The 113,708-nt window shown below is 59.5% G+C and carries 105 protein-coding genes and 1 pseudogene (1 of these 106 running past the window's edge); 50 read left to right on the forward strand and 56 right to left on the reverse strand.

Features of this window, described 5'->3' with window-relative positions:
- The first annotated feature begins 791 nt into the window (after positions 1-791).
- Positions 792-1,154 carry a hypothetical protein gene (locus PMI24_RS29245; protein ID WP_157222952.1) on the forward strand — a complete coding sequence of 121 codons (363 nt, stop codon included), beginning with the start codon at positions 792-794 and terminating at the stop codon, positions 1,152-1,154.
- 76 nt (positions 1,155-1,230) lie between these two features.
- Here PMI24_RS29245 and PMI24_RS20225 read toward each other — a convergent pair whose 3' ends face one another.
- From PMI24_RS20225 to PMI24_RS20235, 3 genes are all read right to left on the reverse strand, one after another.
- A complete protein-coding gene (locus tag PMI24_RS20225; RefSeq protein ID WP_007957190.1) occupies positions 1,231-2,175 on the reverse strand; it encodes a DUF4760 domain-containing protein in 945 nt (314 codons plus the stop codon).
- A gap of 552 nt (positions 2,176-2,727) precedes the next feature.
- Positions 2,728-3,456 (reverse strand): recombinase family protein, encoded by a 729-nt coding sequence (locus PMI24_RS20230; RefSeq protein WP_007957192.1) that lies wholly within the window; start codon positions 3,454-3,456, stop codon positions 2,728-2,730.
- A gap of 559 nt (positions 3,457-4,015) precedes the next feature.
- On the reverse strand, positions 4,016-4,246 hold the full coding sequence (locus PMI24_RS20235) for a helix-turn-helix domain-containing protein (RefSeq protein ID WP_081493580.1): 231 nt from the start codon (positions 4,244-4,246) through the stop codon (positions 4,016-4,018).
- A gap of 96 nt (positions 4,247-4,342) precedes the next feature.
- Here PMI24_RS20235 and PMI24_RS20240 point away from each other — a divergent pair, with 96 nt between their 5' ends.
- Positions 4,343-4,705, forward strand: coding sequence for a hypothetical protein (locus PMI24_RS20240; protein WP_007957193.1), 363 nt, complete (start codon positions 4,343-4,345; stop codon positions 4,703-4,705).
- A gap of 22 nt (positions 4,706-4,727) precedes the next feature.
- Complete coding sequence (locus tag PMI24_RS20245) at positions 4,728-5,087, forward strand: hypothetical protein (RefSeq protein ID WP_007957194.1); 360 nt, start codon at positions 4,728-4,730, stop codon at positions 5,085-5,087.
- A gap of 834 nt (positions 5,088-5,921) precedes the next feature.
- On the opposite strand, the gene PMI24_RS29250 is transcribed toward PMI24_RS20245, so the two are convergent.
- The 5 genes from PMI24_RS29250 to cysZ all read right to left on the reverse strand — a co-directional run bounded on the left by PMI24_RS29250 (position 5,922) and on the right by cysZ (position 11,719).
- Positions 5,922-6,758, reverse strand: coding sequence for a hypothetical protein (locus PMI24_RS29250; RefSeq protein ID WP_007957195.1), 837 nt, complete (start codon positions 6,756-6,758; stop codon positions 5,922-5,924).
- A gap of 87 nt (positions 6,759-6,845) precedes the next feature.
- Positions 6,846-7,364 carry a KilA-N domain-containing protein gene (locus PMI24_RS20250; RefSeq protein WP_007957199.1) on the reverse strand — a complete coding sequence of 173 codons (519 nt, stop codon included), beginning with the start codon at positions 7,362-7,364 and terminating at the stop codon, positions 6,846-6,848.
- A 463-nt stretch (positions 7,365-7,827) separates the two neighbouring features.
- A complete protein-coding gene (locus PMI24_RS20255; RefSeq protein ID WP_007957201.1) occupies positions 7,828-8,577 on the reverse strand; it encodes a phage antirepressor KilAC domain-containing protein in 750 nt (249 codons plus the stop codon).
- Between the two features lie 955 nt (positions 8,578-9,532).
- Positions 9,533-10,879: a site-specific integrase gene (locus PMI24_RS20260; protein WP_007957202.1), complete on the reverse strand. Its 1,347-nt coding sequence runs from the start codon at positions 10,877-10,879 to the stop codon at positions 9,533-9,535.
- Positions 10,880-10,966: 87 nt separating this feature from the next.
- A complete protein-coding gene (cysZ, locus tag PMI24_RS20265; protein WP_007957203.1) occupies positions 10,967-11,719 on the reverse strand; it encodes a sulfate transporter CysZ in 753 nt (250 codons plus the stop codon).
- Positions 11,720-12,029: 310 nt separating this feature from the next.
- Between cysZ and trxB the strand changes: the two genes are divergently transcribed.
- Complete coding sequence (trxB, locus tag PMI24_RS20270; RefSeq protein WP_007957204.1) at positions 12,030-12,992, forward strand: thioredoxin-disulfide reductase; 963 nt, start codon at positions 12,030-12,032, stop codon at positions 12,990-12,992.
- Between the two features lie 62 nt (positions 12,993-13,054).
- On the opposite strand, the gene PMI24_RS20275 is transcribed toward trxB, so the two are convergent.
- The 6 genes from PMI24_RS20275 to PMI24_RS20300 form a co-directional block, all read right to left on the reverse strand.
- The gene (locus tag PMI24_RS20275; RefSeq protein WP_007957205.1) at positions 13,055-13,393 is read right to left on the reverse strand and encodes a HopJ type III effector protein; all 339 of its coding nucleotides are present in this window, start codon (positions 13,391-13,393) and stop codon (positions 13,055-13,057) included.
- Positions 13,386-13,682, reverse strand: a complete 297-nt coding sequence (locus tag PMI24_RS20280) for a DUF1244 domain-containing protein (protein WP_007957206.1) — start codon at positions 13,680-13,682, stop codon at positions 13,386-13,388. Before PMI24_RS20280 ends, PMI24_RS20275 begins: the two co-directional genes overlap by 8 nt.
- Positions 13,683-13,750: 68 nt before the next feature.
- On the reverse strand, positions 13,751-14,122 hold the full coding sequence (gene folX, locus PMI24_RS20285; protein ID WP_007957207.1) for a dihydroneopterin triphosphate 2'-epimerase: 372 nt from the start codon (positions 14,120-14,122) through the stop codon (positions 13,751-13,753).
- Positions 14,123-14,683: a GTP cyclohydrolase I FolE gene (gene folE / locus PMI24_RS20290; protein ID WP_007957209.1), complete on the reverse strand. Its 561-nt coding sequence runs from the start codon at positions 14,681-14,683 to the stop codon at positions 14,123-14,125.
- 22 nt (positions 14,684-14,705) lie between these two features.
- Positions 14,706-15,416 (reverse strand): dihydromonapterin reductase, encoded by a 711-nt coding sequence (folM, locus tag PMI24_RS20295; RefSeq protein WP_007957211.1) that lies wholly within the window; start codon positions 15,414-15,416, stop codon positions 14,706-14,708.
- A gap of 56 nt (positions 15,417-15,472) precedes the next feature.
- Entirely contained in the window at positions 15,473-16,042 is a 570-nt protein-coding gene (locus PMI24_RS20300) for an antibiotic biosynthesis monooxygenase (RefSeq protein ID WP_007957213.1), read from the reverse strand.
- Between the two features lie 226 nt (positions 16,043-16,268).
- Between PMI24_RS20300 and PMI24_RS20305 the strand changes: the two genes are divergently transcribed.
- Complete coding sequence (locus PMI24_RS20305) at positions 16,269-17,228, forward strand: MerR family transcriptional regulator (protein ID WP_007957215.1); 960 nt, start codon at positions 16,269-16,271, stop codon at positions 17,226-17,228.
- 3 nt (positions 17,229-17,231) lie between these two features.
- Here the strand turns inward: PMI24_RS20305 and PMI24_RS20310 are convergent, their stop codons facing one another.
- Both PMI24_RS20310 and PMI24_RS20315 read right to left on the reverse strand, forming a co-directional pair.
- Positions 17,232-17,837 (reverse strand): hypothetical protein, encoded by a 606-nt coding sequence (locus PMI24_RS20310; RefSeq protein WP_007957217.1) that lies wholly within the window; start codon positions 17,835-17,837, stop codon positions 17,232-17,234.
- A gap of 54 nt (positions 17,838-17,891) precedes the next feature.
- Positions 17,892-18,368 carry a PAS domain-containing protein gene (locus tag PMI24_RS20315; protein WP_007957219.1) on the reverse strand — a complete coding sequence of 159 codons (477 nt, stop codon included), beginning with the start codon at positions 18,366-18,368 and terminating at the stop codon, positions 17,892-17,894.
- Positions 18,369-18,521: 153 nt separating this feature from the next.
- Here PMI24_RS20315 and PMI24_RS20320 point away from each other — a divergent pair, with 153 nt between their 5' ends.
- Positions 18,522-18,977 (forward strand): flavodoxin, encoded by a 456-nt coding sequence (locus tag PMI24_RS20320; RefSeq protein ID WP_007957221.1) that lies wholly within the window; start codon positions 18,522-18,524, stop codon positions 18,975-18,977.
- Here PMI24_RS20320 and PMI24_RS20325 read toward each other — a convergent pair.
- A complete protein-coding gene (locus tag PMI24_RS20325; RefSeq protein WP_007957223.1) occupies positions 18,967-19,854 on the reverse strand; it encodes a LysR family transcriptional regulator in 888 nt (295 codons plus the stop codon). The two genes, PMI24_RS20320 and PMI24_RS20325, sit on opposite strands and share 11 nt — an antisense overlap.
- 94 nt (positions 19,855-19,948) lie before the next feature.
- Here PMI24_RS20325 and PMI24_RS20330 point away from each other — a divergent pair, with 94 nt between their 5' ends.
- From PMI24_RS20330 to PMI24_RS20350, 5 genes are all read left to right on the forward strand, one after another.
- Positions 19,949-20,335, forward strand: coding sequence for a CidA/LrgA family protein (locus PMI24_RS20330; protein ID WP_007957225.1), 387 nt, complete (start codon positions 19,949-19,951; stop codon positions 20,333-20,335).
- Complete coding sequence (locus PMI24_RS20335) at positions 20,325-21,011, forward strand: LrgB family protein (RefSeq protein ID WP_007957226.1); 687 nt, start codon at positions 20,325-20,327, stop codon at positions 21,009-21,011. Before PMI24_RS20330 ends, PMI24_RS20335 begins: the two co-directional genes overlap by 11 nt.
- A gap of 132 nt (positions 21,012-21,143) precedes the next feature.
- A complete protein-coding gene (locus PMI24_RS20340; RefSeq protein WP_007957227.1) occupies positions 21,144-21,926 on the forward strand; it encodes a class II aldolase/adducin family protein in 783 nt (260 codons plus the stop codon).
- Positions 21,926-22,828, forward strand: a complete 903-nt coding sequence (locus tag PMI24_RS20345; RefSeq protein WP_007957228.1) for an alpha/beta fold hydrolase — start codon at positions 21,926-21,928, stop codon at positions 22,826-22,828. Before PMI24_RS20340 ends, PMI24_RS20345 begins: the two co-directional genes overlap by 1 nt.
- Before the next feature lie 152 nt (positions 22,829-22,980).
- A complete protein-coding gene (locus PMI24_RS20350; RefSeq protein ID WP_007957229.1) occupies positions 22,981-23,892 on the forward strand; it encodes an SDR family oxidoreductase in 912 nt (303 codons plus the stop codon).
- 44 nt (positions 23,893-23,936) lie between these two features.
- On the opposite strand, the gene PMI24_RS20355 is transcribed toward PMI24_RS20350, so the two are convergent.
- Positions 23,937-24,197 (reverse strand): hypothetical protein, encoded by a 261-nt coding sequence (locus tag PMI24_RS20355; RefSeq protein WP_007957240.1) that lies wholly within the window; start codon positions 24,195-24,197, stop codon positions 23,937-23,939.
- On the reverse strand, positions 24,194-26,233 hold the full coding sequence (locus tag PMI24_RS20360) for an S-type pyocin domain-containing protein (RefSeq protein ID WP_007957241.1): 2,040 nt from the start codon (positions 26,231-26,233) through the stop codon (positions 24,194-24,196). Before PMI24_RS20360 ends, PMI24_RS20355 begins: the two co-directional genes overlap by 4 nt.
- A 698-nt stretch (positions 26,234-26,931) precedes the next feature.
- Here PMI24_RS20360 and PMI24_RS20365 point away from each other — a divergent pair.
- From PMI24_RS20365 to PMI24_RS20380, 4 genes are all read left to right on the forward strand, one after another.
- The gene (locus PMI24_RS20365; protein WP_007957242.1) at positions 26,932-28,725 is read left to right on the forward strand and encodes a DUF1302 domain-containing protein; all 1,794 of its coding nucleotides are present in this window, start codon (positions 26,932-26,934) and stop codon (positions 28,723-28,725) included.
- Between the two features lie 23 nt (positions 28,726-28,748).
- Entirely contained in the window at positions 28,749-30,116 is a 1,368-nt protein-coding gene (locus tag PMI24_RS20370) for a DUF1329 domain-containing protein (RefSeq protein ID WP_007957243.1), read from the forward strand.
- A 139-nt stretch (positions 30,117-30,255) separates the two neighbouring features.
- Positions 30,256-32,799: a LuxR C-terminal-related transcriptional regulator gene (locus PMI24_RS20375; RefSeq protein ID WP_007957244.1), complete on the forward strand. Its 2,544-nt coding sequence runs from the start codon at positions 30,256-30,258 to the stop codon at positions 32,797-32,799.
- Positions 32,800-32,977: 178 nt separating this feature from the next.
- On the forward strand, positions 32,978-35,371 hold the full coding sequence (locus PMI24_RS20380; RefSeq protein WP_007957246.1) for a dermonecrotic toxin domain-containing protein: 2,394 nt from the start codon (positions 32,978-32,980) through the stop codon (positions 35,369-35,371).
- A gap of 18 nt (positions 35,372-35,389) precedes the next feature.
- Here the strand turns inward: PMI24_RS20380 and PMI24_RS20385 are convergent, their stop codons facing one another.
- Entirely contained in the window at positions 35,390-36,172 is a 783-nt protein-coding gene (locus tag PMI24_RS20385; RefSeq protein ID WP_007957247.1) for an IclR family transcriptional regulator, read from the reverse strand.
- A gap of 163 nt (positions 36,173-36,335) precedes the next feature.
- On the opposite strand from PMI24_RS20385, the gene hmgA reads away from it, so the two are divergent.
- The 4 genes from hmgA (at position 36,336) to PMI24_RS20405 (ending at position 41,069) form a co-directional block, all read left to right on the forward strand.
- Positions 36,336-37,631 carry a homogentisate 1,2-dioxygenase gene (hmgA, locus tag PMI24_RS20390; protein WP_007957248.1) on the forward strand — a complete coding sequence of 432 codons (1,296 nt, stop codon included), beginning with the start codon at positions 36,336-36,338 and terminating at the stop codon, positions 37,629-37,631.
- A 3-nt stretch (positions 37,632-37,634) separates the two neighbouring features.
- Complete coding sequence (fahA, locus tag PMI24_RS20395) at positions 37,635-38,939, forward strand: fumarylacetoacetase (RefSeq protein ID WP_007957249.1); 1,305 nt, start codon at positions 37,635-37,637, stop codon at positions 38,937-38,939.
- Between the two features lie 12 nt (positions 38,940-38,951).
- Positions 38,952-39,590, forward strand: coding sequence for a maleylacetoacetate isomerase (gene maiA, locus PMI24_RS20400; RefSeq protein WP_007957250.1), 639 nt, complete (start codon positions 38,952-38,954; stop codon positions 39,588-39,590).
- Positions 39,591-39,671: 81 nt separating this feature from the next.
- Positions 39,672-41,069, forward strand: a complete 1,398-nt coding sequence (locus PMI24_RS20405; protein ID WP_007957251.1) for an MFS transporter — start codon at positions 39,672-39,674, stop codon at positions 41,067-41,069.
- Here PMI24_RS20405 and PMI24_RS20410 read toward each other — a convergent pair.
- Complete coding sequence (locus tag PMI24_RS20410; protein ID WP_007957252.1) at positions 40,993-41,796, reverse strand: SirB1 family protein; 804 nt, start codon at positions 41,794-41,796, stop codon at positions 40,993-40,995. The two genes, PMI24_RS20405 and PMI24_RS20410, sit on opposite strands and share 77 nt — an antisense overlap.
- Before the next feature lie 184 nt (positions 41,797-41,980).
- Between PMI24_RS20410 and PMI24_RS20415 the strand changes: the two genes are divergently transcribed.
- The gene (locus PMI24_RS20415) at positions 41,981-43,000 is read left to right on the forward strand and encodes a Glu/Leu/Phe/Val dehydrogenase family protein (protein ID WP_007957253.1); all 1,020 of its coding nucleotides are present in this window, start codon (positions 41,981-41,983) and stop codon (positions 42,998-43,000) included.
- A 167-nt stretch (positions 43,001-43,167) separates the two neighbouring features.
- Here the strand turns inward: PMI24_RS20415 and PMI24_RS20420 are convergent.
- Positions 43,168-43,425 (reverse strand): annotated as a pseudogene (locus PMI24_RS20420) (YebG family protein); the annotation flags it as partial.
- Between the two features lie 293 nt (positions 43,426-43,718).
- Here PMI24_RS20420 and PMI24_RS20425 point away from each other — a divergent pair.
- Positions 43,719-44,219, forward strand: coding sequence for a phosphate-starvation-inducible protein PsiE (locus PMI24_RS20425; RefSeq protein ID WP_007957255.1), 501 nt, complete (start codon positions 43,719-43,721; stop codon positions 44,217-44,219).
- Here PMI24_RS20425 and PMI24_RS20430 read toward each other — a convergent pair.
- The 3 genes from PMI24_RS20430 to PMI24_RS20440 form a co-directional block, all read right to left on the reverse strand.
- Positions 44,216-44,533 (reverse strand): DUF3509 domain-containing protein, encoded by a 318-nt coding sequence (locus tag PMI24_RS20430; RefSeq protein WP_007957256.1) that lies wholly within the window; start codon positions 44,531-44,533, stop codon positions 44,216-44,218. The two genes, PMI24_RS20425 and PMI24_RS20430, sit on opposite strands and share 4 nt — an antisense overlap.
- Positions 44,534-44,732: 199 nt before the next feature.
- Positions 44,733-46,034, reverse strand: a complete 1,302-nt coding sequence (locus tag PMI24_RS20435; RefSeq protein ID WP_007957257.1) for an HAAAP family serine/threonine permease — start codon at positions 46,032-46,034, stop codon at positions 44,733-44,735.
- Between the two features lie 63 nt (positions 46,035-46,097).
- A complete protein-coding gene (locus PMI24_RS20440) occupies positions 46,098-47,474 on the reverse strand; it encodes an L-serine ammonia-lyase (RefSeq protein WP_007957258.1) in 1,377 nt (458 codons plus the stop codon).
- A 135-nt stretch (positions 47,475-47,609) separates the two neighbouring features.
- Here PMI24_RS20440 and PMI24_RS20445 point away from each other — a divergent pair, with 135 nt between their 5' ends.
- Positions 47,610-48,557 carry a LysR substrate-binding domain-containing protein gene (locus PMI24_RS20445; RefSeq protein WP_007957260.1) on the forward strand — a complete coding sequence of 316 codons (948 nt, stop codon included), beginning with the start codon at positions 47,610-47,612 and terminating at the stop codon, positions 48,555-48,557.
- A 200-nt stretch (positions 48,558-48,757) separates the two neighbouring features.
- A complete protein-coding gene (locus tag PMI24_RS20450; protein ID WP_007957262.1) occupies positions 48,758-49,165 on the forward strand; it encodes an HPF/RaiA family ribosome-associated protein in 408 nt (135 codons plus the stop codon).
- 71 nt (positions 49,166-49,236) lie between these two features.
- On the opposite strand, the gene fecA is transcribed toward PMI24_RS20450, so the two are convergent.
- The 3 genes from fecA to PMI24_RS20465 all read right to left on the reverse strand — a co-directional run bounded on the left by fecA (position 49,237) and on the right by PMI24_RS20465 (position 53,120).
- Positions 49,237-51,570, reverse strand: a complete 2,334-nt coding sequence (fecA, locus tag PMI24_RS20455) for a TonB-dependent Fe(3+) dicitrate receptor FecA (RefSeq protein ID WP_007957263.1) — start codon at positions 51,568-51,570, stop codon at positions 49,237-49,239.
- A gap of 135 nt (positions 51,571-51,705) precedes the next feature.
- Complete coding sequence (locus tag PMI24_RS20460; protein ID WP_045121826.1) at positions 51,706-52,635, reverse strand: DUF4880 domain-containing protein; 930 nt, start codon at positions 52,633-52,635, stop codon at positions 51,706-51,708.
- Positions 52,632-53,120, reverse strand: a complete 489-nt coding sequence (locus tag PMI24_RS20465; protein ID WP_007957265.1) for a sigma-70 family RNA polymerase sigma factor — start codon at positions 53,118-53,120, stop codon at positions 52,632-52,634. The genes PMI24_RS20460 and PMI24_RS20465 overlap by 4 nt, the downstream gene beginning before the upstream one ends.
- 175 nt (positions 53,121-53,295) lie before the next feature.
- On the opposite strand from PMI24_RS20465, the gene PMI24_RS20470 reads away from it, so the two are divergent.
- The 6 genes from PMI24_RS20470 (at position 53,296) to PMI24_RS20495 (ending at position 59,599) form a co-directional block, all read left to right on the forward strand.
- Positions 53,296-53,601, forward strand: a complete 306-nt coding sequence (locus tag PMI24_RS20470) for a DUF3649 domain-containing protein (RefSeq protein ID WP_007957267.1) — start codon at positions 53,296-53,298, stop codon at positions 53,599-53,601.
- Positions 53,598-55,184, forward strand: coding sequence for a PepSY-associated TM helix domain-containing protein (locus PMI24_RS20475; protein ID WP_007957269.1), 1,587 nt, complete (start codon positions 53,598-53,600; stop codon positions 55,182-55,184). The genes PMI24_RS20470 and PMI24_RS20475 overlap by 4 nt, the downstream gene beginning before the upstream one ends.
- Positions 55,185-55,511, forward strand: a complete 327-nt coding sequence (locus PMI24_RS20480) for a DUF3325 domain-containing protein (protein ID WP_007957271.1) — start codon at positions 55,185-55,187, stop codon at positions 55,509-55,511.
- Between the two features lies 1 nt (position 55,512).
- On the forward strand, positions 55,513-56,079 hold the full coding sequence (locus tag PMI24_RS20485) for an RNA polymerase sigma factor (RefSeq protein ID WP_007957274.1): 567 nt from the start codon (positions 55,513-55,515) through the stop codon (positions 56,077-56,079).
- A complete protein-coding gene (locus tag PMI24_RS20490) occupies positions 56,076-57,065 on the forward strand; it encodes a FecR family protein (RefSeq protein WP_007957276.1) in 990 nt (329 codons plus the stop codon). The genes PMI24_RS20485 and PMI24_RS20490 overlap by 4 nt, the downstream gene beginning before the upstream one ends.
- Before the next feature lie 104 nt (positions 57,066-57,169).
- The gene (locus PMI24_RS20495) at positions 57,170-59,599 is read left to right on the forward strand and encodes a TonB-dependent siderophore receptor (RefSeq protein WP_007957278.1); all 2,430 of its coding nucleotides are present in this window, start codon (positions 57,170-57,172) and stop codon (positions 59,597-59,599) included.
- Here PMI24_RS20495 and PMI24_RS20500 read toward each other — a convergent pair whose 3' ends face one another.
- Complete coding sequence (locus PMI24_RS20500) at positions 59,600-60,475, reverse strand: AraC family transcriptional regulator (RefSeq protein ID WP_007957281.1); 876 nt, start codon at positions 60,473-60,475, stop codon at positions 59,600-59,602. It lies immediately after the preceding gene.
- A 139-nt stretch (positions 60,476-60,614) separates the two neighbouring features.
- On the opposite strand from PMI24_RS20500, the gene PMI24_RS20505 reads away from it, so the two are divergent.
- On the forward strand, positions 60,615-61,517 hold the full coding sequence (locus PMI24_RS20505) for a DMT family transporter (protein ID WP_007957283.1): 903 nt from the start codon (positions 60,615-60,617) through the stop codon (positions 61,515-61,517).
- 4 nt (positions 61,518-61,521) lie between these two features.
- Here PMI24_RS20505 and PMI24_RS20510 read toward each other — a convergent pair whose 3' ends face one another.
- From PMI24_RS20510 to PMI24_RS20525, 4 genes are all read right to left on the reverse strand, one after another.
- Positions 61,522-62,025, reverse strand: coding sequence for a DUF2165 domain-containing protein (locus PMI24_RS20510; RefSeq protein WP_007957290.1), 504 nt, complete (start codon positions 62,023-62,025; stop codon positions 61,522-61,524).
- 190 nt (positions 62,026-62,215) lie between these two features.
- Positions 62,216-63,190 carry a 2-hydroxyacid dehydrogenase gene (locus tag PMI24_RS20515; RefSeq protein WP_007957291.1) on the reverse strand — a complete coding sequence of 325 codons (975 nt, stop codon included), beginning with the start codon at positions 63,188-63,190 and terminating at the stop codon, positions 62,216-62,218.
- A gap of 524 nt (positions 63,191-63,714) precedes the next feature.
- Positions 63,715-64,176: a hypothetical protein gene (locus PMI24_RS20520; RefSeq protein ID WP_007957292.1), complete on the reverse strand. Its 462-nt coding sequence runs from the start codon at positions 64,174-64,176 to the stop codon at positions 63,715-63,717.
- 163 nt (positions 64,177-64,339) lie between these two features.
- The gene (locus PMI24_RS20525; RefSeq protein ID WP_007957293.1) at positions 64,340-65,308 is read right to left on the reverse strand and encodes a LysR family transcriptional regulator; all 969 of its coding nucleotides are present in this window, start codon (positions 65,306-65,308) and stop codon (positions 64,340-64,342) included.
- A gap of 182 nt (positions 65,309-65,490) precedes the next feature.
- Between PMI24_RS20525 and PMI24_RS20530 the strand changes: the two genes are divergently transcribed.
- From PMI24_RS20530 to PMI24_RS20545, 4 genes are read left to right on the forward strand one after another with little or no spacing between them, the layout of a single operon-like run.
- A complete protein-coding gene (locus PMI24_RS20530; protein WP_007957294.1) occupies positions 65,491-67,002 on the forward strand; it encodes an efflux transporter outer membrane subunit in 1,512 nt (503 codons plus the stop codon).
- 10 nt (positions 67,003-67,012) lie between these two features.
- A complete protein-coding gene (locus tag PMI24_RS20535; RefSeq protein WP_007957295.1) occupies positions 67,013-69,205 on the forward strand; it encodes an FUSC family protein in 2,193 nt (730 codons plus the stop codon).
- The gene (locus PMI24_RS20540; protein WP_003221811.1) at positions 69,195-69,395 is read left to right on the forward strand and encodes a DUF1656 domain-containing protein; all 201 of its coding nucleotides are present in this window, start codon (positions 69,195-69,197) and stop codon (positions 69,393-69,395) included. The genes PMI24_RS20535 and PMI24_RS20540 overlap by 11 nt, the downstream gene beginning before the upstream one ends.
- Before the next feature lie 10 nt (positions 69,396-69,405).
- Positions 69,406-70,272 carry an efflux RND transporter periplasmic adaptor subunit gene (locus PMI24_RS20545; protein ID WP_007957297.1) on the forward strand — a complete coding sequence of 289 codons (867 nt, stop codon included), beginning with the start codon at positions 69,406-69,408 and terminating at the stop codon, positions 70,270-70,272.
- Positions 70,273-70,394: 122 nt separating this feature from the next.
- Here PMI24_RS20545 and PMI24_RS20550 read toward each other — a convergent pair whose 3' ends face one another.
- Positions 70,395-71,219 (reverse strand): SDR family oxidoreductase, encoded by an 825-nt coding sequence (locus PMI24_RS20550; protein ID WP_007957298.1) that lies wholly within the window; start codon positions 71,217-71,219, stop codon positions 70,395-70,397.
- 35 nt (positions 71,220-71,254) lie between these two features.
- Positions 71,255-71,719, reverse strand: coding sequence for a hypothetical protein (locus PMI24_RS20555; RefSeq protein ID WP_007957299.1), 465 nt, complete (start codon positions 71,717-71,719; stop codon positions 71,255-71,257).
- A gap of 182 nt (positions 71,720-71,901) precedes the next feature.
- Here PMI24_RS20555 and PMI24_RS20560 point away from each other — a divergent pair, with 182 nt between their 5' ends.
- Complete coding sequence (locus PMI24_RS20560) at positions 71,902-74,607, forward strand: RHS repeat domain-containing protein (RefSeq protein ID WP_045121827.1); 2,706 nt, start codon at positions 71,902-71,904, stop codon at positions 74,605-74,607.
- Between the two features lie 81 nt (positions 74,608-74,688).
- Here PMI24_RS20560 and PMI24_RS20565 read toward each other — a convergent pair whose 3' ends face one another.
- The 13 genes from PMI24_RS20565 to yaaA all read right to left on the reverse strand — a co-directional run bounded on the left by PMI24_RS20565 (position 74,689) and on the right by yaaA (position 92,639).
- A complete protein-coding gene (locus PMI24_RS20565; RefSeq protein WP_007957301.1) occupies positions 74,689-76,140 on the reverse strand; it encodes a mannose-1-phosphate guanylyltransferase/mannose-6-phosphate isomerase in 1,452 nt (483 codons plus the stop codon).
- A gap of 106 nt (positions 76,141-76,246) precedes the next feature.
- Complete coding sequence (locus PMI24_RS20570) at positions 76,247-76,903, reverse strand: alginate O-acetyltransferase AlgF (RefSeq protein ID WP_007957302.1); 657 nt, start codon at positions 76,901-76,903, stop codon at positions 76,247-76,249.
- Positions 76,904-76,917: 14 nt separating this feature from the next.
- Positions 76,918-78,093, reverse strand: a complete 1,176-nt coding sequence (locus tag PMI24_RS20575; RefSeq protein ID WP_007957303.1) for an alginate O-acetyltransferase — start codon at positions 78,091-78,093, stop codon at positions 76,918-76,920.
- 10 nt (positions 78,094-78,103) lie between these two features.
- A complete protein-coding gene (locus tag PMI24_RS20580) occupies positions 78,104-79,669 on the reverse strand; it encodes an MBOAT family O-acyltransferase (RefSeq protein ID WP_007957304.1) in 1,566 nt (521 codons plus the stop codon).
- A 199-nt stretch (positions 79,670-79,868) separates the two neighbouring features.
- Positions 79,869-80,993 (reverse strand): mannuronate-specific alginate lyase, encoded by a 1,125-nt coding sequence (locus PMI24_RS20585; protein ID WP_007957306.1) that lies wholly within the window; start codon positions 80,991-80,993, stop codon positions 79,869-79,871.
- Positions 80,994-81,001: 8 nt separating this feature from the next.
- Positions 81,002-82,453, reverse strand: a complete 1,452-nt coding sequence (locus PMI24_RS20590) for an alginate O-acetyltransferase (RefSeq protein WP_007957307.1) — start codon at positions 82,451-82,453, stop codon at positions 81,002-81,004.
- Between the two features lie 10 nt (positions 82,454-82,463).
- Positions 82,464-84,035: a mannuronan 5-epimerase AlgG gene (gene algG / locus PMI24_RS20595; protein ID WP_045121834.1), complete on the reverse strand. Its 1,572-nt coding sequence runs from the start codon at positions 84,033-84,035 to the stop codon at positions 82,464-82,466.
- 26 nt (positions 84,036-84,061) lie between these two features.
- Complete coding sequence (locus tag PMI24_RS20600) at positions 84,062-85,549, reverse strand: alginate export family protein (protein ID WP_007957309.1); 1,488 nt, start codon at positions 85,547-85,549, stop codon at positions 84,062-84,064.
- Positions 85,546-86,952 carry an alginate biosynthesis TPR repeat lipoprotein AlgK gene (algK, locus tag PMI24_RS20605; protein ID WP_052026242.1) on the reverse strand — a complete coding sequence of 469 codons (1,407 nt, stop codon included), beginning with the start codon at positions 86,950-86,952 and terminating at the stop codon, positions 85,546-85,548. Before algK ends, PMI24_RS20600 begins: the two co-directional genes overlap by 4 nt.
- 9 nt (positions 86,953-86,961) lie before the next feature.
- Positions 86,962-88,131, reverse strand: a complete 1,170-nt coding sequence (locus tag PMI24_RS20610) for an alginate biosynthesis protein Alg44 (protein WP_007957311.1) — start codon at positions 88,129-88,131, stop codon at positions 86,962-86,964.
- 36 nt (positions 88,132-88,167) lie between these two features.
- Positions 88,168-89,649, reverse strand: a complete 1,482-nt coding sequence (gene alg8 / locus PMI24_RS20615) for a mannuronan synthase (RefSeq protein ID WP_007957312.1) — start codon at positions 89,647-89,649, stop codon at positions 88,168-88,170.
- Positions 89,650-89,731: 82 nt separating this feature from the next.
- Positions 89,732-91,048, reverse strand: a complete 1,317-nt coding sequence (locus PMI24_RS20620; RefSeq protein ID WP_007957313.1) for a nucleotide sugar dehydrogenase — start codon at positions 91,046-91,048, stop codon at positions 89,732-89,734.
- Between the two features lie 811 nt (positions 91,049-91,859).
- Entirely contained in the window at positions 91,860-92,639 is a 780-nt protein-coding gene (yaaA, locus tag PMI24_RS20625; protein WP_007957314.1) for a peroxide stress protein YaaA, read from the reverse strand.
- Between the two features lie 138 nt (positions 92,640-92,777).
- Here yaaA and PMI24_RS20630 point away from each other — a divergent pair, with 138 nt between their 5' ends.
- The 6 genes from PMI24_RS20630 (at position 92,778) to PMI24_RS20655 (ending at position 97,877) form a co-directional block, all read left to right on the forward strand.
- On the forward strand, positions 92,778-93,902 hold the full coding sequence (locus PMI24_RS20630) for a polysaccharide deacetylase family protein (RefSeq protein ID WP_007957317.1): 1,125 nt from the start codon (positions 92,778-92,780) through the stop codon (positions 93,900-93,902).
- Between the two features lie 349 nt (positions 93,903-94,251).
- Positions 94,252-95,646, forward strand: coding sequence for a PhoH family protein (locus tag PMI24_RS20635; RefSeq protein ID WP_007957320.1), 1,395 nt, complete (start codon positions 94,252-94,254; stop codon positions 95,644-95,646).
- Positions 95,647-95,747: 101 nt separating this feature from the next.
- Positions 95,748-96,221 carry a cyclic pyranopterin monophosphate synthase MoaC gene (moaC, locus tag PMI24_RS20640; protein WP_007957321.1) on the forward strand — a complete coding sequence of 158 codons (474 nt, stop codon included), beginning with the start codon at positions 95,748-95,750 and terminating at the stop codon, positions 96,219-96,221.
- Positions 96,218-96,460, forward strand: coding sequence for a MoaD/ThiS family protein (locus tag PMI24_RS20645; protein WP_007957322.1), 243 nt, complete (start codon positions 96,218-96,220; stop codon positions 96,458-96,460). Before moaC ends, PMI24_RS20645 begins: the two co-directional genes overlap by 4 nt.
- 3 nt (positions 96,461-96,463) lie before the next feature.
- Positions 96,464-96,916, forward strand: coding sequence for a molybdopterin synthase catalytic subunit MoaE (gene moaE, locus PMI24_RS20650; protein WP_007957323.1), 453 nt, complete (start codon positions 96,464-96,466; stop codon positions 96,914-96,916).
- Between the two features lie 184 nt (positions 96,917-97,100).
- Positions 97,101-97,877, forward strand: coding sequence for an ABC transporter substrate-binding protein (locus PMI24_RS20655; protein WP_007957326.1), 777 nt, complete (start codon positions 97,101-97,103; stop codon positions 97,875-97,877).
- A gap of 133 nt (positions 97,878-98,010) precedes the next feature.
- On the opposite strand, the gene PMI24_RS20660 is transcribed toward PMI24_RS20655, so the two are convergent.
- The 5 genes from PMI24_RS20660 to PMI24_RS20680 all read right to left on the reverse strand — a co-directional run bounded on the left by PMI24_RS20660 (position 98,011) and on the right by PMI24_RS20680 (position 103,188).
- Entirely contained in the window at positions 98,011-98,652 is a 642-nt protein-coding gene (locus PMI24_RS20660; protein WP_007957327.1) for a helix-turn-helix transcriptional regulator, read from the reverse strand.
- A gap of 93 nt (positions 98,653-98,745) precedes the next feature.
- Positions 98,746-99,873 carry an NAD(P)/FAD-dependent oxidoreductase gene (locus PMI24_RS20665; protein WP_007957328.1) on the reverse strand — a complete coding sequence of 376 codons (1,128 nt, stop codon included), beginning with the start codon at positions 99,871-99,873 and terminating at the stop codon, positions 98,746-98,748.
- A 14-nt stretch (positions 99,874-99,887) separates the two neighbouring features.
- Positions 99,888-100,832, reverse strand: coding sequence for an ornithine cyclodeaminase family protein (locus PMI24_RS20670; protein ID WP_007957329.1), 945 nt, complete (start codon positions 100,830-100,832; stop codon positions 99,888-99,890).
- A 124-nt stretch (positions 100,833-100,956) separates the two neighbouring features.
- On the reverse strand, positions 100,957-102,435 hold the full coding sequence (gene rhlB / locus PMI24_RS20675) for an ATP-dependent RNA helicase RhlB (RefSeq protein WP_007957330.1): 1,479 nt from the start codon (positions 102,433-102,435) through the stop codon (positions 100,957-100,959).
- A gap of 96 nt (positions 102,436-102,531) precedes the next feature.
- The gene (locus PMI24_RS20680) at positions 102,532-103,188 is read right to left on the reverse strand and encodes an alpha/beta hydrolase (protein WP_007957331.1); all 657 of its coding nucleotides are present in this window, start codon (positions 103,186-103,188) and stop codon (positions 102,532-102,534) included.
- Positions 103,189-103,655: 467 nt separating this feature from the next.
- On the opposite strand from PMI24_RS20680, the gene PMI24_RS20685 reads away from it, so the two are divergent.
- From PMI24_RS20685 to PMI24_RS20700, 4 genes are all read left to right on the forward strand, one after another.
- Positions 103,656-104,687 carry an amino acid ABC transporter substrate-binding protein gene (locus PMI24_RS20685; RefSeq protein ID WP_007957332.1) on the forward strand — a complete coding sequence of 344 codons (1,032 nt, stop codon included), beginning with the start codon at positions 103,656-103,658 and terminating at the stop codon, positions 104,685-104,687.
- A gap of 65 nt (positions 104,688-104,752) precedes the next feature.
- The gene (locus tag PMI24_RS20690; RefSeq protein ID WP_007957333.1) at positions 104,753-105,934 is read left to right on the forward strand and encodes an amino acid ABC transporter permease; all 1,182 of its coding nucleotides are present in this window, start codon (positions 104,753-104,755) and stop codon (positions 105,932-105,934) included.
- A gap of 10 nt (positions 105,935-105,944) precedes the next feature.
- Positions 105,945-107,042 (forward strand): amino acid ABC transporter permease, encoded by a 1,098-nt coding sequence (locus PMI24_RS20695; RefSeq protein WP_007957335.1) that lies wholly within the window; start codon positions 105,945-105,947, stop codon positions 107,040-107,042.
- Between the two features lie 11 nt (positions 107,043-107,053).
- Positions 107,054-107,818, forward strand: coding sequence for an amino acid ABC transporter ATP-binding protein (locus tag PMI24_RS20700; RefSeq protein ID WP_007957337.1), 765 nt, complete (start codon positions 107,054-107,056; stop codon positions 107,816-107,818).
- Positions 107,819-107,870: 52 nt separating this feature from the next.
- On the opposite strand, the gene PMI24_RS20705 is transcribed toward PMI24_RS20700, so the two are convergent.
- Both PMI24_RS20705 and PMI24_RS20710 read right to left on the reverse strand, forming a co-directional pair.
- Complete coding sequence (locus PMI24_RS20705; RefSeq protein ID WP_007957339.1) at positions 107,871-108,362, reverse strand: type II TA system antitoxin MqsA family protein; 492 nt, start codon at positions 108,360-108,362, stop codon at positions 107,871-107,873.
- Entirely contained in the window at positions 108,359-108,670 is a 312-nt protein-coding gene (locus tag PMI24_RS20710; RefSeq protein WP_007957341.1) for a type II toxin-antitoxin system MqsR family toxin, read from the reverse strand. The genes PMI24_RS20705 and PMI24_RS20710 overlap by 4 nt, the downstream gene beginning before the upstream one ends.
- Positions 108,671-108,836: 166 nt before the next feature.
- On the opposite strand from PMI24_RS20710, the gene PMI24_RS20715 reads away from it, so the two are divergent.
- From PMI24_RS20715 to PMI24_RS20735, 5 genes are all read left to right on the forward strand, one after another.
- Entirely contained in the window at positions 108,837-109,496 is a 660-nt protein-coding gene (locus PMI24_RS20715; RefSeq protein ID WP_007957343.1) for a FadR/GntR family transcriptional regulator, read from the forward strand.
- Positions 109,486-110,790 (forward strand): CynX/NimT family MFS transporter, encoded by a 1,305-nt coding sequence (locus PMI24_RS20720; protein ID WP_007957345.1) that lies wholly within the window; start codon positions 109,486-109,488, stop codon positions 110,788-110,790. The genes PMI24_RS20715 and PMI24_RS20720 overlap by 11 nt, the downstream gene beginning before the upstream one ends.
- 100 nt (positions 110,791-110,890) lie before the next feature.
- Entirely contained in the window at positions 110,891-111,364 is a 474-nt protein-coding gene (locus PMI24_RS20725) for a nuclear transport factor 2 family protein (RefSeq protein WP_007957347.1), read from the forward strand.
- A 39-nt stretch (positions 111,365-111,403) separates the two neighbouring features.
- Entirely contained in the window at positions 111,404-111,706 is a 303-nt protein-coding gene (locus PMI24_RS20730; RefSeq protein WP_007957349.1) for a GIY-YIG nuclease family protein, read from the forward strand.
- Between the two features lie 724 nt (positions 111,707-112,430).
- Complete coding sequence (locus PMI24_RS20735) at positions 112,431-113,366, forward strand: glutathione S-transferase family protein (RefSeq protein WP_007957353.1); 936 nt, start codon at positions 112,431-112,433, stop codon at positions 113,364-113,366.
- 31 nt (positions 113,367-113,397) lie between these two features.
- Here PMI24_RS20735 and PMI24_RS20740 read toward each other — a convergent pair whose 3' ends face one another.
- Positions 113,398-113,708, reverse strand: the 3' portion of a protein-coding gene (locus PMI24_RS20740) for a glutaredoxin family protein (protein ID WP_007957354.1). Its footprint extends 40 nt past the window's final position; only the last 311 of its 351 coding nucleotides appear in the window; its start codon lies off the right edge, out of view; its stop codon occupies positions 113,398-113,400.

The following is a 113,708-nucleotide window of genomic DNA, read 5'->3' on the forward strand; positions in this document are numbered from 1 at the left end:
CTAGAAAACCCGGGGCGATTCAGTCTGCCGTTGCTATATTGACCTCTGAGTTGTCTAACATGGCACCATCCCTGAGTCTTTGAGTGATTATATGGAAACCCCAGTTCACTTAGTCGCTAGCTAGGGCAAGGTGGCAATTGTTCAGGTTTGCCCTTCGTGACCGGCGGCTAACGGCGAGAAGTATTCATTCGAATCGTGCATTCTCAGCAAAGCCATTGTCAGAAATCGAAGAGTAACCTAAGTAATTAAAGAAGCGTTTGATTTAACTCGCACCTGCGGCATACAACATGACTGACAGCTTCTGGCATTCCTCATTACGGAGGCGGCACAATTTATATTCTCGTCGAGTGTGAGGCGAATTTCGTGAATTGCGGAAGCCTGACAAGCTGAACGATGAGGAGCTACGTGACTACCGAGACGTGGGCCGGCTGGCCATTCAGCACCTGGCCATCCGAATCAATCTTCGTCGATGATTACAACCGGTCGAAAAATCACGGTATCTATGCTTGATGAGGCCGTTCGGGTGTCGAAGCGCTAGGCGCCACTAGGCAACAGCTTAACTTAGGACAGTCCTCGACTGGATGATGGCTAGCGGGCGGAAGCTATCGGTCATGAGAGCCTACTTTTGACCGAAAGCAGCATTTTTGGGGGGGGAACTCCAGCTTTATGAATCTCTCGAAGCTCACTTTGGCGTGTTAGGCCCTCGCACCTGATTTAGAGCGGTGTTCTGTTGATTAGAGCCGCCTCAAATGGTATGAATCTAGCTCACTTCCAGTACAAGGTGCCGTATCGTGGCCGTAAGCTTCTCGACCTCTAGCCCCAAAGCGCTTTTGGATGCCTTCAAAAACCATGTCAATCAAGAAAATCCAAAAGACAAAATCACTACATGGGAAGAAAACCGGCAGGGGAATTTTACTCATAAGGCCGCACAGGTCGCAGGCCAAGCGTGGATGTGCCCAGAAATTGAAGATGGCGTTTTACATTTTTACATACGTGCGCAGAAAGGGGTTCCTATCAATCGGTACGTGTATTCCTACTACCACGGCCATCTGACGGAGACTTTCATCAACCATTTTCCAACTCTATTTACTAGAGCTTCTAGCACGGCAAATGCAATTCGGGGCGACAATATTCCGGGGAACTACAGCAACTAAATCCGCTAATATTGCGCCCTCAAATAAGCAAGGTCCTGCTTGGCCTCTTGACCACTTCAAACATTTGAAGGCGAGATTAAGGCTGCTCTTCTGGAACAGCGACCGGCCTTCCATCTGTGGTTACAAGGTGTGGTGTAGGGTCGACAGGCTCCGGTGGCTTCTTTTTGTTCATAATACTTATAAGCTCCTCTCCTGCTGGAAAGCCTGCCCCTACCGCAGAATTATCGGGATTAGATCGATGTTTCTCAACAAAAGACTCACCGTTCCAGTCTTTTGTTAAGCGTATGACGCCTTCAAACGAACGTTGATCAACCTTTTGATGTTCAATTATTAGGTGAAACCCTCTACGTTCAATTCCCGCCAAGATCCCACTAAAGCATTCCTTCAGCAAGCAATCGTCTAGGTCTCTGTATTTAATACCTTGGGCCAGAAATTCAAAGTAGTTAAGAACATAGATGGTTCCATTTATTGCGTCGTCAATGTGCTGAGGAACTTCCGTATATCTAAACTCTTCTGTGGCTGGATTCAGGCGCCATTGAGCGAGGTCTTTGCAGATTATTGTTCCTCCGCGATAAATCTTAGAGCTAGCTCGGGTTTGCTGCTGGTATTCGCTAGAGGTTCGAGAAGCCATTATGATATTTAAGGTGTGAGCTCTTCGCGCATTTGCAGCTGTATTAATTGCCTGAATCCACCACCCCATGCCAATGAATGTCCCAGTCGCCATGATAGAAAGAGCTGTTTGATACTTTTCATTATAGCGAATGATCAGATAGCCGGCATTGACAACCAATATAACTATCGCACAAAAAAGAGGCAGCAAGTCAGCAGTATCTCTATATCTTTTCACAATATAATCATGTACCGCAAAAACGAAAAGAAGCGATCCACTGAAAATTATAAAAAAGTCAATCACCGCGAGACTAACAGGCGGATTCAGCTGAGAGGAAATTCCGAAAATAAAGCGAAACACGATCAGGATTACAAGAGCGGCCGCTGATGCACCAATTTTGAAGTTGTTCATAACTATCCTTGGCATGAAAAAAGGCCCCTAAGGGCCTTTTAAAATAACTGTATCGTTAGCCTTCACCAACGCCAATGCTTGCATTTTTCATAGTATTCTCCTGTCTTGTCGCTAGTACTAGTAACAGATTACACCATCGTCTGCTGCAAATGTGAGACTAGCCGCTTTTTGGCAACGTTCCACAGCGATAACGTTTGCGTGACGAGCGGTGTTATGGGAGGTTCAGTCAGGGACGGGACGTGAGCGTTTACTGATGCCCCCCATTCGTACACAGGCGCTGACTCTATCAAATGATAATGAGATTGCACAGGGGGGGCTCGCTCGCCGCTGTCAGCCTTCAGAGGCTCCGCATGCAGGGGATAGAAAATTACCCTAAAGCCGAGACGAAATGCCACCAGGGTTCTGGCAAGATCGGCAGGCTACTAGCACAGCCTGGGTCGAGGTTAAGAGCCGTTGCCGTCCTACTCCGCTGCCAGCGGCTGTGAAATCAAAATATCAAGAGGATGAAAAAGTCGCAGAAATTCGGCTAATTTGTTTCGCTGCAATCGCTTCTTAGTGGCGTTCAGAAACGGTCCTGACCTTGGTCAGCTCCAATCCAAGACGTTGCATCACACGCATCGCGGCGGTAGGGGACCACTGACCACCACGAGGGGTAGGAATTTTGCGAGTTTTAAGGCAGTCGGCTATCGCCTGAAGGCTTGTTGCTCCGTCGATGATGCATAACCTGATTGCGTCCTTAACTAAGGCGGCACGGTCGTCTGCCTGCTGACGTTGGGTATCATGGCCTTTGGTGCGGTTCAGGAGGATACGGCCCTTAGCAAGAGCCTGGGAGCGATTGCTAATCTTCTGTAAGGCATCTTCGTCACCACTGGCCGCACGCGACTCCAAAGACTTCAATGCGGCCTTCGTACGTTCGCTAATGAACGTACGTTCCTGCTCAGCCAGTACCGCGTATATATGCAGTTGGAACGTATCAGCGGTGGGCATAGTTGCTACTCTAAACTTGTGGCGCTTCATCAGACCGGCGATGTGCTCAACATCTCTGCTCATCCGATCAAGTTTGGCAACGACTACAGGTAGACCATCCGCGAAAGCTTCGGCGCTCGCTGGCCGCTCTAGCGGGTGAATCGAGCCAGATATGCCCACGTCCTGATACTCTTTCACCACTACCCATCCTTGCTGTTGAGCGGCGAATCTAACGTACTCCCGCTGAGCATCCAAACCCAGTCCAGACTCTCCCTGACCTCTCGTGGAAACGCGATAGTAGGCGACGACTTCCATGCTGACACCTCCAGAAAGTGAGTTATGGCCGGATATTACAACTGTTAGAACGACCGTTCAACCATTGTAAAGTCATTGGTCGACTCTACGTAGGTATTTGGATACTCGTTAATCCAGTCGAGCAGCTGTGTTTTGCATCGCCATTATCGGATCAAGCGTACGAGTCGAGTGACGACCAGTCAGGTTGTGTTTGATATCTATTCAGGGTCGCGTAACCACCGCTTGGTTGGTATGTCTCGCGGCTCCAAAGGGAAGTGCAGCGGTTGTGGAAGAGTATGCAACTTGTGTGGCAGCGACCCAGGGTCAGTCCCGATGTGTTGGGGGAGGGGGGCGTGATTTCGAGTGTTGTACTCAGCCCGGTATAACAAGATATGCCGCTATTGCTAGAAACTGCTTGTCGAGGGGGCTTGGCTTAGCCTTCCTGTAGCGGAGCCCCGAAAATAGGGGACTTGCCCAAGGCTAGGAGGTGTCTGAGGCTTAGGTTAGCGCTATGGCGGATTAGATATTGTTTAGCTTTTTGATCAGTTCCGTGGGGGGATCTGGGCACAATCATCCAGCCCTACATTCCCTCGAACAACGTCGAGATGCTTACGCTCAGGGCATCTGCCAACACCTTGATGGCATTTATAGAAGGATTAGCTCCGCCAGTTTCGATGCGGGACATATACGTCCTGGCGAAGCCGCATCGATCAGCAAAAGCTTCTTGGCTCATACCCATAGCCACACGGAGCTCCCTGACTCGGTTGCCGAACTGATGCTGAAGTGCTGGGGAGGGGGCTGGTGCTGGCATTCCCCTATGGTCGGGTGATGTGCTCTAATCGGACACACACTAATCGTGACATTGCGATTGGGTAGTCAGCCAACGCAGTAACCCTGGAGAAGAGAAATGCCCCAACGAATCGTGGCACTAGCCCCAAGTGCAGATGAGATCGGCGACAGCTTGTTCTTCAACCCCTCCCTGTTCGGAGAGCTGGATAAACTGAACCGGATCAACCCTCACACCGTATCAGTGATGCTGATTTTGGTAGCAGAAATCGGGGATGCTGGTGCTGTAACGGTTTCCCAGACAGCAGTGGCACATCGGTGTGAGATCGGCCTGCAAGACGTAGAGAAGGCCATTGCTGACCTTGAGGCAGCTGGATTGATCAGCTCGGTGAAGATCAGTAAAGAGCCCGGTGGAACCATTGCCTGTGTCGTGAATCCGGATCTCGCTCAAGCCGAAAAGCCTGACGAGCGTGGATCACTGTAAGTAGCAGGTTAGAGAATTGCCAATGGTGCCCAAGGACCAGGCGGTAAGTGTTCCACGTTATGCGTTTGAAGCTATGGCGGCTTACGCGTCGTTTGACGCGGACAAGGTGGCGGTGATGCTACTTCTGTTAATGCGGATGGACTTTAGCCGTGCAGTGCGGATCGACACGTCTTTGTTGCCTGAGTTACTTACGCTCAGTAGTGAGCGGGTGGGTCGTGCGGTCTCGGGCCTCATTAAGAAGAGTTGGGTCGATTCAATTGATGAAGATGCGATGCGGCACCGTTTCCTCGATTGCGTTGCCCACGCAGCCTTCATCCACGCAGACTTCGATACGTTGACGAGGATAGTAAACACTCGCTTAAAGGCGGTTGATGTTCACTAAACAGAGAATTCACCCGGCCCATTTCCTGCTGCTAATGATCACGTCTGGACGCTAACGTGCGTGGAAAGGGCTACCCCTAGCCCATCTAGGTGGGCTAGCTAAATGGCTTCCTGTACGTTAGCGATCAGTTCATTCAGGCCCATCTTTCAGCTCGGCATGGTTAACATCAGGCCCGAATGTGACCGCTGCACCTTCCTATTATCCTACTGGCATAACAGGTAATCAATGGGGCAATAACAAGAAGCCCCTAAAGCTTTTGACTTTAACTGTGCAGGTATAAGGTGACTGAAAGTAACGGATTCTCTGATCTCTAGTTTTGTACTTTCCAGGATTACTACCTGTGCCTCAGGGCACGAGTAACAACTGTACCTAGCACAGGGGGGGAGGATGGGGATTAACCCATCCCCTGCACTTGCTTTGTATGATGCAAGGGGCGATGGTGCCATAGGCACAGACTAATTCCCTGTGACCACAGTCACGGCTAACCCTCTTGCATTGATTAATCGTGGCTTACACCGCAAGGTATATCAGCAAGGTTCAAAGCAAAGGCAACAGCGGGAGGGGCTTATGCCCCTATTTCCCCTGATTGTATAGAGTTGTAATCCGTGCCTCGGGCACAGGTTGTTATGCTGTAGTGTCTAAGCCGCAAAGTAACGATATAAAAGGTTAATCTCAAAGCTACGCTTTGGTGATGCGTTACCGCTTCTACCTCCGGCAGAAGTGGTCACTTCTCTTTCCGTCGTTAATTAAAGATTGATCAATAATGACCGAAATCACGAGATTGGTCATGTCTCCTTGCAGCTGTAATAGTCCAAGCCTGCGAAGTTCATTCCGTTAGTTCAAACCTAGACGGAACGCCCTTAGAGCTTTACCGTATGCGAGATAATCTCTATCGTCATACATACTTTTAATGTGTTGAGGAGCTTCCTGTGGGTGGGGGTAACTCTCAAGATGATCTGGCGAATATGCAACAGTAGCTTCGACCGCTGCAGCATCCTCATACAATTTTAGTAGTTTCGGTCTACGCCTCAGATAGTTGTTAATTCCATGAGATGCATGTCGAGCAGCTTTGATAATTCGTTGAGCTTTTCGAAGCGATGTACCTTGAGTCACAAGTGTTTCAACTTTGAATTCATGCAGATACAGGGTTCCAACAACTTCATTCATAGCTACATTGCACACGTTCTGAGATTGCCCAGCAGCTCTGAGGCAGCTACCAAAGATAATGTTGTCGAGCCACAATGGATGCGGTTTACCTAGATCAGTCGTCAGTAGTTCTATGGCAAGGTGTGAAATGGGATTAACTGTAGAGACACTCCTTCGGCCCGCCCCTTTTGGGTTTCGCTGGGGTACAGTATCGTCTTGTCCAATGCTATTATTATCGGATGTACTGAAATCCACATGCACGACATTATCAATCTTGGTGATAACTGTTGGCTGCCCCCATCGTCTGCGTGCGGAAGGTGGCTTAAGAGTTGCGGCCGTATACTTCTCGGAGCAGGATTGATATTGCAGTGCAACAAACTTACCATAGATTTCACCAGTGTCTTTGTCGGTTCTAAAACCATCGACAATGTACGTGCGGCATAGTTTGGTAAGGTGTTTATACCTCGGCGAAATTGGAGTGTCGGCTAAGCTGATACTCAAATTCAAAGCGATTGCGTGCGACATGATGTTTGTCCTAATTTATTAAGTTTATTTCATAGGGGAATCCTCAGTTGGTCTCTGGCTGTTAATTACCAAGAATTCGTAATCAGTTCACTGCGTCGTATTATTCACCTTCGGTACGTCTGTCTCGGATTTCTGCTTCAATCGAGCGTTCTCTTCTACTAGGGCTTGGGCCTGCCCAATAATCGCCTGGAGATGCTTCAGCGGATTGGTGAGCAGATCCTGAGCAACGCTCTCATGTACCGCTACGCCATCAGTCACCATGCGGCCATAGGCACGGATCACTTTCAGGTGGTACGAAGGGCTGATCCACATGGCGTAGGCGTAGATCAACTCCTTTACGGCGTATGTGCCACCAGTGCGACCCCGCTTAGTAATATATGCCTTAACATGAGGATTTCCCGTATTTTCCAAGAGTTCTACCAGCTTAATCGTCTCAGGCCGCCGCATGAACTCATGCAACTCTACTGTCCGTGGGTTGCGGCCAAGCGTTGCGGCTCTCTGAACATCGTTGAGGCAATAACGACCCTCTGCGTCCTGTCGAATGGTGATGCCATCGATGATAGTTTCCTTTGTCTGGTAGCAAGAGAGAATTTTAATGTTACTCATGATGCCCTCCTGGGCGAGTAATCGGCACTGCATACTGCTTTGAGTTTATTGATCTTGTGGTGACGCTCCAAGGTGTGTGGCTGCTTTCGTGTTTTCTGTTCTTTTTTATTGATTAAGTGTTTTATAGTGTGTCTCTTTCTATTGTGTTTTTTTTTTGGGGGGTGATAGTCGCCCAGCGCCACATGTATAGCGATATAATTGGGCCTTGGCTTTTATATTTAACTCGTGCGATGGTTGTCTAACGAGTTAGTTGCTTGTGTCTATGCTGCCAATAGTGGTCTGGCCTATGGCGCTAGAGGCTGGCTGGTGTGTTTCGCCAGCCGCCTTCAAAGTGTACTTCGTCCGGGCCAGTGCATAAAGTCGTCCGGGTTGTATGCGTCCATGTTACTAGCGATCTATCAGCGAAATTGGCTGGGGCTTGAGCGCAGGCTTGCCAGCTCGTCTAATAAATAGGCGAGATCTTTTACAATCCATCTCGACCGTGCTTGGCAATGAACTGTTCGATCCAGATGACTCCTTTGCCAGTAAAGTAAGGAGTAGCTTTGAGCTCAATCTCCCCAGTCACATTGTTCTTATAGTACCCCCATTTTACTTGGAATCGTCCGGCCTCCTGATGCACTTGGTAGGGCTCATTGAACTTATAATGCTTCGAGATTAGGATCTTGTGTTCACGCATGTAGGTAAACAAGCGAATCGGCCCTGTATCTAGCGTTTTTGCAACTGTGGATACGCTGAATAGCTGAGTCGTCTCTGCCATCACGTTGTAGAAGCCCACCTTCGGGGCGTCGTCCTTGACCTGCTGTTCTAGCATAAACGCTCGCTCTGTATAGCCCAGAAGCAAGTGATGAAGGGCTGGGAGGTCACTTGAGGCTAGAGACGGCGTGGTAACCTCCTGTTCCAGTTCATGCCAGCGATCAATCACACTGGCCCGCAGTGCAGTGCTATACCCAGTCACCAAGATTTCTACCTCGCGGCGGGGTAGGTAAAAGCATGGGTTACGCTTTCCATTCTCGGCTGTGTAATAGCCAGCAAACTTGCTGTCTACTCCCAGCTCATTGAGCATTTTGCGAATGTCACGCAGCACGTCCGCATGATTCTTTCCGGTCAGCTCCGCGATCTCCAAGCTGATCATAGTGAGGGGAGCAGCTGAGGTACCGCTGCAATACTCCGAGATCTCCGGAAATTGATGGGCGAGGGGGCTCTGGTTAGCCATGATGACAGCGCTAGCGGGTTGGTGGTGTGTAGTGGTGGTGTACGTGTTTTGCATTTTCATAAAATTAATTAGTTCTCAAATTTAAGGTATAACTGCCCATCGCTACAGCTTTGCAGCATTTAATGCGGGCGATTAAAAATATGTCTCGCACATTATTTCAGTACCGGTCGAGGTCGGTATTGTTTGGTAAGGAGCTAGGTAATGCTTCTGTCCTATAGTGTGTTATTCGGATTTTCGGGGCGGCAGAAGGGCGTCACGGAAACCTAGTGTGCCGTTGTGCTGAAAGTGTTTTGGAATTGAATTGATTTTAAGGCTCTAATCTCAGCCAAGTATGCGAAGGCGATTAATTTATGTCATTTAATGTTCTCCGTGATTGATTAATGGGGTGGCATATTCTCATCTTGCAGTCATGGCATGGTAGTTAGTCGTGTAATTTAAACTAGGGCTATAAGTTTAGGATTTGCTAAATTTCAGGCACGCAAAAAACCCTGTGCAGTTCTCGGTATTTCCCGAGCTCGGCAGAGAGTTGTGTTCTAGCTTGTCCGATGGACCTGTATATCTGGGTGAGGTGCGCTGCAAATATTAGCGAGCTGGTCGCCACTGTCAACAGTTATTTGTGATTTTTTTACTTGATTGAAGCGACTTTGCGAGGTCTGTTTTCGTGCTCATTTTTGTTGGCTTGAATACTATCAGGGTGGTGCGGATTATCAAAATAAACTTTTTGGCAAAATAGTGGTACAACTTTAGTGTCAGTGCGCCATCAACTTACCGGGAGAGTAAATGGCACTGGCTTGTTCATCGTAGCTATCCCCCTGTCTATGATGACTTCGTCCAGAGCATACGGCATCACCTTCAGCGTGCTGCGGCTGCCATAGATGCTGAACGTGACCAAAACGTTTTCTCTCCCAGCAATCCTTTTCGGGGGGAATGGACGGGCGTTCCTCCTACGATCTGCTTATCTAGGGTTACGTGCCGCTCCCCCGTCAACCTCGGTTTCGCCAATGCAATCTTCCTTTTCCATTGAAAGCAGACCGGCAGCTTTCGCGAGGCTGGGGAGCTTCTTTATCTCCGAGGCCATGCGCGACAGCGGGTTGGTGCCATAGCTGTCACCAATGTGCCCTGAAGCATGTCCGGTGATCCAGTCGCTGACCTCCTTGGGAATGCCGTGTTCTCTAGCCAGTGTCTTGAAGCTGTGTCGGAACGCGTGCAGGGGATGGCGACCTGGTTGATACACGCCGCAGAGCTGAGTAATCGGACGCCATGATTTGGAGACGATTCCTGCAAAACCGTCGGAGACTTTGAGCAACTGAGGGAAAACCCTCGTTCCCGGCTCGCGTTCCTGTACGAGGGACAGCAGGCCAAGGGCGATCAGGTCAGGATGGACAGGAATTTCCCTTCGACTGCTGTCCGTTTTGACGGACTTGTCGGGGCGGTCGTCAATGACGCGGATGAACCATGAGTCCCCTTCGTGCTGGTGAATGTCTTCAACATACAGCTGAGCCAGCTCTTCGCGACGGCCACCGGTGTAAGCGGCTATCAACGGTATCCAGAACACTGCGTTGCCCGGACGGCCCTCGGCAGTTCGAAGCCGCTGGAACTCGGAGTGACTAAAGAGTGTGACCAGTTCGCTCCAGCTGTACCCTCGGTTATCGTCTAGGCGGCGCTTCGGTTTACCTGATCCTAAACGCTTGTGAATCCGAGATGTACTGACGGGATTGTTTTCAATCAAGCCGGAGTCCACCGAAAACGTCAGCACTGATGACAGCCTTGCCAATAACAGTCGCGTAGATGAAGTAGCCAGCGGCCTGACCTCGGGCTCCGAAGGCTGGATCAGGTTGCTAGCGAACTTGTGGACATCCGAAGGCTGGATTGCCGCAATGGTCATGTCGCCCATGTCAGTGATGTACCGATTGACAGCACGGGTATAGTCGACAGCATGACGACGAGAAACGTACTCCGACCTGCCCGACATGGAGATGGACTGAACGTAGCGGGCAAGCGCTTCTGAAAGCTTTATAGAGGTTTCTATGCGTGCTGGCGGATAGGAGGCAGTTGGGGGCCTCGCTATCACCTCTAGCGTATGGTGCTCAATGCAGAGCCCCTGGCGGGCATCACTGAATAGTCGTTCGGAATCCGCGTACGCGACGGCAAACGCGGCCTTCGCTTGGTGGTGGTTTCGCGTGTTCAGCGAACGGCGAATCTCAGTCTTGCCGATTATATCCCTTAGATCATCCGGCACCCTGCGTCGGAGGTAGTAGATGCCCGAGTCGGGGTGCCGGAATGGTTGTGCGATGAGAGCCATGTGTACCAGCCTTGTGTATCAGTTGGCTGGGAAAGGGCAGTTCAAGCGTTAGTTGCGACCGGGTTCTTTCAGTCAATCACGACCGCCTCAGCGCTGCGTGACGAGGTTCTCCGCACCCCGCTCACGCACCCAGAACAGCGTCGCGCCAGCCACGGCGGCCGGCATCATCAGGATGTTGACCACCGGAATCAGCAACACCAGATAAACGATCCCGCCAAAGCTCATGCTTTGCCAGCGTTTCTGACGCAGCCAGGCGAGCATTTCGTTCCAGCCCAGCTTGTGGTTATCCGCCGGGTAGTCGATGTACTGGATCGCCATCATCCACACCCCGAACAGCAGCCACAGCGGCGCGGCGACGATGTTCACCACCGGGATGAACGAAAGGATGAACAGGCCGATCGCCCGGGGCAGGAAGTAACCGAGTTTGCGCATTTCCCGGGCGAGGGTGCGCGGGATCATGGCGATCAGTTCGCCCCAACTGAAGGCCGGGAAGTCGTCGGTGCCGCGCACCACCACTTCAACCTTTTCCGCGAGGAAACCGTTGAACGGCGCGGCGATCACGTTGGCCAGCATGGTGAAGGTGAAGAACACCATCAACGCCACCAGCACCACAAACAGCGGCCACAGGATGTAACTGAGGAAACTCAGCCATTCGGGCAGCGACGGCATCAGCGTGTCGACCCACAGGCTGAACTGGTGGCCGGCCAGATAGATCAATCCGACGAACAGCACCAGGTTGATGGCCAACGGCAGCAGCACGAACAGGCGCAGGCTCGGGCTGAGAACCAATTTGAGGCCTTCGCGCAGGTATTGCGGGCCGGACAGAACAGGGGCGGGCATAAGGTGCTCCGAGCAAGGGAAAACGCGCCGACCTTACCGACTTTGCAGAACCTGTGAAAGCGCGGCAGCGGGATCGACATTCACTGTAACAAAGACGTCCATCTCGTCAGTGTGTCGGCATAGAGACCACCTATGAGCTGGATTGTTAAACCGTATTTCCTTAATCTTGCCCCCCTCGATACGCTGCACCCAACTTTTTACAGGACTGTCGAGCTCACGCCTTCCCCAAGGTTATCCACAGTCCTTTTTTATTCCCGCCGGCAGTCCGGCGTCCGGCCAGGTGTCTTGGCCGGTCAACAGGAGCAGGTTCATGTCTGAAGTCCGTCATTCGCGAGTGATCATCCTCGGTTCCGGCCCTGCCGGTTACAGCGCTGCCGTCTACGCTGCCCGTGCCAACCTCAAGCCGCTGCTGATCACCGGCATGCAGGCCGGCGGTCAACTGACCACCACCACCGAAGTCGACAACTGGCCGGGCGACGTCCACGGTCTGACCGGCCCGGTGCTGATGGAGCGCATGCGCGAGCACGCCGAGCGTTTTGAAACCGAGATCGTGTTCGATCACATCAACGCCGTGGACTTCGCTTCCAAGCCGTACAGCCTGACCGGCGACAGCGGCACCTACACCTGCGACGCGCTGATCATCGCCACCGGCGCCAGCGCTCGCTACCTGGGCCTGCCGTCGGAAGAAGCGTTCATGGGCAAAGGCGTTTCGGCCTGCGCGACCTGCGACGGTTTCTTCTATCGCAACAAGCCGGTGGCTGTGGTCGGTGGCGGCAACACCGCTGTCGAAGAAGCCCTGTACCTGGCCAACATCGCCAGCAAGGTCACCCTGATCCACCGTCGCGAAACCTTCCGCGCCGAGAAGATCCTGATCGACAAGCTCAACGCCCGTGTGGCCGAAGGCAAGATCGAGCTGAAACTGAACGCGACCCTGGACGAAGTGCTGGGCGACAACATGGGCGTGACCGGCGCGCGTCTGAAGAACAACGACGGCAGCTTCGACGAAATCAAGGTCGACGGCGTGTTCATCGCGATCGGCCACACCCCGAACACCTCGCTGTTCGAAGGTCAGCTGGAGCTGAAGGACGGCTACCTCGTGGTTCAGGGCGGCCGTGAAGGCAACGCCACCGCGACCAGCGTCGAAGGCATCTTCGCTGCCGGCGACGTGGCCGACCACGTTTACCGTCAGGCCATCACCTCGGCCGGCGCCGGCTGCATGGCGGCACTGGATACCGAGCGTTACCTGGACGATCTGCAGAACGTTTCGTTCTAAGATTGCAGGTACAAAAAAACCGGCCACTGGCCGGTTTTTTCATGCCTGCGATTCGCTCGGAATCAGCGGCGGGTCAGCGGTCGCGCTTCGAATTTCACGCCCGCCAGACCGTGCTGGATCAGCGCACGGATATTGCCGTGATCGCTGCCTTCAGGGGTCGCCACGACCGAGCGGTAGTGTTCGCCGAATGCCAGCAGCGCTTCTTCATCGCTCAAGCCTTCCAGCAGCGCCAGACCCAAAGTCTTGCACGAACCTTCGTTCTGCCCGGCCGCGTTTTCCACGCCACCGTTGTTGAACGCCTGAGGCTGGTAGTCGTAGCCGGCGGCGATGAAGGACAAGGTGTCGGCAAAAACGTGTTCGCCGCTCTTGAGGCTGGCGCGCAGGGTGTTCAGATCACTCATTGGGTTTTCCTTTGGCGAACGCCGCTTGTTGTTCGGCGCTGGCTTCTTGCTGATATTGGGCTTTCCAGTCGGCGTACGGCATGCCGTAAACCACTTCACGGGCATCGTCGAGGCTGACCTCGATCCGGCGCTCGTCGGCCTCGGCCTTGTACCACTTGGACAGGCAGTTGCGGCAGAACCCGGCGAGGTTCATCAGGTCGATGTTCTGCACGTCCTTGCGGCTGTCCAGGTGGGCGACCAGCCGGCGGAAGGCGGCGGCTTCGAGTTCGAGGCGTTGTTGCTCGGTCATGATGGGCTCTGTGCAGTCAAATCGTGGCGCGGATGATAAAAGTCTGACGCCCGGAGCGCCAGACGCGTTCAGCGGCTGGCGGCGAGGGTGATCGACACCGACTCGGCAAAACGCAACGCATGCGGCTTGTCGACTTCGACTTCGGCGTACAGCACCGATTCGTTGGCCATCACCAGATCCAGCAGCTCCTGGGTCAGGCGTTCGAGCAGCGCGAAGCGGTTGCCTTCCACGTGGGCGATGATCGCCTTGGTGATGGTACGGTAATTCAGCGCGTGGTCGATGTCGTTGTCACGCACCGCTTCCTGCGCGGCGTACAGGATGGTCAGGTTGATCAGCACATCCTGCTTGTTGAGGATTTCGTCCTCGTTGATCCCGATAAAGGTGCGCAGGCGCAGATCCTTGACCCGGATGCGCGCCATTCCCGGTTGAAGTTGTGGCATTTACTTGCTCCGTCCAATCAATTGCAGGAACTCCTGGCGGGTGTTGCTCGACTCGCGGAAGGCGCCGAGCATGACCGAGGTGTTCATGGTCGAATTCTGTTTCTCGACACCGCGCATCATCATGCACATGTGCCGGGCTTCGATGACCACCGCGACGCCGGCGGCATCGGTGACTTGCTGGACCGCCTCGGCGATCTGCCGGGTGAGGTTTTCCTGGATCTGCAGGCGGCGGGCGAACATGTCCACCAGCCGCGCGATCTTCGACAGCCCCAGCACCTTGCCCGTCGGAATATAAGCCACATGGGCCTTGCCGATGAAGGGCAGCAGGTGATGTTCGCACAACGAGTACAGCTCGATGTCGGCGACGATGATCATCTCGTCGGTGTCGGACGCAAACAGCGCGCCATTGACGATCTCGTCGACGCTCTGTTCGTAGCCGTGACACAGATACTGCATGGCCTTCGCCGCCCGCACCGGCGTGTCGAGCAGTCCTTCGCGGTCGGGGTTTTCACCGAGACCGATCAGGATCTCGCGGTAATTCTCGGGCAGGGAACGGGTCATGGAGCATCCTCGCGGGGGCGTATTACTTGATGTGCCGCCCGCCGTTGACGGTCAGGGTCGTGCCGGTGACATACGGGTTGTCGAGCAGATAGCGCAGGCTCTGATAGATCACTTCGCTGCCGGGTTCGATGCCCAGCGCGGACTTGGCCAGCGCCTTGGCGCGGTACGCCGCGTCGTCGTCGGGATTGAACAATAGCAGGGCTGGCGCGATGCCGTTGACCTTGATTGACGGCGCATAGCGCGCGGCGAAGGACAGCGTGAGACTGTCGAGCCCGGCCTTGCTGGCGCAATAGCCGATGTGTTTGCTGCTGCCCTTGCGGGTGACGTCATCGCTGATGTGGATGATGTCGGCAGGACTCGAACGTTGCAGCAATTGGGCGCAATGCAGGTTGATCAGGTACGGCGCCAGCATGTGGATGTTGAACATCCGGCTGAAGGCTTCGGCTTCGCCGTCACCGGTTTCCGCCAGCCACTCCGAGGCGTTGTGCACGATGGCGCGCAGGCTGTCGGTGTGGGTTTTCAGTTCGGTGATGAACGCGAGGATCGAGGCTTCGCTGGAAAAGTCCGCGTGCAGCCCGAGGGCGCCCAGATCCCGCAATGCCTTCACACCCGGTCGTTCGCTTCGATAGGTGAAGATCACCCGATGACCGTCTTCCAGCAGACGCTGCGCACAATGCAGGCCGACCCGCTGGCCGGCGCCGGTGATGAGGATGGGAGCTGTGGGAGAAGTCATGTACGGCTCGCGTCGAAGTCAGAGCAAAAACTATAACAGCGACGCGAGCGACGGCTTCAGCGATTTTGCGTGGAGGGTGCGGCAGGCAGCGGGCGTGCAGGCGCCGGGTTGAGCCAGCCGGCCAGCAGACGGGTCGACAGCGGAATGAAGAAATAGACCATCAACGGGGTCAGGCACAGCGTGCTGATGAAGACCCTCGGCAACAGGCTCATTTCAGCGAGCAGCGGGCCCAGCACGAAATTGAACAGCAGCGACACCGGGAAGAATGCCAGCCAGATCGCCACAGCTTGCTTCCAGCGTGGAGGACGCGCGCCGGCTGCACCGAACCAGCCTTCGATTCCGCTGACCCGATGTTCCGTCGGGTGAGCAAACAGATCGCTGCCACGAGCCAGCCATGCAGTGCGCGAAGCCGAGTGTTCCCAGGCGTGCAGGGTCTGTTCGTCGACGAAGCGGAAAATGATCTGGAATTCATCGTCGCCGGGAGGCGGAGCCAATACGCCGGAGCCGAGGTAACCAGGGAAGTCGGTGGCCAGTTGTTCGCCTTCGCGCAACCAGGCGATCAGATCCTGATAACGACCATTGGCGACACGACGCGCGACCATCAGCGTGACGGGGGAAGTAGACATTGTGTATCTCCGTATTGCATTTGCGTCGCTCCGGGTAGGAGCTTCGCCTGACGCAGCGCCGGGGTAGAGGGCTGCGTTTTTCGACAAGCAAGGATTATTCCTGATTTTTGTGACAAAACCAGAGACTTTCGTCCCATTTCGTCGCTTGAACCGAGAAGGGGCATCAGGAGTAGAATGGGATCCAACTACGCCAACAAACTCCGCCAACAAGGACGTGTCCGCCCAAATGCCTGTCATTACAGACGTTCGCCCTGCTTCGCAGGCATCTGTTGCGCTGGAGCGCGAAGAACTTTTCCCGATACGAGAAGTGTCGCGCCTGACCGGGGTCAACCCGGTTACATTGCGCGCATGGGAACGCCGCTATGGTTTGATCCAGCCGACGCGCACCGAAAGTGGGCATCGTTTGTATTCGATGACCGATATCGAGCGCGTTCGCAGCATCGTCGACTGGATCGATCGCGGGGTCGCCGTGAGCAAGATCGGCAAGATCCTCGCCAAGACCGAGCCAATGAAGGTGCTGGCTCACTTCATTCCCGATGATCTGGTGCAGGCTGACTACCTCCAGTGGCAGGAACAGGTCCGGCAGGCAGTCAGCTCGTTCGACGATCAGTTGCTCGACCGGGTCTACGGTCAGATTTTCTCCTCCTATGCGTTGCCCGTGGTGTTTCAGGACATCCTGATGCCGCTGTGGCTGCAAATGCTGCAACGGCAGGACGCGTTCGGGCAGACCAGCGAGTGGCTGTTCTTCGATGGTTTTCTGCGAGCGAAGGTGCTGCAGCGCATCGTCGTGCTGCGCGGCTCGCAACCGCGCAAAGTGATCGTCAGCGCGCTGGCCGGACAATGTCGTGAGCTTGAATTGCTGGTAGCGGCGCTGTTTCTCAGCGGCAATGACGCGGGCGTTCGTGTGCTCACCACCGGTCAGCCGTTCGATGAGCTGACGCTGGTGTGCGAAAAGACCAGGCCCCAGGCGTTGGTGCTGTTTTCCAATCACGCGCCAACCGCAGAGCTGCCACGACGTCTGAATCGTCTGGCCTTGAGCCTGGATTGTCAGTTGATGCTGGCAGGCGATGCTGCCGATCTGGCGCAGGACAGCCTGGCCGGATCATCGGTTGGCTGTCTGGGCAATGAAGGATCGACCATGCGCCAGCGCATGAATCAGTTCCTGGCGGGGACGCTGGATACCTGAGAATCAGGTGTGCAGGGCAGGGTGGGTCAGACGATGCTGTTGCAGGATGAACTGGCGCAGACGCTCGGTTTCGTCGGCATCGCTCTGGCTTAGCTCGTAAGCATAAAAGCCGCTTTCGGTTTCCCGCTCGAACGTCCCGCGCAGGGAAATCCGCTCGTAGCCCGACGGGCTGAACCACAAGGCAAAATGCTTCGGCGGTTTGGTCTTGTTGCGCACTTCCAGCAGCACACCCTTGTGCGAAACCTCATGCACCCACAACGTACCGGGCTGGCCCTTGGCATTTTCCAGCGCCACCGGTTCTTCCAGGGTCAGGCGCCATGGACGCACCATTGGCCCGTCTTCGTAAATGCTTGGAACCCCGAGACGCAAATGCAGGGCGTGAAACTCGTCTTCCACCAGATGCAGCGGGAAGGTCATCTGCTGATTTTCGAAGTTGGCCTGGATGGTGACTTGCTCATGGGCCGCCAGACGCGTGAGCAGATCACGGATCTGCGAACCACCATTGACCAGCAGGCTCGACGTCGCATCCCGCACATTGAGTTGCGGGTTGTGTTGCATGGTCTGGATGAAATCCAGCTCATCCTGGGTCAGGAGGGCGTCACGCTGCATGGCTAACTCGAAATGAATAATTACAAAGTCATTGGTGATTGTAGTTAATGACAATTAGTTCGCTGTTTTGTTTGCGCCGTTCGTCGCTTTCAAGGCAGCAATTTCTGCTTCCAGTGCCGCAACCTGAGCTTCCAGTTGCACAACCCGCTGCTGCGCCTTGACCTGAACCGTGACGTCCTTTTGCACGCCCACGAAATAGGTCAGTCCGTCGTCGGCATTTTTTACCGTCGACAGTGACAGCTCGTTCCAGAACGGCGTGCCGTCCTTGCGGTAGTTACGCAGGATTTCCCGGCATGAGCCGCCTTCTCTCAAAACGTCGCGAATCACCTCCAGACTGGCCTGGTCGCGATCTCCGGCCTGCAGGAAACGGCAGTCCTGATAGAGAATTTCTTCACTGGTGTAGCCAGTCAGTTTTTCGAAAGCCGGATTCACGTAGATCAGGATGTTGTCCTGCTCGCCTTCCTTTTCCGCTACCACAATTCCGTCGTTCGACGCGTTGATCACCATTTGCAGCAGACTGGCATTGATCATCTATGAATCCCTTCAGTGTTATCGACCGCAGGCATTCTAGAAGATCGCCCAGCGCTGTCTACTGGCCATCAGCGCTTATCGAGAGCCAATCGCAACAGGGCGCCGCCGGCTGTTACTATCGCCGCTCTTTTTTTCAGTTTCAGGATCAGATTGATGAAAGTCGCCATCCTCTCCGGCTCGGTGTACGGCACGGCCGAAGAAGTCGCTCGCCACGCTCAGAGCCTGTTGAACGCCGCCGGTTTTGAAACCTTCTACAACTCGCGCGCCAGCCTCGCCGAGCTCCAGGCTTTTGGCCCTGAAGCCTTGCTCGGCGTGACCTCGACCACCGGCATGGGCGAGTTGCCGGACAACCTGCAACCGTTGTATTCGGCCATTCGCGACCAATTGCCGGCGGCCTGGCGTGGTTTGCCTGGCGCGGTGATCGCTTTGGGCGACGCTAGCTACGGCGACACGTTCTGCGGCGGCGGCGAGCAATTGCGCGAGTTGTTCGGCGAACTGGGTGTGCGCGAAGTGCAGGACATGCTGCGCATCGACGCCAGCGAAAGCGTCACCCCGGAAACCGACGCCGAGCCTTGGCTGGAACAGTTGATCGCCACGCTCAAGGGCTGATCCCGCGTTCACGCAACAGCGCCAGCCAGGCCTGTGCAGCCTTTGAAAGATAGGCACCCCGGCGCCAGATGAAAGCGATATCCCAGCGCAAATAGTCTGGCGCGTTCAGGGTCAGGCGCACCACGCCTGGCCGCACCAGACCGCGCGCCACCACGCTGGGCAGCAACACCACGCCTTGCCCGGCGGCGACCAGCGCCGCGAGAAAATCCGCCTGCCCGCTGCGCCCGCCTTCCTTCGGGGTGAAACCCATCTGCTGGCAAGCCTGAAGTAAACGATCGTTGAGGACGAAACTGCGTTGATACAAAAGAAACGGCGTGTCGGCCAATTCCTCCAGACCAATTTCAGCTTTTGCCGCCAGTGGGTGATCCACCGGTAGCAGCGCATCGAGCGGTTCATCGCAGAACGGCTGAAAGTCGAATTGCGGATCTTTCGGCAGCAGACTGCCGCCCAGCTCCAGCTCCCCGCTGAGCACCGCCTGTTCGATGTTGCGACTGCCGCCTTCAAGCAACTGCACGCTGATGTTCGGGTAGCGCCGTCGGTACTCGGCGAACAGCCCGGCAAACAACGCATCGCTGCCGAGCAATGGCAACCCGAGACGCAACTCGCCGCGTGCCAGATGGCTGAGGTCATCCAGTTCGCTGAGCAATTCATTGCGCAACCGCAGCATGCCTTCGGCCCGTTGCAGCACCACACTGCCGGCGGCGGTCAGGCGTATCTGCGAACCCAGCCGTTCGAGCAATGGGGTGCCGAGGCTCTGTTCGAGCTGGGCGATCTGCTTGCTCACGGCGGACTGACTGATGTGCAGGGTCTTCGCGGCTTGAGTGAAACCGCCCTGATGCATGACTTCGACGAAGCTTTTGAGCTGTTTGAATTCCATGGCCTGATTCCATATTGGAATGGCTTTTAGTCTAACAATTCGCTTCGGAGATGGCAGTCGGGTTCGTAAAATAGGCACCTGAAAGGAGCCCCCGATGAAAGCCTCGACCGTTAAATATCTCTCCCGCCTGCTGGCCGAACTGGCGGTGCTGCTCGCTCTCTACCTGCTCGGCTGCCAGATCGCAGCGTGGCTGGCCTGGCCGATTCCCGGCGGTGTGATCGGCATGGCGCTGTTGCTGATGGGCTTTGCGCTCGGCTGGGTCAAACCGGCGGCGCTGCAATTGGGCGCAGGCTTGTTGATGGCCGAGATGCTGCTGTTCTTCATTCCGGCGCTGATGAGCCTGCTGGATTACGGCGCATTGTTGCGCGATGACGGCTGGCGGATCTTGTTGGTGATCGCGGCCAGCACGTTGATGGTGATGCTGGTAACCGCGTTCACCGTGGAGCTGGCCGTGCGCCTGAGGCGGTCCCATGAAGCTTGAGCTGATGCCGATGTTCTGGCTGGCATTCACGTTGCTGGCTTATCTGTTCAGCCGCTGGCTGTATCGCCGGACCGGGCGCTACGTGTTGTCGCCGCTGATTCTGGTCCCCGCGTTGCTGCTGGCGCTTGCCGTGCCGCTGCACACCGCTTACGCCGAATATTCGAGTAACACCCATTGGCTGATGCTGGTGCTCGGTCCGGTCACCGTGGCGTTTGCGGTGCCGATCTGGCAGCAGCGGCGATTGCTGGTGCGGCATTGGTCGGCGTTGTTGCTGGGCATGCTGGCTGGCAGTGCGGCGTCGATCGCCACTTCGTTCGGTCTTGCGAAAGCACTGGCGCTGGACAGTTCGGTGACGCTGTCGCTGGTGCCCCGTTCGATTACCACACCGTTCGCCATGCCGCTGGCGCAGGACCTCGGTGGCGTGCCGGAGCTGACAGCGGTGTTCGTGATGTTTACCGGGGTGTTCGGCGCCATGCTTGGCGGTGTGCTGCTCAAGTGGCTGCCGTTGCGCAGCGCCCTGGCGCGCGGTGCATTGTTCGGCGTCGGGGCGCACGGTGCCGGGGTCAGCCGGGCACATGAAGTGGGCGGTGAAGAAGGCTCGGTCGCGGGGCTGGTGATGGTGCTGACGGGGCTGCTCAATCTGTTCGCCGCACCTTTGTTGGCGTCGTTGCTTTGACATGGATCCAAGCTGTTTGCGTAGCTGACTCGTTCAGTCATCAAGCTGGCTGCCAATGCAACTACGCGACCGTCCGGGGCTGACTAGACTGCTGACACACGCAAAAACAATAAGAACGCAGAGGTGCATACAGTGAGCGTAGCCCCCGTCCCTTCATCCGTGAACGTCAAAGACCAGGTCAGTGCCGCGGAATGGCAGACCCGGGTCGATCTGGCCGCCTGTTATCGTCTGGTCGCGCTGCATGGCTGGGATGATCTGATCTTCACCCACATTTCCGCCAAGGTGCCCGGCACCGAAGATTTCCTGATCAACCCGTTTGGCCTGATGTTCCATGAGATCACCGCCTCGAGCCTGGTGAAGGTCGACCAGGCCGGCAACAAACTCATGGACAGTCCTTACGAAATCAATCCCGCCGGCTACACCATCCACAGCGCCGTGCACGAAGTGCGGCACGACGTGGCCTGCGTGCTGCACACCCACACCGCCTCCGGTGTCGCGGTATCGGCGCAGAAGCAGGGCGTGTTGCCGATCAGTCAGCAATCGTTGTTCGTGCTGTCGAGCCTGGCCTTTCACGCCTACGAAGGTGTGGCGCTCAACCATGAAGAGAAAGCGCGGTTGCAGGCGGATCTCGGTGACAGCAATTTCCTGATGCTGCACAACCACGGTCTGCTGACCTGTGGCGGCACCATCGCTGACACGTTCCTGATGATGTTCACCTTTCAGCGTGCGTGCGACATCCAGGTCATGGCGCAGACTGGCGGTGCCGAACTGATCGCCATCGAACCGCAGATTCTGGCGGGCGCCAAGGCGATGATCGCCGGCGTCACCAAAAGTGCTCAAGGCATGGGTGGCGCGCTGGCCTGGCCGGCGCTGCTGCGCAAACTCGATAAACAAGACCCCGGGTATAAACTCTAATGCCTCTCGCCGAGATCCCTCTGAGTGCCTGGCGCAAACGCAGCCAGACGTTTGTCTTCCGTGGTCAGCCGATCCGCTACTGGACGGCTGGGCAGGGCGAACCGCTGCTGCTGATCCATGGTTTCCCGACGGCCAGTTGGGACTGGCATTACCTGTGGCAGCCGCTGTCCCAGCGCTACCGGGTGATTGCCTGCGACATGCTCGGCTTCGGCGACTCGGCCAAACCCCTGAATCACACCTACAGCCTGCTGGAGCAGGCCGATCTGCAACAGGCCTTGCTCGCGCATCTGCAGGTCGAGCAACCGGTGCACGTTCTGGCCCACGACTACGGCGACAGTGTTGCCCAGGAACTGCTGGCCCGGCATTACGAAGACCGGATCGAGGTCGCCAGTTGCGTGTTCCTCAACGGTGGTCTGTTCCCGGAAACCCATCGGCCGCTGCTGACGCAAAAACTGCTGCTCAGCCCCTTGGGCTGGATGATTGGCCGGGCGTTTACTCGCGATGCGCTGGTGAAAAATTTCCGGCAGATCTTCGGCCCGGACACCCGGCCCAGCGAAAGCGAGATGGATGATTTCTGGAGCCTGATCGAATGCAATCGCGGGCCGCGGGTCATGCACAAGCTGATTCACTACATTCCCGAGCGCCGGGTTCAGCGTGATCGCTGGGTCGCGGCGATGCAGCGCGGCGAGGTGCCGCTGCGGGTGATCGATGGCGAAGTCGATCCGATTTCCGGCGCGCACATGGTCGAGCGTTATCGCGCGCTGATTCCCGACGCTGACACCGTGCTGTTGCCGGGCATCGGCCACTACCCGCAAACCGAAGCGCCGGTGCAGGTGCTCAAGCACTACCTCGAGTTTCGCGATCACTTCGTGTTGCCGCCGCGCAAGGTGGCGTGTTCCTGAATTCGTGCCGCAGGCGCCTGGCGCCTCGGCACGTTTTCATCATCCCCCAGCCTTATCGCGCACCATTCAGCCCCAGCCGTGTTCGTTGTGACCGAACGCGTCGTGCCTGACACTCAGGGACACTGTCCCTCAGGCCTGCTGGAGTTGCCCCGATGAATGAGTCTGTGCGTTTCGAAGATAAAGTCGTGATCGTCACCGGAGCCGGTGGTGGCCTGGGACGCGCTCACGCTTTGCTGTTCGCCAAACAGGGCGCCAAAGTGCTGGTCAACGACCTCGGCGGCTCGACCCAGGGCGAAGGCGCCAACGCTTCGGCCGCCGACCGCGTGGTAGCGGAAATCCGTGAGGCCGGCGGCATCGCCGAAGCCAACCATGATTCGGTCACCGACGGCGACAAACTGGTGCAGAACGCGCTCGATGTGTTCGGCCGCGTCGATGTGGTGGTCAACAACGCCGGGATCCTGCGCGACAAGACCTTCCACAAAATGGAAGACGCCGACTGGGATCTGGTCTACCGCGTCCACGTCGAAGGCGCCTACAAGGTGACCCGCGCCGCGTGGCCGCACATGCGTGAACAAAACTACGGGCGAGTGATCTTCACTGCATCGACCTCGGGCATCTACGGCAACTTCGGCCAGTCCAACTACGGCATGGCCAAACTCGGTCTCTACGGCCTGACCCGCACCCTGGCCATCGAAGGTCGCAAGAACAACATCCTGGTCAACGCCATCGCCCCCACCGGCGGTACGCGCATGACTGAAGGCCTGATCCCGCCGCAAGTGTTCGAACAACTCAAACCGGAACTGGTCAGCCCGTTGGTGGTGTACCTGGCCAGCGAACAATGCCAGGAAACCTCGGGCCTGTTCGAAGTCGGCGGCGGCTGGATGGGCAAGGTGCGCTGGGAACGCAGCCTTGGTGCCGGGTTCGATCCTCGCGTCGGGTTTTCCCCGGAAGACGTCGCGGCGCACTGGCAGCAGATCTGTGATTTCGAAGGCGCGGCGCATCCGAAGGACAACATCGAAGCGCTGAAGGAAATGATGGGGAATTTGCAGAAGTATTCGTTGTAACCCGAAGTGGCCACCAGGTGAGAGCCTGGTGGCCGATTTGCCGATCAGGTGTATCTGTTTTCGATCATGAATTTTGGAGGGGACCAGTTCGGGCCTTTGATCGCCAGACCGTGCTCTCCGAGAGCAAGTACCCCGGCGGCGAAGAGGCGGGAGTAGGCGTTTTCGAGTGCGCCATACTCTTTGAGGATGTCACGGTTGTAGAGTCTGATCATCCTGTCCAGATGTGGATTTGCTTTGATCAAAGCGAACACTGCAACGATGTCATCAAGGGACTCGTTTTTTACGATTTGTTCGACAGTATTCATTTCCACATCTCCTTCAACAACCTTTGGTATTCGAGTTCCACTTGTTCTGCGTCGGCGGCCAGCGCTTCAGGTGTGTACAGCAGCGAAGCATCGTCTTTGAGTTTGAAGTCTTCCAGCGTTGCTGTGTGAACATTGTTCCACACAGGAGAGTTCGGATCAGGTCGTTCGTTATCCCCATATCCCAAGGCTCTGAATCTTTCTAGCTCTCTCAACTCATGAGTGTAGAAGCGCTTGTCTGTATCCGTTATCTCAAGCTCTCCGCTGATGATTTTTTCCAGGCGATCAATCATTACCTTATTGGCGGCCGATTCAGGAAATCTGGATATGTGCAGTTTCACGATAGTTGCTCCTTCTGATGTTGCAGTTACAGGTGTCCATGCCAAATCAAGAATTGAGCCGCCGATTTCTTTGGGGTTGAATGCGCGGCCACTGTGCTCGCCATCTTCGACGCCTCCGTCATAAGGACTGCTTAAAACCACATACAGAGGCGGTATCCCCGACTCAATCGGAAAGACCGTGATAAACCCACCCAACTCATACCGATCCAGTTCAGGAAACGGGTCGATCCGCCCCTCTCCAGGAACTACTTCAGCACCGTTGTAAATCGGCAGTTCCGAATCGGCCTGCGGCAAATCCGTCGAGGGATTCAACTGATCTACCAATGGCGTCCAGGTCAGCGTGGGGCCGTTGGTGTCGCTGGCAGTGGAAACGTAGGTGTTTGTGCGAGCGTCGAAGTGTGCGGCCCTGACGGGCACATTGGCGGGGACAGTCAGACCGTCCGTGGTGACTACAACGAACTCGATTTTGTCGCCCATCGTCGATGAACCGAGCCTGACCGGCAGATCGACATCTCCTCCAATGGCGGCTGACTGATACAGCTCATCGCTGCTCAAGTCGGGTGCCAGGTCTGACAGTGGAACGCTGGCAGAGTAAAGATCGCCGTTGCCCAGTCTCGAGGGTGCAAGCAAAGCGGCGAACCCGACAATTACCGGCGCCGCCGCTGTGGAGATGGCCGTCAGCGCCAGGGACACCGCCGTTCGCAGCGATGTTCTGAGTGCCAGCGTAGTTGCCGGGCTATTGCCAAAGACGCCAAGCGGCCCGCTGAAGGTGGGGCCGAATGCGGCCATTGATCCGGCATTGGCAACGACGGGGGATTGTCCGTTCGGGGCGTTTTCCGCTTGCAGACGTGCCTGCTCGGCAGCAATCTGCTGTGCGATAGCTTCGGCGGCGATTTGCGCCTGCTCGGCGGCAAGCCGTTGCACTTCAGCCAGCGCTGCAAGGCGCGCCTCTTCACGGGCCTGGATTTCCTTTTGTACCTTTTGCTGCCGTACCGCCTCTGCGAGTGCTCGCTGACGGTGTTGTTCAGCAGCGATTCGGGCTCGTTCGGCTGTTTGCCTGGCCAGCTCCCGGTCGTTGGCTTGGGAGGCGGCAAGCCAGGTGTAATAGTTGGTGTTCTGTCGACTCAGAATGTCGATGGTCTGGGACAGCAGCCTCACTTCATGAGCCGCGCGGTACGAAACGGTCCAAGCTTGTATGGCTATGCCATAGGGCTTGATCTGCGGCTCCATCTGCGAAGCCTTTTGGATAAATTCGGGCAGCGTTTTATTGGCAGGGTCACTGCCGAAGAACTGGTTAGCGATGGCGCTTTGTTGCTGAAGTACCGCCGTCTTGCGCGCTATCAATCTGTTGCGAATGTCCAGTTCGCGAATAACCGCTTGCGTGGGAGGTAGATAATGATTGGAGCCCTCCTGCCGAATCGTCGCTAATTCATGTTCAATTGTTTGTGGTAATTGAGTCGTACGGGTTTGAAATTCACTCTCCAGAACACTGATATTTGATTGCATGGCGTGTGCGATCATATGAGCGGAGTGGGCGGTCATTTGCATGCCATGCCCATGGCCAAACATCCCGCTGCCGTGAGGAATTCTGGGCGAATGGGATGGCGGCATAATGAATGTGTCGCGTGGTGCAATGCCTCGTATATGGACGGCGTCGTTAATGCCTATTTCCAATCTTCCTGATGGAGGGGTTGCCATATTCATATCCTTTTGAATAAGCAGGTTTGTAATAAGCCGGCAAAAAGTCGTAGCGCCGACAAGCGTTTGCATGGAATCAAGTTACAGCAAGATGTATTGGCCTGATTCTGATTAGGCTGTAGTTGATGGCGAATTAATCTGTATGAAATTTGAGCTGGTATTAAAAAGAGTGGATATTTCCCGTTTTAAAATGGAAATATCTGACGAGCTATTCGGAATCTTCCATGAGTGAACGATGTGATCTTTTTCGCAGGCATAAAAAAGGCCGCTGCAAACGCAGCGGCCAAGGTAAGACGTTGGATCAAGGAGCTACAAATCAACGTCAGTGAACACCGGGGCGAGGGATCGAAAACGCTTCGGTCCATCAGAAATCGGTTGCCGACGACTCGGTCGCGGACTTCGTGCTTGCTGGCGGTCTGCCGTGAAAGCCCGCTCAGAATAAGGGCTGGCGCCTCAGGGAAAAATAGCGATTCCGGACATGCACTGTTACGGGGCATGTAACAGTGGCGCGCACCGCGGTCGTCATTATCCGTTGCGTTGATAGTGGTGCATCCAGCCTGTTCATGGCGGACGCAAAGCCTTGTCGCAGGCGGGGATTCATCCTTTCGAGCGACAGCGTGAATACCTCCTTGGTGCGCTTATCGTCCCCGTGTGGCGGCAGTAGGGTGAGGCCTTCTGTCACTCACCGGGGAAGACGCATGACAAAAACAACAATGCGCGCCATCTTCACACCGCACGCGCTCGCCGCTGCGGTGGCCTTGGGTTGCTGTGCCCAGGCGCACGCGGTCGCTTTCAATATCGGGGAAATCGAAGGCACCTTCGATTCGTCGCTGTCGGTGGGTGCGAGCTGGGGCATGCGCGATGCCGACAAGTCGCTGGTGGGGACGGTCAACGGCGGGACGGGCCAGTCTTCCACCGGTGATGACGGGCGTTTGAACTTCAAGAAAGGCGAGACCTTTTCCAAGATCTTCAAAGGCATCCACGACCTCGAACTGAAGTACGGCGACACCGGTGTGTTCGTGCGCGGCAAGTACTGGTACGACTTCGAACTCAAGGACGAAGACCGCGAGTTCAAACCGATCAGTGACAAGGGCCGTAAGGAGGGCGCCAAGTCTTCCGGCGCGCAGATTCTCGATGCGTTCGTCTACCACAACTATTCCATCGCTGATCTGCCGGGGACCGTTCGCGCCGGCAAGCAGGTGGTGAGCTGGGGCGAAAGTACCTTCATCGGCAACTCGATCAACAGCATCAACCCGATCGACGTCTCGGCGTTTCGCCGGCCAGGTGCGGAGATCAAGGAAGGGCTGATTCCGGTGAACATGCTGTTCGCCTCTCAGGGGTTGACCGACCAACTGACGGTCGAGGGCTTCTACCAACTGGAATGGGATCAGACCGTTCTCGACAACTGCGGCACCTTCTTCGGTGTCGACGTGGCGGCGGACGGTTGCAACAACGGCTACACCGTCGGTAGCCCGGCGATCGCCCCGTTGGCGCCGCTGGCGGCAGCCTTCGGCCAGCCGATCCAGGTTACCCGCGAAGGCGTGATCGTGCCCCGTGGCGGCGACCGTGATGCACGGGATTCCGGGCAATGGGGCACGGCGTTGCGCTGGCTCGGCGATGACACCGAGTACGGCCTCTACTTCATGAATTACCACAGTCGCACACCGACCGTCGGCACCAGCACCGCCGGCCTGTCGACCCTGTCGTCATTGCCGGGCATGGTCGGGATCGCCAACCGGCTGGCGCCCGGCAGCGGATCGGGACTGGCGCAAAGCGTGATGCTCGGGCGCGGTCAGTACTACCTCGAATACCCGGAAGACATCCGCCTGTACGGCGCGAGTTTCTCCACCACACTGCCGACCGGCACCGCCTGGACCGGCGAGATCAGCTACCGGCCCAACGCGCCGGTGCAGGTCAACACCAACGACCTGACCCTGGCCTTGCTCAATCCGATTGCCGGCGGTGCCGCGTCGCCGCTGGTTACCTCACCGGGTGCTGACAACAAGGGCTACCGGCGCAAGGAAGTGACGCAGATCCAGAGCACGCTGACGCACTTTTTCGATCAGGTCTGGGGCGCTCAACGTTTGACTCTGGTGGGTGAAGCAGCGGTGGTTCGGGTCGGCGGACTGGAGTCGCGCAGCAAACTGCGTTATGGCCGTGACTCGGTCTACGGCCAGTACGGTTTCGGCGGTGACACCGACGGTTTCGTCACCTCCACCTCCTGGGGTTATCGCGCCCGGGCGATCCTCGATTACGCCAACGTGATCGGCGGGATCAACCTCAAGCCCAACCTGTCCTGGTCCCACGACGTCGCCGGTTATGGCCCCAACGGTCTGTTCAACGAAGGCGCCAAAGCCGTCAGCGTCGGGGTCGATGCCGACTACCGCAACACCTATACCGCGAGCCTGAGTTACACCGATTTTTTCGGTGGTGACTACAACACCCTCGAAGACCGTGACTTCGTGGCCCTGAGCTTCGGTGTGAACTTCTGATCTGCCCGAGAAGGATGAATGCAATGCGCAAGATGATTCTGCAATGCGGTGTCCTGGCCCTGAGCCTGCTGGCCGCCAACGTGATCGCGGCGGTGTCGCCGGACGAAGCCAACAAGCTCGGCACCAGCCTGACGCCGCTGGGCGCCGAGAAGGCCGGCAACGCCGACGGCTCGATTCCGGCCTGGACCGGCGGCATCCCGAAAAACGCCGGTGCGGTCGACAGCAAAGGCTTCCTGGCTGACCCGTTCGCCAGCGAAAAACCGCTGTTCACCATCACCGCCGCCAACGTCGACAAGTACAAGGACAAGCTGTCCGACGGCCAGGTGGCGATGTTCAAGCGCTACCCCGAAACCTACAAGATTCCGGTCTACCCGACCCATCGCACCGTGGCCGTGCCGCCGGAAATCTACGAGTCGGCCAAGCGCAGTGCGCTCAATGTCACGACGATCAACGACGGTAACGGTCTGGCCAATTTCACCGGCAATCGCTACTACGCCTTCCCGATTCCGAAGAACGGGGTCGAGGTATTGTGGAACCACATCACCCGCTATCACGGCGGCAACGTCAAACGGATCATCACTCAGGTGACCCCGCAGACCAACGGCAGTTACACGCCGATCCGCTTCGAAGAAGAGATCGCCGTGCCGCAACTGATGAAGGATCTTGACGCGGACAAAGCCGCCAACGTCCTGACCTTCTTCAAACAGTCGGTGACCGCCCCGGCGCGACTGGCCGGTAACGTGCTGCTGGTGCACGAGACCCTTGATCAGGTGAAGGAGCCGCGTCTGGCATGGATCTACAACGCCGGCCAGCGCCGGGTGCGCCGTGCGCCGCAGGTCGCCTATGACGGGCCGGGCACCGCTGCCGACGGCCTGCGCACCTCGGACAACTTCGACATGTTCTCCGGCGCGCCGGACCGCTACGACTGGAAACTGATCGGCAAGAAGGAAATGTACATTCCGTACAACAGCTACAAACTCGATTCGCCGAGCCTCAAGTACGACGACATCGTCAAGGCCGGACACATCAACCAGGACCTGACCCGCTATGAACTGCACCGGGTCTGGGAAGTGGTCGGCACGGTGAAACCGAACGAGCGGCACATCTACGCCAAGCGCCACATGTACATCGACGAGGACAGCTGGCAAGTGGCGCTGGCCGATCACTACGACGGTCGCGGGCAACTGTGGCGAGTGGCCGAAGGGCACGCTCAGTACTACTACGATCACCAGGCCCAGGCCTACACCCTCGAAGCGCTCTACGACATCATCGCCGGCCGCTACATTGCCCTGGGGATGAAGAACGAAGAGAAGCACAGCTTCGAATTCGGCTTCGAAGCCAAGGCCGCCGACTACACCCCGTCGGCCCTGCGCGCCGAGGGCGTACGGTAAGGGTTTCGATACATGGGCAAGGCAAAAGGCGACCGTACGGTCGCCTTTTTTATGGGCGCCAATCAGCGTACTGAATACTCGTCAACAAGCGCCGGGGAGAGGGCTAGGGTGAGCGTACAACGATAAAAAGGCGTACCCGATGACCGCCATGACCCACGCTCCGGATCGAGCGGGTTTTCTCCCGAGACTGTCTTCCCATCACCTTGCGCGTCCGCGTCTTTGCGGTGCTTTGCTCGAGTCTGCGGCGCGGGTCAAACTGGTCTGCGCACCCGCCGGCAGCGGCAAGACCGCGCTGCTCACCGAATGCCTGCTCCAGGCGCCCGTCAATTGCACGCTGTGCTGGTTGCCGCTGGCGGGCTCGTCCTTGAGCGTTGGCGAATTTTGCGAACGGCTGGCGCGCACTATGGGACTGACAGGCGCAGACGAGACATCACTGCTGTATGAACTGGCGCGGCGTACTTCGACAACGTGGGTGCTGATCGATGACTACTGCCGATATCCGGAGCCTGCGCTGGATGCCTTTCTCGACCGGATGCTGGCGGTCAGCAGTCCGGCCCTGACGTGGTGGATCGGCACGCGGCGCCGTCCGTCCTGCAACTGGCCCCGCTTGCTGCTCGATGATGCTTTGTACGAATGTGAAGGCGCGGCGTTGGCGCTGACCCGGGACGAAATCGCACAAGCGTTGCGACACTTGCCTCCCGCCCAGGCCGACAGCGTGGCGGGGCGCATCTTCCAGCGCAGCGGCGGCTGGTGCGCCGGGGTGCGGATGCTGTTGATGCAAAAATGCGACTGGTCGCAAAAGACCTTGCCGCAGCAACGCATGGACACCTTGCTGGACTACCTGCAACACGAACTGTTCAGTGGTCTGAGCCCGGAGTTGGCCGAGGCCTGGCGTGTGCTGGCGCATTTGCCGCGGTTCAATGCCGAGCTCTGTGAACACCTGTTTGGTGCCGGAGAGGGCGCCCAGTACTTGCGCACGCTGCAAGTGCTCGGCTGCTTTATCGAGCCCTGGAACGATTCGGCCGACTGGCTGCAGGTTTGCCCGTCACTGTCGCACGTCATTCGCGAAGAACAGTGGCCATCGGGGCGTTCCTGGCATCGTCGGGCATGCCAGTGGTTCGCTGCCGCGAATGACTGGCGCTCGGCTTTTGAACAGGCTCTCCTGGCCGAAGAACATGAGGCGGCCATCAGTCTGTTGCAGCACTTCAGCTTCGAGCATCTGTTCGAAGAGCAAACGGTGGTGCTGTTGTTACGGCTGCATGAAATCCGCGGCGGTGAGCTGACAATGAGTTCGCCACAGCTGGTCGGACTGATGACGGCGGCGTTGCTGTTTGCCGGTCGCTTTGAACAGGCGGGGCAATGCATTGCGCGTCTTTCGTGTTTCCTGCCGCAATCCTCTGCACAGGGTGAGTGTCAGCTGATTGCACGCTGGCAGGCGTTGAGCGGTTGGCTCGCGCATCTCGAGGGGCGAATGGAGGCTGCCCAAGAGCATTTTTCTCAAGCATTGGAAGTGCTGGACGCGGACAGCTGGATCGCTCGGGCAATGTGTTTGTCTGGATTGACCCAGCAAGCACTTTTAAGAGGCGAACTCGACGTTGCGCATGCCTGTAACCGCCAGGCGCTGTGTCTGGCACGCGCGCAAGGCTCGCTGGTGTTCGAGGCACTGCTTGAGCTCGATCATGCGCAATTGCTGGAGCAGCGCGGCACAGCGTCCCGGGCTGAAAGCCTCCTGGCCAATGTCCACGATTTGCTTGGCAAGCAATCGAACCGGCCGACACCGTTGATGGGAAGAATCGCGTTACGCCGAGGGCGGCTGGCTTTGAGTCAGGGGTTGGACGCCCGCGCCGCAGGGTTTTTCCAGGCCGGTCTGGAGGACTGCAAACGAAATCATGACAAGCGCGTGCTGTATGGCTTCATCGGACTGGCGCAATTGGCCGCCAACCAGGCGGACTACGAACAGGCTTTCGTGTGCCTGCGTGATGCCGAGCGGCTGATGCAACTGCGGCAGATTCCGGACACGGTCTATCGCGGTGCCTTGTTGCACGCCAGCAGCCTTTTCTGGCTGCAGCAAGGACGTAACGAACTGGTTTGCGAGGCGATGACCCGCCTGCTGCGACACTATCAGGGACCCGGTGCATTGCAGGCTCCACCTGCGACGCTGGAGCTGGTTCCACGTATCGAGTATTTGCTGATCCTGGCCGAGGTTGAATTACACAAGGCTCACTGCCCGATCGCGCGCCTCCAGCAGCTTCTGGAAACCGCCCGGCATTGCAGAATGCTTTCTCTGGAAACCGACCTCCACCTGGCATTGGCCGAGGTCGCGTTCGCGCTGGGTGACGAATTGTTGGCCAGATCTCATTTGCAGGCGGGTTGTGAAATGGCCAGCCTGCATGGACTGCATCAGGCGCTGCATGAGCTGAAAATGCGCCGTCCCGAACTGATTGACGGGGTTGCCGAGACACCTTGTGCAGTCAGTTCGAGCGGTGGCGCATTGCTCAGTCAGCGAGAACTGGAAGTTTTGAGACTGATTGCCAAAGGGTATTCCAATCAACAGATTGCAGATCAGCTGTTTATTTCCTTACATACGGTAAAGACTCATGCCAGGCGTATACATGGAAAGTTGGGTGTCGAGCGCAGAACGCAAGCAGTGGCCAGTGCAAAGATACTGGGTCTGGATGTATAGCGGCGTTACAGCGGGAGAATGATTTATTTGTTCGGTTTCTTCTCGGAGATAATTATTAAATATTCAAAATGTGAAGTAACGGGTCGCTTGTTTTAGTCGGGGTTGTTGAGCGTTAGTTTTGTTGCATTGAATAAATGGCGTTGTGTCATTTAGTTTTTGATGCTGCAAGGAACTCGCAATGAACGATTTAAAAGATACCCTCGGCGTTCGTCCGCAATGGCTCGCTGGCACCAGCTCGTACAATCAACAGAAGTATGAATACCTGATGCAGCAAATGGCTGGCCAGGAAGCGGAGCTCAGGCAACTGCTGGGCAAGTCGGCATCCTTGAAGACCTATGCATCCGCACGTGTTCAGGAATGGACGAACAGCGCATTGAGTGCTCGAATTGATCCGGAAAGTGTCAGTGTCGTTTCCCGCTTCAACATTCAAATGGCTGGTCGCACGCTGGTTCAAGAGGATAAGCGTTCGTTACTGGAGCTGGCATTGTTCGGTCTGCATGATCAGAACCACCGGTCTGAAATGAAGTTCGAGGGTCAGATTCCTTCAGGCTTGACTCAAGCACGCGTGGAAAACTGGTTGTCCGGGGTCGATATCCGATCGGATTACTTCGAAGCGCTTCGAAAATCCTTTGATGATTACGGTGTGCAAATCGCATTGTTGGGTACCTTTGCAACCCGCATCGCTTTCAGCGCGTTTTCGGCGACTTTGCAGGGACATCTCAATCAGTCGAGCATGCAGATGGTCGAGCGCTTCCTGCAGGGGGACCGCAGCATTTCGGCATCGGCGTTCGTGTTGAAGGGATACCGATATGGTTTCAGGGACCTGACGGCTTTCCAGCAAAAGAGCAATCCCTATGGCGCCTGCGCCTTGTACGCTCCAGGCTCGCCCGGCGGGCGGGACTGGTACGCGTTCCCCAATATTCGCGAGCTCGAGTTTCAGGTGGCCGGCTGGGTCAGGACTGACGAGGGCGTGAGCTATCTGACGTCCCAGGCGCATCCTCAGGAGAGGGGCGCATTGACGAAGTATGCGAAACAGCTTCAGCAACTTCCGAGTGCCTGGAAAGGCGCAAACTTCTACGAATGGCCCGAGGCACCCGAAGGGATTCTTGCAGAGGCGGTTTTCTATCAAGTGTCCTGGGACCTGGCCCAGGAGAGTCTTGTCCAGCCGGTTGGCTATCGAAACTCGTCTGCCGATCTTCGTCAGCGTTACGCTCGATTGAACACGGAGTTGAAAGCCCTCTATACCGTCAACGCTCGCGAAGCCGGCATTGTTCCTTATGAGACTTTTTGCCGTGATCTCATAAAAAATAAAATAGAAGACCTGCTGAAAGCATCCGGGGAAATCGTCGTAGTCAATCCTGATGAGATTATTGTCGAGCTGGAGCAGGGTGAAGAAATTTCGTTGTCGCGGATCATTATCAAAGAGACGCCGTTCACTGTGCGTGAAGTGGAGGGCAAGCTGCCAGGTATTTATCCGCGCTTTCGCGTGAGTGCAGGTCATCCAACGCTGCACAATCTTGATATTCGTCAATTGGCAAGCTGGTCCCGAACATTGCGCCCGGGAGAAAAGTACATTGCCATGTTGCGTTCGGTTTATCTGAACAATAAACATCCAGACTATGAGCTTAAGCGGGAAATACATTTTAGAGCGCAGCAAGCCGAGATGTACCGGGCGGTATTGTCCAGCCAGTTTTCCGGCGAGATGTCCCCAGGGTTGGCTGAACAGTTGAATCGTTTGATCGCAGGGCTGGACAAGGCCTCGGATCCATCGTTTCCTCCTTATGGAGAAACCGTCACCAACGTGCAATACAGTGCGGTGTTCAAACTGCATTTGAAGCGTTGCCTGATTGAAGGCGTCTACGTTTTCAGATTGGTAGAGGGCGGAAAAATCACCGAGATTCTCTACACGCCCAACGCACCCGATGGTATCCATTACCGCCCGATGAATCAGCTCTTTGCGTCGATCAGGGAAAACGCTCTCGGCCAGTATTTCTATGAACGGGTCAAATACATCGAGCAGCCGATCATCGGGACTTTCATCAATAACATCGAGTTCAAGAACATCTCCGAAAGCCCGCCCGTGCTTGAGATGAACAGCCGTGTGCAGTCGTTGCGGGCGAGTTACAACGCCCGCATAGAACGGATTATTTCCGATGTGGACGCACAAACGACCAGCCTTGGTGAAATCATCGGGAAACTGGTTTATGACACGTCAGTTCTGGCTGCAACGGTGGTCAGCATGGTTATTCCACCGGTGGGGCTGGCGCTTTCAGCGGTGCAGATCACCAGGAATGTTCTCGAGGGTGCCCAGGCTTACAAGTACGGAGATCGGGAAACAGCGTTCGACCATTTCAAGGATGCGTTGCTGGACCTGGCCTCTCTGGTTCCCGGAGGGAAAGAAGCGACCAAGGCTCAGAAGACCCTGATCCAGCTTCTGGGCGACGCCAACACGGTCGTCGGTCTGGTGGCTTCGGCCACTGGCCAGAGTCTCGGCTACGAGCGTTTTCAGGAACTGCTTGAGGAGATCCTGAAAGAAGAGTCGGCCAGCGATAGCCAGACGTTGTTGCTGTAACCGGCTGAAGTCATCTGACTAGCGGGCGTCAAACCCCATCCGCCAGCTCACGGCCCGCGTCGCCGCCAGCAACCGCTGCGCCGCCGGGCCGTTTTCGTCGGCATGAAACAGCGAGGTCGGGCCGACGATGGTCAATACCGCAGCGACCTGCCCGAGAGCGTTGAACACCGGTGCCGACAAGGCATCGACGCCGGGCATCAGCAAGCCGTGAACATGATGCAGACCGCGTTCGCGGATCTGTTCGCACAACGCCGCATAGGCTTTTTCGTCTGCCAGCGGATGGCCGCCGCTGGCGATTTCCTGCTCGCGCAATTCATCGGTTTCCCGATGCGGCAGGAACGCGCCGAAGACCAGGCCGGTGGAGGAACTGAGCAACGGTAATACCGAGCCCAGTTGCGTCACTACCGTCACCGCGCGCACCGCCGGTTCGATGTGCACCACGGTCGCGCCCTGATTGCCCCATACCGCGAGGAAACAGGTTTCGTTGAGTTCGTCGCGCAACTCGGCCAGCGGCAGGGCGGCGACTTTTAGCACGTCCATACTGTTGAGAGCGGCCAGGCCCACGCGCAGCGCTTCACGGCCGAGACCGTAGTGGTTGGTGGCGGTGTTCTGCTCGGCAAAACCCGAGGCGATCAAAGCCTGCAGATAACGGTGAACCTTGCTCGCGGGCATCTGCACATGTTCGGCCAGACGCGACAGCGAAGTGGACGGCGACAACTCGGCCAGGGCCTTGAGGATGTCGGTGCCGACTTCGGCGGAGCGGACTTTCTGTTTGCCGTTGCTGTCGCTGGTTTTTTCCATGGTGCTGCCGTGTCCCGGAACGAATGGCCGTCTTTATAGCTTGACGCTGGATAGCGAGCAAATTACGTTATGCGTAATTGAATTACGATAAAAATAACCCCGGCGTGCCAAGACCTCTGATCCAGAGCGTCCGGCCATGCCGACTCCCTGTTCAGGAGGCTCCATGAACCTCGATTCAGCCCTGGCTTACCAGTCCGGTTTCGGTAACGAATTCAGCTCCGAAGCACTGCCCGGCGCACTGCCCGTCGGCCAGAACTCCCCGCAGAAAGCCCCTTACGGTCTGTACACCGAACTGTTCTCCGGCACCGCGTTCACCATGACCCGCAGTGAAGCGCGGCGTACGTGGATGTACCGGATCCAGCCGTCGGCCAATCACCCGGCATTCGTCAAACTCGAGCGGCAACTGGCGGGCGGCCCGTTGGGTGAAGTGACCCCCAATCGCCTGCGCTGGAACCCGCTGGAGATCCCGGCCGAACCGACCGATTTCATCGACGGTCTGGTGAGCATGGCGGCCAATTCCGCCGGCGAAAAACCGGCCGGCATCAGCATCTATCACTACTGCGCCAACCGTTCGATGGAGCGCGTGTTCTTCAACGCCGACGGCGAGCTGCTGCTGGTGCCGCAACTCGGGCGCCTGCGAATCGCCACCGAACTGGGTGTGCTGGACGTGGCGCCGCTGGAAATCGCCGTGCTGCCACGGGGCCTGAAATTCCGCGTCGAATTGCTCGATCCGCAAGCACGCGGTTACGTCGCCGAAAACCATGGCGCTCCATTGCGCCTGCCGGATCTGGGGCCGATCGGCAGCAACGGTCTGGCCAATCCACGGGATTTCCTGACCCCGGTCGCCGCGTACGAAAACCTGCAACAACCGACCACCCTGGTGCAGAAATTCCTCGGCCAGTTGTGGGGCACCGAACTCAATCACTCGCCGCTGAACGTGGTCGCCTGGCACGGCAACAACGTGCCGTACAAATATGACCTGCGCCGCTTCAACACCATCGGCACCGTCAGTTTCGATCACCCGGATCCGTCGATCTTCACCGTGCTGACCTCGCCGACCAGCGTCCACGGTCTGGCCAACCTCGACTTCGTGATCTTCCCGCCGCGCTGGATGGTGGCGGAGAACACCTTCCGTCCGCCGTGGTTCCACCGCAACCTGATGAACGAATTCATGGGCCTGATCCAGGGCGAATACGACGCCAAGGCTGAAGGTTTCGTGCCCGGCGGTGCATCCCTGCACAGCTGCATGAGCGCCCACGGCCCGGACGGCGAGACCTGCACCAAAGCCATCAACGCGGACCTCAAACCGGCGAAGATCGACAACACCATGGCCTTCATGTTCGAGACCAGCCAGGTGCTGCGCCCAAGCCGCTTTGCCCTCGACTGCCCGCAACTGCAATCCACTTACGACGCCTGCTGGGCCACGCTGCCCGCCACGTTCGACCCGACCCGGAGATAACCCATGACTCAGAATTCCATCACCCGCAGTTGGGTCGCTTCGGCCAACGGCCACACCGAATTCCCGCTGCAGAACCTGCCACTGGGCGTGTTCAGCGTCGAAGGCTCGGCACCACGCGCGGGCGTGGCGATTGGCGAACACATCTTCGATCTGCAAGTGGCGCTGGAGGCCGGGCTGTTCGACGGCGTCGCGCGCAGTGCGGTCGAAGCCATGCGCGGCGGTCAGTTGAACGCCTTCTTCGAGCTCGGTCGCGACGCCCGCGTTGCCCTGCGCGAGCGTCTGCTGGAACTGTTCAGCGAAGGCAGCACTCACCGCGGCAACATCGAAGCCCAAGGCGCGAAACTGCTGCCACTGGCCGCCGATTGCCAGCTGCACCTGCCGGCGCGCATCAGCGATTACACCGACTTCTACGTCGGCATCGAGCACGCGCAGAACGTTGGCAAACTGTTCCGTCCGGACAACCCGCTGCTGCCGAACTACAAACACGTACCGATCGGCTACCACGGTCGTGCCTCCACCGTGCGCGCCTCCGGTGCCGACGTGCGCCGCCCGAAAGGCCAGACCTTGCCAGCCGGTGCGACCGAGCCGACCTTCGGCCCGTGCGCGCGTCTGGACTATGAGCTGGAACTGGGGATCTGGATCGGTCAGGGCAACGAGATGGGCGAGCCGATCGCCATTGGTGACGCCGCTGAACACATCGCCGGTTTCTGCCTGCTCAACGACTGGTCGGCCCGTGACATCCAGGCCTGGGAATACCAGCCGCTCGGCCCGTTCCTGTCCAAGAGCTTCATCACCAGCGTCTCGCCATGGGTGGTGACCGCCGAAGCGCTGGCGCCGTTCCGCACCGCGCAACCGGCGCGTCCGCAAGGTGATCCGCAGCCGCTGCCGTACCTGCTCGACAAGCGCGATCAGGAGGGTGGTGGTTTCGACATCGAGCTGGAAGTGCTGCTGCTCACCGAGAAAATGCGCGAACAGAATCTGCCGGCCCATCGTCTGACCCTGAGCAACACCCGCTACATGTACTGGACCGTTGCGCAAATGGTTGCGCACCACAGCGTCAACGGCTGCCAGTTGCAGGCCGGTGACCTGTTCGGTTCGGGCACCTTGTCCGGCCCTGAAAACGGCCAGTTCGGCAGCCTGCTGGAAATCACCGAGGGTGGCAAAAAGCCGATCGAACTGGCGTCCGGTGAAGTGCGCAAATTCCTTGAAGACGGCGACGAAATCATCCTGCGCGCCCGCTGCGCCCGCGAAGGTTTTGCCTCGATCGGTTTCGGCGAATGCCGTGGCACCGTGCTGGCGGCGCGCTGACAGGAGCGGCTCATGGATCTCTATACCTATTACCGCTCCACCTCGTCGTACCGGGTGCGGATCGCGCTGGCACTCAAGGGTCTCGACTATCAGGCGCTGCCGGTCAACCTGATCGCACCGCCCGGCGGCGAGCATCGGCAACCGGCGTATCTGGCGATCAATCCTCAGGGCCGGGTGCCGGCCTTGCGCACTGATGACGACAAGTTGCTGATTCAGTCGCCGGCGATCATCGAGTACCTGGAGGAACGTTATCCACAGGTGCCGCTGCTGCCCGAAGACCTCGTTGCCCGTGCACAGGTGCGCGGCGTGGCGGCGGTGATCGGCTGCGATGTGCACCCGCTGCATAACGTCAGTGTGCTCAACCGCTTGCGCGGGTTGGGGCATGACGAGCCGCAAGTTAACGAGTGGATCGCTCACTGGATCAGTCAGGGATTGGCGACGGTGGAGCAGTTGATCGGCGACAGCGGCTTCTGTTTCGGCGAGTGGCCGTGTGTGGCGGACGTGTACCTGATTCCGCAGCTGTACGCGGCCGAGCGTTTCAACGTTTCGCTGGAGGCGTTTCCACGGATTCGTCGGGTGGCTGCGTTGGCCGCTGAACATCCGGCGTTCATTGCGGCGCATCCGGCGAATCAGCCGGATACCCCGAAGTAGCATTTGATGGCTCCCGTGCAGCGCACGGGAGCCATTCCGGTTACCCGCAAAAAATCATAAAAACAAAACAGGTACCTTGCGATGCACAACCAGATTGCCAGCTTTCGGGCGGCACTCGACGCCCGTCCTGTGTCCCGCTTTCAGTGGTTGCTCCTGATTCTTCTCGCCTTGCTGCTGGTCACCGACGGCTATGACGCCCAGGTGCTTGGCTACGTGGTGCCGGCCCTGGCGCAGGACTGGGGCCTGGAGAAATCGGCGTTCGGCCCGGTGTTCAGCGCCAACTTGCTGGGCCTGACGCTGGGCTCGCTCGCCGTGACGCCGCTGGCCGACCGCTTCGGCGTTCGACGGATTCTGCTCGCCTGCGTGCTGATCTACGCCAGCCTCACCGTGCTGATGGTGTTCGCCGATTCCCTGAATACCCTGATGATCGCGCGCTTCATCTGCGGTATCGGCATGGGCGGCGCGATGCCCAGCGCCATGGCGTTGATGTCGGAATATTCACCACCGCGCCTGCGCACGTTGATGGTGACGCTGGCGGCCTGCGGCTTCTCGTTCGGCGGTGCGGCGGGTGGTTTTGTCGCGGCGGGTTTCATCGACCGTTTCGGTTGGCAAGCGGTGTTCCTCGCTGGCGGTGTCACGCCGTTGCTGCTGTTTCCGTTTCTCTGGTGGATGCTGCCGGAATCCTTGCCACGTCTGCTGCGTGATGCGCCGCCCTATGCACGCCTGCGCAAAGTCACCGCGCGAATGCTGCCAGATTGGCAGCCACCGGCCGCATCGGTCGAACAGAACGAACGCGAGCAGGGTAGCAAACTGACTGTGGTGGAGTTGTTCCGCAACGGATACGCACGCCCGACCTTGCTGATCTGGTCGACGTTTTTCGTCAGCCTGATCCTGCTGTATTTCATGATCAGCTGGCTGCCGTCGCTGCTGCTGGAAAGTGGCCTGAAACTCAACGAAGCGAACCTGGTGACGTCGATGTTCCTGTTCGCCGGCACGCTGGGGGCGATCTGCATGGCGTGGTTCGCCGATCGTTTGAAAAGCAAGGTGCGACTGTTGTCCGGCGTGCTGGCTGGCGCGGCGGTGTGCACGATCCTGCTGGGCCTGAATCACGACAATCCGCGCTATCTGGTGGCCTGTGTGTTCGCGGCGGGGTTCTGCATTATCGGCGGGCAACTGACGCTCAACGCGTTCGCCAGCAATTTCTACCCGGCGCATGTGCGTGCCACCGGCACCGGCTGGGCATTGGGAGTAGGGCGGTTCGGCTCGATTCTCGGGCCGCTGTTCGGCAGCCTGTTGTTGGCGATGCACATTCCGGTGGAGCAGATTTTCTTCTTCTGTGCGATTCCGGCGGTGATTGCGGCGTTGCTGATCATTCAGGTGCGTTCGCCAGCCACTGCCCTGTTCAGTGGACAACCGAGTTCGGCGGCAGATGCCCCAGCCGTTCCGTCAGGCGAAGTCGCTGAATCGGGTCGTCACTGAGCAATAGCGCGTGCTCCAGATCGAAACGCTCGGCGTTCGGGCAATCGAGGCGCTGGTACAGACTGGCGCGAGCCAGATAGTCGGCGGCGCTGGCGTTGCCCAGTTCGAGCACGCGCTCGGCATCGATCAGCGCCGCGATGAAGTCGTCGTGGGTCAGGTGCAGCTGGCGCAGGTTGCGTGACAGGCGCTGAAGCATCTGCACCGGTTCGGCAGTCAGCAGGTGGTCGGCGTTGAGTTTCATCTGGTGGCCGTACTGGCGATGCAGCAGTTCGCGGCAATCGTTCGGATACAGGCGCCGTCCGCCGCACGGATCGAGCAGGTGATCGGCCCCGGGAACCTTCAGCAGGAAATGCCCGGGAAAGTTCACGCCCACCAGCGGAATCTCCAGGCCACGGGCCAGTTCCAGAGCGATCAGTGCCAGCGCCAGCGGCTGGCCGCGTTTGGTCTGCATGACTTTGTGCACCATCGCGGCCTGCGGGCGCAGCGGTACGAAATCATCCTGGGCAAACCCCAGATCGGTCATGCGCCGCAGCAGCGGTTGCGCCAGCTCGCTGACCGGCAGCAACGGCAAGCCATAGCTGACCCGCTGCTGCAGTTCCTTGAATTCCTGCAACAGCGCTTCGGGGTCGGCTTGTTTGTCATGTTCGGCGGCCATCCACAACGCGGCTTCGAACAGCGCGGGCGGTGAACGGTGCAGACAGTCGAAGAAACGTTGGCGCGGACTCATCTAAATCTCCGGGGCATGCCTCGTTTTAGCCCCGTCTTTGCCATTCGTCCAGTACCGGGCCGCTCTGCCATCGGGTTATGCCACAACCCTCCGATCGGTGGCGGCGCTTATTCCGGTGCGCTTCAGCAATTTTCAGGCGCAAGCCTATACTGGCGTCTACCAGAAGTGATTCGGGAGCCTGCCGATGTTCGCTCTCATGCAAAGCACTCGCTTGGAATCGCTGCACCTTAGCGTTGATCCGGTGTCCGGATTGAAGGCGGTCATTGCCATCCATAACAGTCGCCTGGGGCCAGCCCTGGGCGGGTGTCGTTATCTTGCCTATCCGAACGACGAATCCGCGGTCGAGGACGCCATACGCCTGGCCCAGGGCATGAGCTACAAGGCCGCGCTGGCCGGCCTCGCCCAGGGCGGCGGTGTCGCCGTGATCGTGCGGCCGGCCCATGTGGAAAATCGTGGCGCCTTGTTCGAAGCCTTCGGCCGTTGCATCGATCAGCTCGACGGGCGCTACATCACCGCCATCGACAGCGGCACTTCGGTGGCGGACATGGATTGCATCGCCCAGCAGACCCAGCATGTCACCAGCACCACCTCGGCCGGCGACCCCGCGCCGCATGCGGCGATGGGCGTGTTCACCGGAATTCGCGCCACGGCCATGGCGCGGCTGGGCAGCGACAATCTCGAAGGCTTGCGCGTGGCGATTCAGGGGCTGGGCAACGTCGGTTATGCCCTCGCTGAACAGCTGCACGCTGCCGGTGCCGAGCTGTTGGTCAGCGACATCGACCACGGCAAGGTGCAACTGGCGATGGAACAGCTCAACGCCCATCCGATTGCCAACGACGCATTGCTCAGCACGCCGTGCGACATCCTCGCGCCGTGTGGCCTGGGCGGGGTGCTCAACAGTCACTCGGTCACCCAGTTGCGCTGTTCGGCAGTGGCGGGGTCGGCCAACAATCAGCTGACGCACCTGGACGTCGCCGATCAACTGGAACGGCGCGGCATCCTGTACGCGCCGGATTACGTGATCAATGCTGGCGGGCTGATCTACGTTTCCCTCAAGCATCGCGGCGAAGAACTGACGACCATCACTGCGCACCTGTCGAAGATCAGTTCGCGCCTGACAGAAGTCTTCGCCCACGCCCAGGCGGAAAAACGATCACCCGCGCGGGTGGCGGACGAGTTGGCGGAGAAGGTGTTATACCGCTGAGGTTTGTCCGGGCATGAAAAAGCCCCTGAGTCTTTCAACTCAGGGGCTATTCAATTCAGAGGCTCCAATTCAGGTGCCGATTACTTCGCAGCCTTCGCCGCCTTGGCAGGTTTGGCTGGCGCTTCTACCGGTTCAGCCACGTCTGCCGGCTCGGTTGCCACAACCGGTGCCGCCGGTGCGTTGATCAGCTCCGACAGGGCATCTGGCTGGCTCTTGAACGCCCGGGCAAACACATCGCGGTTCTTCGCCATGAAGATCCCGACTTCTTCCACTTGCTGCTCGCTCAACGAAGGAACGGCTTTTTCCAGTACTTCGGCCAACAGTTCGGCCAGTTCGAGCATTTTGTCATGACGGTCAGCTTCGGCTTTATCCATGAACAAGCGCTCCAGATCTCGGCTGCTGCGGTATACCACTTCGACGGCCATTCACCACCTCACATGCCTTCACATTAAGTTGTCTTTGCGACCACTGTATCTATATACAGCGAAAAGGATAAGCGAATCCCTGCGCTTTGGGTAGTGGCTTTTCAATGTAGACCGGATTCGGATTTTGTCAGCCCGACGCCTGCGCACAGGTGCGACCAAACGCCACGGCGCGGGTTTCGCGGCGGCTCGCCATGATGGCGTGGCCTCTTTTCTGCATGCATCTGCGTACGTGCGCAATAACCGTCACGTCCAGCAAGCAACATCCGCTCGAACCGGGCTAAGGAACCTTCATCGTGAAAATCAACTGGGCCGAGAAACTGCGGCAAAACGTGCACCAACTGGCCGAGTCCCTGGGCAACCTGTTCGTCGAGACCTTCCACTACCTGGCGCTGTTCGCCATTGGTGCAGTAACCGCCTGGGCGGCGGTGATGGAGTTTCTCGGGATGCTCGAGGAAGGGCACATCAAGATCGATGACATTCTGTTGCTGTTCATCTATCTGGAACTGGGGGCGATGGTCGGGATTTATTTCAAGACCAACCACATGCCGGTGCGCTTCCTGATCTACGTGGCGATCACCGCACTGACGCGCCTGCTGATCTCCAACGTCTCGCACCACAATCCGCCGGACATGGGCATCATCTACCTGTGTGGCGGGATTCTGCTGCTGGCGTTCTCGATCCTGGTGGTGCGTTACGCCTCGTCGCAATTCCCTTCGGTGAAAATCGAGAACCCGCACCGCAAGATCGGCACGGGTTCCAGTGAACATCCTGAAGTGGAGAAGGGCGAACTTTAAAGGCCGGCAGTTGGCCGGGGCTGATGTTTGGCCTGACGCGGTGGTGGAGCGATTCCGTCGCCGCGGGTCATGGCATCGAGGATCGCCATGGCGCTGTGGCCCTGTTCGATGGCGATGCCGAATTGAATGCTCTGAACCAGGCGCTTCAAGCGCTTGGGGTCGTTGCGCTGTTCGGCGCTGATCATCCGTTTGGCGACGATCCGGCCGCCATTGGAGAGGGTCAGCATGATGCTGCCGTCGAGCCCCTGAATGCTCAGGTTGATCTGATAGTCCGGCGCGAAGGCATCGGTAATGATCTGAAAAGGATTGTCCATGATGCGTCACCGCCTGATTGAACGTGCAGTTGTTGACCGGCCTTGATCGGGTTGGTTCGCCAAACCTGACCATCGGCCCTTCCGTGGTCCTGTCTCCTTCAGCGATGTAGCAAGGGACATGCCGGGAATATTGTCGAACAATGAAACCGGCCAAAAAGAAGGCGAGCCCATGGCTCGCCTTCTTCGTTTGCGGCCCGTTTCAGGGCAGAACCGAGTAGATGATCGCTGACAGTGCAATCAGGCCGATCAGCACCACGAACACGTTGGACACCTGGCCCGAATACTGGCGCAAGGCCGGCACGCGGCGGATTGCGTACATCGGCATCAGGAACAGCAGGCAGGCAATCACCGGCCCGCCAAGGGTTTCGATCATGCCGAGGATGCTCGGGTTGAAGGTTGCCACGGCCCAGCAGCTGAGGATCATGAACAGCGCAGTCGCACGGTTCAGCCAGCTCGCCGACATCACCCGGCCACGGCTGCGCAGGCTTTTGACGATCATGCCCTGGAAGCCTTCGCTGGCGCCGATGTAGTGGCCGAGGAAGGATTTGGTGATCGCCACCAGCGCAATCAGCGGCGCGGCGTAGGCGATGACCGGGGTCTGGAAGTGGTTGGCCAGGTACGACAGGATCGAAATGTTCTGCGCCTTGGCCGCTGCCAGATCCGCCGGCGACAGCGCCAGCACGCAACTGAAGCAAAAGAACATCACCGTCACCACCATCATGCCGTGAGCCATGGCGAGGATGCCGCTGCTCTTGCGTTCGGCCTGGTCGCCGTAGCGTTGTTTCTGCTCGACGGCGAACGCGGAAATGATCGGCGAATGGTTGAACGAGAACACCATCACCGGGATCGCCAGCCACAGGGTCTTGAGGAACACCGACATTTCCATCGGTTCTTGAGCACTGGCGAAGAATGCGCCGTTCCAGTTCGGGATAAGGCTGATACCGAGCAACAGCAGCGCGGCGACGAACGGATAGACCAGCACGCTCATGGCTTTGACGATCACGCTCTGACCACAGCGGACGATGGCCATCAAGCCGAGGATCAGCGCCAGCGACAGCACCGCACGTGGCGGCGGGGCGATGTGCAACTGGTGTTCGAGGAAGCTGCTCAGGGTGTTGGTCAGCGCCACGCTGTACACCAGCAGGATCGGGAAGATCGCGAAGAAATACAGCAGCGTGATCAGTTTGCCGGCGCCGATGCCGAAGTGTTCTTCCACCACTTCGGTGATGTCACCGGAACGGCCCGACAGCACGAAGCGGGTCAGGCCGCGGTGCGCGAAGAAGGTCATCGGGAACGCCAGCAACGCCAGGATCAGCAACGGCCAGAAACCGCCGACACCGGCGTTGATCGGCAGAAACAAGGTGCCGGCACCGATGGCCGTGCCGTACAGGCCGAGCATCCAGGTGGTGTCGAATTTGCTCCAGCCCTTGTGGGCGGTTTCGTTATTGCGTGTGCGGTCTACAGCGGGATTTTCGGCAGCAGGTGTGCGTACATCGGTCATCGTTTTTGCCTCGTTATTATTCTTGCTCGGGCTCACGTGTTACAGGCGGTCAGGGAGCGCTCCTCAGCACTCCACCCAGCTCACGGCCAAGCCGCCCCGTGAAGTCTCTTTGTATTTGTCATGCATGTCGGCGCCGGTATCGCGCATGGTGCGGATCACCCGGTCGAGGGAAATGAAGTGTTTGCCGTCGCCGCGCAGGGCCATTTGCGTGGCGTTGATTGCCTTCACCGCAGCGATGGCGTTGCGCTCGATGCACGGCACCTGCACGAGCCCGCCGACCGGGTCGCAGGTCAGGCCGAGGTTGTGTTCCAGGCCGATTTCGGCGGCGTTTTCCAGTTGCTCAGGCGTGGCGCCCAGCACATCGGCCAGACCCGCAGCGGCCATCGCACAAGCGGAGCCGACTTCGCCCTGGCAGCCCACTTCGGCGCCGGAGATCGAGGCGTTTTTCTTGCACAGGATGCCGACCGCTGCCGCACCCAGGAAGAACGCGACCACGTCATCGTCTGACGCGTCGGGATTGAATTTCATGTAGTAGTGCAGGACGGCCGGAATGATCCCGGCAGCACCGTTGGTCGGCGCGGTCACCATGCGCCCGCCGGCGGCGTTTTCTTCGTTGACGGCGAGGGCGAACAGGTTGACCCACTCCATCGCCGACAGGGTCGAACTGATGACGTTCGGCTTGCCGATTTCCAGCAGGCTGCGGTGCAGTTTCGCCGCACGACGCGGCACATTCAGACCGCCGGGCAGGACGCCTTCGTGACGCAGGCCTTGCTCGACGCATTCGCGCATCACCGACCAGATATGCAGCAGGCCCTGGCGGATCTCGGCGTCGCTGCGCCAGGCCCGTTCGTTGGCCATCATTAGTTCGGAAACCCGCAGGTTGTGCTGCTTGCACAGCGCCAGCAGTTCGACGGCGCTGGAGAATTCGTAAGGCAACTCGACGTCACCGGCCGGCGCCACACCCGATTCGGCTTCGGCCGCTTCGATGATGAAACCGCCGCCGACGGAGTAGTACGTTTGCTCGAACAGTTGGCCGGATGCTCCGAAGGCTGTCAGCGACATGGCGTTTGGGTGGTAGGGCAGGCTCTCGTCCAGCAGCAGGAGATCGTGCTGCCAGTTGAAGGCAATCGAGCGTTCACCGGCGAGGGACAGTTGGCCGGTCTCGCGCAGTTGCTGGATGCGTGGCTCGATGGTCGACGGATCGATGCTGTCCGGCCATTCGCCCATCAGGCCCATGACCGTCGCGCGGTCAGTGGCGTGGCCGACACCGGTGGCCGAAAGCGAACCGTACAAACGGATTTCCACCCGCTGAACATCGTTCAGCAAATGCTGCTCGATCAGGGCCTGGGCGAAGGTCGCGGCGGCGCGCATCGGGCCGACGGTGTGGGAACTGGACGGGCCGATGCCGACTTTGAATAGATCGAAAACACTGATAGCCATGCTAAACCCTTACAAGCAATGGAGTAGGAATCGCTGCCATTTTTTGTAGGACAAGCGCAATGTCGGCGATACTGCCTCCCTCGCTTCAACGTGACTAACGAAACTTCCTAAGTAAGCCTTTAGCAGGACTAAACAATGAGTCGTCAATTGCATGCCCAGACTTACGTCTGGCTGCAGGTGTTTTCCTGTGCCGCGCGGCACCTGTCATTCACCCGTTGTGCCGAAGAACTGCACATCACGCCGGGGGCGGTGAGTCAGCAAATCCGACAGCTGGAAGAGCGGCTGGGGTTTCGCCTGTTTCACCGCCGCGCGCGCGGTGTGGAGCTGAGCGCGGAAGGGCAGCGACTGGCGATCACGGTCAACGAGGCTTACGGCAGCATCGATGCGGAATTGCGTCGGCTGGATGCGGGGATGATCAGCGGGATTCTGCGGGTGCGTTCGATTCCGTCGTTCCTCAGCAAGTGGCTGACCCCGCGCCTGCCGCGCCTGCAACAGCGTTACCCGGACATCCAGTTGCGGTTGGTGGCCGAGGACAGCAGCGTGCCGTTGCATGAGGGGGATTTCGACCTGGCCATCGACCTGAACGACGGCAGCTATCCGGGACTGTTATCCACAGCCTTGCTCGACGAGCAGATTTTCCCGGTGTGCGCGCCGAACCTGTTGCGCGGACGCCCGCCGCTGCACGGGCCGGCGGATCTGGTGCATTTCCCGCTGTTGCACGACATCACCGCCTGGCGCGGCAGCTATGAATACGCGGAGTGGGAGTTTTATCTGAATGCCATCGGTTTCGAGGGCGCCGATGTGCGGCGCGGGCACACGTTCAATCGCAACCACCTGACCATCGAAGCGGCGATTGCCGGCATGGGCGTGGCGATTGCCCGGCGAACGTTGCTCAATGACGAGCTGGAGCGGGGGACGTTGATCGTGCCGTTCGGGATTTCGGTGCCCAATCACAAACGCTATGTATTGCTCTATGCGCCGGGGGCGTTGAGCCATCCGGGCGTGCGGGCGGTGCATGACTGGCTGGTGGAAGAGGCGGGGATTTTCCGCAGCCTGCACCCGTTGGGTGATGGCCAATTGTGAGCAGATTTTTCGGGGTGGCGGGGCGACCCAACTCCCGACCTTACCAGCGCTTTACTCGGTTGTCCGGCTTTTTTTGCGTATGAATATTTATCTTTTTTAAGGGGTTGAAATGTTCGTCCGGCGGGCCGATTGTTGTAATCAAGAGGTCACGAAATCCTGTTCCAGGCCTCTTGCGAGCTAGCTGAAATAAGGGATGAACTATGCAAATCCAAGTCAACAGCGACAACCATATTCAAAGCAGCAAACGACTGGAGGAGTGGGTACGCACCACAATTGAGAGCACGCTCGACCGTTATGAGGAAGACCTGACCCGTGTCGAAGTCCATCTGAGCGACGAGAACGGTGAAAAGCCGGGTCCCCATGACTTGCGCTGCCAACTGGAAGCGCGGCCGAAAGGCCATCAACCGATTTCCGTCACCCACAAAGCCGATTCGCTGGAACAGGCGATCGATGGTGCAGCCGAAAAACTGGAGCACGCGCTGGAGCACCTGTTTGGCAAACTGCGCGGCAAACCGCGAGCCGCTGTGGTGCCATTCACAAGCAAAGCCAATGACAAGCTATTGGCGGAAGAGTTTGACGAGAACGAACAGGCAGCGATCAACAGTTGATACGCTGATTTTCCAAGCCACCCAATGAGAAAGGGCCTGCAATTGCAGGCCCTTTCTGTTTTCAGCAGGGGTCAGAAAGCTACGGAGGTCTGCACGTATATCGTGCGCGGTTCACCGACATACTTGCCCTTGTTGTTGTCATCGAACGAACGGGTGAAGTACTGGGTGTTGAAGATGTTCTTCACCCCCACCGCGACGTTCAGGTCCGACAGCTGCGGGCCGAAGTCATAACCGGCACGGCTGCTGAACAGCATGTAGCCCGGGATCTTGCCGGTGCTGCCATCAGCGCTTTCTTTCGAGGTGTTGGCGTTGTCGGCGAACTGGTCGCTCTGGAAGCTGCTGTCCAGGTTCAGCTTCCACGGCCCGTCGGTGTAACCGACGCCGATCGTGCCTTTGTGTTTCGACGAGAACGGCACACGATTGCCCTTGTTCGGCCCGTCTTCGCGGATGGTCGCGTCAACATAAGCGTAAGTGGCGTAGACGTCGAAGCCGGCCAGCGCCGGGCTCAAGTCATCCAGCGCGTAATTGACGCTGGTCTCGATGCCCTGATGCCGGGTTTCGCCACGGGCGATCACCGAGTCGTTGGTCTGGTTGCTTTCGTACTGGTTGTCGAAGTTGATCAGGAACGCGCCGATCTCCGCTCGCAGTGCACCGTTGTCGTAGCGGGTGCCGACCTCCCAGGTGCGGGCCTTCTCCGGTTTCACTTCGCCGCTGCTGACGCGGTTGGGCATCTGACTGTATTGCACGCTGCCGAAGGAACCTTCGGTGTTGGCATACAGATTCCAGCTGTCGGTCAGGTGATACAGCACGTTCAACGCCGGCAGCGCGGTGTTGTAGTCGCCCTTGTATTTGACGTTGGTCAGGTTGTTGGTCTGCTGCGACTCGATCATCTCGTAGCGCACGCCCGGGGTGATCGTCCACTTGCCGATGTCGATCCGGTCATCAACGAAGAACGCATTCGCTTCGGTGCCGCCGCGAGTGTCGCGGTCATTGCGGCTGTTGGTGGTCGGATATTCATTGCTGGCGATCGGCGTGCGATAGCGCAATTCGTGGCCGGCTTCATTGATATAGCGATAGCCGACGCCGACTTCATGGCTGGTGGCGCCGAGGTCGAAGCCCTGGGCGAAGCGGGTTTCCAGACCGCGAACCCAATATTCGCGCGGTGACAGCGACAGGAACGTGCCCTGATCCAGATAACCGCTGCGCAGGGTCTTGGTGAAGAAGGTGTTGGCGGTGAACTCGCGGCGATCTTCCTGATAGCGATAGCCGAAATTGAACATCGTGCGACGGCCCCAGAACTGGTCCTTCGGCCGGGTCGACTGATACGGGTCGGCATCGTAGTCGGCGACATTCAGGCCGCCGGGCATGTCGGCCTTGCCTTCGTAATACTGGGCCATGGCGTTGAAACTGTTGGCCTCGTCGAGCTGGTATTTGCCCTTGAGGATCAGGTCGTCGATTTCCGTGTCGCTGTGCTCACGCCAGTCGCCACCGCGAGTGCCGGAATACAGCAACGCGCCGCCCAGACCATTGGCATTGGTGCCGCCGGCCAGCAGGTTGGCGCTGGTCTTGAAACCGTCATGGCTGGAAGAAGGACTGGTTTCAGTCTGGAAGCCGCCCTTGACGGTCGGCTCGTCCGGAATCGCCCGGGTCACGAAGTTGACCACGCCGCCGACGTTCTGCGGGCCGTAACGCACGGCACCGCCGCCACGCACCACGTCGACCGCATCCATGTTGCCCATGCTGATCGGCGCGAACGACAACTGCGGCTGACCGTAAGGCGCGAACGGCACGGGAATGCCGTCCATCAACACTGTCGAACGTGCGGCCAGGCGCGGGTTGAGACCGCGAATGCCGAAGTTCAGCGCCATGTCGTGGCTGCCGGTGCCGTTGTTTTCCGGGGCGTTGACGCCGGGAATGCGGTTGAGCACATCGCGGGCCTGGGTCGCGCCCTGGCGTTCGAACTCTTCGCGGCGGATCACGTCACGGGCACCGGGATGTTCGAAGACGTTGACCTGTGCGGCCTCACCCAACCAGTCGCCGACCACTTTCGAGGTGTCCAGCTCCAGTGCGTTGTCGTTCGACGGTTGCAGGCTGAAGGCATTTCCACCTTCGGCGCGAGCTTGCAGACCAGTGCCTTCGAGCAGTGCATTCAGACCTTGCTCCGCTGTGTAACTGCCTTCGAGGCCACGGCTTTGCACACCACTGGTAACCTGCGAGCCGAACGAAATCAGCACACCGGCTTCACGGCCGAACTGGTTGAGGGCGTTTTCCAGCGACGACGGGGCGATGTGGTAAGCCTTGGTTTCGGCAGCCAGCGCATGGGGCAGGGCGCTGAAGCTCAGGCTGGCGCCGAGGACGAGGTTGCGCAGGGTTCGGGCCAGCGGCGTGAGGCGGGTGGGTTGCATGGGGGACGGTCCTGAGAAGGTTGAATCAAGGGGGCTTTCCTTCTCTGTCACGCCAGATCTGAAAAACGGCTCATTTATTTTTGCAGGGGACGCGGAGCGTCCGGGGCTGCATTCCCACGCGGAGCGTGGGAACGATCAGGCTTTAGCTTCGACCGTCACCCAATAGCGAGTAAAACGCTTCACTTTCACCGGCAGGCTGATTTCCAGCAGATCGAGAATCCGCTCGCTGTCGTCCAGTGGATAAGTCCCTGAGATCAGCAAATCAGCGACTTTCGCATGGCAATTGAGCTGCCCGCGACGATAGCGACCCACTTCATCAAGGAAGTCGCCAAGACGCATGTGCGCCGCCACCAGCATGCCGTCGGCCCAGGCACCGCTGTTGGCGTCCAACGGTTTGGCGTCACTGATGGAGGTGGCGCTGAAACTCAGTTGTCGGGCGACCGGCAGCAACATCGGCGCGCGACCTTGGGCATTCAACTCGACCCGACCTTCAAACAGTGCGATCTGCGTGCGGTCGGCAAACTGCCGCACGTTTATTCGTGCGCCCTGGGTTTTCAGCACGCCTTGGGCGGTTTTTATTTCGAAGGATTGAGTAGCGGTTAGCAACATTTCGCCTTCGAGCAGACGGATCAAGCCGTCGCCCCGGACATCCGCCGCACTCGCGGTGTTGAGCTGCAACTGGCCGCCGGCGCCAAGCGATATTTTGCGGCGTTGACCAACCGGGCTGCGGTAATCGGCCAGCAGCGATGGCAACGGATTGTGCTCGCGCATCCCCCAGGTGACTGCCGAGCCGGCGCCGAAAATCAGCAACAACTTCAGCGCCTGACGACGGCTGCCGGACTTCGGCGCATTCAACGCGGCGTGGGCCAGTGGCGACGACAACCCGCGCAACCGCGAATTGACCCGCTGAATGTGATCCCACGCACGGCGATGTTCGCTGTGGGCGTCGATCCAATGTTGCCAGGCTTGTTGCTGGCGCGGGCTCAGTTGGCCCTGCTGCATTTCCAGCAACCAGTGCACCGCCTGTTCGGCGACCTGCGCGGAAAAATCCATCGGCGGATTCACAGGGCGAAGTAGCAGCGCATCGCCGCTTTATTCAGATGACGTTTGACCGTGGCCACGGAAATGCCCAGTTCGGCGGCGATCTGCGGATACGTCAGGCCATCGACCTGCGCCAGCAGAAATGCGCGTTTGACGGCGCGCGGCAGACCGTCGAGCAACTGATCCAGCTCCATCAGGGTTTGCAGGATGATGGCTTTCTCTTCTTCCGAAGGCGCAACCATTTCCGGCATCTGCGCGAGGGTGTCGAGGTAGGCGCGCTCCAGATCCTGGCGGCGGTAATGATTGAACAGCACACGCTTGGCCAGGGTGGTGAGGAATGCGCGCGGCTCGATGATCACCGGCGGCTCGCGGGCGGTCAGCACCCGGATGAAGGTGTCCTGAGCCAGATCGGCGGCGCTGTCCGGGCAGCCGAGTTTGCGCCGCAGCCAGCCGGTGAGCCAGCTGTGGTGGGCCTGATACAGCGATTCGACAGGATGGGCGGACGACAACGGCATTACTCCGGGCGCATGCGGGATGCGTTAGAGAACAAGAATGGTTCGCATTGTAGGGTTGCGAGTGCGCGCCGGCAATCAGACTCTTTTGCGTATGAGAATATTTATCATTAATATTGCTCGCCTGTCGTTCGGCGTGTTGGCCGGGCGTTAACCGTTTCAGGGTCGAAACATGAAAGCCAAACTCGCCGCTCTTCCCATGTCCTATCGTCTCGCCGTCACTTCGCGGGTGCTCGCGGCGGTGTTCGGCGGCTATCTGGTCGCGGCTTTGGCCAGTGTCACGCTGACCCTGTGGCTGCCGCTGAACCGCGCCGAAGCGGTGGTGACCGGCATGACCGTTTCGTTTCTGGTGTATCTGGTGGCGGTGCTCTGGTGTTTCGCCTGTCGCACGGCGTGGTCGGCGTGGGTCGGTTTGCTGGTGCCGAGCGTGATCCTGGCGACCGTTTCCGGGGCTGCGCGCGGTCTGGGGCTGGCATGAAAGAGGGCTTCCGTCAGGCGATGGCCTGGCTGCATACGTGGACCGGGCTGGTCTTCGGCTGGCTGTTGTTCGCGATTTTCCTGACCGGGACCCTGGCCTATTTCAAGGATGAAACCACTCACTGGATGCAACCGGAAATCCACGCCCATCCATTGAATGCCGAAAAAAGCCTGACGCTGGCCCAGCAGTATCTGCAACAAAATGCCCCCGACGCTTCGCGCTGGATCATTGGCCTGCCCGACGCCCGCGATCCCGGTCTGAGCGTGGGCTGGCAGCAGACGCCAGCCAATCCGGGCGAGCGCGGCGCATTCACCCGCAAGACCCTCGATGCGCAAACCGGTGCCGAAGCGCAGCCCCGGAAAAGCATGGGCGGCGAGTTTTTTTACCGCTTCCATTTCCAGCTGCAAATGCCTTATCCGTGGGGCCGCTGGCTCTCGACCCTTGCCGCGATGGTGATGTTCGTCGCGCTGATCACCGGGATCATCACCCACAAGAAAATCTTCAAGGACTTCTTCACCTTCCGCCCGCGCAAGGGCCAGCGTTCGTGGCTCGACGGGCATAACGCGGTGGGTGTGCTGGTGCTGCCGTTTCATCTGATGATCACCTACAGCAGCCTGGTGATCTTCATGTCGATGGTGATGCCGGCGAGCATTCTGGCTTCGTACGGCAACAACGTCCGGGCGTTTTACGACGAGGTTTTTCCCGAATCCAGCATTCCTGAACGTGCCAATCAACCGGCGACACTGGCACCGCTGGCGCCCCTGTTGCTGGCGGCCAGCGAGCAATGGTCGGGCGGGCGCGTCGGGCGTATCAGCGTGAACAATCCGGGCGACGCCAACGCCTCGGTGGTGATGTCCCGCGCGGGCTCCGACCGTGTGGTGAATTCCGACAGCGCCCTGACCTTCAGCGGTGTCAGCGGGCAAGTCATCGGTACAACGCCCGATCAGCCTATGGCGATGGCGGTTGCTGGCAGTTTCTACGGTTTGCACATGGGCCACTTTGCCGGGCCGGTGCTGCGTTGGCTGTATTTCATCTGCGGTCTGGCGGGCACGGCGATGATCGGCACCGGGCTGGTGATCTGGCTCGGCAAGCGTCAGCTCAAACACGCCAAGACCGGTGTGATGCCTTTCGAATTGCGGCTGGTTGAAGTGCTGAACATTGCCAGCATGGCCGGACTGGTGGCAGCGGTCGCCGTGTTCTTCTGGGCCAATCGTCTGCTGCCGGTGAGTCTGGCAGGACGTGACGACTGGGAAGTGAACGCGTTTTTCATCGCTTGGGGCTTGAGCGTGGTGCACGCCATGTTGCGGCCGGGACGCAAAGCCTGGGTCGAACAGTTGTCGCTGGGGGCTGCACTGTTTGTCGCAGTGCCGCTTCTTAACGGTTTGACCTCCCCGTATCACCTCGGCGTGACAGTGCCCGAAGGCGACTGGGCCCTGGCCGGTTTCGACTTGACGTGTCTGGGTAGCGGCCTATTCCTCGCCTGGGCCGCCCGGAAAATGCAGCGCGCCGGGCTCACCGTCAACGTGAAAAAACCAGCCCGCGAAAAGGCCCGGCCGATCACCCTTGAGCAAGGGACGAACTGAATGCTGCTGGCGCTATTGCTCTGCTATTCCGCATTCACGGCTCTGTGCCTGGCGATGCCTCGGCATCACGAGGAACTGCTGGGCCACAAACCTTCGGCTCGCCGTCGGCAGGGTCTGAAACTCGCAGGCTGGCTGTTGCTGGGGCTGTCGCTCTGGGCGGCGGTTTCCATGAAAGGCTGGAGCTTCGGCCTGGTCGACTGGTGCGCGGTGTTGATGCTCAGCGCGCTGACTCTGGTGCTGCTGTTGCCCTATCGCCCACGCCTGGCATTGACCATGGCCGGACTGAGCCTGCTCGCCAGTCCGGTCGCTGCGTGGGCCTTGAACTGACATGTTGATCGGCCATCCTCCCGAGCATCGCGACGGCGAACCCCATGGCGCCCGTGCGCATTTTCTTCAGGTGTTCCTGTCCCAGCGTTCGCAGATGGAAGCGCTGGTGAGCCGGCGCGTCGGTTGCCGGGCGACGGCGGCGGATCTGGTGCAGGATCTGTTCCTGCGGTTCTGGCGTCGGCCGCTGGTGCAGGTCGAAGAACTCAGCACTTATCTGTTGCGCTGCGCCGGCAATATCGCCATCGATCATTTGCGCAGCGAAGGCGCGCGGGTGCGGGTCAACGAAGGCTGGCAACCGGACGAGCCGGACAGCAGCGCCAGCGAACCGCAGGCGGCGCTCGAAGCGGGCAACGATTTGCGCCATGTCGAAGCGGCGTTGCGAGCGCTGCCCGAGCGCACACGGCAGATTTTTTTGCTCAATCGCATCCACGGGCGCAAGTACGCCGAGATCGCCAAAGCCATGGGCCTGTCCCAAAGCGCCGTGGAAAAACATATGATGCGCGCCCTCGAGGCCTGCAAGGCCAGCCTGCGCGAACCCGCGCCACGCCTGCCAGGGAAAGCACCGTGAACAACACCGACCGCGTCATCCCGACGCCCGCTCAGGAACAGGCCGCTTTCGCCTGGCTGAGCCTGCTGCACGACCGCCCGAGCACCGGTGATCAACTGACGTTCAGTCAATGGCTGCACGCTGACCCGGCCCACGCCGAGGCCTACGCCCAGGCGCAAGTGGTGTGGGAATTGAGCGAAGGGCCGGCGCGCACCTTGGCCGACGAAGACGCGCTGGCGTTGCAGGGATTGCTCAATGCGATGGACCGGCCGCGTCGTCCACAGATCCGGCGTTGGGCCGGCGCGCTGGCGATGGCGGCCTGCCTGTTGTTGATGATCAGCCTCGGCAGTGGTTGGCAGCCGCAGCGCTGGATCGATGATCTGGGCGCCGATTACGTGTCGGCCCCGGGCGAGATCCGCACCGTGACACTTGCCGATCAGTCGCAGGTGACGCTGGACGCCGACAGCGCCATCGCCGTGGATTTCAGTCACGGCGAGCGACATGTGCAATTGCGCCGAGGCGCCGGATTTTTCAGCGTGACTCACACGGGCGATCCTTTTGTGGTCGAGGCCGAGAAGGGGCAGGCGCGGGTGCTCGGCACTCAGTTCGAAGTGCGCCTGCAACCTCATGGCGCACAAGTCACCGTGTTGTCCGGGCGCGTTGGCGTGACGGCGGCGCGTGATGCCAAGCAGCAGATTCTCACCGCCGGCCAGCAAGTGGCGTACGGCGCAGGCACTGCGGAAAAACTGCATGCCGTGGACAGCGAAGCGCAACTGGCGTGGCGCCAGGGCTGGCTGACTTACTACAAGTCGACACTGGCCGATGTGGTGCAGGATCTGCGGCGTTATTACCCGGGACGGATCGTGTTGCTCAACGACGAACTGGGCGCGCGCAAGGTCAGTGGCAGCTTTCCGAGCAAGGATCTGCAAGCGGTGTTGAATTCCCTGCAAGGGGTGTTGGGATTCGAGCAGCATCAGGTCTTGGGCAAACTGATCATCCTGCGCTGAAAATATTTTCAACTTTGTGGTGAGGTAAACCCGGACGCCATCCGTGTAGTGACTGAAACTGCGAGTCATTCGCATCCGTTGCGGTTCTACACAGGTCATGAGCAATGAAGTCCAGGGCAAAATCGGGTTCGGTCAAACAGTGGTTAGGCGTTTCGGCCTTGAGTTTTTCGGCATTGGCCCTGTTGCCGATGAGCGTGGCGCTGGCCGCTGAATCCGTCAGCAGTCAGCCACAAAAGCAGTTCAGTTTTTCCCTGGCCGCCAAGCCGTTGCCTCAGGCCCTGAGCGACTTCAGCCGCGTCACCGGGCAGAGCGTGGTCTACACCGATGAAGCGCCTTACGGCCTGACCGCACCTGCGATCAACGGCCAGATGAGTGCCGAGCAAGCGCTGCAACGTCTGCTCACCGGCTCCGGCCTGACCTTCCGCCGCACCGACAGCCACACCCTGGCGCTAGAACCGCAACCGACTGCAGGCGCTCTGAACCTCGGCGCGACCACCATCACTTCGGTGGTCAACCAGCCGATGAGTTACCAGCCACCGGAAACCAGTTCGGTGATGCGCTCCTCCGCTTCGCTTCAGGAAATCCCCCAGACCGTCAACGTGATTCCGGCCCAGGTCATTCGCGATCAGGCACCGCGTAATCTCGATGACGCATTGGCCAACGTCAGCGGCATTACCCAGGGCAACACCTTGGGCAGCACCCAGGATTCGGTGATGACCCGCGGCTTCGGCGACAACCGCAACGGCTCCATCATGCGTGACGGCATGCCGGTGGTGCAGGGCCGTGGCATGAACGCGACCGTGGATCGTGTCGAAGTGCTCAAAGGCCCGGCCTCGCTGTTGTACGGGATTCAGGACCCGGGTGGCGTGGTCAACATGGTCAGCAAGAAGCCCGAACTGACCCAGTACAACGCGCTGACCCTGCGCGGTTCGACTTACGGCGACGGCAAGAATGGCAGCGGCGGCTCGTTCGACAGCACCGGTGCGCTGGGGGATTCCGGCCTCGCGTATCGCATGGTGCTGGACCACGAAGACGAAGATTACTGGCGCAACTTCGGCACTCATCGCGAAACCCTGATCGCGCCGTCGCTGGCCTGGTATGGCGAGCGCACCAAGCTGCTGTTCGCTTACGAGCATCGCGAATTCCTGACCCCATTCGATCGTGGAACCCTGATCGATCCTCGCACCAACCATCCGCTGGACATCTCGCGCAACGAGCGTCTCGACGAGAAATTCAACGACATGGAAGGGCGCTCGGACCTCTATCACTTCGAGGCCGACCATGAACTCAACGATGACTGGAAAGCCCATTTCGGCTACAGCTGGAACCGCGAAACCTACGATGCCAGCCAGGTCCGCGTAACCGCGATCGACACCAAAAAAGGCACCCTGACCCGCAGCATGGACGGCACCCAGGGCGCGATCAGCACCGACCGTTTCACCACCGCCAGCCTCGAAGGCAAGGTCAACGTGCTGGGCATGCAGCATGATGTGGTGTTCGGCGTCGACGACGAGTACCGCAAGATCTACCGCGCCGACCTGATCCGCCAGAAAAGCCTGAGCACCTTCAGCTACGTCAACCCGGTCTACGGCCGCGAAGTCGAAGGCACCACGGTCAGCGCCGCCGATAGTGCGCAGACCGACGAACTGCGCAGCGATTCGGTATTCCTGCAGGACTCGATCCACCTCAATGACCAGTGGATTCTGGTGGCCGGCGGGCGGTTCCAGGAGTACGACCAGTACGCCGGCAAAGGCGTACCGTTCAAGGCCAACACCGACAGCAACGGCCAGAAGTGGGTACCGCGCGCCGGTCTGGTGTATCGCTACACCGACGCGTTGTCGTTCTACGGCAGCTACACCGAATCGTTCAAACCCAACTCGACCATCGCCCCGCTCAGCGGCAGCAGCACCGTGCTCGACGGCAGCATCGCGCCGGAAGAGGCCAAGTCCTGGGAGCTGGGCGCACGCCTCGACATTCCGGGGCGTGTTACCGGCAACATCGCGCTGTTCGACATCAAGAAACGCAACGTGCTGGTGGCCAACGCCGAAGGCCCGACCACGATCTACAGCGCCGCCGGCGAAGTGCGTTCCCGTGGTCTGGAAGTCGATCTGACCGGCCAGCTCAGCGACCGCTGGAGCATGATCGGCAGCTACGCCTACACCGACGCCGAGGTCACGGAAGATCCGGACTACAAAGGCAACAAGCTGCAGAACGTGGCGAAGAATACCGGCTCGTTGTCGGCGGTCTACGACTTCGGCAGCGTGGTCGGCGGCGATCAACTTCGGGTCGGCGCCGGCGCGCGGTATGTCGGTGAACGAGCGGGTAACGCGGTGAATGATTTCGATCTGCCGAGCTACACCGTGGCCGATGCGTTTGCCACTTACGACACCAAGGTTGAAGGGCAGAAGGTCAAGTTCCAGCTCAACGTGAAGAACCTGTTCGACCGCACTTACTACACCTCGGCGGCGAGCCGGTTCTTCGTGTCGATGGGCGATTCGCGGCAGATTTCGTTGTCGAGCACGCTGGAGTTCTGATCAGCGTAAAAACGCCTGGCGATACTCGCCGGGCGTTCCCCCCAGCACTTGGCGAAAGCGGTTGGTGAAGTGGCTGGCACTGGCAAATCCGCACGCCAGGGCAATCTCCCCCAACGGCAACGCCGTGCCCCGCAACAATTCCCGCGCCCGGCTCAAACGCCGTGCCAGCACATATTGATGCGGCGGCAGACCGAAGCTCACCCGGAACATCCGCGCAAAGTGGTATTCCGACAACGCACACAACCCGGCCAGTTGCCCGAGGCTGATCGGCTCGGCCAATTGGCTGTCGATGAACTCCACCAGTTGCCGGCGCTGGTGCGGTGCCAATCCACCTTTCAGACGCAAGCCCTGACGCACGCCGACCTGGCTCAACAGGGTATGGCTGATCAATTCGTGGGCCAAGCTGCTGGTCAGCAAGCGCTCGGCAGGCTCGTCCCAGTTCAAGGTCAGTAGCTGGCGAAACCGTTGGGCCTGTTGCGGGTCTTCCAGAAAGGTCTGTTCGCGCAGCTGCATTTCCCGAGGCTCGCGATCCAGCAGCGTGACGCAACCCAAGGCAAATTGTTCGGCGCTGAAATACAGGTGGGCCAGACGAATATCACCGTTGATGACCCAGCCTGATTCGTGGTCGGCCGGCAGGATGCACAACTTGTCCGGGCCGCCCTTGTGGCCGGGTTCGCCACGGCGGAAGGTGCCGGTGCCGCCGGCGATGTAGCAGGAGAGGGTGTGATGGCTCGGCGCTTCGTATTCCTGGGCGTCATGGTGATTGGTCCACAAAGCTGCAGACAGGCCGTCACCCAACTCGGCGCTGTGCACAAGGCGTGCATTGGGCGAATTGTTGAGGGCTTGGAAGACTTGCAGGGTATCGATGGCGGCCATGATCGGTTCTCTTCAACGCCTTGCATCCTACTCCGTAGATTTCGCGCTGCCAGCCTGCGCGCCGACAAAAGCGCAAGTTTATGCAAGCGAGGGCCGAGGGTGCAGGCGGACACTGAAAACCAATCAAGGAGTGTCTGTCATGAACCTGTCGTTGTATTTGTTGACCGTGCTGATCTGGGGCACCACCTGGATCGCCTTGAAATGGCAACTGGGCGTGGTGGCGATTCCGGTGTCGATCGTTTATCGCTTCGGTCTTGCGGCGCTGGTGTTGTTTGCGTTGTTGCTGCTCAGCCGTCGCCTGCAACCGATGAACCGGCGCGGGCATCTGATCTGCGTGGCGCAGGGGTTGTGCCTGTTCTGCGTCAACTTCATGTGTTTCCTGACTGCCAGTCAGTGGATCCCCAGCGGTCTGGTGGCGGTGGTGTTTTCCACTGCAACGTTGTGGAACGCGCTGAATGCACGGGTGTTCTTTGGTCAACGCATCGCGCGCAATGTGCTGATGGGCGCGGCGCTGGGGCTTGGCGGTCTGGGCCTGTTGTTCTGGCCGGAGCTGGCCGGGCATCACGCCAGTCCGCAAACCCTGCTCGGACTTGGCCTGGCACTCTGCGGCACCTTGTGTTTTTCGGCGGGCAACATGCTCTCGAGCCTGCAACAGAAGGCCGGCCTCAAGCCGCTGACCACCAATGCGTGGGGCATGGCTTACGGTGCGGCGATGCTGTCGGTGTGGTGCCTGGTCAAAGGTATTCCGTTCGAGATGGAATGGACGTCACGTTACATCGGCGCGCTGCTGTATCTGGTCATCCCCGGTTCGGTGATCGGCTTCACCGCGTACCTGACGCTGGTCGGCCGTATGGGGCCGGAGCGCGCGGCTTATTGCACAGTGCTGTTCCCGGTGGTGGCGCTGAACGTATCGGCCTTTGCCGAAGGCTATCAATGGACAGCGCCGGCGCTGGCGGGGCTTGTGCTTGTGATGCTGGGCAATGTGTTGGTATTTCGTAAACCTAAACCCGTTATTGAAATGATCGCTAAACCCGCACATTGAATACTCAATTGTCGATTTTCATGACCAGGAATATAAGTGCCGGGAGCAGAAAGTCGACAATACTTTGTGCCCAGGACATGGCGTTCCATTCTTTTGACTGGTCCATGTCGAACCATTCATTGCCTACGACTTGCAGGCAGAAATAATAAACAAACAGTGCTACCAGAAAACCCAGTACGGCGTATTTCTTGGCTTCGTGAAATTGCTGTTCCGATGAATTTATGTTTTTGGCAAGTTGATAGCCACCTAGCAGGCAGGCAGAAGTAAAAATCGTCTCGAGTGTCATGATCATCCAGTAGATCCGGTGATGCATGATTTCCGAGTTGATGGAGCGATATGTCAAATGACTGCCTGTCGTGTCCATGCTGAGGATATGGCCAAGGTAGATATAGTTGGAGTTGTAGTCGGTTGCATTGCTGTAAACGATCAGTGTGCCCAAAACACCCACCATGAGAACTATTGCTACTTTGCTTCTTCGAATCAATTGAGCTGTTGTCAGATTCGTCATTTGTTTTCTCCGTCAATTAAACCTGTCTCTTGGCAGGTTGTGACGGGATTCTATAGCTCGCGGAAGATAAACGGGCAAAGAGTCATTTTCAATTTGTGTAGCTTTTGAATGTGTCGCAATTAATTTGCTTGTTGGGTCGCTTATATAAACAACTAAGGCTGGACAAACTTGTGTCCAGCCTTAGTTGTATTCAGTCTTTCCAGACTTGCGGATTGACCAGATCCTGCGGGCGCTCGCCGAGCAGGGCGCTGCGCAAGTTGGCCAGCGCACGGTTGGCCATGGCTTCGCGGGTTTCATTCGTAGCCGAGCCGATGTGCGGCAAAGTCACGGCGTTTTTCAGCTGAAACAGCGGAGATTCGCTCAGCGGTTCTTTTTCGTAGACGTCGAGGCCGGCGCCGCGAATACGGTTGTTCTGCAACGCTTCGATCAGGGCCGGCTCATCGACCACCGGGCCACGGGAGATGTTCACCAGAATGGCGTCCGGCTTCATCAGTGCCAGTTCGCGGTGGCTGATCAGGTGGCGGGTCTTTTCGCTGAGCGGTACTACCAGGCAGACGAAATCGGCTTCGACCAGCAGTTGGTCAAGGCTGCGGAACTGTGCACCGAGTTCCTGTTCCAGTTCGGTCTTGCGGCTGTTGCCGCTGTAGAGAATCGGCATGTTGAAGCCGAAGCGTCCGCGGCGGGCGACGGCGGCGCCGATGTTGCCCATGCCGACGATGCCCAGGGTCTTGCCGTGTACGTCGCAACCGAACAGTGGTGCGCCGACGCTGGCCTGCCATTGGCCGGCCTTGGTCCAGGCGTCCAGTTCGGCCACGCGGCGGGCGCTACTCATGATCAGGGCGAAGGCCAGGTCAGCGGTGCTTTCGGTGAGGACGTCCGGGGTGTTGGTGAGCATGATCCCGCGTTCGTTGAAGTAGGCGAGGTCGTAGTTGTCGTAGCCGACGGAGACGCTGGAGACGACTTCAAGTTTTGCGGCGTTTTCCAGTTGGGCCTTGCCGAGTTTGCGACCGACGCCGATCAGGCCGTGGGCGTGGGGCAGGGCTTCGTTGAACTGGGCGTTGATATCGCCGTTCTTCGGGTTGGGGACGATGACGTCGAAGTCCTGTTGCAGGCGTTCGATCATGGGCGGGGTGATGCGGCTGAAGGCCAGGACTGTTTTTTTCATTGGCATTTGGCTCGGGCTTGGCGGCTGGTGTGATGCCAAGCAAGCTAACATTTCTGTTTTGGGTTGTCTTGGCGGCCTTTGGGCCGACCAGGTTCTAGGGGTTTTGGGTGAATATCCGTTGCTTCGGTTGCTGCCGCTGACGGTTTCGCCCTTACGGCGAGTCCCTTTGGCAAACGCCCCAAAGGAACCAAAGGTCTGGGCCCCGGCGTTCGGCACCTCGCTTTGGCTCGGTGTTCCTTCGTTCCGGGATTCATCCGGGTGCATCGCCTACGGTTTGCTTCGCTGCACCTCCTCTCGATGTGTTTGGCTTCGCCAAACGGCGCTGCGCGCCCACCCCCGGATGAATCCCTCCACTCAGCCGGCCGATGGGGCCGGCACGTCAAGAGCGCTACTTGAGCTAACGCTCATTGTGTTGAGTGGTCATTTGGAGGTTGTTGGGGTTTGGATGCAACATCTGACTCTATTCAATGCGTGCTTTGAGTTTCTGGTGTCAGTGTTATCTGACGCCAGTTTTGTCTGCAGCGTTATTTGTCTTCTACCAGTCCGGCCACATTAATTTCTCCACTTGCCGTATACACTGGCTGACCTTCATAGGCTTTGAACTCAATAGCAAAAGTCGCCTTGAGAATCCCCGAGGTCAAACTGAATTCAGTTATATCGATGTGGCCAGACGAGGGGTCTGAAAGGTAAGTCAATCCCCTCCAGTCATTGTCTTGATCGACATCGGTGCGATTCCAGACAACAGGTGGTTCCGGGCTGCCAGCGCTCCCGAACAAGTACATTCCCGGCTTGAGGTCATCTTGCAAAGTCAGATTCAAGCCGGTTTGGGTTCCCAACTTATCGACCGCCTGGACGCTGTGCAGAACAACTTTTTTGTTGCCATGGGCAAAAAAACGGGGAGTTCCTGAATAGTTTGGGTAGGCGTAGCCATTGCCAATGGTGGCGGTCACAGTGCCACTGCCTGACTCGGGTATTTGCTTGGTCATACTCTGATCCCTCAAGGAAAAAGTTGATGTGCCAGGCAAGTCTTCTCTCTCGAGCAACAGCGGTCTACTGTCAGATCTGACAGGTGAGCCTTCAAACCTTAGATTGCTTGGCTATTGTCAAATTCGTTCAGGCAATCTTTTGCTTGTAAGCCGTTGCATCACTTCAATTTGCCACCCTGACTCCCGCCAGACTCCCACTCATCTCATAAGCCGCCAACTCGGCCTGATGCCCCGCCAATATCTCCGGCAACGACCCACGCAGGTATTCAACCCAGGTCTTGATCTTCGCATCCAGATACTGCCGCGACGGGTAGATCGCGTACAGGTTCAGTTCCTGCGAGCGGTAATTCGGCATCACCCGCATCAGCGAGCCGTTGCGCAAGCCTTCAATCGCGGCGTACACCGGCAACACGCCGACGCCCATCCCACTGGTGATCGCGCTTTTCATCGCGTCGGCGGAGTTCACCAGGAAGGGGGAGCTGTTGATGGTGACCATTTCCTGGCCATCAGGGCCGTCGAAGGCCCATTTTTCCAGGGGGATCACCGGGCTCACCAGGCGCAGGCAGGCGTGGTTCAGCAGGTCGCTGGGTTTTTGTGCGCAGCCGTTGGCTTTCACGTAGGCCGGGGAGGCGCAGACGATGCTGTAGGTTATGCCCAGGCGTTGCGAGACGAAGCCCGAGTCCGGCAGTTCGCGGGCCAGGACGATGGACACGTCGTAGCCTTCGTCGAGCAGGTCCGGCACGCGGTTGGCCATGGTCAGGTCGAAGGTCACGTCCGGGTGGGTCTTGCGGTAGCGGGCGATGGCGTCGATCACGAAGTGCTGGCCGATGCCGGTCATGGTGTGCACTTTCAACTGTCCGGCCGGGCGGGCGTGGGCTTCGCTGGCTTCGGCTTCGGCCTCTTCGACGTAGGCGAGGATCTGCTCGCAGCGCAGCAGGTAGCGCTTGCCGGCTTCGGTGAGCGCGATGCGGCGTGTCGTGCGGTTGAGCAGGCGGGTTTGCAGGTGGGCCTCAAGGTTGGAGACCGCGCGCGAGACGTTGGCGGTGGTGGTGTCGAGTTGCACGGCGGCGGCGGTGAAGCTGCCGGCTTCGGCCACACAACTGAAGGCGCGCATGTTTTGCAAAGTGTCCATGGGGTGCTCTCAAGGGAGATGGCAAATTGTGACACGAAGTTTCAGGGGCTGAGACCCCCGACCAAGGGATTATCTCGTTAACGGTAACAAAGATTCACAGGATTCCCAGCTTATCGCCGTAATGGCGCCCCCCTAGAATTGCGCCCACCTCGAAACATCTCCCACCTCAGGAATTCGCAGCAGTGCCGCGTCGCATCAACAGAGCGCTTTTGCCGCTCAGTGTTCTGGCTCTTTCGTTAGGTCTCGGCGGCTGCATTGGAACCGGAGGGATTGCCCCGCAGGGCAAGGCTCTGGAGGCCAATGAACTGGCCACCGACGAGGCCATCGCCCACGCCGCCCGTGACGCAAACTGGCCCACCGCCCAATGGTGGCAAGCCTATGGCGACCTGCAACTCAATCATTGGATCGACCTTGCCGTGCAAGGCAGCCCGACCATGGCCATGGCTGCCGCGCGAGTGCGTCAGGCCCGGTCCATGGCCGGTGTCGCCGAAGCCGCCGAGTCGTTGCAGATCAATGGCGAGTCGACCCTCAAGCGTCACAACTGGCCGACCGACCAGTTCTACGGTCCCGGTGAGCTGGCCAACAGCACCACCTGGGACAACAACGCCGCGCTGGGTTTCAGTTACGCCCTCGACCTCTGGGGCCGTGAAAGCAACAGCACCGAGCGGGCCGTCGATCTGGCGCACATGAGCGCTGCCGAGGCGCGTCAGGCGCAGCTCGAATTGCAGAACAACATCGTGCGCGCCTACATCGAGTTGTCGCTGCACTACGCGCAGCGCGACATCGTGGCGGCGACGCTCAAGCAGCAACAGCAGATTCTCGAGCTGGCGCAGAAACGCCTGAACGGCGGGATCGGTACGCACTTCGAGGTCAGTCAGGCTGAAACCCCGCTGCCGGAAACCCATCGGCAACTGGATGCACTGGACGAAGAGATCGCCCTGAGCCGCAACCAGATCGCGGCATTGGCCGGCAAAGGCCCGGGCGCTGGCGCGCAGTTGCAGCGTCCGACCCTGTCATTGGGCGCGGCACTGAAGCTGCCTTCGGCATTGCCCGCCGAACTGCTCGGCCAGCGTCCGGACGTGGTCGCCAGTCGCTGGCAAGTGGCGGCGCAGGCGCGCGGGATAGAAGTCGCGCATGCCGGGTTCTATCCCAACGTCGATCTGGTTGGCAGCCTCGGCTACATGGCCACTGGCGGTGGGGCGCTGGAGTTCCTGACCGGCAAGAAGCTCAACTACAACGTCGGGCCGGCGATCTCGCTGCCGATCTTCGACGGCGGGCGACTGCGCGCCGAACTCGGTGAAGCCTCGGCGGGTTATGACATTGCCATCGCGCATTACAACCAGACCCTGGTCAATGCGCTGAAGAACATCTCGGACCAGTTGATCCGCCGCGAGTCGATGGACAAGCAGCAGACGTTCGCCGCCGAATCCGTGGCTACCGCGCAGAAGACTTACGACATCGCGATGATCGCCTACCAGCGCGGCCTCACCGATTACCTCAACGTGCTCAACGCCCAGACCCTGCTGTTCAAGCAGCAGCAGGTCGAGCAGCAGGTGCAGGCGGCGCGCTTGAGTGCCCATGCGGAACTGGTGACGGCATTGGGTGGCGGTCTTGGTGCGGGTAAAGACGTACCGACTTTTGAGCAGACCGCCGCCCCGAAAACCCCGGCCCTTCTTCAAGCCCTCGACCACTGAGCAAGCCTTAATGACTCCCTTGCCCGCACCTTTGCGCTGGCTCTACTCCCTGGAATGGCGCCGGGGTTTCTTCGACTGGGCGCGCAGCGACGGCGTGACCTGGGTCTATATCTTCAAGGTGTTGATCGCCGCGTTCCTGACCCTGTGGCTGGCAATGCGCCTGGAACTGCCGCAACCGCGCACGGCGATGATCACCGTGTTCATCGTCATGCAGCCGCAGAGCGGCCAGGTGTTCGCCAAGAGTTTCTATCGCTTCCTCGGCACCCTGGCCGGGTCGGCGATGATGGTCACGCTGATTTCCCTGTTCGCCCAGAACACCGAATTGTTCCTCGGTTCGCTGGCGATCTGGGTCGGCATCTGCTCGGCCGGCGCCGCCCGCTGCCGCAACTTCCGCGCCTACGGTTTTGTGCTGGCCGGCTACACCGCCGCGATGGTCGGTTTGCCGGCGCTCGCCCATCCTGACGGTGCGTTCATGGCGGCGGTGTGGCGGGTGCTGGAAATTTCGCTGGGGATTCTCTGCTCGACCCTGGTCAGTGCCGCGATCCTGCCGCAAACCGCCAGCGCGGCGATGCGCAACGCCTTGTATCAGCGCTTCGGTGTGTTCGCCCTGTTCGTCACCGATGGCCTGCGCGGGCGCAGCAAACCGGAGTCGTTCGAGGCCAGCAACGTGCGTTTCATCGCCGAAGCGGTGGGGCTGGAAGGACTGCGCAGCGTGACCGTGTTCGAAGACCCGCACATGCGTCGGCGCAACGGTCGACTCAGTCGCCTGAACAGCGAATTCATGGGCATCACCACCCGTTTCAACGCCTTGCACCAGTTGCTCGAACGCCTGCGCCGCAACGGCGCCGACCATGTGGAAGCGGCAATCAAACCGGGTCTGCAGGACTTGGCCGAAGTGCTCGACGGTTTCAGCGGCCGCGCCCTGACCAGCCCGGATGCGGCGCGTCTGGTGCTGGCGCTCGCGGCCTACAAGGAAGGCTTGCCGGCGCGGGTGCGCAGCCTGCGGGCGATCTTCCAGGAGAGCGAGCCGAGCGACGCCGAGCAGCTGGATTTCCACACTGCATACGAGCTGCTTTATCGCTTCGTCGATGACCTGCACAGTTATGCACAGACCCACGCCTCGCTGGCCGATCACAGCCACGAACGCGAGCGCTGGAACGAACCGTTCACCCCGCAAACCAGCTGGTGGGCAGCAGCGGCTTCGGGGATTCGTGCCGCATTCATTCTGGTCGTGCTCGGCAGTTACTGGGTCGCCACCGCGTGGCCGAGTGGCGCGACCATGACCCTGATCGCCGCCGCCACTGTTGGCCTGTCGGCGGCGACACCGAACCCGAAACGCATGGCGTTCCAGATGGCGTGCGGCACGTTCCTCGGGGCGCTGATCGGCTTCGTCGAGATGTTTTTCATCTTCCCGTGGATCGACGGTTTTCCGTTGTTGTGCGTGATGCTCGCGCCGGTGATCGTGCTCGGTTCGTTCCTCGCTTCGCGGCCGCAATACGCCGGCGTCGGCCTCGGTCTGTTGATCTTCTTCAGCACCGGTTCGGTGCCGGACAACCTGACGATCTACAACCCCTACACCTTCATCAACGATTACATCGCGATGGTCATGGGCATGCTGGTCTGCGCAGCAGCGGGGGCGATCATTCTGCCGCCGAACAGCCGCTGGTTGTGGCAGCGCCTGGAGCAGGACCTGCGCGGGCAAGTAGTGTACGCGATCAGCGGCAAACTCAAGGGCCTGGCGTCGAGCTTCGAAAGCCGTACCCGCGACTTGATGCATCAGGCTTATGGTCTGGCGGCCGGTCAGCCGCTGGTGCAGAAAAACCTGTTGCGCTGGATGTTCGTGGTGCTGGAAGTCGGCCACGCGATCATCGAGTTGCGCAAGGAGCAGGCGATCCTGCCAGTGCATCCGGCGTATGCCGAATCCCAGCCGTGGCGCCAGGCAATCCGGGTCATGGGGCGCTCGCTGGTGCGGCTGTTCCTGCAACCGAATTCGAGCAATCTGGAACGCGCACTGGTGGCGGTCGATCACGCGATCAGTCGGGTCGCCGCCACTGACGAGCCGTTCGCACCGCACTTCGATACCTCGGCCCTGCGTCGGGTGAAAAGCTACCTGCACTTCATCCGCACCTCGTTGCTCGACCCGCAATCGCCACTCGCTGCCTACGCCATCGCCAAGCCCGAAGGACTTGCCCATGCCTCGTGAAATCGCCTTCCACGGCGTGTACATGCCGACCATGACCCTGATGTTTTTCGTCGCTGCGGCACTGGCCTGGGCGCTGGACCGGTTCCTCTCGGGGTTCGATCTGTATCGCTTCTTCTGGCACCCGGCGCTGCTGCGCCTGAGTCTGTTTACCTGTCTGTTCGGCGCCATGGCGCTGACTGTCTACCGTTGAGAACGTTCTGATGAAAAAGTTTTTCAGCCTGCTCGCGACCCTGCTGGTGCTGGCCCTGGCGTTGTGGATCGGCCGCACGTTGTGGGAGCACTACATGAACACCCCGTGGACCCGCGACGGCCGGGTGCGCGCCGACATCATCAACGTCGCCGCCGACGTCACCGGTGAAGTGGTCGACGTGCCGGTGCGCGACAACCAGTTGGTGAAAAAAGGCGATCTGCTGATGCAGATCGACCCCGAGCACTACCGCCTCGCGGTGAAACAGGCGCAGTCGCTGGTGGCTTCACGCAAGGCCACGTGGGAGATGCGCAGGGTCAACGCCCATCGCCGCGCCGACATGGACGCATTGGTGATCTCCAAGGAAAACCGCGACGACGCCAGCAACATCGCCGACTCCGCACTGGCCGATTACCAACAGGCCCAGGCGCAACTCGAAGCCGCCGAACTCAACCTCAAACGTACCGAAGTGCGGGCGGCGGTGGACGGCTACGTGACCAACCTCAACGTCCATCGCGGCGATTACGCGCGCATCGGCGAATCGAAAATGGCCGTGGTCGACATGAACTCGTTCTGGGTCTACGGCTTCTTCGAAGAAACCAAACTGCCCCACGTGCGGGTCGGCGATAAAGCCGACATGCAGCTGATGAGCGGCGAAGTCCTGAAGGGCCACGTGGAGAGCATTTCCCGCGGCATCTACGACCGCGACAACCCGGAAAGCCGCGAGCTGATTGCCGATGTGAACCCGACCTTCAACTGGGTGCGGCTGGCGCAACGGGTGCCGGTGCGGATTCACATCGATGAAGTGCCGGAAGGGGTGCTGCTGGCAGCGGGGATTACCTGCACCGTGGTGGTGAAGCAGGACGCTGTGGATAACTGACAGACCGAGTCGCTGCAAATCGCGAGCAGGCTCGCTCCCACAGATATCACGGCGCCTGAACATCTTGAGCGCGCCTCAATACCTGTGGGAGCGGGCATGCCCGCGATGGGGCCGACTCGGTCTCAGAGTTTCCCGCGCAAGCCGAAGCGTTTCATCAAGGTCGATTCCAGCAACCCTTTCGGCAGCAACGTCGCCAGCAACGGCAACGCCCGGCTGCCATTGCCGATGCGGATCAGCCGTGGTGGTTTGTTCTGCTGTACCGCCTTGAGCAACTCGGCGGCAAAGTCGCTGGCCGGCGTTGGTTTGTCCTGCGAAGCCTTGGCCCGCGCCCGGATGCCTTCACGCAACGGAAACCACGGTGATTGTTCGTTGATCAGTTGTTCGGCCTCATAGCCGGCATTCTTGGCGAAGCTCGATTGAATCGCCCCCGGCTGCACTTCCAGCACGCGAATCCCGAACGGCCCCAGCTCCATGCGCAACGCATCGCTCAACGCATGCACTGCCGCTTTCGACGCGCAATACGCCCCGGCAAATGGCGTGACCAGCACCCCGGAAACACTACCGACATTCACCACCAGGCCCTTGGCCCGGCGCAGCACCGGGAACAACGCACGGGTCACGCCGACTATCGAAAACACGTTGGTTTCGAACTGGCGCTGCATGGCCGGAACACCGCCATCGAGCAGCGGCCCCATGGCGCCGTAACCGGCGTTGTTGATCAATACGTCGAGGCCGCCGTGTTGCTGGTTGATCCGCTCGGCGAGTTGTTCCAGCGCTGCATTGTCATTGACGTCGAGCTGCACGGCCGTGAACCCGGCCGCGGCGAGTGCCGCGACATCTTCAGCCTTGCGCGCACTGGCCCAGACCTCGTAGCCGGCGCTTTTGAAGGCATCGGCGAGGGCGCGGCCGATGCCGCTGGAACAACCGGTAATCAACGCGACGGGCATGGCGCATTCCTTGTGCAAAAGAGTGGGAGAGGGGATCAGTCGGAGAAACTACCCTGCAATCGCTCGGCGCGAAACTCCAGGGTTTGCGGGCGATAACCAGGACGCAACGGCGGCATCGGCAGGCAGTCTTCCCAGTTGCCGCCGGGCTGCAATTCGCCGGGACCGCGATAGCGCGGGGCGGCGTATTGATTGTCGGCCAGATTCACGGTGTCGCCCGGCGCGTACGCCGCAATGCGCCAGCGCAGTTCGGTCAGCGGCACGTCGTTGCCGTTGTTCATCTTGAGCAGCAGCGGGCGGTCGGCAGGGCAGTGTTCGGGGGCATAGACGATGCGCAGTTCCAGGCGCGCCAGTTGCTTGACTTCGCGGTTGTCCAGCCACACCACCCACATCGCCACCAGCCCGAGGCCGACGGCGGCGGCCATGGACACCGGCAAGGCCTTGGCCGGGTAGCGCAACAGCAGGATCAGCCAGGTGATGACCAGCAAGACGCCGATGAACATGTTCGAACGCTCCTTGAACTCGTGATGACCATCCTACCGAAGGGGCGCGGGAATGGACATTCACGGATTGAGCGCAGTGCCGTTGGTCGGGACTGTAATTTCTGACAGTAGCCGGATCAGCGCTGAGCCTGCTCAGATGCCAGAGCTACAAAGAACGCCGGTCGCGCGAGGATGCACGGTTAATGAGCTTGCATATCAATACGCCGAGGATGTCTGTGTTCGAGCCGCGCGGCTTAGAGGTTCGCACGGTCGACTATCATCGAGCCATCGAGAGCGGGACGGTAGAGTCCCGGATCAACCGCATCCTGCATGATTCTGCGGGGCGTGCGGTAAAACACTGGGACCCGCGGCTTTGGCTGTCGCAAGCCGGCGACCCGCTGACGCCGGCCAATCTGACGCAGGTGTTTGCTCTGGACGCCACGGTGATTCGTTCGGACAGTGTCGATGCCGGTACCCAAATCGAGTTGAAGGGACTCGCTGCACAAACGATGTTCAGTTGGGACAGCCGTCAGACGCAGCGCGAGATCGAGCACGACAATCTGTTGCGCCCCGTCGCGATATTCGAAGAGGGAAAGGGCGAGCCTCGGCGTTGTGTCGAGCGCCTGACCTACGGTCATCCCGGCAGCGGGGATCAGTCGCGTAACCAGTTCGGTCAACTGATTCGTCATGACCATCCAGCCGGCAGCGTGCTGTTCAGCGCGTTTGCAATCATCGGCTCATGCACTGAAGACACCCGCCACTTTACGCAGGAACCGCTGACACCCGACTGGCCGGAGCAGGAGGCGGATCGCCCGCAATTGTTAGAGCCTGGCGTCGGTGCAACATCGCGGTGGCGCCATGGTGCGCTGGGCGATGTGCTGGAGCAGACGGATGCCCGAGAGAACCGGCATACATTTGCGCTGACCGTCGATGGCCACTTGCACGAGCGCCGCTTGCGGTTGAAGGGGGAGCCTGAGCAGATCCTGGTTACTGACATTCGCTACAACGCGCAAGGCAATGTCACGCAGGAAACCGCCGGCAACGGTGTGCACACCACCCGGATTTATCGCGCCGAAGACGATCGCCTGTCAGGCCTTCGATCTGAAGACGCTCAGGGGCGAGTGCTGCAACACCTGAGTTATGAATACGACAGGATGGGGAATGTGTTGAGTATCGAAGACAAGGCACTGCCGATCCGTTACTTTGCCAACCAGCGCATCGAGCCGGTCAGCCGCTTTGTCTACGACAGTCTTTACCAGTTGATCATGGCTTTCGGCTGGGAAGCCGGCACTGTCAGTCAGGGCCCGCAATCGATGGGGCGCATCGACCCTTCGGCGATCAGCAACTATCAGCAGACTTACGAATATGATCCCGGCGGCAACCTGCGCAACCTGATTCATGTCGGCCCGCAAAGTCATGGGCGCAAACTGCAACCGGCGAGTTACAGCAACCGTAGCCTGTCATACGAAGACAAGCCGCCCACCGATGCACAAATCGAAGCCGCCTACGACCGCAGAGGCAACCTGCAGCAGTTGGAACCGGCGCGGATGCTGAACTGGAACTTGCGCAACCAACTGCAATCGGTCAGCCCGGTGGAGCGTGCCTCCGGGCTCAACGACCAGGAGGTCTACCTCTACGATGGCAGCAGTCAGCGGGCACGCAAGATTCGTTCGTTGTTAACCAATGCCCGAACCCTGATTGCCGATGTGCACTATTTGCCTGGACTGGAATTGCGCACCGACAACGGTACCGGTGAACGGTTGCAGGTCATCATTGCCGACAACGTTCGGGTACAGCACTGGGAGAGCCCGCCGCCTTCGGGACTCAACAATTGGTATCGATACCAACATGCCGATCACCTGGGTTCGGTCAGTCTGGAAACCGCCGATGGCGGTGCGATGATCAGCCGCGAAACGTTTCACCCTTTCGGTACCAGCGCCTGGCAGGACGGTGAATTCAGCTACAAATACATGCGTTACTCGGGCAAGGAGCGCGATGCCAGCGGGCTTGATTACTACGGTTACCGCTACTACATCTCGTGGTTGCAAAAATGGAGCAATCCGGATCCGGCAGGTGTGGAGGCAGATGGCATCAATCTTTTCCGAATGGTGAGAAATAATCCGTTGACGTTTTTTGACGAGCAAGGCGAGGAATCAAAGTCCCATTCGGCGGTACGCACGGCCATCGAGATTTTTGAATCGTACAAGGACAATTACAGCGATACGGACAGAGTGAAGCCCTACACGATGATGAATGACATAACCGAAGGCAAGCTCAAGTTCAAAACTACAAAGGCACCACCTGCGGTGCTCGAAAAGACCAAAAACTTGAAATTTACCTTGCGTCATTACTCTTACAACTTCGCGACGAAGGGCGCGGCACCGTCACATATGGACATCAAGTCAAACTTTTCTCTGGTCAACAGCAAATTGAAGGCGTTGGGTGGAAAAGGTGGCAATACCAGCGAAAAGGATTGGACCAAGGCTGGCAATATGGGATTCACCTTCTTTCTTTTATCCATAAACGGAGAAGTGAACGAGCGCAGATTTCTAGCGGGCATGACGCATTTTGCAGAGTATGACCTTGAGGACGACAATGCACTCAGGAGCGCCTTTGGTGACAGCTACGACAGCCTGGAGTTTTTTGCTTCTCCGGATGTACTAGATCCGAAGCACTCATCCGACTTGAGCGCAGTTCCGATGATCAAAGGCCGATTGAAAGAGTTGAAGGCATTGCTGATAGGCAATTCGGGAATCAGTCCCGTGCAGGTGGGAAGAATGAATGCACGGACAATGCTGGACAGTCTCGACAAGTCATTCCACGGAACGCTTGAAATCAAAACTCCTGGATCGGTAAAAGTCAGTACCTGGCATAAAAAAGTACAGGCCGGCGCTTCCAAGGCTGCATGAGCGTCAGCAAGAAGCCCCCGCCCAACCCGCTGCGGATAGGGGACGCAGCGGGCTGGACGGGGGCTTCTTATTGCGGAACGCTTACTGCGCGATGGTTTTCACCGACACGCCGCGTTCGATCGGGGTCGAGCGACCGTAGATGTCCTCGAAGCGCTCGATATCGTCTTCGCCCAGGTACGAGCCCGACTGCACTTCGATGATTTCCAGCGGGATCTTGCCCGGGTTGCGCAGGCGATGCACAGAGGCGATCGGGATGTAGGTCGACTGGTTCTCGCAGAGCAGGAACACGTTTTCATCGCAGGTCACTTCGGCGGTGCCGCTGACCACGATCCAGTGTTCGGCGCGGTGGTGGTGCATCTGCAGCGACAGGCACGCGCCCGGCTTGACCGTGATGTGCTTGACCTGGAAGCGACCGCCCATGTCCACCGAATCGTAGGAGCCCCACGGACGGTAGACCTCAAGATGGTTCTGGGTTTCGCTGCGGCCCTGCTCGTTGAGGGTGTTGACCATCTGCTTGACGCCTTGGACCTTGTCCTTGTGGGCGATCATCATGGCGTCCTTGGTTTCGACCACCACGATGTTTTCCAGACCGATCACCGACACCAGTTTGCCGTTGCCGTGGATCATGCAGTTCTTGCTGTCCTGGATCACCACGTCGCCCTTGCTGACGTTGCCGTTGGCGTCCTTCTCGTTGACTTCCCACAGCGACGACCAGCAACCGACATCGCTCCAGCCGGCAGTCAGCGGCACCACGCAGGCGCGCTGGGTTTTTTCCATCACCGAGTAGTCGATGGAGTTGTCCGGGCAGCAGGCGAAGGTGGCTTCGTCGAAGGTGATGGTGTCGTTGTCCTGAGCGCTGCGCTCAAGGGTCAGCAGGCAGGTGTCGTAGATGTCCGGATCGTGCTTTTTCAGCTCTTCGAGGAAGCGGCTGGCGCGGAACAGGAACATGCCGCTGTTCCAGTAGTAACCGCCGGACTCGACGTACTCGGTGGCGCGTTTGACGTCGGGTTTCTCCACGAAGTGCGAGACGCGGCTGACGCCTTCCGGCAACAGCGAATCGCCGGTGGACTTGATGTAGCCGTAACCGGTTTCCGGTTTGGTGGCCGGTACGCCGAACAGCACCATCTCGCCGTTTTCGGCGGCGACGGTGGCCAAGGCGAGGGCGCGTTGCAGGGCTTTCTGGTCTTCGAGGACGTGGTCGGCCGGCAGCACCAGCATCAGTTCGTCGCGACCTTCGTTGACCAGCATCATCGCGGTCAGCGCCACGGCCGGCGCGGTGTTGCGACCGAACGGCTCCATCAGGATGCGCTGGCATTCGAGGTTCCGGTTGCTCAGCTGCTCGTTGACGATGAAGCGGTGATCCTTGTTGCAGACCACGATCGGGGTGTCCATGCCTTCGAACACCAGACGCTCGAGGGTTTGCTGGAACAGCGTGTGTTCGCCGGTCAGGGCGAGGAATTGCTTGGGAAACTGCTTGCGCGAAAGCGGCCAAAGACGTGAGCCGCTACCACCTGACAAGATCACCGGAATCATATTGTTTACTCCATAAAATCGATTGGGTCAGAGCCACGAACGTTGTGTCGTTTCACTCTTATTGTTATTCCGTGCCGGGCAGCGACGGCTGCCCGGTTTCATGTGCTTAGCGGGTCGATACCGGGCGTTTCACCCAGACTGGCGACAGATTGCTGCCGTTGCCGGTGACGTACAGCACTGCTGCCTCACCGCGCTCCAGTGCGACCGGTTTCACGTCGCCGACTTTCTTGTCGCCTTCGTACAGCGCGAGGCTGACTTTCACCGGGTTGATTTCACGCTCGCCACGGCCCTTGGCGGCTACGTTCGGCACTACGTCGGTCTTGCCGTCGGCGGTCTTCAGGGTCAGCGGCTTGTCGCTGAGGTTCTGCACGCGCACCAGGGATTTCTGCTTGTTCTTGAACGGTGGCTCTTCGATCAGCTGCGGCGCGCCGGAAGCGTTGTTGACCAGGGTGTAGTAATGGTCACCGGCGAGTTTCACCGGCAGGGTCTGGCTGCCGACCTTGGCGCTGTAGTCGCCGCCCGGCATGAAGCTGAAGTCACTGCTGGCCAGCGGCGCGACGTCGCTCAGATTGGTGCTGCCGACGGTGGCGCTGACTTCAGCGTTGCTGGCGTTGTAGACGCGCACGAAGGTCGAGCCTTTCGGTGCAGTCGGGCCGTACAGCGCGGCGTCGCCACCGGCGAAGGCTTGGACCGACAGAGCGCTCAGACCCGCAACCAGAGCAATGCGTTTTGCGAGACGACGAGGAGTAGTAGTGAAAGTCATGGTGTACCTCTCTTTCAGTTTTGCGCCCGATCGGGCGTCTCGGATTTAGTGTTGATTGCTACGTTTTGTTGGCGCGCGCCGGCTTGTTTAAGCTCTGCGACCCACTGCGGGTCGGCGTCGCCGATTTCGTTGTTCACAGGCAGATATCGTTCAGGAAACTCCCAGATCAGCACCTGTGGCGGGCTGTTCTTGAAGTCGTCGCTTTTCAGGTAGCTGAGCATCGGCAGGATCGGGCCGTGGCCGTCTTCTGCGTAGTTGACGACGTCGCTGTGCAGCGCTTGCTTGAGCGCACCGACGAAGTTCCAGTTGGGGTTGGCGCTGTAGCTGGTGCCGATCAGCGCAACCGGCACTTCGCTGTTGGCGAACAGCGCGTCGTCACCGGCAGGCTGCTCGGCGGCGGCCACGGTGTTGCGCTTTTGCAGCGGCTCTTGCGCCGGCATCAGGTTTTCGAACAGCGGATCCAGCGGCAGGAACAGACGCAGGTCGCCCTTGTGCGTGACCTTCTCCGCCGGGGTGGTGACGAAACGCTGCGGCTCGCCGCTGAGCGGGAACTTGTCAGCGATGGTCTTGGCCAGGGTGTTGGCGGCGATTTCCGCGCCTTCCGGGGTCCAGTGGGTGTCGGTGCGCAGGAACACCTGCTGACCGTTCTGCTTGGCGGCTTGCAGCGGGCCGAGCAGGTCGGGGGCGAGGATCTTGTCCGCCGCGACACGGGCGTGGAAGTCCTGATAAAGGTTGGCGTGGATGCTCGCCGGTTTCACTTCACCCAGGTGTTCCGGGTACAGGCGAACCTTGGCCGGCACGATCGCCATCACCAGTTTCACGCCTTTCTCTTTAAGGGTCTGGCGCACGCCTTCGACCAGCGCGTAGTTGCCTTGCAGGTTGAGCTCTTCGTTGACGATCGGGTTGAATTCCTCATCGCTGTACAACCACTGATCGCGACCGAGCACCACGCCCGGACGACCTTCGTTGAACAGTTTGAAATCCAGCGCGGCCCAGAGATTGGTGCCCAGGCGCTTGATCGGGAATTCATCGTCGTAGTGGGTTTCCACGGCTTTGGTCCAGCGGCCGTTGAGCACCGTCGCGTCGGCGTTGGTGCTGAAGCCGAAGAAGCTGCGCACCGACCACAGACCGAGCACCAGCAGGGTCACCAGAAACAGCGCGATGTAGAAGATGCGTAATGAGCGGGTCATGTCAGATCCCTCAGAACTGGAAGTAAAGGAACGGCGAGAAGCTTTGCGCCGAGAGTTTGAGAATCGAGGCGATGAACAGCAGCAGGATCAGTCCGCGCATCACGTAGCGCGACCAGTCCGCCGTCCAGTACGCCGGTTGCACCTGGGCTTCAACGCCAACGGTGTAGCCAGGCTCGTGGATGCTCGCCGGGTTTTCGCCGGGCGCAGCTTTGATCATTCCCGGGGTCGCCGTGGCGGGGCTGTTGGCCTCAACGTTGACTTCAGGTTTGCTCTTGGCTGGCGGCTGATTGGTGTACAGATCACGCAGGCCGAAGAACGCCAGGGTCACGTAAGCCACAACGAGGGTCGCGACTTGCAGACCGGTGAGGCTGGCCTGGTTGAGTTCCGACAGCGACCAGTCGCCGAAGCTGAACATCGCGCCGTACATGCGGCCGGCAACGTGCAGGTTTTCTGCGCGGAAGATCACCCAGCCCATGACTACCAGCAGGAAGGTCAGCGCCCAGCGGATCGGGTTGAGGCTGCGCGGCGAGGTATTCAGGCCCAGCGCTTTTTCAATCGCCAGCCACATGCCGTGCCACGCACCCCAGACGATGTAGGTGATGTTCGCGCCGTGCCACAGACCACCGAGCAGCATGGTCAGGAACAGGTTGCGATAGGTCATCAGCGTGCCTTTACGGTTACCGCCGAGGGTGATGTAGAGGTAGTCACGCAGCCACGTCGACAGGCTGATGTGCCAGCGGCGCCAGAACTCGGTGATCGACTGGCTGATGTACGGCTGTTTGAAGTTTTCCATGAAGCGGAAACCCATCATCAAGCCCAGACCGATGGCCATGTCGCTGTAACCGGAGAAGTCGAAATACAGCTGCGCGGTGTAGGCCAGCGCGCCGAGCCAGGCATCGCCCGTGGTCGGGTTTTGCAGGGCGAAGCAATGGTCGGCGACCACGGCGAGGGTGTCGGCGATGAAGACCTTCTTGATGAAACCCTGCATGAACCGCGTGCAGCCCTCGGAGAACTTGTCGAGGGTGTGGGTGCGGTTGTTGAACTGGTCGGCCAGGTCGCGGAAACGCAGCACGGGACCGGCGATCAGGTGCGGGAAGATCGCCACGAACGCCGCGAAGTCGATCAGGTTGCGGGTCGCCGGGGTGTCGCCGCGGTAGACGTCGATGATGTAGCTGATCGACTCGAAGATGTAGAACGAGATACCGATCGGCAACAGCACGTGGGTCAGGATGAACGGCTCGAGACCGACCGACGTCATCATTGCGTTGATGCTGTCGACGCCGAAGTTGGCGTACTTGAAGTAGCCGAGAATGCACAGGTCCACCGCCACGCCGAGCAGCAGCCAGCGCTGGGCCGGTTTGGTGCGCACGCCGGCGGCGCCGACTTTGAGGCCGATCCAGTAGTTCCACAGGGTGACGCCGGCGAACAGCGCCAGGAAGTCCACCCGCCACCACGCGTAGAACACGTAGCTGGCGATCAGCAGCAGCAGGTTGCGATAGCGTTGCCCGCTCAGGTAGTACAAGCCGAGAAAGATCGGCAAGAACAGAAACAGGAACACGTTGGATGAAAATACCATCCCGATCTCTCCATGTTTGAACCAACAGTCAAGGGCCAAAGCCCCCCCAAACCCCCCGCTGAAAACTGGAGAGCTACGATCGTTCCCACGCTCTGCGTGGGAATGCCTCAATGGACGCTCTGCGTCCGCTTCGGAATGGGACGCGGAGCGTCCCGGGCTGCATTCCCACGCAGAGCGTGGGAACGATCAGCGGTCAGTGTCAGGAACCCTTGTTGCCCTTTTCATGGGACGGGTCGTAGACCTTGGTCAGGTCGCCACCCAGTCGAAAGGTCTTGAACGGCTGCATCCCGTGCTTCTTCTCGATCACATCCGGCGAACAGGTGTAGAGCGTGCAGAACGGCTCAAGCCAGGCGAATTTCATGTCCTCTTTCAGATCGGTCATGTCCTGCTCTTTGCCGTTCTTTTTCTCGAAGTCCTCGGGATCTTTCACCCCGGCCAGCACCCGGTCACCCAGACGTTTCAGCGCGCCGTTGTTTTCCTGACGCAGATCCACACCGTTGACCTGGGCAAAACTGGCGATCATCGCCAGTGGCGGCAGGGCGTAGTTGTGATAGGCGAGGGCGCGTTGCTGGCGCTTGAGTTCGTTCGGCAGGTAACCGTCGGCATCGACCTGATTGACCCCGACCTTGTATTCCTTGACCGCCCAATCGAACAGGTCGCGGCGGTTGGTGGCGACCGATGTCGCCATCACCGACCACGCGGCCCAGTACGAGTGATTGTTGGTTTTTTCCAGCGGCAGGTTGTCCCAGTCGCTGACCACCTGATCGGCCATCTTGCTGAACCAGGCCTCGATCAACTGAGCTTCCTGCTGGTGCTGGGCCAGCGGATGGGAGTCGGAGAACTTCAGGCGAATGTACGAAGAGGCCATGCTGCCCAGCGCCCATTTGCGCATCGACTTGCCGGTGTGGTTGAAGTCTTTCGACATCAATGCGTCCGCCCGAGCCCAAGTAGCCAGCCAGTTCAGCGTGCAATCGAGCTGTTCCGGACGACCGTCGCGCATGAACTGCATTACTCGCTTGGCGGTGCCGCGTTCCAGAGTGGTGATGTCTTTGGTGGTGTCGCGAAAGGCTTTTTCCGACTGCACGTTCAGCGTCGCGCGGGCCTTGTCCGAGCCTTCGTATTTGCTGCGAAATTGCAGCGGCCCGGTGTAGGGCGCCGGCATCGCGTCGCAGCCTTCGCTCTTGTCACCGGTCTTGAATTTATCCACAGGCGCAAAGTAGCCCTGAGGAGGACGCAGCGGCGCGGCGGCCTGCGCGGTGCCGGCGAAGATCGCCAGCCCGAGCAGCGTCGGCGCCAAAAGAGTTTTCAGTTTCGGATTTCGCATAGCAGACCTCATTGCCCGACCTGAGCGGTTTGTGGCCCAGCGCCCGGGAATACGTTGCGTTTGCAGATTTTCGCTTCGACTTTCTGTGGCGCGGTGCCCGCTTCCGGGCCCTGGACTTCGACTGCCAGCAGGTTTTGCGAGGCCCAGTCTTCGTCCGTGCGCAACTCAAAGGCGAAACGACCGTCGGTGTCGGAGGTTTCCGGTTTCTCGATCTTGATGTCCTCGTGGCGACCGTTCATGTACCAGAGGGTGGCTTGCAGGGTTTTCACCGAGGTATCGGCGAAGCGGATGTCGACCTGATGGCTGCTGTTCTGCAGGTTCAGGTTCTTGCTGTTGACCAGCAGTTCTTGTTTGCTGCCCGGCTTGAGCGTGGTGCTCGCGGACATCTGCGCGTCTTTGCCTTCGCACCCGTTGTCGAGCAGGGACATCATCTGGCGATAGATGGTTTCCTGGTCGAGGCGGTACAGCGGCGAGAATTCCCAGATGAGAATTTTCGGCGGCGTCTTCTGGAATTCGTCGCTGCCCAGGTACTGCAACATCGAACCTTCAAGACCGCCGCCGGGGAAGGCGACGTTGAGAATGTCGGCGCCGATGGCTTCTTCAAGGAAGCCGGCGAAGTTGTAGTTCTTGCCGCTGTGCGACGTACCCACGAGGGTGATTTGCGGATTGCCGGAATCGCCGAACAGGTCGCCGTCACCGGCTTCGCCTTTCGGCTCGGTGGTGAACTGGTCCATGTACTGGATCGCGTAACTGGTGCCGCACAGTTGCCCGGCCATGTTGTGCAGGGTGCCGGTCTTGCCCATGCGTCCGGAGCGTTTGGTTTCGAACTCACGCTTGGGAATGTCGGCGAAGGCCGGGATCTGCTTGACCTTTTCGGCGACGATTTTCGCCGTGCGCTGCGCACCGTATGGCGTCCAGTGCTGGTCACCGCGAAAGTAGAAATCGTGGGCGGGCAGGGTGTCCGGCAGCGATTCGTTGGTCAGCGGCGACAGGTCCGGCACCACGTAACCCATCTTCGCGAAACGGCCGAGCATGGTCTTGTAGTTGCCCAGCGCTTTCTCGTAATCGAACGCGGCTTTTTCTGCCGGGTTGAGCTTGTTGCGGTTTACCAGACCACGGGTCGGCTGGTAGACGATCACCAGTTCGACGCCTTTGGCCTTGAACGCATCGTGCAGCTGTTGCAGGCGTTTGTAGCCGGCCGGGGTGGTGTTGAACTCGGTGCGCAAGTCTTCCTGAGTCCGGAACAACCAGTCGCCCTGCGCCTGCACCAGCGTGGTGAAGTTCTGCTGGTAGCGAGTGGTGTAGTTCTTCGCGTCGTGGGCGGCCGGGCACAGGCTGCAGCACGGTTCAGCAGTGAACTGCGGCGCTTTCACTTCGTCCGCGCGGGCGCCGTTGCTGGCCGCCAGAATGCCCACGGTCAGGGCCGACAGGCTGAGTAATTTGATCAGGTGTGGGTGCATAAAATTGTCCTCAGTCCCGCAGTTCGGTCTGGCGTTCGACAGGGTCGATCAGCACGGCTTTCTGCTGGCGCACCAGCAGGTCGAGAATTTCATCCTGGCGCTCGCCGAGGATGCCGTTGAAGCTGATGCCGCTGGATTTGGTCGGCGCCAGCATCGACACGCGATACAGCTCGACACTCAGGGGCGAATCGATCGACAGCGGGCCGCTGCCGTTGGCCGCCAGTTCACCGCCGACCACGATCAGCGAGACCTGGGCGTCGAATGGGTCGAGCTTGATGTCACGGTCGGTGTCGGTCAGGTCCTTGATGTGCCCGTAGACGCCGGTCAGGCCGTTGGCCATGGCGACGTTTTCGTAGAGGCGGATGTTCACGCTGTTACGAATGCGGATGCCGTGGCGCTTGTTGCTGATGACCTTGTTGCCCCACAGCAGGTTGTCGGCGGACTCGTAGAGGGTGATGCCGTCGGTGTGGTTCTTGTAGATCTCGTTGTAGGCAATGATGTTGTTGACGCTGTTACGGTCGATCACCAGCCCCGAGAGGTGGTTGTCGTAGCTTTTGTTGTTGAAGATGAAGCTGTCGTTGACCTCACGGGAAATGATGATCCCGTGCTTCTTCTTCGTGCCGTACACCGTGTTCTCGGCAATGATCAGACCGTGGGAACGGTCGTGCGGGTCGATGCCGTAGACGATGTTGTCCTTGTAGGTGTTGCCCTTGACCACGAAGTCGCGGGTCTCGTAGCAGTAGAAGCCGTACCACATGTCCGAGAACTCGGAGCCGACGATCCAGCCGGTCGGCTCGGGACGCTTGAGCACCTTGGCCATGTTCGGCGTGTACTGGGAAATACTCACGCCGTAGGACTTACTGTTGGCGTAGCCGAAGCTGGCCATCTTGCTGTTGACGATGTAAGTCTCGGTGCCGCCCCAGGCCAGCAGGAACGGGCGGAATTCCTTCGGCGAGCGGAAGGTTGCCGGGCCGTTTTCCTTCTCGCGCCAGCCGGTGACCTTGGTGTCACGCACGAACAACTGGCCGTCGTTGACCAGGAACGAACCGGCCTCTTGGGACAGGCGCAACTCCTGGGTCTGGCTGTCGATTTCGAGGATGCCTTTGCGGCCGACCACGATCGGCAGCTTGGCCAGATACACGCCCGGCGAGGTTTCGCTGAAGTACTGCTTGGGCAGTTTCTGCGCCAGCTCTTTCAGGTTCATGTAGCCGTCGTCGACGAAGATCGCCTGCGGGATGCCGTGCTGACGCACCACCCATTCGGCCATCTTGTTGTCGCCACCGATGAAGTCTTTCAGGGCGTCTTCCTGCATCATCCGGCGCACGCTGATCTTGCCCGGTTTGCTGCGCACGATTTTCGCGGCGGCGGCTTCGGCGGTGTAGCCGGAGAGGTCGGGTAATTTCGGCTTGGCCAGTTCCAGCGCTTCGGTCGGCGCGCTGCTGACGGTGTAGGTCTTGGCCTGTTGCAGCTCCTTCGCGGTGGTCACAGGCTTGGCTGGTTCCACGTTAGCGAAGGCGCCAGCCGAGGCCAGCAGCATCGCGCCGGCCAGCAGGCTGAGTGAGCCTTTGCGGGCACTGTTCATGTCGGGCACTCCCTTGGCGGTCAGCATCAGAAGCGCCAGATCACGTCGATGAACGCGCGGTGCATGTACGAATCGACCTGGCTGCCATAGGCATCACCCGGTTTGAACACGCCGCCACGGAAACGCACCAGCGCCGAAGGCTCGTCGATCGACTGGCTCAGCGCCGCCGGCAGCAAGCCTTGCTTGAAGTACTTGGTGACCACCAGATCCATTTCCTGGCCCAGATCCTTGTTGCCGTCCTGCAGTGGCAGCGAGGTGCTGGAGAGGATCGCGCCGGTGACGTCGTCGGTGTTGTTTTCCACGGCGTTGATGCCGTTGCTGCCCACCGGCTTGTTGCCGTCCACACGCCAGAACTTGTGGTAGATCAGGCTGGCGTCGTACTGGTCGTTGAGCATCCACGAACCGAACAGGGTGGCGGTCTGCATGTTGTTCATTTCGCCACGGAAGGCCTCGCCGAAACGGTGTACGCGGGAGCGAGTACCGGTGTAGTTCGAGCGGTTGCTTTCCAGGCCGTTCTGTTCGTAATCGGCGCTGGCGCGGGCGTACGCCGCACCGACCTGCCATTGCGGATCGAGGCGCAGACGCACGCCGATGTCGGTGGCCCAGCCGTCGACGTTGTCGCTGCGCTTGGCCTGTGCCGGGCGGGTGCCGTCGGCGTTAAGGGCGTTGACCGTATCGCGGTCGCCGCTCATGCCGGTGATGCTGCCCCAGTAATTTACGGTGTTGGTGTTGCGCCAGTTGTAGGCGTCGCTGTCGGCGGTCAGGCCGAGCCAACTGATGTCGCCGTTTTCTTTCTTGTCCAGCGAGTCGCCGGCCACGCCCGGCTCCGGATAGTCGAGCTTGCCGTCGTCATGGGTGTGGTGGCCGCGAATGCCGACCCAGTTGCCCGGCGTCCACTGATACGCAGCATCGGCGTAGGCGTGCAGGCGATCCTTGTCTTTTGGCGCCAGCTCCTTGAGGTCGGTGCGGTATTCGCTGAAGCGTTCGGCGACACCGGCGTTGGCCCGCAGCAGAGTGGTGTCGAAGGTCCAGTTCAGCGCTTCGATGTTGGTGTCGCGCCACTGGCCGTCGTCGTTGCGCAGGCGCTGGCGACCGAACTTGAGGATCTCGCCGGGGTAGGGCGTCAGGCCGCTGTAGCCGACCCAGAACTCGCGCATCGCCAGGTAGTTTTTCTTGGTCTTGCGGTCGCCGTTGTCGGTGGTCTGGGTGCCGTCGCTGTCGGACTGCTGCAGGGTGTCGGTCTCGATGATGTCGGTCGAGGTCACGGCCTGTCCCATGGCGTAGGCGCTCCACGCGCCGCTTTCGCCGTAGACCCACGGACGCAGGTCGAGGCCGACGCCGTTGACGTCGCCGCCGCTGGCGGTGCCGAGGTCGCGGTCGTCTTCGGACTGGCCGGTGATTTTCACTTCGAGGCCGAAGTTCTTCGATTCAGTCATCGCGGCCAGGGTCGGGCAAGACCAGATCAGCGCGAACGTGAGACCAATGCCGGCCTTCACAAAGGGATTCAATTTCATAATTTTTCCTCGCCGTCTTCTTCTTGCAGGGCGTGCAGTTGCAGCGTGTTCTGGCTCAGGGCGCCACGGGTCGCCTGTTCCTGTTGCAGCAGGCGCTGGGCTTCGGCCAGGCGCTCGGGCGGCAGTTGCGCGGCGAGGGTGGTCGCCAGCTCATCGGCTTGCGGAGTGTTTTGGGCTTTTGCCAACTGGCTGAACACGTAGGCGTTGAGCGGGTCGGGCTTGGTGCCCTTGCCTTGGGAAAACAGCTGGGCGATGGCGAAGTCGGCGCTGTTCTGGCCGTTGCGCGCAGCGGTCAGCAGATGGTCGAGGGCCTTCTGCGGATAGACCTTGCCCAGGTAGCCACGGCGGTAGATCTGGCCGAGGTAGTAGTCGGCGGCGACTTCGCGGCCGACGGCTTTCTGGAAATGTTCCTCGGCAACTTTCGCGTCGGCCGGGACCAGTTTGCCTTCGTAGTAGAGCTTGCCCAGCAACAGTTCGGCGCGCGACTGGTCGGCGGCGCGGCCGTTGTCCAGGTACTTCATCATCTGGTCGGTGTCGCCCAGTTCCGGGAAGTCATACAGCAGTTGTGCGAGGGTGACCCACGACGCCGGGTAGCCCGGAGCGATCGGCTCGAGCAGCGACTGCGCGGTTTTTTCGTCGGTCTTGCCCAGGGTCGAATCGGCCAGCACACGGGCCACCGAATCCACCCGCTGAGCGCTGACGGTGCCGCGGCTGTAACCGGCCTGCAGCTGCTTGATCAGCTCGGCCTGTTGCTCCGGCGCGCCACGTTTCTGATAGACCGTGGCCAGCTCGACGTAGCAGATGTCGGTGGTGTTGATCGCGGCCTTGCAGATCTTTTCCACGTCATCCAGATGCTGGTCATAAGTGCCCTGGGTGCGATACAGCAGCACCTGGGCGAGACCGGCTTCCGGGTAACCGGATTTGCGCCACTGATCGATCTGCTGTTGAGCGTTGATGTTCGGGAAGCTGTGCGGGAATTGCAGGTACAGCATCGCGAGCGGGATCAGCGTGTTGCCTTCGCCACTGGCGGCGGCTTTCTTCAGCAGGCTTTCGGCTTCCTGATGCTCGGCCTCGGTGGAGCCGGGCTTGGCCACCAGCAAGCGACCGAGTCGGGCCTGGGCGCGCGGCGAAACACTGGCGGCGGCGCGGTAGGTGGCTTCGGCCTGTTTCATCTGTTCCGGGTCGCGGCTGTCGACCTGGATATCGGCAAGGCCCACCTGGGCTTCGCTGTAACCCAGGTCGGCCAGCGCACGGTAGTTCTGCGCGGCGGTCGCGGTGTCACCGCGCTTGAGCGCTTCGTTGGCCAGACGCTGGTCGGGCAGGCCGGCGCAACCGGCCAGGGCGATTGCCATGGCCAGCGTCAGCGGGACCGGCAGGATTCTGATAGGGCTCGTCACGGGCATGTCCTCGACTTAAAGACCGGCAGCCATGGCTTTGTCGATCAGCCAGTTGAGGTTCGGACCACGGTCGCTGTTCACTTCCACCGGGCGGCCGGCGAAGCGGCTGTCCAGCGGCTCGTCAGGCTGGATCTGCACACGGATGTCGGAGGACAGGTCAGCGCTTTTCAGGCTGGTGCTGCTGACGATCTTGCCGGTGCGGGTCTTGTCTTCGCCGGCGATCTGGAAGCTCACCGGGGTGCCCGGACGCACGTCGCCGAACTGGCGATAGGAGAAGCGTGCATCGACGGTGGCCTGGGTGTTGCGCGGTACCAGCGAGAAGATCACGTCGCCCTTGCTCGCGTATTGACCGTCGGCCACCAGTTGCTGGGCTACGGTACAATCGCAAGGCGAGGTCAGGGTGCCGGTCATCTGCTTGCCGAACAGTTCTTCAACCTTGGCCGGGGACAGTTGATCTTCTTCCAGATGGCCCTTGAGTACGTCGAGCATGCTGGTGCTGAACGTCGCCAGCGGTGCACCTTTGGCGGCAACGCCGTCGGACTTCACCAGGCTCTGCACGGTGCCGTCGCGCGGCATGGTGATGTTCATGCCCGGCACGCTGACCAGACCGGCCTGTGCATGGCTGACGAAGTACATGCTGTACACCGATTTGAAAATGAACCCCGCCGCCACCAGGCCGACCGCGAACACACCGGCGCTGAAGGTCACGGCTTTCAGGCGACCGAACGGGGTCATGCCGTGGCCGCCGTCCTTGACCTTGCGCGCCTTGGTGAAGTTGTCGCGCTGCAGGGTCGCCAGCACTTCGCCGATGCTGACGATGTCGCCGGCCAGGTGCGAAGTGATCAGGTGGCGCAGGGTCGAAATGTCCTGCGGTTCGAGGTTCTGGAACTGGCAACCGGCACGACCGGTCTGGCGGTCGAAGGAGCGCACCTGCAGCTCCACGTCCATGGCCAGGCCGAGGTTGTCGATGACGAATTGCAGACGCGCCTTGTACACCTCGCCGACGGTCAGCGGCAGTTGACCGGCATTGAACGCCAGGCCACCGGCAGACAGGTCGATGACCCGCGCCTCGACGGGCGTCCGGTCAGGGCCGAAGAACCGCAGCTTGGCCGGGATTTTGACCCGGGCGTGCTGGCGCTGGGCTTCGGATTCATGCACTACGTTGACGTTGACGGCGGTATTCATAGGGGCGATTTCCTTGTTAATTCAAGAGGGGGCGGGTCAGACCATCATCAGCAGCACGGCGACGAAAATGCTGCCGGCGGAGAAGGTCATGGTCCGAGACGACCAGGTGTTGAACCAACGTTGAAAGCTGGCGAGATCACGGGTCAGGGAAGTGGGTTGTCGGGTCCAGGATTGTTGGTCGAGGCGGAAGAACACGTAGATCTTCACCAGCGCGCCGACGATCTGGTTGTAATAGAGAATCGCAGGGTAGGCCGGTCCGATCCGGTGGCCCGAGCACGACAGCAGCAGCGTCAGAATCAGCCGGGTGATGCCGATCCACAGCAGGTAAACCAGGATGAACGCGGTGCCGTACTTGAAGCTGGCGATGATTGCCACGGTCAGGCCGAGCAAGGATGTCCACATCGAAACGCGCTGGTCGAACAGCACCACCGAGGTGAAGGCGCCGAGGCGTTTCACGCCCAGGCCCAGAGCCCGGGAGTTCTGCCGCAGGTTGTTGCCGTACCAGCGGAACATCAGTTTGCGGCTGGCCTTGATGAAGCTCTTTTCCGGCGGGTGTTCAACGGTGTTGATCGCCGCGTCCGGCACGTAGAAGGTGTCGTAGCCCAGGCGCATCAGGCTGAACCAGCTCGATTTGTCGTCGCCGGTCAGGAACTTGAAACGGCCCAGACGCCAGTGTTGCAGCGAGTCGCTTTCGACGTCGGCGATGAATTCCGGGTTGGTGACCACGGTGGCGCGGAACACCGACATGCGCCCGGTCATGGTCAGCACGCGCTTGGACAGGGCCATCGAGCACATGTTGATGTGGCGCTGGGCGAAACGCAGCTTGTGCCATTCGCTCATGATGTAGCCGCCGCGCACTTCGCAGAACTCGTTGGTGGTCAGGCCGCCGACGTTGCCGAACAGCTGGAACCACGGCACGGTCTTGCGCACGGTGCCTTCGCCGAGCACGGTGTCGCCGTCGATCACGGCCACCACGGCGCGGTCGTCCGGCAGGTGACGGGAGATCGCGCGGAAACCAAACGCCAGGCCATCGCGCTTGCCGGTGCCGGGGATGCGCACGAAGTCGAGCTTCACGCGTTCTGGCGGATTCATCCGCGCCCACAGCGCCTTGACCAGCAGCTCATCGGACATTTCGACGATGGAGCAGACCACGGTGGTCGGCAGTTCGCAGTCGATGGCTTCGCGGATCACCGAGCTGTAGACCTGCGCAGTGGTCAACGCGTCGATGCGAAAACTGGTGACCATCAGAAACACATGCGACGGATCCGCCGCTTTACCCAGCTTGCGAACCTTGCGGCGCAGGTGCGGGTAGACGATGTAGAGGAAAATCATGCCGCGCACAAAGTGTGTGGCACCCATCGAGTAGCGCCAGATACCCACGGCGCCAATCAGGAAAATGAAGTCCTTCGACTCGGAGTCGAACGTGGACGTGGGCAGCATCAGGGCCAGGCCCATCAGCAGGCTCAGAAACAAAAGCCAGCCGGCGGATTGCAGAAAAAAATGTTTGAGCTTGGACATGACCGTCATCCGAAGGTGATGGGGGCTTCAAGCCGCCGCCGATTCACGGCGTGCGGCTTGAAACTCGGGGCTTGCTGCTGCGTTACCAGCAGATGCCTTCGGTGCGGGTGCCGGCATCGGTGGCCTTGGCCATGAAGCCGACCAGGTCGATGACCTGCTTGCCGTGCGGGGCCTGCTGGGCCAGCGCGCGGAACTTCTCGTCGCGGTTGCCGAGGATGATCACGTCGGAGTTGTCGATCACCGAATCGAAGTCCGCGTTGAGCAGGGACGACACGTGCGGGATCTTCGACTCGATGTAGTCCTTGTTCGCGCCGTGGACACGGGCGTACTGGACGTTGCTGTCGTAGATGCTCAGGTCGTAACCCTTGCCGATCAGCATCTCGGCCAGTTCCACCAGCGGGCTTTCGCGCAGGTCGTCGGTGCCGGCCTTGAAGCTCAGGCCGAGCAGGGCGACTTTGCGTTTGTCGTGGCTTTCAACGATGTCGAAGGCGTTTTGCACTTGCGATTCGTTGCTGCGCATCAGCGAGTTGAGCAGCGGCGCTTCGACGTCCAGGGAGCCGGCGCGGTAGGTCAGGGCGCGCACGTCTTTCGGCAGGCACGAGCCGCCGAAGGCGAAGCCAGGGCGCATGTAGTACTGGGACAGGTTGAGGGTCTTGTCCTGGCAGACCACGTCCATCACTTCGCGGCCATCGACGCCCACCGCTTTGGCGATGTTGCCGATCTCGTTGGCGAAGGTCACTTTGGTGGCGTGCCAGACGTTGCAGGTGTACTTGATCATCTCGGCGACAGCGATGTCCTTGCGGATGATCGGTGCGTCGAGTTCTTCGTACAGCGATTGCAGAACGTCGCCCGAAGCTTTGTCGAACTCGCCGATGACGGTCATCGGTGGCAGGTCGTAGTCGGCGATCGCGGTGGATTCACGCAGGAACTCAGGGTTCACGGCGACACCGAAATCAACGCCGGCTTTCTTGCCGGAGCAGTCTTCGAGGATCGGGATGACAACGTTTGCCACGGTGCCCGGCAGAACGGTGCTGCGCACGACAATGGTGTGACGGGTGGTTTTTTCACGCAGGACAAAACCGATCTCGCGGCACACCGCTTCGATGTAGTTCAGTTCCAGGTCGCCGTTCTTCTTGCTCGGCGTGCCGACGCAGATCATCGACAGGTCGGTGTCGCGAATCGCCTCGGCGAAGTTGGTCGTGCCGCGCAGACGACCGGTCTGGATACCTTGTGCCAGCAACTCGCCCAGGCCCGGTTCGACAATGGGAGATTTGCCAGCGTTGATCATGTCGATCTTGTCTTTGGCAACATCGACGCCAACCACGTCATGGCCCCGTGCAGACAGGCAACCGGCACATACTGCACCGACGTAACCCAAACCAAATATGCTGATGCGCATCGCAATTACCTCTGTATATATCAGGCCATTAGAAGGCCGGAGTTAATGGTGTTCAGCGGTCTTAGTGCACTCGAAAGTGTGACTTGCAGGCGTCACAATGCCGTGTGCAGGCATACTTAAGTTCCGAGTGTCTAAATAAGTGCACTCAAGATGTGCGCAACCAGGCCTTGTTGTTATGACGTGCCCTGTTATGCAGCTGATCCTCTTGTCAGAGGGCTCTTGTGCAATCGTATTGCGCGCTCGATGTCAGGCGAGAGGCCTGTAGATCGGGCGGTTGGGTGCTCTGGCGAGCACGTTTATAAGGGCGCGGCCTTGGCCTTGTAGGGGATATTAATGGTGCGTATCTCCTGTCCTTCGCTAGTTGTCCAGAGTTGTTAGCCATTGGGGCAAGTTGCTGTGACAACTTGGTTACATGGGTTTGTTCTCTGCGTAAGTTATCTCGTACAAACTCGGCGAGAATCGTTACCGGTGGTATGAGCTATGCATTTGGACATAGTTCCTGTCCGCTCATCGCGAAATCTGAAATTTTTTGAAATATTGAGAAAGATGGCACTGCTTTCATATTGATAGCACTTTCGATTTCGCCCTTTATTGACAGGGAGATAATCGCCTTAGATGGTTTTGTGCCACTACCGTGAAAAAATTTAGGTGCCACTACTGAAAAAAATGACAACTGTCGAGTGAAACTAAAGATAGAAAAGAGGGTGATGTTTTTATGGCGCCAATAAATCGGCGTAAACGGGCGGGGGATTTTTGACGTCGTGCGAGCTGCACGACTCTCTCTATAAAGAGTCGTGCAGAAGTGCATGCTTTATTCCGGTGCGTGGTCGCGCAGGAACACCAGATTGTCCGGTTTCGATTGTTCGGCGCTGTAGCGATAACCCTGTACATCGAACTGCTTGAGGGCTGCCGGATCGTTGATGCGTTCCTGGATCACGAAGCGGCTCATCAGGCCCCGGGCTTTCTTGGCGTAGAAGCTGATGATCTTGTACTGGCCGTTCTTCAGGTCCTTGAACTCGGTATTGATGATGCGCGCGTTCAGGGCCGTGCGTTTGACCGCCGAGAAGTATTCGTTGGACGCCAGGTTCAACAGCACGTCGTCGCCCTGGTCGGCCAGCGCTTCGTTCAGCCATTCGCTGATGCGCGTGCCCCAGAAGGCGTACAAGTCCTTGCCTCGGGCGTTGGCCAGTTTGGTGCCCATTTCCAGGCGATACGGCTGCATCAGGTCGAGCGGACGCAGCAGGCCGTAGAGGCCGGAGAGCATGCGCAGGTGCTGTTGCGCGTAGTCGAAATCGGCTTCGCTGAAGCTCTGGGCGTCGAGTCCGGTGTAGACGTCGCCCTTGAAGGCCAGCAGCGCCTGTTTGGCGTTTTCCGGCGTGAACGCCGGTGTCCAGCTGCCGAAACGCGCGGCGTTGAGGCCGCCGATCTTGTCGGACACATGCATCAGTTCGCTGATCTGCGCCGGGCTCAGCTCGCGCAGTTGCTGGATCAGTTCCTGGGAGTGGTCGAGGTATTGCGGCTGGGTGAAGCGCTGGGTCGCCGGCGGTGTTTCGTAGTCGAGGGTCTTGGCGGGGGAAATCACCATCAGCATGAAGTCGTCTCCTTTAATCGTGGGGGCGATTCTAGGGGGTTGGGGCGGATGACTCCAGCTATCGCGTCCATAGGTGATCGGCGGTTTGCCAGCCGGATCGGCTATAGTGCGGCGCGGGTTTTGTTATGGAGACACCCTTTGCGCATTGTTCTTTTTTTCACCGCGTGGCTGTTGAGCGTCGGTGCCGTTGCGGCGCCGGGCGATATCGCGACGCTGGATCGCAGCACCTGGCCGGAAAAACTCGACAATCCGACCCTGTTCGACGTCGCCTCGCGGGCGGAAATCCTGATGTTCGCCCGCGGCCTGCTCGGCACCGAAGCGCTGGACGAAGCGGCGCTGGCCCAGCGTCTGGGGCTGCGCACGGTCAATCTGGACGCGATCAACAGCCTGCGCGAGCGCCTGTGGCAGCGGCTGCTGGCCAACTACAACTTTGCCCAGCAAAGCTGCGATCAGGACGCCTCGTTCTGCTTCCTCGTCGAGGACCTGCCGACCCTGCGCGAGCAGGCCGCCAAGTTCGTGGTCAGCGACGAAAGCTATTACACCAAGTGGGCCGAACCGAGCCGGATCTTCCACCTGCAATACCTCGATGAGCTGATGCGCAAGGCGGCGCTGTCACCCCAGACCAGCAGCGAACTCGATCATTTCGGAGACTACGAGCGCAACGGCGACGACATGCACGATCGCTTGTTTCTACTGAGTTTCGACAGCGCTGCCAACCTGCAACCGGACAACACCGACTGGCTCGCCGAGTACCTGCGCAAGTCGAACCTGAGCGGCACCTTCTTCATGTTGGGCAAGGATGTTCAGGTGCGGCTGGCCGACCGTTCCGTCAGCAGCCTGCAAGCGGCGTTTTCGCAGCAGTGCGTCGGCGTGCAGGGCTGGGAGTTCCGCTCTCACAGCCATTGGCAGGACTGGCAGGATTCGGTGCGGCGCAGTGCCGATCTGGTCAAGAACAAACTGCCGGAGAACTATGTGCCGCTGTTCCGTCCACCGGAAGGGCAGCGTCGCAGCGATGCCCGGGGTTTCTTCAACAGTCAGGGCCTGCAAGTGGCGCTGTGGGACATCGATGCCCAGGACGGCGCCGGCAAGCTCAAGGGCGCTCCAAGCGCGCAGCGGGTGCTGACCCTGATGCTGCTGTGGCGGCACGGGGTGATCAATTTCAACATGAAGCAGGATGCGGTGAAGACCGCGTTGCCGTGGCTGATCACGCAAACCGCGCAAAGCGGCATCGGCTGGGAAGACTGTCAGGACGCGTTTCGCTGAAAAACGGCAAGAGCCCGGAAACATTGGGCTTGCGGTGAATTTTTTGCAGAATTCGATGCGGGCGGACTTCCGACTCTAACGGGGGCAGGGCAGTCCGCCAAGGGCTTTTCGTCACTTTGCAAAATAAACTTCAAAAAAGCGTCAAAGTGCTTTTTTCTGTCACGGGTTTTGGAGTATTACGAAGTCAGACCGCCGAAACCTGCAACACAGGTGGCGTCTTCCAAGACCCATTTTGTGTGCGGTTCACCTGCTATCCCGACAAAAGCTGTGCAGGTGGATTCGGCAGTCACTTCGAGGCGCAGCACCGCCGAGGTATTGCGTCGAATGGCTCCCACAAAGGTGACCGAGTATGGATGATCACGGACGTAGCCCTTCCTCCAACCAGCCAATCCTTTATGTACTCGATACCAACGTACTGATTCACGATCCGAACGCCCTGCTGAATTTCGAAGAACACCACGTCGCGATCCCGATGACCGTGCTTGAAGAGCTGGACAAGCTCAAGAGCGGGCATCACAGCGTGGCCGCCGAATGCCGTCAGGCTATCCGGCTGATCGACAAGACCCTGGGCGATGCTTCACCCGATGACGTCGAACAGGGCGTGCCGATCCAGCGCGGCAAGGGCGGCCCGAAGGGCTTGCTGTCGATTCTGATGAGCAAGCAGGCCGAATCGAACCTGATTCTGCCCGAGCATCTGAACGACAACAAAATCATCAACCAGCTGATCGATCTGCACACCCGCGACCCGAAAAAACCGGTTGTGCTCGTTACCAAAGACATCAACATGCGCCTCAAGGCGCGCGCCTGCGGGATCGACGCCGAGGACTACAGCACCGACCAACTGGTCGACGACGTGTCCCTGCTGCCCAACGGGTACCACAACATGACCGGCTCCTTCTGGGACCGCGTGAGCAAGGTCGAAACCCGTCAGGACCACGGCCGCACCTGGCATCAGGTGCAATTGATCGACAACCTGCCTGCCGTGCACATCAACGAGTTCATCATCGATGAGCAGGGCTTCGTCGGCTGGATCAAGGAGATCGAAGAGGACAAGCTGCTGATCCTCGATCTGCATCAGGAACCGCTGCTGCACCAGGAAGCCTGGGGCCTCAAGCCACGGGACATCTATCAGAGCCTGGCGCTGTACGCGCTGCTGGATCCGGATATTCACCTGGTCAACCTGTCCGGCGCCGCCGGTTCGGGTAAAACCATTCTGGCGCTGGCCGCTGCGATCGAGCAGACCATGGTCAGCAAGCGTTATCGCCGCATCATTGCCACCCGCAGCGTGCAGGGCCTGGACCAGGAAATCGGCTTCCTGCCCGGTACCGAGGCGGAAAAAATGGAGCCTTGGCTCGGCGCCATCACCGACAACCTCGAAGCCTTGCACATGGATGACGAAAACACCCATGGCAGCGTCGACTACATCCTCAGCAAAGTGCCGTTGCAGTTCAAATCGCTCAACTACATTCGCGGTCGCAGCTTCCAGCAGAGCCTGATCCTGATCGACGAATGCCAGAACCTCACGCCGCACCAGATGAAAACCATCATCACCCGGGCCGGCGCCGGTTCCAAAGTGGTGTGCCTGGGCAACCTGGCACAGATCGACACCCCTTACCTGTCCGCGACCAGTTCCGGGCTGACTTACCTGACCGAACGCTTCAAGGATTTCCCCAACGGTGTGCACATCACCCTGCAAGGGGTGCCTCGCTCGATCCTGGCCGAATACGCCGAATCGCATCTGTAACCGTCAAACCGAACCGGGCGACTGCAAAGTCGCCCTGTTTTTTATGTGCGCAATTCTGACCCCCAGGTTTACAATCGACGCTCCTGATCAGGAGTAATCCCGTGCTGACTCATCTCGATTCCCAAGGTCGCGCCAACATGGTCGACGTCACCGAAAAAGCCGTGACGTTCCGTGAAGCGACGGCCCAAGCGCTGGTGCGCATGCTGCCCGACACCCTGCAGATGATCGTCAGCGGCGGCCATCCCAAAGGCGACGTGTTCGCCGTGGCGCGCATCGCCGGCATTCAGGCGGCGAAGAAAACCAGTGACCTGATTCCCCTGTGCCATCCGCTGATGCTGACCGGCGTCAAGGTCGAGCTCAGTGCCGAAGGCGATGACGCGGTGCGCATCGTGGCTCGCTGCAAATTGTCCGGTCAGACCGGCGTCGAGATGGAAGCGCTGACCGCCGCCAGCGTCGCCGCCCTGACCATTTACGACATGTGCAAGGCCGTGGATCGCGGCATGACCATCGAAAGCGTGCGTCTGCTGGAAAAGGTTGGCGGCAAGAGCGGGCATTTCCAGGCGGAGCAGCCATGAACCTGACCGTGAAGTTTTTCGCCCGTTACCGCGAGGCGCTGGGCGTGGACTCGGTGACGGTCGAGGGTGATTTCGCCACCGTCGATGACGTTCGTGCGTTGCTGGCGCAGCGTGAGGGCGCCGACGTGCTGAGCGAGCAGAACCTGATGTGCGCGCGCAACGAAGACCTCTGCCAGCTCGACGAACCGGTGGTCGATGGCGACGAAGTGGCGTTTTTCCCTACCGTGACCGGAGGCTGAGCCATGCGCATTCGGGTGCAGTCCGAACCGTTCGATCCGGGCGCTGAAGTCAACGCGATGCACGCCGCCAATGTCGGCGTCGGCGCGGTGGTGAGTTTTGTCGGCTACGTGCGCGACTTCAACGATGGTCTCGATGTTGCCGGGATGTTTCTTGAACACTATCCGGGCATGACCGAAAAGGCCCTCGGCAAGATTGCCGTTGAGGCCGAGGAGCGCTGGCCGCTGTTGAAACTGGAAGTGCTGCACCGCATCGGCGCGCTGGAACCGGGCGAGCCGATCGTGTTTGTCGCCGCCGCCAGTGCCCATCGCCAGGCGGCGTTCGACGCCTGCGCCTTCGTCATGGATTACCTGAAAACCCGCGCACCGTTCTGGAAGAAAGAAAACACCAGCGACGGCCCGCGCTGGGTCGAAGGCCGTGACAGCGATCATGCGGCGGCGGATCGCTGGAAGCAGTAATTCCTCTCCCCAATCAATCTCCCCTCGACTCCCGACCATCGGCTGACGCCGATGGTGTTTGTCCAATTGACGGTTTGTACGTAAAAGTCCAGTATGGATTTACAAGTACAAAAAAAGGTCTTTCCCCGTTTCAGCTTTTTTCTTCTGTCTTGCCAAACCAACAACAACCCGCGAGAGAACGAACATGAAGAAATTCCCCCTCATCACCGGTCTGGCACTAAGCCTGTTGGCGTGCAGCAGCGCGTTCGCCGCCGAGAAAACCCTGCGCATCGGTATCGAAGCGGCGTATCCGCCCTTCGCTTCGAAGACCGACAAGGGTGAAATCGTCGGTTTCGACTACGACATCGGCAATGCCCTGTGCGCGCAGATGCAGGTCAAGTGCGTGTGGGTCGAGGGCGAGTTCGACGGTCTGATTCCTTCCCTGAAAGTGAAGAAAATCGACATGGCGCTGTCGTCCATGACCATCAACGAAGATCGCAAGAAGTCGGTGGACTTCACCCACAAGTACTATTTCACCTCGTCGCGGCTGGTAATGAAGGAAGGCGCGAGCGTCGATGACCAGTACGCCAGCCTCAAGGGCAAGACCGTCGGCGTGCAGCGTGCGACTACCACCGACCGTTACGCCACCGAGGTGTTCGAGCCCAAGGGCATCAACGTCAAGCGCTACGGCAACAACGAAGAAATCTACATGGACCTGGCGGCCGGGCGTCTCGATGCGATCTTCGCCGACACCATCCCGCTGACCGACTTCCTGTCGATGCCGCGCGGCAAGGGTTACGCCTTTGTCGGGCCTGAGTTGAAGGATCCGAAGTATGTGGGCGAGGGCGCCGGGATTGCGGTGCGCAAGGGCAACGCCGAACTGGTCAGCCAGTTGAACACTGCCATCGACGGCATTCGCGCCAGTGGCGAATACCAGAAGATTTCCGAGAAGTACTTCAAGTCCGATATCTACGGCGACTGATAGTCCGCTATCGCCAGCAGGCTGGCTCCCACAAGGGGTCTGTACCGAACATACATATTGTGTTCACAGACATCCAATGTGGGAGCCAGCCTGCTGGCGATGGGGCCAGACCAGCCAAAAGAGCCGCCGGATCTCAGCCCTTCAATTCCTTCAAGTGCTTGTACACCGTCGCCCGCCCCATGTTCAGCACATTGGCCACATAGTTCGAGGCGCTCTTGCCCTTGAACGCCCCTTCGGCGTGCAGCGCCAGCACCAGTTCGCGTTTGTGATCGCGGGTCAGCAGGTTCAGGCTCAGTTGCCGTTCCCGTAGCCAGGCGTGCAGGAAAGTGTTGATGCGCTCCTGCCAGTCATCGCGAAACAGCGAGTCCGGTTGCGGAATCAGTTTGCTCGGCGAGAGGAACAGGTCCAGCGCTGCCTTGGCGTTCTCGAACAGCGAAATATTCAGGTTGATGCACAGCACCGCCAGCGGGTGCCCTTCGCTGTCGCGCAGCACGGTGCTCAGGCTGCGAATTTTCTGGCCGTCCCAATTGAGCTTTTCGTACGGGCCGATGTTCCGTTCGCTGACGTCGTCGCTGAGCATGTCTTCCAGCGACGATTCATCGCCGATCACCCGTTTCGACAGGTTGTTGGCGATGTAGTCGACCTTTTGCGTGCGCAGGTCATGCAGCACCACTTCGGCGTGGGGAAAGAACAGCGTGGCAATGGCGTCGGCGATGGCGTGGTAGTTGTCCAGCGCGGCGTCATGCAGCTCGGGCGTGTGTTCGGGGGCGGTCATAACTGTGGAGCTCCAGGCAACGTCAACGCCCCCGTGATCCGGGGGCGTTGCGAGTGTGCCGCAATCCGGCGGGCGCGTCATCCGGGCGGACGGTCAGGCCAGGCGGGCAGGGGCGAGCATGGCGGCGGTCAGGCCGAACTGCTTGAGATGGTCAGGCAGCGATTCGCCACGCACCAGCGCCGCGCTGGCCTGGCCCATCGCCGGTGAAGTCTGGATGCCATAGCCGCCCTGGGCCGCGACCCAGAATAGCCCCGGCACCTGCGGATCGAACCCGGACAGCAAATCGCCATCGGCGACGAAACTGCGCAGGCCGGCCCAGGTGCGGGTCGGGCGGCGGATGGTCAGGGTCGTCGCTTCCTCGATCTGGTAAATGCCCATGGCGATGTCCAGTTCTTCCGGCTGCACGTCGTGCGGTTCGACCGGGTCGGCATTGGCCGGTGAGCCGAGGAACATCCCGGCGTCGGGCTTCATATAGAAGGATTCGTCGAGACTGACCAGCATCGGCCAGTGGTGAATGTCCACGCCTTCAGGGCCGGCGAAGATGAACGCCGCACGGCGTTTCGGTTGCAGACCCAGCGGCTTGGCGCCGGCCAGGGCTCCGATCCTGTCGGCCCACGCGCCTGCTGCGTTGATCACGATGGGAGCGCTGAAGGTCTGGCCATTGGTCTGCACGTGCCAGATGCCGTCGGCGTCGCGGCTCATTCCGAGCACTTCGCAATCGGTCTGCACCTGGCCGTTGTTGCGACGGATACCGCGCAGATAACCCTGATGCAGGGCATCGGTGTCGATGTCGCTGGCGGTCGGGTCGTAGATCGCGCCATGGACTTTCTCCCGGCGCAGGATCGGCAGCCGCGCGCAGGCTTCATCCGCGCTGAGCAACTGCATCTCCGGCACCGTGGCCTTGGCGCTGAGGTACTGATTGTTCAGCTCGGCGGCGTCACCCGTGAAGTCGACAGTCATTTCTCCGCGTGGGGTCAGCAGCGGATGCTCGCAGAAGCCGCTGGGAGGATGGTCGAAGAATTCACGGCTGGCCTGGGTCAGCGCCCGAACCTGCGGGGTGCCGTATGCGGCGGTGAACAGCGCAGCCGAACGCCCGGTGGAGTGATAGGCCGGGTGCGACTCGCGCTCCAGCACCACGACCTTGCCGTGCTGCGATAGCCAGAAACCGGTGGAAGCGCCGGCGATCCCGCCGCCGATGATGATGAAATCTGCATGACTCATGAAAATCTCCGGTGTCAGCGCTGCAATTGATAGACGGCGTTGGCCAGGGCGATGTCTTCCAGGCCCAGACCGATGGAGCGGAAAAACACGTGACGGTTGTAATCGGGGCGCTGCACTTTTTCGCTGAGCAGATCCGCCAGGTCACCGAGGATCGCGCCGCTGTTCCAGTCATGTTGTTCGCGGGCGATCAGCATCTCGCCGGCCGAGCCCGGGGTGGTCAGACGATAGTCGCAGAACACCTGCATGTCGTTGAGGCTTTGCGGCGGCACTTCGTGGGCGCGCGGTGCGTTGGTGCTGATCGAAGTGATGAGCGCCGGTTTGCTCAAGGTTGCCGGGTCGATCACGGGGCCGGCGGACGAAGTGCAGAGCATGATCACGTCGGCTTCGGCGATGGCGATTTCGCGGCTGTCGGCGATGTTCACCCGTGGATCGAGGGCTTGCAGTTGGCGGGCGGTGGCCGGGTCTTCGCTCAAGGTGGGCGAGTACACACTGATGCTCTGCCAGTCGCGCAAGGCTTTGACGTAATGCAGGTGCGCCTGGGCGACCTTGCCGCTGCCGATGATTGCCAGACGCGCGGCCTTCAACGGGGCGAGGGCATCGACCGCCACGGCGGTGGTCGCAGCGGTGCGGGCGGTGGTCAGTTCGCCGGCATCGCAGAGCAACAGAGGCTGACCAGTCTGCATCGACATCAGCAATGTCCACGCCGTCACCAGCGGACCTTGTTCGCGAACGATGTAGGGCGAAGTCTTGACCCCGTACACGCCGTCTTCGGCCAATACGCCGAGATAGTTGATGAAGTCTCCGGCACCCTGAGGGAATTCGACCAGTTGCTGCGCCGGTTGAACTGCATGCCCGGCTGCCAGATCGCGGAACAGCTTGCGCAGGATCTGCGGCACATCGATCCGGGCCAGCAACTCGCGGGCCTGGGTTTGGTCGATCACGAAAGGCGTACTGGACATGTCGGACTCCGGAGACTGTTTTTAAACTTATTTGTCCATTATGGACTTTTAGTGTTGTTGAACAATATCTGGGCGAAAAAAAAGCGCAGTCCGTTGCCGGCTGCGCTTCTCTTTATGGCGTCGCTTACTGTGGACGCTTGCGCTCAACCGCCCGCAATAGATGGGTCGGCGGCGTTTCACAGCTGATCTTGCGACCAAGTTTTTCTTCGATGGACGGCAACTGATAAGAGTCGTCTTCACCGGCAAAGCTGATCGACACGCCGTCGGCGCCAGCACGACCGGTACGGCCGATGCGGTGCACGTAGTCGTCCGGGACTTCCGGCAGGGTGAAGTTGATCACGTGGCTGATGCCGTCGATGTGGATACCGCGACCGGCCACGTCGGTGGCGACCAGCACCCGGATCTTGCCTTCGCGGAAGCCTTCGAGCGTCTTGATCCGCTTGTGCTGAGGCACGTCGCCGGACAGCTGCGCGGCGTTGATGCCGTCGCGCACCAGGCGTTCTTCGATGCGGCGCACTTCGTCCTTGCGGTTGGCGAACACGATCACACGCTCCCAGCCGTTGTCGTTGACCAGGTTGAAGAGCAGTTTGTATTTGTCGGCGCCGGCCACCGCGTAGATGTGCTGTTCGACGTTTTCGTTGGCCACGTTGGTGACCTCGATTTCGACGATCGCAGGATCGGTGGTCCACTGCTTGGCGAGGTTCATCACGTCATCGGTGAAGGTCGCGGAGAACAGCAGGGTCTGGCGTTCGCTTTTCGGCGGGGTCTGGCGAATGATCTGACGGACCTGCGGGATGAAGCCCATGTCGAGCATGCGGTCGGCTTCGTCCAGCACCATCACTTCGACCATGTCCAGATGCACGTCACCGCGCTGGTTGAAGTCGAGCAGGCGGCCCGGGGTCGCGACGAGGATGTCGCAATGGCGCGCTTCGAGGTGCTTGAGCTGCTTGTCGAAGTCCATCCCGCCGACGAACGTCATGACGTTGAGGCCGGTGTACTTGGTCAGGTCGGCGGCGTCCTTGGCGATCTGCACCACCAGCTCGCGGGTCGGCGCGATGATCAGCGCCCGTGGCTCGCCCATGTAGCGCTCTTTCGGCGGCGGGGTCTGCAGCAGCTGGGTGATGATCGAGATCAGGAACGCGGCGGTCTTGCCGGTGCCGGTCTGGGCGCGGCCGATGGCGTCTTTGCCGGCGAGGGTGAAACCCAGCACCTGGGCCTGGATCGGCGTGCAATACGGGAAACCCAGGTCCTGAATGGCGTGCATCAGTTCCGGGGAGAGTTTGAAATCGTGGAAACGGGTCTTGCCTTCCTGTGGCTCGACGACGAAGTCTTCGAGTTTCCAGGGAATCACCGGCGCCTTGGGCTTGGGTTCGCGACGTGGTCTGGCCGGTTTCGGTGCTTCGCTGCGGGCCGGCTCGGTGGCGGGCGCGGCAGCTGGAGCGGGTTTTGGTTCGCGTTGCGGCGTCGTGGCGGGCGTCTGGCGGTCGGCCTGGCTGGCATCGCTGCGATGACCGGGGGCGTGCGACGGCGCAGTGGGGACTGGCGCGAGCTGCTCAGCCTCGCTTTTACCGAACATTTTCTTGAGTGCTTTGAGCACGGTCATCTCATCAATTGGTTAAGGAATGTACGCCGGCCAGTGTAATGCAAGAAACGGGCGCGGCGTAGTGGGATGATCAAAGGGCGACCCTTGTCGGAATTGTCAGCGCAGGCGTTCGCTCAACCACGTGCCGATGTCGCGAATTTCTTCGGGTAACACTTCGTGCTCCATTGGGTATTCCTGCCATGTCACGGTGACACCATGGGCCTTGAGATACTCATAAGCCGTGCGTCCCATCGAGTTCTGCACCACGTTGTCGAACTGGCCGTGCAGCGCCAGCACCGGAATCCGCTGCTGGCTGGCGGACAACTCCAGTTCATCGCTGAAGGTCGGCGCGTATGTCGATAATGCCAGCACCCCGCCCAACGGTCCCTGCCATTTCAGAAACGCGGTGTGATAGACCACGGCGCCGCCCTGGGAAAAACCGGCGAGGAAAATTCGCGAGGCGTCTATTCCGCTGCTTCGCTGTTCTTCTATCAATTCGATGATGCGTTCGGCGGACGCTTCCAGCTCGTCGCGGTCGATCGCCCGGGCCGGGCTCATGGCTTTGATGTCGTACCAGCTCGGCATGGCATATCCGCCATTTATCGTCACCGGACGGGTCGGCGCCTGGGGCAGGACGAAACGCGTGCTCAGCAGGCTTTCCTGAAGCGCTTCGGCCACCGGCAGAAAGTCGTAGCGGTCGGCGCCGAGGCCGTGCAGCCAGATCACGCAGGCGTCTGCGGGCTTAACAGGCTGAAGAATCAAGGGCTCGGTCATGGCTGCTCCAATTGTGTGCGGGCGCTCTCATTGAGTGCGTGATTTGCGTGCGCGCCCGGTTGATCCGTTAAGAAGATGTCGCAAGGCTGCAAGTTTTGCTATTGACCTGTCACTCAATCGCTTCAGCTGCCGGTGTGGTACGGGCTTTGCTATGAGGTAGTCGTGCAATCGATCTCGCGCCTGGCGGTAACACTATCAGTGAACGCCTGGCGACGGGATAGCAAAGAATCCGGTGATGGATGTTCGCCAATGGCCGCAACGGGCTTAGCGAACGTGAAAGGGCTACCGCCCGTTCGGCCGACTGGTGAGAAGTGAGTTGTCCATGATGTGGATTTTCTCCTACTAGACTCATAGCGAAGGTCCTGCGTCGGTTGACCCCAAAAAAAGCCAACACGGGTCAACAACGCCTCAAAAGGGTGCGACTGGACTCAAGCTCCGACACAACAAGAGCAAAACTGGAGGTTTGAATGAAGATGTTGAAATCCACTCTGGCGATCGTGACTGCTGCTGCAGTACTGGGTGTCAGCGGGTTCGCTCAGGCGGGTGCAACCCTGGATGCAGTGAAGAAGAAAGGATTCGTGCAGTGCGGCGTCAGCGATGGCTTGCCAGGCTTCTCGGTTCCGGATTCCACCGGCAAGATCGTGGGTATCGATGCTGACGTCTGCCGCGCCGTGGCCGCTGCCGTGTTCGGCGACGCGACCAAGGTCAAGTTCAGTCAGTTGAACGCCAAGGAGCGTTTCACCGCTCTGCAGTCGGGCGAGATCGACATCCTGTCGCGCAACACCACCATGACCAGCTCCCGTGACGCGGGCATGGGCCTGAAATTCCCGGGCTTCATTACCTACTACGACGGCATCGGCTTCCTGGTAAACAACAAGCTGGGCGTGAAGAGTGCCAAAGAGCTGGACGGTGCAACCATCTGCATCCAGGCCGGTACCACCACCGAGCTGAACGTTTCCGACTACTTCCGCGGCAACGGTCTGAAATACACCCCGATCACTTTCGACACCTCCGATGAAAGCGCCAAGTCGCTGGAATCCGGTCGTTGCGACGTGCTGACCTCCGACAAGTCCCAGCTGTTCGCCCAGCGCAGCAAGCTGGCTTCGCCGAAGGACTATGTAGTTCTGCCGGAAACCATTTCCAAGGAACCACTGGGCCCGGTCGTGCGTAACGGCGACGACGAGTGGCTGGCCATCGTGCGTTGGGTTGGCTACGCGCTGCTGAACACCGAAGAAGCAGGCATCTCTTCGAAGAACGTCGAAGCTGAAGCCAAAGCGACCAAGAACCCGGATGTTGCTCGTATGCTCGGTGCAGACGGCGAATATGGCAAAGACCTGAAACTGCCGAAGGACTGGGTCGTACAGATCGTCAAGCAAGTCGGCAACTACGGCGAAATCTTCGAGAAAAACCTCGGCAAGAGCACTCCGCTGGAAATCGACCGCGGCCTGAACGCGCTGTGGAACAACGGCGGCATTCAATACGCACCACCAGTGCGCTGATGGTTCTGTCACCCGGCAGGCCAACTGCCGGGTGACGTTCTGTTCCATTATTTCCGGGGCACTTCATGCAAAATTCAATCGGCGCACCAAAGCAGAGGCTCACCCTCAGCGATCCACGAGTGCGTGCGTGGGTATTTCAGATCATCACCATCGTGGCGGTGGTCTCCCTGGGCTGGTATCTGTTCGATAACACCCAGACCAACCTGCAACACCGGGGTATCACTTCGGGGTTCGACTTTCTCGAGCGCAGTGCCGGGTTCGGCATCGCTCAACACCTGATCTCCTACACCGAAGCGGACAGTTATGCCCGGGTGTTTGTCATCGGCCTGCTCAACACGCTGCTGGTGACCTTCATCGGTGTGATCCTGGCCACGATCCTTGGCTTCATCGTCGGCGTGGCGCGCCTGTCGAAGAACTGGATCATTTCCAAACTGGCAACGGTGTACGTGGAGGTTTTCCGTAACATCCCGCCACTGCTGCAGATCCTGTTCTGGTACTTCGCGGTGTTCCTGACCATGCCGGGGCCGCGCAACAGCCACAACTTCGGCGATACCTTTTTCGTCAGCAGCCGTGGCCTGAACATGCCGGCCGCGCAAATGGCCGACGGTTTCTGGGCGTTCGTGGTCAGCATCGTGGTGGCCATCGTCGCCATCGTGCTGATGAGCCGCTGGGCCAACAAGCGTTTTGAAGCCACCGGCGAGCCGTTCCACAAGTTCTGGGCCGGTCTGGCGCTGTTCCTGGTGATCCCGGCGGTGTGTGCGCTGATCTTCGGCGCGCCTGTGCACTGGGAAATGCCGAAGCTGCAAGGCTTCAACTTCGTCGGTGGCTGGGTGCTGATTCCGGAACTGCTGGCCTTGACCCTGGCGCTGACGGTGTACACCGCGGCGTTCATCGCCGAGATCGTGCGTTCGGGCATCAAGTCGGTCAGTCACGGTCAGACCGAAGCGGCGCATTCGCTCGGCCTGCGCAACGGCCCGACCCTGCGCAAGGTGATCATTCCGCAAGCGCTGCGGGTCATCATCCCGCCGCTGACCAGCCAATACCTGAACCTGGCGAAGAACTCCTCGCTGGCGGCCGGTATCGGTTATCCGGAAATGGTTTCGCTGTTCGCCGGCACCGTGCTGAACCAGACCGGTCAGGCGATCGAAGTCATTGCCATCACCATGAGCGTGTACCTGGCGATCAGTATCAGCATTTCCCTGCTGATGAACTGGTACAACAAGCGCATCGCGCTGATCGAGCGGTAAGGAATAGCGCATGAGTACTCATACTTTCAAACCCGATATGCCACCGCCGGCCAAGGTCTTCGGCCCGATGGCGTGGATCCGCGCGAACATGTTCTCCAGCTGGCTCAACACCCTGCTGACCCTGTTCGCGTTCTACCTGATCTACCTGGTGATTCCGCCGATCCTCAGCTGGGCGATCATCGATGCCAACTGGGTCGGCACCACCCGCGCCGACTGCACCAAGGACGGCGCCTGCTGGGTCTTCATCCAGCAGCGTTTCGGCCAGTTCATGTACGGCTACTACCCGCCGGAACTGCGCTGGCGCGTGGACCTGACCGTGTGGCTGGCGGTCATCGGCGTGGCACCTCTGTTCATCAAGCGCGTGGCGCACAAGGCGGTGTACGGTCTGAGCTTCCTGGTGGTCTACCCGATCGTTGCCTGGTGCCTGCTGCATGGCGGCGTCTTTGGCCTCGACACCGTGGCGACCAGCCAGTGGGGCGGTCTCATGCTGACCCTGGTGATCGCGACTGTCGGCATCGCCGGTGCGTTGCCGCTGGGGATTGTCCTGGCGCTGGGTCGACGCTCGAACATGCCGGCGATCCGTGTGGTCTGCGTGACCTTCATCGAGTTCTGGCGCGGCGTGCCGTTGATCACGGTGCTGTTCATGTCCTCGGTGATGCTGCCGCTGTTCCTGCCTGAAGGCATGAACTTCGACAAGCTGCTGCGGGCGCTGATCGGCGTGATCCTGTTCCAGTCGGCGTACGTCGCCGAGGTGGTGCGCGGCGGTCTGCAAGCGATCCCCAAGGGCCAGTACGAAGCCGCGGCCGCGATGGGCCTCGGTTACTGGCGCGCCATGGGCCTGGTGATTCTGCCGCAAGCCCTGAAGCTGGTGATTCCCGGCATCGTCAACACCTTCATCGCGCTGTTCAAGGACACCAGCCTGGTGATCATCATCGGCCTCTTTGACCTGCTCAACAGCGTCAAGCAAGCCGCTGCCGATCCGAAATGGCTGGGCATGGCCACCGAAGGCTACGTGTTCGCCGCCCTGGTGTTCTGGATTTTCTGTTTTGGTATGTCGCGCTATTCCATGCACCTGGAACGCAAGCTCGACACTGGCCACAAGCGTTAGGAGTTTTTTCGATGAGCGAAGCAATCAAAAAGCCAGTGGGCCCTGAAGGCATCATTCAGATGCAGGGCGTGAACAAGTGGTACGGCCAGTTCCACGTGCTGAAAGACATCAACCTCAACGTGCGTCAGGGCGAGCGTATCGTGCTGTGTGGCCCGTCGGGTTCCGGCAAATCCACCACCATCCGCTGCCTCAACCGTCTGGAAGAGCACCAGCAGGGCCGCATCGTGGTCGATGGCGTCGAGCTGACCAACGACCTCAAGCAGATCGAAGCGATCCGCCGTGAAGTCGGCATGGTGTTCCAGCACTTCAACCTGTTCCCGCACCTGACCATCCTGCAGAACTGCACCCTGGCGCCAATGTGGGTGCGCAAGATGCCCAAGCGCAAGGCCGAGGAAATCGCCATGCATTACCTGGAACGCGTACGCATTCCGGAACAGGCGCACAAGTACCCGGGGCAACTGTCCGGCGGTCAGCAACAGCGTGTGGCGATCGCCCGCGCGCTGTGCATGAAACCGAAAATCATGCTGTTCGACGAACCGACCTCGGCACTCGATCCGGAGATGGTGAAAGAAGTACTCGACACCATGATCGGCCTGGCCGAAGACGGCATGACCATGCTCTGCGTAACCCACGAAATGGGCTTCGCCCGCACCGTGGCCAACCGCGTGATCTTCATGGACAAGGGCGAAATCGTTGAGCAGGCGGCACCGAACGACTTCTTCGACAATCCACAGAATGATCGGACGAAGCTGTTCCTGAGTCAGATTCTGCATTGAGATCTGATGAATAAAATGAACCCGGCCTTGTGCCGGGTTTGTTTTTTGTGGGTCAGGAAACGGTGAGGGTTTCGTGTTCCTTGTGCTCGGTATACTTGAAGGCGTTCCTCAGATCCGCCCCTTCACCCAAGGCTTTCGCATCAGCGAGCAAGTGCGGATAGCGATCGAGCAGGCGCATCAGCAGCATCAACGCCTTCGGCGGAAGCACTTCGCCGCGCTCATAGCGGGAAAATGCGTTGTGTCCGCCACCAGACAGCAGTTGCACCGTTTCTTTTTGCGTCAGGTGCAATTTGCGCCGGATGCGCTTCATCTCGTTACCGATCATTTGTCGGGCAGCAATCACCAGATCATCACCGGCTTGCGTGTAGCGTTCTGCACTATCGGTGTCGGCGTCCCACTCGACCTCACCGCATTTGCGACATTCCCAGCCAGCAAGGTCATCGATACGACGTTCCATGCCTTTGACACTGATGGTTTCGCCGCGGCCTTCGAAATGTGTCATTCCCTCACGTGCACCGCAGCTGAAACATTGCCGGGTCTTCATTGGTTTTTCTCCTTGAAGGAGATTACCGGTGGGCCACCTTCGGGGCGGTATGTCACCTTGATGTAAATCTCCAGATCGTGTGAGTGCGTGTGATAAACGTCTTGCCAGACTCGATGATCGTCATAGGTGGTCATCGACTTGTACAACATCCTGTTCTGCAGTTCGAAAACGATTTCTTGCATCTCTATGATGCTGAGGCCGAGATCCAGTCCGGTTTTTTCTGCGCTCTTGGTGAATGCCTGTCTTCCCCGTCGCCTGACCTCAGCCTTGATCACCACCAAGTCGTAATGGGGTGTGTTCTTTTCCATAAGAAACCCAAACCCTGTTCCTGAAATTACCCTTAAAGGGTAATTTTGACTAATCGAAAATCCAGCTCCATTTGCCCCTCTCTGACCCTAGGTGGTTGCCGTCCTACACGGAGCTGACTAACATGTCAGAAAATTCATCCCATGATTGGATGAAAGGGCGAATCCTATGTCAGACATTTCTCCACTCATTAAACGATCCCTGGTCGATCAGGCCCTGGATCAGTTGCGCCAGCGCATCACCGACGGCACGTGGCAGGTCGGTCAGCGTTTGCCGACCGAGCCCGAGCTGTGCGCCGAACTCGGCATCAGCCGCAACACCGTGCGCGAGGCGATGCGGGTGCTGGCGTTTTCCGGGCTGATCGAGATCCGCCAAGGTGACGGCAGTTACCTGCGGGCGGTGGTCGATCCGATGGACACGCTCAAGGCGCTGTCCAAATGCTCGCTGGATCAGGCCCGGGAAACCCGGCACATCCTTGAAGTCGAGGCCATCGGCCTGGCGGCCTTGCGCCGAACCGATGAAGACCTCGTCGCACTGCGTGAGGCGCTGGGTGTCGCCGGCAGTCACTATCACGGCGACCTCGACAGTTACATCCGCTGCGACCTGGTGTTTCACCGCCGCCTGGTGGACGCCGCGCACAACCCGACCCTCAGCGAGTTGTATCGCTATTTTTCCAGCATCGTCGGTGCGCAATTGCGCCAGACCCTGAACATCGTTCCCCGTCGACAGGAAGTCTTCGATTTGCACGTCGCCTTGCTTGAGGCTGTCGAGCAGCGCGATCCGGAGCGGGCCAAAGCCCTGTCGAGGCAGTTGATCAATGAACCTTGAAACCGAGAAAACCATGTCCCGCCCAGAAGTCTCCACAGCACCCGTTCGCAAGGCCGAGCTCGAAGAGTTGCTGATAGATGCCGAGGCCGATGACGAGCAGGTGCAGCAAAGCCATCCGCTGGTACGGCGCCCGTGGCTGTTGCTGCTGGGGCTGATTCTGGTGGCGCTGAACTTGCGTCCGGCGCTGTCGAGCATGGCGCCGCTGCTCAGTGATGTGTCGAAAAGCCTTGGTTTGTCCGCCGCTCAGGCGGGTTTGCTGACGACGTTGCCGGTGCTCTGCCTCGGTCTGTTCGCCCCGCTGGCCCCGATACTCGCGCGGCGTTTCGGTGCCGAGCGGGTGGTCTTGGGGATTCTTCTGACACTGGCCGGCGGCATCATCCTGCGCAGCAACTTCGGTGAAATCGGTCTGTTCGCCGGCAGCGTGCTGGGCGGCGCGAGCATCGGCATCATCGGTGTGTTGCTGCCGGGCATCGTCAAGCGTGACTTCGCCAAGCATGCCGGCACCATGACCGGGGTCTACACCATGGCGCTGTGCCTGGGCGCGGCGATGGCGGCGGGTTCCAGTGTGCCGCTGAGCGAACACTTCGATCACAGCTGGGCCATGGGCCTGGGTTTCTGGGTGATTCCGGCGCTGGTGGCGGCAGTGTTCTGGCTGCCGCAAATCGGCCAGAAGCACGGCGCGCACAATGTCGCGTATCGAGTGCGCGGTCTGCTGCGTGATCCGCTGGCCTGGCAGGTGACCTTGTACATGGGCCTGCAATCGTCGCTGGCCTACATCGTGTTCGGCTGGTTGCCGTCGATCCTTATCGGTCGCGGGCTGACGCCGACCCAGGCCGGCCTGGTGCTGTCTGGTTCGGTAATCATTCAACTTGCCAGCTCCCTGGCGGCACCGTGGCTGGCCACGCGCGGCAAGGATCAGCGGCTGGCGATCGTGGTGGTGATGGCGCTGACCCTCGGCGGCCTGTTCGGTTGCCTCTACGCGCCGATCGAAGGCCTGTGGGGCTGGGCGATCCTGCTGGGCCTGGGGCAGGGTGGTACGTTCAGCCTGGCGCTGACCCTGATCGTCCTGCGCTCGCGGGACTCCCATGTCGCGGCGAACCTGTCGAGCATGTCCCAGGGCTTCGGCTACACCCTCGCGTCCATGGGGCCGTTCGCGGTCGGCGTAGTGCATGACTGGACCGGTGGCTGGAACGCCGTGGGCTGGATCTTCGGCATCGTCGGTGCGGGAGCGATCCTCGCCGGCCTCGGTGCCGGGCGTGCGTTGTACGTGCAGGTGGCAAGCGAAAAGGTCTGATACGCACACACTGTCGGTATTCGGAATGCGAATGCCGATAGTGTTTCGGGCGTTTGCGGATTATCGTGCTGGCAATCTGTACCTTTCCTGGAGATTGCCCATGAGTGAAGATGCCCACAGCGCCCTGATCACCCGTTTCTACCAGGCTTTCCAGCGCCTCGACGCCGAGGCCATGGCCGCCTGCTACACCGACGACGTGGTGTTCAACGATCCGGCCTTCGGCGAGCTGCGCGGCCGCGATGCCGGCGACATGTGGCGCATGCTCACCACCCGGGCCAAGGACTTCTCCCTGACTTTCGACAACGTCCGCGCCGACGAGCGCAGCGGCGGCGCCCACTGGGTGGCGACCTACCTGTTCAGCCAGACCGGCAACATCGTGATCAACGACATCCAGGCACGTTTCGTCTTCCGTGACGGCAAGATCTGCGAACACCACGACCACTTCGACCTGTGGCGCTGGTCGCGCCAAGCGCTGGGCTTCAAGGGCCTGCTCCTTGGCTGGACGCCGCTGGTGCGCAACGCCGTCCGCGCCCAGGCGCTGAAAGGGCTGAAGGCATTTCAGGCGAGTCGCTGATAAGATCGCGGCCTGTTTTCCTTACGCCTGAATTGTCCCGTGACCAGCCTCAGCGAAAATCCTCTCGATGCCGACGTTCCAGTGAGCAAGTCCTGGTTCGTCTACCTCGTACGTGCCGCCAACGGTTCGCTTTACTGCGGGATCAGCGATGATCCCGTGCGCCGTTTCGCCAAGCACCAGAGCGGCAAAGGCGCACGCTTCTTTCTCTCAAGCCCGGCGATGGCGCTGGTCTATACCGAGCGTTGCCGCGACAAGAGTGATGCGTTGCGTCAGGAGCGGTTGATCAAGAAGCTGAGGAAGAGTGCGAAGGAGTGTCTGGTGGCGACTTATCGGCCTGATTGATCGGGGGCAGATGGTAGAGGTCTCCACGTCGGCGCGGCGGCTTCAGGCAAACGACAGGCGAAAAAAAACCGCCTTTGCGGGGCGGTTTTTTCTGTAAACGCCGGTTTGCGGCCGGGTTTACTGCATCTCAATGGACACACTAGCGTGGACGAAGATTATTCGGCTTTATGCCATCGAGCAAGCCTAAAAATATTCATTCAGAAAAATGCGATTTTTGATTCATTTGTTTAAACGTCGGATCAGAAACCCGATTACGATCTGTCCGCTCGCATGACGGTGCAACTATTGAGGTCTGGCCGATTGGCTTAAAGGTTTCATGCCCTCTGACACGGGGTTGCTCCCGTGCCGGAATGATATTTCAGAGGGTGTCACAACCGGCCGCCTCAATGGACACACTAGCGTGTATTCCGAAGGCGTACGTGGTCCGGTAAGCACGCTGGAGGTTTGGCCCCCAACCGGAGGCCAAAACGTATGAAGCTTTTGCTGCGTACTCTGAGCCTCGTATGGAGGTCGTTCAAAGCGTTTCGCTTTTACGAGTTCCTGCGAGATCACTTCGATGACCTGATGTAAGGTCCTTGATGTGGAAAGCCGTCTCAGCCTTGGCTGAGGCGGCTTTTTAGTGCCTTATCAACCTGACTGATCAGTTCCCATCAGCCGGATTCGTAGGCTGCGAACGAATTGCGCGCTAAGCTGCTGGCTCACTTTCTGTGCGGCGGAGCCGAGCATGTCCGAGTTGATTCTGCATCATTACCCGACCTCTCCATTCGCCGAAAAGGCCCGGCTGCTGTTGGGTTTCAAGGGCTTGTCCTGGCGTTCGGTGCACATCTCGCCGGTGATGCCGAAACCGGACCTGACCGCCCTGACCGGTGGCTATCGCAAGACTCCGGTGCTGCAGATCGGTGCAGATATCTATTGCGACACCGCGCTGATCGCCCGTCGGCTCGAGCAGGAAAAAGCCCAGCCTTCGTTCTTCCCGGAAGGTCAGGAAATGATCGCCGCCAGTTTCGCCGCCTGGGCCGATTCGGTGGTGTTCCAGCACGCGGTGAGCCTGGTGTTCCAGCCGGAATCGGTGGCAGTGCGTTTCGGCAAGTTGCCTCCGGAAGCGATCAAGGCCTTCCTCGCAGATCGGGCCGGACTGTTCAGCGGTGGCAGCGCGGCCAGGCTGTCAGCCGAGCAGGCCAAGCACAATTGGCCGACCCTCGTGGCGCGTCTGGAGCAACAGTTGCAGCGTGAAGACGGTGACTTCCTGTTCGGTGAACCGTCGATTGCTGATTTCGCCATGGCCCATCCGCTGTGGTTCCTCAAGGCCACTCAAGTGACGGCGCCTTTGGTGGATGCTTATCCGGCGGTGTCGGCGTGGCTGGGGCGTGTGCTCGGTTTTGGCCATGGCGCGGCCAGCGAGATGAGTTCGGAGGAAGCACTGGAGATCGCGCGCAGCTCGACGCCTGCGGCGTTGCCGGACGAGGAATTCACTGATCCGAACGGGTTCGTGGCAGGTCAGCAGGTGCTGATCGCCGCGACAGACTACGGCGTTGATCCGGTGGCCGGTGAGCTGGTGTTTGCCGGTCGAGAGGAGCTGATCCTGCGCCGTGAAGACGAACGTGGCGGGTTGGTGCATGTGCACTTCCCGCGTTTCGGTTTCCGAATCGAGAAACGCTGAAACAACTGAGGGAGCCGAATGGCTCCCTCGTTCATTTCAGTGCAGCGAGAATCTCGTCCGGATCAAACCCGCGAATCAACGTGCCATTGACGTCGATCAGCGGAATCCCGCGTCCGCCCAGCGCTTCGTACGCCTTGCGTGCCTCGGCATCCTTCTCGATATCGAATTCCTTGAACGGAATGCCTTTCTGATCGAGAAAGCGCTTGGTCTGCTTGCAGTAGCCGCACCAGTCCGTGGCGTACAGCACGACATGGGCGTTGGCGCGGACCTGCTCGGACGCCATCTGCGACGGGTTGAAGACCCGCTCGATCTTGCCCCAGTTCTGATAGACCACGACCACCA

The sequence above is a fragment of the Pseudomonas sp. GM25 genome, from assembly GCF_000282255.1.
GTDB classification, from domain to species: domain Bacteria; phylum Pseudomonadota; class Gammaproteobacteria; order Pseudomonadales; family Pseudomonadaceae; genus Aquipseudomonas; species Aquipseudomonas aphyarum.

Excerpts from the sequence above, each read along its gene's own strand:
- PMI24_RS20225 (WP_007957190.1), bottom strand. The coding sequence starts at position 2,175 with ATGAACAACTTCAAAATTGGTGCATCAGCGGCCGCTCTTGTAATCCTG.
- PMI24_RS20230 (WP_007957192.1), bottom strand. The coding sequence starts at position 3,456 with ATGGAAGTCGTCGCCTACTATCGCGTTTCCACGAGAGGTCAGGGAGAG.
- PMI24_RS20235 (WP_081493580.1), bottom strand. The coding sequence starts at position 4,246 with ATGCCAGCACCAGCCCCCTCCCCAGCACTTCAGCATCAGTTCGGCAAC.
- PMI24_RS20240 (WP_007957193.1), top strand. The coding sequence starts at position 4,343 with ATGCCCCAACGAATCGTGGCACTAGCCCCAAGTGCAGATGAGATCGGC.
- PMI24_RS20245 (WP_007957194.1), top strand. The coding sequence starts at position 4,728 with ATGGTGCCCAAGGACCAGGCGGTAAGTGTTCCACGTTATGCGTTTGAA.
- PMI24_RS29250 (WP_007957195.1), bottom strand. The coding sequence starts at position 6,758 with ATGTCGCACGCAATCGCTTTGAATTTGAGTATCAGCTTAGCCGACACT.
- PMI24_RS20250 (WP_007957199.1), bottom strand. The coding sequence starts at position 7,364 with ATGAGTAACATTAAAATTCTCTCTTGCTACCAGACAAAGGAAACTATC.
- PMI24_RS20255 (WP_007957201.1), bottom strand. The coding sequence starts at position 8,577 with ATGGCTAACCAGAGCCCCCTCGCCCATCAATTTCCGGAGATCTCGGAG.
- PMI24_RS20260 (WP_007957202.1), bottom strand. The coding sequence starts at position 10,879 with ATGGCTCTCATCGCACAACCATTCCGGCACCCCGACTCGGGCATCTAC.
- cysZ (WP_007957203.1), bottom strand. The coding sequence starts at position 11,719 with ATGCCCGCCCCTGTTCTGTCCGGCCCGCAATACCTGCGCGAAGGCCTC.
- trxB (WP_007957204.1), top strand. The coding sequence starts at position 12,030 with ATGTCTGAAGTCCGTCATTCGCGAGTGATCATCCTCGGTTCCGGCCCT.
- PMI24_RS20275 (WP_007957205.1), bottom strand. The coding sequence starts at position 13,393 with ATGAGTGATCTGAACACCCTGCGCGCCAGCCTCAAGAGCGGCGAACAC.
- PMI24_RS20280 (WP_007957206.1), bottom strand. The coding sequence starts at position 13,682 with ATGACCGAGCAACAACGCCTCGAACTCGAAGCCGCCGCCTTCCGCCGG.
- folX (WP_007957207.1), bottom strand. The coding sequence starts at position 14,122 with ATGCCACAACTTCAACCGGGAATGGCGCGCATCCGGGTCAAGGATCTG.
- folE (WP_007957209.1), bottom strand. The coding sequence starts at position 14,683 with ATGACCCGTTCCCTGCCCGAGAATTACCGCGAGATCCTGATCGGTCTC.
- folM (WP_007957211.1), bottom strand. The coding sequence starts at position 15,416 with ATGACTTCTCCCACAGCTCCCATCCTCATCACCGGCGCCGGCCAGCGG.
- PMI24_RS20300 (WP_007957213.1), bottom strand. The coding sequence starts at position 16,042 with ATGTCTACTTCCCCCGTCACGCTGATGGTCGCGCGTCGTGTCGCCAAT.
- PMI24_RS20305 (WP_007957215.1), top strand. The coding sequence starts at position 16,269 with ATGCCTGTCATTACAGACGTTCGCCCTGCTTCGCAGGCATCTGTTGCG.
- PMI24_RS20310 (WP_007957217.1), bottom strand. The coding sequence starts at position 17,837 with ATGCAGCGTGACGCCCTCCTGACCCAGGATGAGCTGGATTTCATCCAG.
- PMI24_RS20315 (WP_007957219.1), bottom strand. The coding sequence starts at position 18,368 with ATGATCAATGCCAGTCTGCTGCAAATGGTGATCAACGCGTCGAACGAC.
- PMI24_RS20320 (WP_007957221.1), top strand. The coding sequence starts at position 18,522 with ATGAAAGTCGCCATCCTCTCCGGCTCGGTGTACGGCACGGCCGAAGAA.
- PMI24_RS20325 (WP_007957223.1), bottom strand. The coding sequence starts at position 19,854 with ATGGAATTCAAACAGCTCAAAAGCTTCGTCGAAGTCATGCATCAGGGC.
- PMI24_RS20330 (WP_007957225.1), top strand. The coding sequence starts at position 19,949 with ATGAAAGCCTCGACCGTTAAATATCTCTCCCGCCTGCTGGCCGAACTG.
- PMI24_RS20335 (WP_007957226.1), top strand. The coding sequence starts at position 20,325 with ATGAAGCTTGAGCTGATGCCGATGTTCTGGCTGGCATTCACGTTGCTG.
- PMI24_RS20345 (WP_007957228.1), top strand. The coding sequence starts at position 21,926 with ATGCCTCTCGCCGAGATCCCTCTGAGTGCCTGGCGCAAACGCAGCCAG.
- PMI24_RS20350 (WP_007957229.1), top strand. The coding sequence starts at position 22,981 with ATGAATGAGTCTGTGCGTTTCGAAGATAAAGTCGTGATCGTCACCGGA.
- PMI24_RS20355 (WP_007957240.1), bottom strand. The coding sequence starts at position 24,197 with ATGAATACTGTCGAACAAATCGTAAAAAACGAGTCCCTTGATGACATC.
- PMI24_RS20360 (WP_007957241.1), bottom strand. The coding sequence starts at position 26,233 with ATGGCAACCCCTCCATCAGGAAGATTGGAAATAGGCATTAACGACGCC.
- PMI24_RS20365 (WP_007957242.1), top strand. The coding sequence starts at position 26,932 with ATGACAAAAACAACAATGCGCGCCATCTTCACACCGCACGCGCTCGCC.
- PMI24_RS20370 (WP_007957243.1), top strand. The coding sequence starts at position 28,749 with ATGCGCAAGATGATTCTGCAATGCGGTGTCCTGGCCCTGAGCCTGCTG.
- PMI24_RS20375 (WP_007957244.1), top strand. The coding sequence starts at position 30,256 with ATGACCGCCATGACCCACGCTCCGGATCGAGCGGGTTTTCTCCCGAGA.
- PMI24_RS20380 (WP_007957246.1), top strand. The coding sequence starts at position 32,978 with ATGAACGATTTAAAAGATACCCTCGGCGTTCGTCCGCAATGGCTCGCT.
- PMI24_RS20385 (WP_007957247.1), bottom strand. The coding sequence starts at position 36,172 with ATGGAAAAAACCAGCGACAGCAACGGCAAACAGAAAGTCCGCTCCGCC.
- hmgA (WP_007957248.1), top strand. The coding sequence starts at position 36,336 with ATGAACCTCGATTCAGCCCTGGCTTACCAGTCCGGTTTCGGTAACGAA.
- fahA (WP_007957249.1), top strand. The coding sequence starts at position 37,635 with ATGACTCAGAATTCCATCACCCGCAGTTGGGTCGCTTCGGCCAACGGC.
- maiA (WP_007957250.1), top strand. The coding sequence starts at position 38,952 with ATGGATCTCTATACCTATTACCGCTCCACCTCGTCGTACCGGGTGCGG.
- PMI24_RS20405 (WP_007957251.1), top strand. The coding sequence starts at position 39,672 with ATGCACAACCAGATTGCCAGCTTTCGGGCGGCACTCGACGCCCGTCCT.
- PMI24_RS20410 (WP_007957252.1), bottom strand. The coding sequence starts at position 41,796 with ATGAGTCCGCGCCAACGTTTCTTCGACTGTCTGCACCGTTCACCGCCC.
- PMI24_RS20415 (WP_007957253.1), top strand. The coding sequence starts at position 41,981 with ATGTTCGCTCTCATGCAAAGCACTCGCTTGGAATCGCTGCACCTTAGC.
- PMI24_RS20430 (WP_007957256.1), bottom strand. The coding sequence starts at position 44,533 with ATGGACAATCCTTTTCAGATCATTACCGATGCCTTCGCGCCGGACTAT.
- PMI24_RS20435 (WP_007957257.1), bottom strand. The coding sequence starts at position 46,034 with ATGACCGATGTACGCACACCTGCTGCCGAAAATCCCGCTGTAGACCGC.
- PMI24_RS20440 (WP_007957258.1), bottom strand. The coding sequence starts at position 47,474 with ATGGCTATCAGTGTTTTCGATCTATTCAAAGTCGGCATCGGCCCGTCC.
- PMI24_RS20445 (WP_007957260.1), top strand. The coding sequence starts at position 47,610 with ATGAGTCGTCAATTGCATGCCCAGACTTACGTCTGGCTGCAGGTGTTT.
- PMI24_RS20450 (WP_007957262.1), top strand. The coding sequence starts at position 48,758 with ATGCAAATCCAAGTCAACAGCGACAACCATATTCAAAGCAGCAAACGA.
- fecA (WP_007957263.1), bottom strand. The coding sequence starts at position 51,570 with ATGCAACCCACCCGCCTCACGCCGCTGGCCCGAACCCTGCGCAACCTC.
- PMI24_RS20470 (WP_007957267.1), top strand. The coding sequence starts at position 53,296 with ATGAAAGCCAAACTCGCCGCTCTTCCCATGTCCTATCGTCTCGCCGTC.
- PMI24_RS20475 (WP_007957269.1), top strand. The coding sequence starts at position 53,598 with ATGAAAGAGGGCTTCCGTCAGGCGATGGCCTGGCTGCATACGTGGACC.
- PMI24_RS20480 (WP_007957271.1), top strand. The coding sequence starts at position 55,185 with ATGCTGCTGGCGCTATTGCTCTGCTATTCCGCATTCACGGCTCTGTGC.
- PMI24_RS20485 (WP_007957274.1), top strand. The coding sequence starts at position 55,513 with ATGTTGATCGGCCATCCTCCCGAGCATCGCGACGGCGAACCCCATGGC.
- PMI24_RS20495 (WP_007957278.1), top strand. The coding sequence starts at position 57,170 with ATGAAGTCCAGGGCAAAATCGGGTTCGGTCAAACAGTGGTTAGGCGTT.
- PMI24_RS20500 (WP_007957281.1), bottom strand. The coding sequence starts at position 60,475 with ATGGCCGCCATCGATACCCTGCAAGTCTTCCAAGCCCTCAACAATTCG.
- PMI24_RS20505 (WP_007957283.1), top strand. The coding sequence starts at position 60,615 with ATGAACCTGTCGTTGTATTTGTTGACCGTGCTGATCTGGGGCACCACC.
- PMI24_RS20510 (WP_007957290.1), bottom strand. The coding sequence starts at position 62,025 with ATGACGAATCTGACAACAGCTCAATTGATTCGAAGAAGCAAAGTAGCA.
- PMI24_RS20515 (WP_007957291.1), bottom strand. The coding sequence starts at position 63,190 with ATGAAAAAAACAGTCCTGGCCTTCAGCCGCATCACCCCGCCCATGATC.
- PMI24_RS20520 (WP_007957292.1), bottom strand. The coding sequence starts at position 64,176 with ATGACCAAGCAAATACCCGAGTCAGGCAGTGGCACTGTGACCGCCACC.
- PMI24_RS20525 (WP_007957293.1), bottom strand. The coding sequence starts at position 65,308 with ATGGACACTTTGCAAAACATGCGCGCCTTCAGTTGTGTGGCCGAAGCC.
- PMI24_RS20535 (WP_007957295.1), top strand. The coding sequence starts at position 67,013 with ATGACTCCCTTGCCCGCACCTTTGCGCTGGCTCTACTCCCTGGAATGG.
- PMI24_RS20540 (WP_003221811.1), top strand. The coding sequence starts at position 69,195 with ATGCCTCGTGAAATCGCCTTCCACGGCGTGTACATGCCGACCATGACC.
- PMI24_RS20545 (WP_007957297.1), top strand. The coding sequence starts at position 69,406 with ATGAAAAAGTTTTTCAGCCTGCTCGCGACCCTGCTGGTGCTGGCCCTG.
- PMI24_RS20550 (WP_007957298.1), bottom strand. The coding sequence starts at position 71,219 with ATGCCCGTCGCGTTGATTACCGGTTGTTCCAGCGGCATCGGCCGCGCC.
- PMI24_RS20555 (WP_007957299.1), bottom strand. The coding sequence starts at position 71,719 with ATGTTCATCGGCGTCTTGCTGGTCATCACCTGGCTGATCCTGCTGTTG.
- PMI24_RS20560 (WP_045121827.1), top strand. The coding sequence starts at position 71,902 with ATGAGCTTGCATATCAATACGCCGAGGATGTCTGTGTTCGAGCCGCGC.
- PMI24_RS20565 (WP_007957301.1), bottom strand. The coding sequence starts at position 76,140 with ATGATTCCGGTGATCTTGTCAGGTGGTAGCGGCTCACGTCTTTGGCCG.
- PMI24_RS20570 (WP_007957302.1), bottom strand. The coding sequence starts at position 76,903 with ATGACTTTCACTACTACTCCTCGTCGTCTCGCAAAACGCATTGCTCTG.
- PMI24_RS20575 (WP_007957303.1), bottom strand. The coding sequence starts at position 78,093 with ATGACCCGCTCATTACGCATCTTCTACATCGCGCTGTTTCTGGTGACC.
- PMI24_RS20580 (WP_007957304.1), bottom strand. The coding sequence starts at position 79,669 with ATGGTATTTTCATCCAACGTGTTCCTGTTTCTGTTCTTGCCGATCTTT.
- PMI24_RS20585 (WP_007957306.1), bottom strand. The coding sequence starts at position 80,993 with ATGCGAAATCCGAAACTGAAAACTCTTTTGGCGCCGACGCTGCTCGGG.
- PMI24_RS20590 (WP_007957307.1), bottom strand. The coding sequence starts at position 82,453 with ATGCACCCACACCTGATCAAATTACTCAGCCTGTCGGCCCTGACCGTG.
- algG (WP_045121834.1), bottom strand. The coding sequence starts at position 84,035 with ATGAACAGTGCCCGCAAAGGCTCACTCAGCCTGCTGGCCGGCGCGATG.
- PMI24_RS20600 (WP_007957309.1), bottom strand. The coding sequence starts at position 85,549 with ATGAAATTGAATCCCTTTGTGAAGGCCGGCATTGGTCTCACGTTCGCG.
- algK (WP_052026242.1), bottom strand. The coding sequence starts at position 86,952 with ATGCCCGTGACGAGCCCTATCAGAATCCTGCCGGTCCCGCTGACGCTG.
- PMI24_RS20610 (WP_007957311.1), bottom strand. The coding sequence starts at position 88,131 with ATGAATACCGCCGTCAACGTCAACGTAGTGCATGAATCCGAAGCCCAG.
- alg8 (WP_007957312.1), bottom strand. The coding sequence starts at position 89,649 with ATGTCCAAGCTCAAACATTTTTTTCTGCAATCCGCCGGCTGGCTTTTG.
- PMI24_RS20620 (WP_007957313.1), bottom strand. The coding sequence starts at position 91,048 with ATGCGCATCAGCATATTTGGTTTGGGTTACGTCGGTGCAGTATGTGCC.
- yaaA (WP_007957314.1), bottom strand. The coding sequence starts at position 92,639 with ATGCTGATGGTGATTTCCCCCGCCAAGACCCTCGACTACGAAACACCG.
- PMI24_RS20635 (WP_007957320.1), top strand. The coding sequence starts at position 94,252 with ATGGATGATCACGGACGTAGCCCTTCCTCCAACCAGCCAATCCTTTAT.
- PMI24_RS20645 (WP_007957322.1), top strand. The coding sequence starts at position 96,218 with ATGAACCTGACCGTGAAGTTTTTCGCCCGTTACCGCGAGGCGCTGGGC.
- moaE (WP_007957323.1), top strand. The coding sequence starts at position 96,464 with ATGCGCATTCGGGTGCAGTCCGAACCGTTCGATCCGGGCGCTGAAGTC.
- PMI24_RS20655 (WP_007957326.1), top strand. The coding sequence starts at position 97,101 with ATGAAGAAATTCCCCCTCATCACCGGTCTGGCACTAAGCCTGTTGGCG.
- PMI24_RS20660 (WP_007957327.1), bottom strand. The coding sequence starts at position 98,652 with ATGACCGCCCCCGAACACACGCCCGAGCTGCATGACGCCGCGCTGGAC.
- PMI24_RS20665 (WP_007957328.1), bottom strand. The coding sequence starts at position 99,873 with ATGAGTCATGCAGATTTCATCATCATCGGCGGCGGGATCGCCGGCGCT.
- PMI24_RS20670 (WP_007957329.1), bottom strand. The coding sequence starts at position 100,832 with ATGTCCAGTACGCCTTTCGTGATCGACCAAACCCAGGCCCGCGAGTTG.
- rhlB (WP_007957330.1), bottom strand. The coding sequence starts at position 102,435 with ATGACCGTGCTCAAAGCACTCAAGAAAATGTTCGGTAAAAGCGAGGCT.
- PMI24_RS20680 (WP_007957331.1), bottom strand. The coding sequence starts at position 103,188 with ATGACCGAGCCCTTGATTCTTCAGCCTGTTAAGCCCGCAGACGCCTGC.
- PMI24_RS20685 (WP_007957332.1), top strand. The coding sequence starts at position 103,656 with ATGAAGATGTTGAAATCCACTCTGGCGATCGTGACTGCTGCTGCAGTA.
- PMI24_RS20690 (WP_007957333.1), top strand. The coding sequence starts at position 104,753 with ATGCAAAATTCAATCGGCGCACCAAAGCAGAGGCTCACCCTCAGCGAT.
- PMI24_RS20695 (WP_007957335.1), top strand. The coding sequence starts at position 105,945 with ATGAGTACTCATACTTTCAAACCCGATATGCCACCGCCGGCCAAGGTC.
- PMI24_RS20700 (WP_007957337.1), top strand. The coding sequence starts at position 107,054 with ATGAGCGAAGCAATCAAAAAGCCAGTGGGCCCTGAAGGCATCATTCAG.
- PMI24_RS20705 (WP_007957339.1), bottom strand. The coding sequence starts at position 108,362 with ATGAAGACCCGGCAATGTTTCAGCTGCGGTGCACGTGAGGGAATGACA.
- PMI24_RS20710 (WP_007957341.1), bottom strand. The coding sequence starts at position 108,670 with ATGGAAAAGAACACACCCCATTACGACTTGGTGGTGATCAAGGCTGAG.
- PMI24_RS20715 (WP_007957343.1), top strand. The coding sequence starts at position 108,837 with ATGTCAGACATTTCTCCACTCATTAAACGATCCCTGGTCGATCAGGCC.
- PMI24_RS20720 (WP_007957345.1), top strand. The coding sequence starts at position 109,486 with ATGAACCTTGAAACCGAGAAAACCATGTCCCGCCCAGAAGTCTCCACA.
- PMI24_RS20725 (WP_007957347.1), top strand. The coding sequence starts at position 110,891 with ATGAGTGAAGATGCCCACAGCGCCCTGATCACCCGTTTCTACCAGGCT.
- PMI24_RS20735 (WP_007957353.1), top strand. The coding sequence starts at position 112,431 with ATGTCCGAGTTGATTCTGCATCATTACCCGACCTCTCCATTCGCCGAA.